This window comes from Luteimonas composti (assembly GCF_042678665.1).
GTDB classification, from domain to species: Bacteria; Pseudomonadota; Gammaproteobacteria; order Xanthomonadales; family Xanthomonadaceae; genus Luteimonas; species Luteimonas composti.
In genome coordinates this window covers 1-110,072 of the sequence record NZ_JBHTKU010000003.1, presented here as the reverse complement: position 1 = coordinate 110,072, position 110,072 = coordinate 1, and the positions used below count along the sequence as shown (strand labels likewise).

100 protein-coding genes and 1 pseudogene (1 of these 101 running past the window's edge) are annotated in these 110,072 nt (G+C 71.8%); 56 read left to right on the top strand and 45 right to left on the bottom strand.

All coding sequences use genetic code 11. The annotated features are described in order from the left end of the window. The 3 genes in view from ACFQ2D_RS09310 to ACFQ2D_RS09300 are tightly spaced (each overlapping or abutting the next) and all read right to left on the bottom strand, a layout consistent with a single transcriptional unit that may run on beyond the window. Positions 1-1,331 carry the 5' portion of a PH domain-containing protein gene (locus tag ACFQ2D_RS09310; protein ID WP_280942237.1) on the bottom strand. 193 nt of this gene lie to the left of the window's left edge, so the window shows 1,331 of its 1,524 coding nt (coding positions 1-1,331); the start codon lies at positions 1,329-1,331; the stop codon falls past the left edge of the window. After that, the gene (locus tag ACFQ2D_RS09305) at positions 1,315-1,836 is read right to left on the bottom strand and encodes a PH domain-containing protein (RefSeq protein WP_342457126.1); all 522 of its coding nucleotides are present in this window, start codon (positions 1,834-1,836) and stop codon (positions 1,315-1,317) included. The genes ACFQ2D_RS09310 and ACFQ2D_RS09305 overlap by 17 nt, the downstream gene beginning before the upstream one ends. Beyond that, complete coding sequence (locus ACFQ2D_RS09300; RefSeq protein ID WP_280942236.1) at positions 1,833-2,753, bottom strand: lauroyl acyltransferase; 921 nt, start codon at positions 2,751-2,753, stop codon at positions 1,833-1,835. Before ACFQ2D_RS09300 ends, ACFQ2D_RS09305 begins: the two co-directional genes overlap by 4 nt. 119 nt (positions 2,754-2,872) lie before the next feature. Between ACFQ2D_RS09300 and dtd the strand changes: the two genes are divergently transcribed. The 3 genes from dtd to ACFQ2D_RS09285 all read left to right on the top strand — a co-directional run bounded on the left by dtd (position 2,873) and on the right by ACFQ2D_RS09285 (position 5,914). Continuing rightward, the gene (gene dtd, locus ACFQ2D_RS09295) at positions 2,873-3,313 is read left to right on the top strand and encodes a D-aminoacyl-tRNA deacylase (RefSeq protein ID WP_280942235.1); all 441 of its coding nucleotides are present in this window, start codon (positions 2,873-2,875) and stop codon (positions 3,311-3,313) included. Between the two features lie 169 nt (positions 3,314-3,482). Beyond that, positions 3,483-5,342 carry an RNA polymerase sigma factor RpoD gene (rpoD, locus tag ACFQ2D_RS09290; protein WP_280942234.1) on the top strand — a complete coding sequence of 620 codons (1,860 nt, stop codon included), beginning with the start codon at positions 3,483-3,485 and terminating at the stop codon, positions 5,340-5,342. Between the two features lie 194 nt (positions 5,343-5,536). After that, positions 5,537-5,914 (top strand): hypothetical protein, encoded by a 378-nt coding sequence (locus ACFQ2D_RS09285; protein ID WP_280942233.1) that lies wholly within the window; start codon positions 5,537-5,539, stop codon positions 5,912-5,914. Positions 5,915-6,399: 485 nt separating this feature from the next. On the opposite strand, the gene ACFQ2D_RS09280 is transcribed toward ACFQ2D_RS09285, so the two are convergent. Further along, positions 6,400-7,329, bottom strand: coding sequence for a LysR family transcriptional regulator (locus ACFQ2D_RS09280; protein ID WP_386795631.1), 930 nt, complete (start codon positions 7,327-7,329; stop codon positions 6,400-6,402). 104 nt (positions 7,330-7,433) lie between these two features. Between ACFQ2D_RS09280 and ACFQ2D_RS09275 the strand changes: the two genes are divergently transcribed. Both ACFQ2D_RS09275 and ACFQ2D_RS09270 read left to right on the top strand, forming a co-directional pair. After that, entirely contained in the window at positions 7,434-8,474 is a 1,041-nt protein-coding gene (locus ACFQ2D_RS09275) for an SDR family oxidoreductase (RefSeq protein WP_280942231.1), read from the top strand. A gap of 10 nt (positions 8,475-8,484) precedes the next feature. Beyond that, a complete protein-coding gene (locus tag ACFQ2D_RS09270; protein ID WP_280942230.1) occupies positions 8,485-9,819 on the top strand; it encodes an NTP/NDP exchange transporter in 1,335 nt (444 codons plus the stop codon). A gap of 9 nt (positions 9,820-9,828) precedes the next feature. On the opposite strand, the gene ACFQ2D_RS09265 is transcribed toward ACFQ2D_RS09270, so the two are convergent. The 3 genes from ACFQ2D_RS09265 to ACFQ2D_RS09255 form a co-directional block, all read right to left on the bottom strand. Then, positions 9,829-10,560, bottom strand: coding sequence for a DNA-formamidopyrimidine glycosylase family protein (locus tag ACFQ2D_RS09265; protein WP_280942229.1), 732 nt, complete (start codon positions 10,558-10,560; stop codon positions 9,829-9,831). Then, positions 10,553-11,311: a DUF72 domain-containing protein gene (locus tag ACFQ2D_RS09260; protein ID WP_280942228.1), complete on the bottom strand. Its 759-nt coding sequence runs from the start codon at positions 11,309-11,311 to the stop codon at positions 10,553-10,555. Before ACFQ2D_RS09260 ends, ACFQ2D_RS09265 begins: the two co-directional genes overlap by 8 nt. A gap of 158 nt (positions 11,312-11,469) precedes the next feature. Next, positions 11,470-12,171: a helix-turn-helix domain-containing protein gene (locus ACFQ2D_RS09255; RefSeq protein WP_280942227.1), complete on the bottom strand. Its 702-nt coding sequence runs from the start codon at positions 12,169-12,171 to the stop codon at positions 11,470-11,472. A gap of 210 nt (positions 12,172-12,381) precedes the next feature. Here ACFQ2D_RS09255 and ACFQ2D_RS09250 point away from each other — a divergent pair, with 210 nt between their 5' ends. The 11 genes from ACFQ2D_RS09250 (at position 12,382) to mdoH (ending at position 30,366) form a co-directional block, all read left to right on the top strand. Beyond that, positions 12,382-14,418: a serine hydrolase domain-containing protein gene (locus tag ACFQ2D_RS09250; protein WP_280942226.1), complete on the top strand. Its 2,037-nt coding sequence runs from the start codon at positions 12,382-12,384 to the stop codon at positions 14,416-14,418. Positions 14,419-14,491: 73 nt separating this feature from the next. Then, entirely contained in the window at positions 14,492-15,493 is a 1,002-nt protein-coding gene (locus ACFQ2D_RS09245; RefSeq protein WP_280942225.1) for a dipeptide epimerase, read from the top strand. Then, entirely contained in the window at positions 15,490-16,767 is a 1,278-nt protein-coding gene (locus tag ACFQ2D_RS09240) for a peptide MFS transporter (RefSeq protein ID WP_280942224.1), read from the top strand. The genes ACFQ2D_RS09245 and ACFQ2D_RS09240 overlap by 4 nt, the downstream gene beginning before the upstream one ends. 10 nt (positions 16,768-16,777) lie before the next feature. Further along, a complete protein-coding gene (locus tag ACFQ2D_RS09235; RefSeq protein ID WP_280942223.1) occupies positions 16,778-18,481 on the top strand; it encodes an N-acyl-D-amino-acid deacylase family protein in 1,704 nt (567 codons plus the stop codon). A 98-nt stretch (positions 18,482-18,579) separates the two neighbouring features. Next, entirely contained in the window at positions 18,580-20,916 is a 2,337-nt protein-coding gene (locus ACFQ2D_RS09230) for a TonB-dependent receptor (protein WP_280942222.1), read from the top strand. Positions 20,917-20,974: 58 nt separating this feature from the next. Beyond that, the gene (locus tag ACFQ2D_RS09225) at positions 20,975-22,015 is read left to right on the top strand and encodes a DUF1611 domain-containing protein (RefSeq protein ID WP_280942221.1); all 1,041 of its coding nucleotides are present in this window, start codon (positions 20,975-20,977) and stop codon (positions 22,013-22,015) included. Beyond that, on the top strand, positions 22,012-23,136 hold the full coding sequence (locus ACFQ2D_RS09220) for a YkvI family membrane protein (protein WP_280942220.1): 1,125 nt from the start codon (positions 22,012-22,014) through the stop codon (positions 23,134-23,136). The genes ACFQ2D_RS09225 and ACFQ2D_RS09220 overlap by 4 nt, the downstream gene beginning before the upstream one ends. Before the next feature lie 17 nt (positions 23,137-23,153). Beyond that, on the top strand, positions 23,154-24,767 hold the full coding sequence (locus ACFQ2D_RS09215; protein WP_280942219.1) for a serine hydrolase: 1,614 nt from the start codon (positions 23,154-23,156) through the stop codon (positions 24,765-24,767). A 79-nt stretch (positions 24,768-24,846) separates the two neighbouring features. Beyond that, on the top strand, positions 24,847-26,877 hold the full coding sequence (locus ACFQ2D_RS09210; RefSeq protein ID WP_280942218.1) for a M3 family metallopeptidase: 2,031 nt from the start codon (positions 24,847-24,849) through the stop codon (positions 26,875-26,877). 85 nt (positions 26,878-26,962) lie between these two features. Further along, positions 26,963-28,495 carry a glucan biosynthesis protein gene (locus ACFQ2D_RS09205; RefSeq protein ID WP_280942217.1) on the top strand — a complete coding sequence of 511 codons (1,533 nt, stop codon included), beginning with the start codon at positions 26,963-26,965 and terminating at the stop codon, positions 28,493-28,495. Next, entirely contained in the window at positions 28,492-30,366 is a 1,875-nt protein-coding gene (gene mdoH / locus ACFQ2D_RS09200; RefSeq protein WP_280942216.1) for a glucans biosynthesis glucosyltransferase MdoH, read from the top strand. Before ACFQ2D_RS09205 ends, mdoH begins: the two co-directional genes overlap by 4 nt. A 13-nt stretch (positions 30,367-30,379) precedes the next feature. Here mdoH and sctT read toward each other — a convergent pair whose 3' ends face one another. The 6 genes from sctT to ACFQ2D_RS09170 all read right to left on the bottom strand — a co-directional run bounded on the left by sctT (position 30,380) and on the right by ACFQ2D_RS09170 (position 35,292). Further along, positions 30,380-31,168, bottom strand: coding sequence for a type III secretion system export apparatus subunit SctT (gene sctT, locus ACFQ2D_RS09195; RefSeq protein WP_280942214.1), 789 nt, complete (start codon positions 31,166-31,168; stop codon positions 30,380-30,382). Then, a complete protein-coding gene (gene sctS / locus ACFQ2D_RS09190) occupies positions 31,168-31,434 on the bottom strand; it encodes a type III secretion system export apparatus subunit SctS (RefSeq protein ID WP_280942213.1) in 267 nt (88 codons plus the stop codon). Before sctS ends, sctT begins: the two co-directional genes overlap by 1 nt. A 22-nt stretch (positions 31,435-31,456) precedes the next feature. After that, complete coding sequence (locus ACFQ2D_RS09185; protein ID WP_342457125.1) at positions 31,457-32,461, bottom strand: EscR/YscR/HrcR family type III secretion system export apparatus protein; 1,005 nt, start codon at positions 32,459-32,461, stop codon at positions 31,457-31,459. Positions 32,462-32,507: 46 nt separating this feature from the next. Then, complete coding sequence (gene sctQ, locus ACFQ2D_RS09180; protein WP_280942212.1) at positions 32,508-33,533, bottom strand: type III secretion system cytoplasmic ring protein SctQ; 1,026 nt, start codon at positions 33,531-33,533, stop codon at positions 32,508-32,510. Positions 33,534-33,612: 79 nt separating this feature from the next. Further along, complete coding sequence (locus ACFQ2D_RS09175; RefSeq protein ID WP_280942211.1) at positions 33,613-34,209, bottom strand: response regulator transcription factor; 597 nt, start codon at positions 34,207-34,209, stop codon at positions 33,613-33,615. Positions 34,210-34,212: 3 nt separating this feature from the next. Continuing rightward, positions 34,213-35,292 carry an ATP-binding protein gene (locus tag ACFQ2D_RS09170; protein ID WP_280942210.1) on the bottom strand — a complete coding sequence of 360 codons (1,080 nt, stop codon included), beginning with the start codon at positions 35,290-35,292 and terminating at the stop codon, positions 34,213-34,215. A gap of 111 nt (positions 35,293-35,403) precedes the next feature. Here ACFQ2D_RS09170 and ACFQ2D_RS09165 point away from each other — a divergent pair, with 111 nt between their 5' ends. The 15 genes from ACFQ2D_RS09165 to ACFQ2D_RS09095 all read left to right on the top strand — a co-directional run bounded on the left by ACFQ2D_RS09165 (position 35,404) and on the right by ACFQ2D_RS09095 (position 47,027). After that, complete coding sequence (locus ACFQ2D_RS09165) at positions 35,404-35,838, top strand: flagellar biosynthetic protein FliO (RefSeq protein WP_280942209.1); 435 nt, start codon at positions 35,404-35,406, stop codon at positions 35,836-35,838. 224 nt (positions 35,839-36,062) lie between these two features. Beyond that, positions 36,063-38,117, top strand: a complete 2,055-nt coding sequence (sctV, locus tag ACFQ2D_RS09160) for a type III secretion system export apparatus subunit SctV (RefSeq protein WP_280942208.1) — start codon at positions 36,063-36,065, stop codon at positions 38,115-38,117. A gap of 68 nt (positions 38,118-38,185) precedes the next feature. Beyond that, complete coding sequence (locus ACFQ2D_RS09155) at positions 38,186-39,430, top strand: FHA domain-containing protein (RefSeq protein WP_280942207.1); 1,245 nt, start codon at positions 38,186-38,188, stop codon at positions 39,428-39,430. Positions 39,431-39,574: 144 nt separating this feature from the next. Further along, complete coding sequence (locus tag ACFQ2D_RS09150; RefSeq protein WP_280942206.1) at positions 39,575-39,901, top strand: hypothetical protein; 327 nt, start codon at positions 39,575-39,577, stop codon at positions 39,899-39,901. Positions 39,902-39,998: 97 nt separating this feature from the next. Then, the gene (locus ACFQ2D_RS09145; RefSeq protein WP_280942205.1) at positions 39,999-40,421 is read left to right on the top strand and encodes a hypothetical protein; all 423 of its coding nucleotides are present in this window, start codon (positions 39,999-40,001) and stop codon (positions 40,419-40,421) included. A 17-nt stretch (positions 40,422-40,438) separates the two neighbouring features. After that, complete coding sequence (sctJ, locus tag ACFQ2D_RS09140) at positions 40,439-41,230, top strand: type III secretion system inner membrane ring lipoprotein SctJ (RefSeq protein WP_280942204.1); 792 nt, start codon at positions 40,439-40,441, stop codon at positions 41,228-41,230. A gap of 7 nt (positions 41,231-41,237) precedes the next feature. Then, positions 41,238-41,864 (top strand): hypothetical protein, encoded by a 627-nt coding sequence (locus tag ACFQ2D_RS09135; protein WP_280942203.1) that lies wholly within the window; start codon positions 41,238-41,240, stop codon positions 41,862-41,864. Further along, positions 41,854-42,546, top strand: coding sequence for a FliH/SctL family protein (locus ACFQ2D_RS09130; RefSeq protein ID WP_280942202.1), 693 nt, complete (start codon positions 41,854-41,856; stop codon positions 42,544-42,546). Before ACFQ2D_RS09135 ends, ACFQ2D_RS09130 begins: the two co-directional genes overlap by 11 nt. Beyond that, the gene (locus ACFQ2D_RS09125) at positions 42,543-43,898 is read left to right on the top strand and encodes a FliI/YscN family ATPase (protein WP_280942201.1); all 1,356 of its coding nucleotides are present in this window, start codon (positions 42,543-42,545) and stop codon (positions 43,896-43,898) included. The genes ACFQ2D_RS09130 and ACFQ2D_RS09125 overlap by 4 nt, the downstream gene beginning before the upstream one ends. After that, the gene (locus ACFQ2D_RS09120; RefSeq protein ID WP_280942200.1) at positions 43,895-44,395 is read left to right on the top strand and encodes a hypothetical protein; all 501 of its coding nucleotides are present in this window, start codon (positions 43,895-43,897) and stop codon (positions 44,393-44,395) included. Before ACFQ2D_RS09125 ends, ACFQ2D_RS09120 begins: the two co-directional genes overlap by 4 nt. A 10-nt stretch (positions 44,396-44,405) precedes the next feature. Next, a complete protein-coding gene (locus ACFQ2D_RS09115; RefSeq protein WP_280942199.1) occupies positions 44,406-45,128 on the top strand; it encodes a type III secretion HpaP family protein in 723 nt (240 codons plus the stop codon). A gap of 131 nt (positions 45,129-45,259) precedes the next feature. Beyond that, complete coding sequence (locus ACFQ2D_RS09110; RefSeq protein WP_280942198.1) at positions 45,260-45,469, top strand: hypothetical protein; 210 nt, start codon at positions 45,260-45,262, stop codon at positions 45,467-45,469. 129 nt (positions 45,470-45,598) lie between these two features. Continuing rightward, positions 45,599-45,970: a hypothetical protein gene (locus tag ACFQ2D_RS09105; protein ID WP_280942197.1), complete on the top strand. Its 372-nt coding sequence runs from the start codon at positions 45,599-45,601 to the stop codon at positions 45,968-45,970. Between the two features lie 77 nt (positions 45,971-46,047). Continuing rightward, entirely contained in the window at positions 46,048-46,626 is a 579-nt protein-coding gene (locus tag ACFQ2D_RS09100; RefSeq protein ID WP_280942196.1) for a hypothetical protein, read from the top strand. An 80-nt stretch (positions 46,627-46,706) separates the two neighbouring features. Beyond that, a complete protein-coding gene (locus tag ACFQ2D_RS09095) occupies positions 46,707-47,027 on the top strand; it encodes a hypothetical protein (protein ID WP_280942195.1) in 321 nt (106 codons plus the stop codon). Positions 47,028-47,341: 314 nt separating this feature from the next. On the opposite strand, the gene ACFQ2D_RS09090 is transcribed toward ACFQ2D_RS09095, so the two are convergent. Continuing rightward, the gene (locus ACFQ2D_RS09090; RefSeq protein ID WP_280942193.1) at positions 47,342-47,728 is read right to left on the bottom strand and encodes a hypothetical protein; all 387 of its coding nucleotides are present in this window, start codon (positions 47,726-47,728) and stop codon (positions 47,342-47,344) included. A 262-nt stretch (positions 47,729-47,990) separates the two neighbouring features. On the opposite strand from ACFQ2D_RS09090, the gene ACFQ2D_RS09085 reads away from it, so the two are divergent. Continuing rightward, positions 47,991-48,425, top strand: coding sequence for a hypothetical protein (locus ACFQ2D_RS09085; RefSeq protein WP_280942192.1), 435 nt, complete (start codon positions 47,991-47,993; stop codon positions 48,423-48,425). 794 nt (positions 48,426-49,219) lie between these two features. Here the strand turns inward: ACFQ2D_RS09085 and ACFQ2D_RS09080 are convergent. The 3 genes from ACFQ2D_RS09080 to ACFQ2D_RS09070 form a co-directional block, all read right to left on the bottom strand. Further along, a complete protein-coding gene (locus tag ACFQ2D_RS09080; protein WP_280942191.1) occupies positions 49,220-51,001 on the bottom strand; it encodes a hypothetical protein in 1,782 nt (593 codons plus the stop codon). A gap of 502 nt (positions 51,002-51,503) precedes the next feature. Then, positions 51,504-52,391 carry a 5'-nucleotidase, lipoprotein e(P4) family gene (locus ACFQ2D_RS09075; RefSeq protein ID WP_280942190.1) on the bottom strand — a complete coding sequence of 296 codons (888 nt, stop codon included), beginning with the start codon at positions 52,389-52,391 and terminating at the stop codon, positions 51,504-51,506. 65 nt (positions 52,392-52,456) lie between these two features. Further along, entirely contained in the window at positions 52,457-54,427 is a 1,971-nt protein-coding gene (locus ACFQ2D_RS09070; RefSeq protein WP_280942189.1) for a UvrD-helicase domain-containing protein, read from the bottom strand. A 125-nt stretch (positions 54,428-54,552) separates the two neighbouring features. On the opposite strand from ACFQ2D_RS09070, the gene ACFQ2D_RS09065 reads away from it, so the two are divergent. Beyond that, complete coding sequence (locus ACFQ2D_RS09065; RefSeq protein WP_280942188.1) at positions 54,553-55,254, top strand: hypothetical protein; 702 nt, start codon at positions 54,553-54,555, stop codon at positions 55,252-55,254. 71 nt (positions 55,255-55,325) lie between these two features. Then, complete coding sequence (locus ACFQ2D_RS09060) at positions 55,326-55,949, top strand: thymidine kinase (protein ID WP_280942187.1); 624 nt, start codon at positions 55,326-55,328, stop codon at positions 55,947-55,949. Here the strand turns inward: ACFQ2D_RS09060 and ACFQ2D_RS09055 are convergent, their stop codons facing one another. The 4 genes from ACFQ2D_RS09055 to ACFQ2D_RS09040 form a co-directional block, all read right to left on the bottom strand. Continuing rightward, on the bottom strand, positions 55,950-58,778 hold the full coding sequence (locus tag ACFQ2D_RS09055; protein ID WP_280942186.1) for a serine/threonine-protein kinase: 2,829 nt from the start codon (positions 58,776-58,778) through the stop codon (positions 55,950-55,952). A 93-nt stretch (positions 58,779-58,871) separates the two neighbouring features. After that, on the bottom strand, positions 58,872-59,432 hold the full coding sequence (locus ACFQ2D_RS09050) for an ECF-type sigma factor (RefSeq protein ID WP_280942185.1): 561 nt from the start codon (positions 59,430-59,432) through the stop codon (positions 58,872-58,874). Between the two features lie 70 nt (positions 59,433-59,502). After that, on the bottom strand, positions 59,503-60,327 hold the full coding sequence (gene mutM / locus ACFQ2D_RS09045) for a bifunctional DNA-formamidopyrimidine glycosylase/DNA-(apurinic or apyrimidinic site) lyase (protein ID WP_280942184.1): 825 nt from the start codon (positions 60,325-60,327) through the stop codon (positions 59,503-59,505). Beyond that, positions 60,320-61,141 carry an ABC transporter ATP-binding protein gene (locus ACFQ2D_RS09040; RefSeq protein WP_280942183.1) on the bottom strand — a complete coding sequence of 274 codons (822 nt, stop codon included), beginning with the start codon at positions 61,139-61,141 and terminating at the stop codon, positions 60,320-60,322. The genes mutM and ACFQ2D_RS09040 overlap by 8 nt, the downstream gene beginning before the upstream one ends. Before the next feature lie 108 nt (positions 61,142-61,249). Between ACFQ2D_RS09040 and ACFQ2D_RS09035 the strand changes: the two genes are divergently transcribed. After that, entirely contained in the window at positions 61,250-62,458 is a 1,209-nt protein-coding gene (locus ACFQ2D_RS09035; RefSeq protein ID WP_280942182.1) for a DesA family fatty acid desaturase, read from the top strand. After that, positions 62,458-62,814, top strand: coding sequence for a hypothetical protein (locus ACFQ2D_RS09030; protein WP_280942181.1), 357 nt, complete (start codon positions 62,458-62,460; stop codon positions 62,812-62,814). The genes ACFQ2D_RS09035 and ACFQ2D_RS09030 overlap by 1 nt, the downstream gene beginning before the upstream one ends. A 22-nt stretch (positions 62,815-62,836) precedes the next feature. Here the strand turns inward: ACFQ2D_RS09030 and ACFQ2D_RS09025 are convergent, their stop codons facing one another. Together ACFQ2D_RS09025 and ACFQ2D_RS09020 are read right to left on the bottom strand one after the other, a co-directional pair. Continuing rightward, positions 62,837-63,331 carry a nuclear transport factor 2 family protein gene (locus tag ACFQ2D_RS09025; RefSeq protein WP_280942180.1) on the bottom strand — a complete coding sequence of 165 codons (495 nt, stop codon included), beginning with the start codon at positions 63,329-63,331 and terminating at the stop codon, positions 62,837-62,839. Positions 63,332-63,484: 153 nt separating this feature from the next. Then, positions 63,485-64,483: a mitochondrial fission ELM1 family protein gene (locus ACFQ2D_RS09020; RefSeq protein WP_280942179.1), complete on the bottom strand. Its 999-nt coding sequence runs from the start codon at positions 64,481-64,483 to the stop codon at positions 63,485-63,487. A gap of 65 nt (positions 64,484-64,548) precedes the next feature. Here ACFQ2D_RS09020 and ACFQ2D_RS09015 point away from each other — a divergent pair, with 65 nt between their 5' ends. The 5 genes from ACFQ2D_RS09015 to ACFQ2D_RS08995 all read left to right on the top strand — a co-directional run bounded on the left by ACFQ2D_RS09015 (position 64,549) and on the right by ACFQ2D_RS08995 (position 68,722). Then, complete coding sequence (locus ACFQ2D_RS09015) at positions 64,549-65,136, top strand: malonic semialdehyde reductase (protein ID WP_280942178.1); 588 nt, start codon at positions 64,549-64,551, stop codon at positions 65,134-65,136. Positions 65,137-65,239: 103 nt separating this feature from the next. Then, the gene (locus tag ACFQ2D_RS09010; RefSeq protein ID WP_280942177.1) at positions 65,240-65,938 is read left to right on the top strand and encodes a YceI family protein; all 699 of its coding nucleotides are present in this window, start codon (positions 65,240-65,242) and stop codon (positions 65,936-65,938) included. A 116-nt stretch (positions 65,939-66,054) separates the two neighbouring features. Next, positions 66,055-66,255 carry a zinc-finger domain-containing protein gene (locus tag ACFQ2D_RS09005; protein WP_280942176.1) on the top strand — a complete coding sequence of 67 codons (201 nt, stop codon included), beginning with the start codon at positions 66,055-66,057 and terminating at the stop codon, positions 66,253-66,255. 18 nt (positions 66,256-66,273) lie between these two features. Continuing rightward, on the top strand, positions 66,274-67,413 hold the full coding sequence (locus ACFQ2D_RS09000) for a glycosyltransferase (RefSeq protein WP_280942175.1): 1,140 nt from the start codon (positions 66,274-66,276) through the stop codon (positions 67,411-67,413). Beyond that, positions 67,370-68,722 (top strand): O-antigen ligase family protein, encoded by a 1,353-nt coding sequence (locus tag ACFQ2D_RS08995; protein ID WP_280942174.1) that lies wholly within the window; start codon positions 67,370-67,372, stop codon positions 68,720-68,722. The genes ACFQ2D_RS09000 and ACFQ2D_RS08995 overlap by 44 nt, the downstream gene beginning before the upstream one ends. Positions 68,723-68,772: 50 nt before the next feature. Here the strand turns inward: ACFQ2D_RS08995 and lpxL are convergent, their stop codons facing one another. Then, entirely contained in the window at positions 68,773-69,687 is a 915-nt protein-coding gene (gene lpxL / locus ACFQ2D_RS08990) for an LpxL/LpxP family Kdo(2)-lipid IV(A) lauroyl/palmitoleoyl acyltransferase (protein ID WP_280942173.1), read from the bottom strand. Positions 69,688-69,764: 77 nt separating this feature from the next. Here lpxL and waaA point away from each other — a divergent pair, with 77 nt between their 5' ends. Next, positions 69,765-71,069, top strand: a complete 1,305-nt coding sequence (waaA, locus tag ACFQ2D_RS08985) for a lipid IV(A) 3-deoxy-D-manno-octulosonic acid transferase (RefSeq protein WP_280942172.1) — start codon at positions 69,765-69,767, stop codon at positions 71,067-71,069. Positions 71,070-71,150: 81 nt separating this feature from the next. Here waaA and ACFQ2D_RS08980 read toward each other — a convergent pair whose 3' ends face one another. The 3 genes from ACFQ2D_RS08980 to ACFQ2D_RS08970 all read right to left on the bottom strand — a co-directional run bounded on the left by ACFQ2D_RS08980 (position 71,151) and on the right by ACFQ2D_RS08970 (position 73,959). Further along, positions 71,151-72,485 carry a TolC family outer membrane protein gene (locus ACFQ2D_RS08980; protein ID WP_280942171.1) on the bottom strand — a complete coding sequence of 445 codons (1,335 nt, stop codon included), beginning with the start codon at positions 72,483-72,485 and terminating at the stop codon, positions 71,151-71,153. 32 nt (positions 72,486-72,517) lie between these two features. Further along, positions 72,518-73,171: a protein-L-isoaspartate O-methyltransferase family protein gene (locus ACFQ2D_RS08975; RefSeq protein WP_280942170.1), complete on the bottom strand. Its 654-nt coding sequence runs from the start codon at positions 73,169-73,171 to the stop codon at positions 72,518-72,520. A gap of 134 nt (positions 73,172-73,305) precedes the next feature. Further along, entirely contained in the window at positions 73,306-73,959 is a 654-nt protein-coding gene (locus ACFQ2D_RS08970) for a TetR/AcrR family transcriptional regulator (RefSeq protein WP_280942169.1), read from the bottom strand. 70 nt (positions 73,960-74,029) lie between these two features. Here ACFQ2D_RS08970 and ACFQ2D_RS08965 point away from each other — a divergent pair, with 70 nt between their 5' ends. Together ACFQ2D_RS08965 and ACFQ2D_RS08960 are read left to right on the top strand one after the other, a co-directional pair. Next, entirely contained in the window at positions 74,030-75,169 is a 1,140-nt protein-coding gene (locus ACFQ2D_RS08965; protein WP_280942168.1) for an efflux RND transporter periplasmic adaptor subunit, read from the top strand. Positions 75,170-75,199: 30 nt separating this feature from the next. Beyond that, positions 75,200-78,448, top strand: coding sequence for an efflux RND transporter permease subunit (locus ACFQ2D_RS08960; protein WP_280942167.1), 3,249 nt, complete (start codon positions 75,200-75,202; stop codon positions 78,446-78,448). 145 nt (positions 78,449-78,593) lie between these two features. On the opposite strand, the gene ACFQ2D_RS08955 is transcribed toward ACFQ2D_RS08960, so the two are convergent. Further along, the gene (locus tag ACFQ2D_RS08955) at positions 78,594-79,484 is read right to left on the bottom strand and encodes a LysR family transcriptional regulator (RefSeq protein ID WP_280942166.1); all 891 of its coding nucleotides are present in this window, start codon (positions 79,482-79,484) and stop codon (positions 78,594-78,596) included. A 128-nt stretch (positions 79,485-79,612) separates the two neighbouring features. On the opposite strand from ACFQ2D_RS08955, the gene leuC reads away from it, so the two are divergent. Continuing rightward, positions 79,613-81,040 (top strand): 3-isopropylmalate dehydratase large subunit, encoded by a 1,428-nt coding sequence (gene leuC, locus ACFQ2D_RS08950; RefSeq protein WP_280942165.1) that lies wholly within the window; start codon positions 79,613-79,615, stop codon positions 81,038-81,040. Positions 81,041-81,051: 11 nt separating this feature from the next. Beyond that, positions 81,052-81,699, top strand: a complete 648-nt coding sequence (gene leuD / locus ACFQ2D_RS08945) for a 3-isopropylmalate dehydratase small subunit (protein ID WP_280942164.1) — start codon at positions 81,052-81,054, stop codon at positions 81,697-81,699. Positions 81,700-81,747: 48 nt separating this feature from the next. On the opposite strand, the gene gdhA is transcribed toward leuD, so the two are convergent. From gdhA to ilvC, 8 genes are all read right to left on the bottom strand, one after another. Beyond that, entirely contained in the window at positions 81,748-83,091 is a 1,344-nt protein-coding gene (gene gdhA, locus ACFQ2D_RS08940) for an NADP-specific glutamate dehydrogenase (protein ID WP_280942163.1), read from the bottom strand. A 38-nt stretch (positions 83,092-83,129) separates the two neighbouring features. Next, the gene (gene leuB, locus ACFQ2D_RS08935; protein WP_280942162.1) at positions 83,130-84,188 is read right to left on the bottom strand and encodes a 3-isopropylmalate dehydrogenase; all 1,059 of its coding nucleotides are present in this window, start codon (positions 84,186-84,188) and stop codon (positions 83,130-83,132) included. A 92-nt stretch (positions 84,189-84,280) separates the two neighbouring features. After that, a complete protein-coding gene (locus ACFQ2D_RS08930) occupies positions 84,281-85,831 on the bottom strand; it encodes a 2-isopropylmalate synthase (RefSeq protein WP_280942161.1) in 1,551 nt (516 codons plus the stop codon). Next, entirely contained in the window at positions 85,828-86,943 is a 1,116-nt protein-coding gene (locus ACFQ2D_RS08925; protein ID WP_342457124.1) for a threonine dehydratase, read from the bottom strand. Before ACFQ2D_RS08925 ends, ACFQ2D_RS08930 begins: the two co-directional genes overlap by 4 nt. Beyond that, on the bottom strand, positions 86,943-87,872 hold the full coding sequence (locus ACFQ2D_RS08920) for an aminotransferase class IV (protein WP_280942160.1): 930 nt from the start codon (positions 87,870-87,872) through the stop codon (positions 86,943-86,945). The genes ACFQ2D_RS08925 and ACFQ2D_RS08920 overlap by 1 nt, the downstream gene beginning before the upstream one ends. Positions 87,873-87,902: 30 nt before the next feature. After that, positions 87,903-88,139, bottom strand: a complete 237-nt coding sequence (locus tag ACFQ2D_RS08915; protein ID WP_280942159.1) for an ACT domain-containing protein — start codon at positions 88,137-88,139, stop codon at positions 87,903-87,905. Next, on the bottom strand, positions 88,123-89,886 hold the full coding sequence (gene ilvG / locus ACFQ2D_RS08910; RefSeq protein WP_280942158.1) for an acetolactate synthase 2 catalytic subunit: 1,764 nt from the start codon (positions 89,884-89,886) through the stop codon (positions 88,123-88,125). Before ilvG ends, ACFQ2D_RS08915 begins: the two co-directional genes overlap by 17 nt. Then, positions 89,886-90,878, bottom strand: coding sequence for a ketol-acid reductoisomerase (ilvC, locus tag ACFQ2D_RS08905; RefSeq protein WP_280942157.1), 993 nt, complete (start codon positions 90,876-90,878; stop codon positions 89,886-89,888). The genes ilvG and ilvC overlap by 1 nt, the downstream gene beginning before the upstream one ends. A gap of 364 nt (positions 90,879-91,242) precedes the next feature. On the opposite strand from ilvC, the gene ilvD reads away from it, so the two are divergent. Together ilvD and ACFQ2D_RS08895 are read left to right on the top strand one after the other, a co-directional pair. Next, positions 91,243-93,081, top strand: a complete 1,839-nt coding sequence (gene ilvD, locus ACFQ2D_RS08900) for a dihydroxy-acid dehydratase (RefSeq protein ID WP_280942156.1) — start codon at positions 91,243-91,245, stop codon at positions 93,079-93,081. Positions 93,082-93,140: 59 nt separating this feature from the next. Further along, a complete protein-coding gene (locus ACFQ2D_RS08895; protein ID WP_280942155.1) occupies positions 93,141-94,013 on the top strand; it encodes a phosphate/phosphite/phosphonate ABC transporter substrate-binding protein in 873 nt (290 codons plus the stop codon). Here ACFQ2D_RS08895 and ACFQ2D_RS08890 read toward each other — a convergent pair. Then, positions 93,967-95,223 carry a 6-phosphofructokinase gene (locus tag ACFQ2D_RS08890; RefSeq protein ID WP_280942154.1) on the bottom strand — a complete coding sequence of 419 codons (1,257 nt, stop codon included), beginning with the start codon at positions 95,221-95,223 and terminating at the stop codon, positions 93,967-93,969. The genes ACFQ2D_RS08895 and ACFQ2D_RS08890 overlap by 47 nt on opposite strands. 127 nt (positions 95,224-95,350) lie before the next feature. On the opposite strand from ACFQ2D_RS08890, the gene ACFQ2D_RS08885 reads away from it, so the two are divergent. After that, a complete protein-coding gene (locus ACFQ2D_RS08885; protein ID WP_280942153.1) occupies positions 95,351-95,929 on the top strand; it encodes an adenylate kinase in 579 nt (192 codons plus the stop codon). 34 nt (positions 95,930-95,963) lie between these two features. Here the strand turns inward: ACFQ2D_RS08885 and ACFQ2D_RS08880 are convergent, their stop codons facing one another. Next, the gene (locus ACFQ2D_RS08880) at positions 95,964-96,464 is read right to left on the bottom strand and encodes a DUF411 domain-containing protein (RefSeq protein ID WP_280942152.1); all 501 of its coding nucleotides are present in this window, start codon (positions 96,462-96,464) and stop codon (positions 95,964-95,966) included. 103 nt (positions 96,465-96,567) lie between these two features. Between ACFQ2D_RS08880 and mpl the strand changes: the two genes are divergently transcribed. Together mpl and ACFQ2D_RS08870 are read left to right on the top strand one after the other, a co-directional pair. After that, positions 96,568-97,962, top strand: a complete 1,395-nt coding sequence (gene mpl / locus ACFQ2D_RS08875) for a UDP-N-acetylmuramate:L-alanyl-gamma-D-glutamyl-meso-diaminopimelate ligase (protein WP_386795660.1) — start codon at positions 96,568-96,570, stop codon at positions 97,960-97,962. An 82-nt stretch (positions 97,963-98,044) separates the two neighbouring features. Beyond that, complete coding sequence (locus ACFQ2D_RS08870) at positions 98,045-98,614, top strand: LON peptidase substrate-binding domain-containing protein (RefSeq protein ID WP_280942150.1); 570 nt, start codon at positions 98,045-98,047, stop codon at positions 98,612-98,614. 18 nt (positions 98,615-98,632) lie between these two features. On the opposite strand, the gene ACFQ2D_RS08865 is transcribed toward ACFQ2D_RS08870, so the two are convergent. Further along, complete coding sequence (locus ACFQ2D_RS08865) at positions 98,633-100,654, bottom strand: bifunctional DedA family/phosphatase PAP2 family protein (RefSeq protein WP_280942149.1); 2,022 nt, start codon at positions 100,652-100,654, stop codon at positions 98,633-98,635. Between the two features lie 47 nt (positions 100,655-100,701). Between ACFQ2D_RS08865 and ACFQ2D_RS08860 the strand changes: the two genes are divergently transcribed. Next, positions 100,702-101,364, top strand: a complete 663-nt coding sequence (locus ACFQ2D_RS08860) for a serine/threonine protein kinase (RefSeq protein WP_280942148.1) — start codon at positions 100,702-100,704, stop codon at positions 101,362-101,364. Between the two features lie 37 nt (positions 101,365-101,401). Next, on the top strand, positions 101,402-102,220 hold the full coding sequence (locus tag ACFQ2D_RS08855) for an SDR family oxidoreductase (protein ID WP_280942147.1): 819 nt from the start codon (positions 101,402-101,404) through the stop codon (positions 102,218-102,220). Positions 102,221-102,232: 12 nt separating this feature from the next. Here the strand turns inward: ACFQ2D_RS08855 and ACFQ2D_RS08850 are convergent, their stop codons facing one another. Beyond that, positions 102,233-103,366, bottom strand: coding sequence for a trans-sulfuration enzyme family protein (locus ACFQ2D_RS08850; RefSeq protein ID WP_280942146.1), 1,134 nt, complete (start codon positions 103,364-103,366; stop codon positions 102,233-102,235). Positions 103,367-103,431: 65 nt separating this feature from the next. Here ACFQ2D_RS08850 and ACFQ2D_RS08845 point away from each other — a divergent pair, with 65 nt between their 5' ends. Then, positions 103,432-103,869 carry a VOC family protein gene (locus ACFQ2D_RS08845; RefSeq protein WP_280942145.1) on the top strand — a complete coding sequence of 146 codons (438 nt, stop codon included), beginning with the start codon at positions 103,432-103,434 and terminating at the stop codon, positions 103,867-103,869. 69 nt (positions 103,870-103,938) lie between these two features. Beyond that, positions 103,939-105,156, top strand: a complete 1,218-nt coding sequence (locus ACFQ2D_RS08840; RefSeq protein WP_280942144.1) for an acetylornithine/succinylornithine family transaminase — start codon at positions 103,939-103,941, stop codon at positions 105,154-105,156. Between the two features lie 10 nt (positions 105,157-105,166). Here ACFQ2D_RS08840 and ACFQ2D_RS08835 read toward each other — a convergent pair whose 3' ends face one another. Genes ACFQ2D_RS08835 through thiE form a run of 3 tightly spaced genes read right to left on the bottom strand, consistent with a single transcriptional unit; the run spans position 105,167 to position 108,048 of the window. Further along, the gene (locus ACFQ2D_RS08835) at positions 105,167-106,060 is read right to left on the bottom strand and encodes an ion transporter (RefSeq protein ID WP_280942143.1); all 894 of its coding nucleotides are present in this window, start codon (positions 106,058-106,060) and stop codon (positions 105,167-105,169) included. After that, the gene (gene hemL, locus ACFQ2D_RS08830; RefSeq protein ID WP_280942142.1) at positions 106,044-107,348 is read right to left on the bottom strand and encodes a glutamate-1-semialdehyde 2,1-aminomutase; all 1,305 of its coding nucleotides are present in this window, start codon (positions 107,346-107,348) and stop codon (positions 106,044-106,046) included. Before hemL ends, ACFQ2D_RS08835 begins: the two co-directional genes overlap by 17 nt. Positions 107,349-107,388: 40 nt before the next feature. Continuing rightward, positions 107,389-108,048, bottom strand: coding sequence for a thiamine phosphate synthase (thiE, locus tag ACFQ2D_RS08825; protein ID WP_280942141.1), 660 nt, complete (start codon positions 108,046-108,048; stop codon positions 107,389-107,391). On the opposite strand from thiE, the pseudogene ACFQ2D_RS08820 reads away from it, so the two are divergent. After that, positions 108,029-108,260, top strand: a pseudogene (locus ACFQ2D_RS08820) (rubredoxin). The gene thiE and the pseudogene ACFQ2D_RS08820 sit on opposite strands and share 20 nt — an antisense overlap. Before the next feature lie 16 nt (positions 108,261-108,276). Here ACFQ2D_RS08820 and ACFQ2D_RS08815 read toward each other — a convergent pair. Continuing rightward, positions 108,277-109,122 (bottom strand): SirB1 family protein, encoded by an 846-nt coding sequence (locus ACFQ2D_RS08815; protein ID WP_280942139.1) that lies wholly within the window; start codon positions 109,120-109,122, stop codon positions 108,277-108,279. Between the two features lie 54 nt (positions 109,123-109,176). After that, the gene (locus tag ACFQ2D_RS08810) at positions 109,177-109,626 is read right to left on the bottom strand and encodes a DUF192 domain-containing protein (RefSeq protein WP_280942138.1); all 450 of its coding nucleotides are present in this window, start codon (positions 109,624-109,626) and stop codon (positions 109,177-109,179) included. Positions 109,627-110,072 lie beyond the last annotated feature (446 nt).

Below are 110,072 nucleotides of genomic sequence, written 5' to 3'. Positions count from 1 at the left end.
TCGATTTCGGCGAAGCGCCAGTGGCGCGACCACCAGCCTTCGCGCACCGCCACCAGGCGGTCGTCGACGTGGTAACCGGCGAAGTGCGCGTGGCGCCGCGCCAGCAGCCAGCCCCAGGGCAGCCACAGCAGGCCGAACAGTCCCCAGGCGCCGAAGCGCCAGCACAGCGCGCCGGTCAGCGCGGCGGCGAACACCACGTCGCCAAGCACCAGGCGCAGCGCGGCACGCGGATGCAATGCCCGCCAGCCCCGCGGCGGCCAGTGCGCGCCGTCGAGCAGGTGCTGCAGCAGCGCTTCGCAGGCGGCGGGCGTGGCGATCGGCGCAAGCTCCGGTACCTCGCGCGGCTGGCCGTCGCCGTTGCCGGCGTGGGCGCCGGCGATGTCGATCGACAGCGAGCGGCGCGCGAACAGGCGGTGCAGGACGGTTTCGCGCAGGGTCCAGGCCTGGATGCGCCTGCGCCTGACGCTGCTGCGCACGCGCGACAACAGGCCGCGCTCCACCGTCAGCCGGCGGCCGTGTTCGCGCAGTGCGAAGCCGTGGTAGCGCACGATCGCCAGCAGCACCGAGAACAGCCGCAGCACCGCGAGGGCGAGCAGCAGCAGGCCGGACACGGCGAGCGCGGCGGCGATCCAGCGCCCTTCCAGGTGTCCGGCGACGCCGGTCAGCTGCAGCCGCGCCAGTTCGAAGACGCGCTTGAAGGCGTTGTCCTCCAGCACCGGCCAGGCCAGGGCGAATGCCGCGCCCACCACCACCATGCCGCGGTTGGAAATCAGGCCCAGCCGCACCAGCTCCGGCAACGGCAGCGACAGCAGGACGGCGCCATCCTCTTCCTGTGGCGACGTTCCGGAAGCCGCCGTCGGGTCGGGGGCGCGGTGCCGGATCAGCCGCTCCAGCGCCAGCGCATCGTCCAGCTGCAGCACCCGCATCTGCGCCTCGGGCCGGGTGCCGCCGGCCGACTCGAGCTTGACCTCGGCGACGTCGAACAGGCGGTGCAGCAGCGTCTGGCGCAGTTCGACGTTGTGGATGCGCGAGAACGGCACCTGGCGCAGGCTGCGCTCGAGCAGGCCGCTGCGGATCACCAGGCTGTCGCCTTCGATCCGGAAACGGTAGGTGAAATAGCGCCACACCGAGACCGCGGCCAACACCAGCACCGCGACCCCTGCCGCGGCCAGCTGGTAGCCGTCCTCGCGACGGCCGCCGAACACCACCAGCACGCCGAGCGGCACCACGAACTGGCGCAACGAACCGAGCAGCACGAACAGCCACGACCAGGGATGCAGGCGCCGGTCGACGGGCTCGACCTGCGGCGCGGGATCAGGCGTCGTCGTCATCGGTTCCGGCCCAGCGCGCCAGGTGGTCGCGCAGCCGCTCGGCGTCGTCGCCATCCAGCCCCGCGGTGGCGACCGCGTTGTGGCGCGTACCGGCGGTGTGGATCACCAGGGTCGCCAGGCCGAAGCGCCGCTCGACCGGGCCGCGGCGGATGTCCAGGTGCTGCACGCGCGAGCGCGGAACGAAGGTGTCGTGGCGCCAGAAGCGCCCGCGCCGCAGCGCGTAGCCGTCATCGTCCAGGCGCCAGCGCGTCCAGGCGTGCCGGCGGAACCCTGACCAGGCGCCGAGCGCGGGCAGCGCCACCAGCACCGCCAGCGCCAGCGGCAGGCGCCAGCCGGGGCCGGCCAGCAGCCCGATCGGTACCAGCAGGCCGAGCGCCAGCACGCCGTTGCCGAACATGTTGCCCAGCACGAACAGGCGCCGCGCGCGCAGCGGCAGCGGCTGCCAGCCGGCCTCGTCCGGCACGGGGACCGGCGCGTCGGGGGCCGGCGACCCGGCTGCGCTCATCCGCCCTCCAGGTCGGCATAGGGGTTGGACACCGCGGTGCCCGCCGGCTGCGCCTTGAAGCGCTTGTAGGTCCACTGGTACTGGGTCGGATCGCGCCTGGCGATGCGTTCCACGTCCGCGTTGAGCGCGGCGGTCGCGATCGCCGCGTCGGCCGAGTCGATGCCGGGCGAGGCCGGCATGATCCGCAGCGCGTGCCCGGGGCCGGGACCGATGCGTTCGCACCAGGCGAACAGCACGGCGGCGCCGCTGCGCGAGGCGAGACGGCCGAGCAGGGTCATGGTCGAGGCCTGCACGCCGAAGAACGGCGCGAACGCGCCGTCGCCGCCCTTGGGCTGCTGGTCGGGCAGGATGCCGACCACGCCGCCTGCCTGCAGCCGCTTGTACAGCTGCCGCACCCCGGCGCCCTCGGCCCGCACCTGGGTGACGCGGTCGGCGTCGGCATTGGCGCGCACCAGGCGCAGGAACGCCTCGCCCACCGCCGACTCCGGCGGCTTGTAGAGGATGGCCAGCGGCGTCTTGGCGGCGAGCCACTGGTTGAGCAGCTCCCAGTTGCCGAAGTGCGGCGCGGCCACGATCAGGCCGCGGCCGGCGGCCAAGGCCTGGTCGAACAGCGCCTCGCCGTGGATTTCCTCGATCAGGCGCAGGTTCTCACTGTGCGGCCGGGTCCACAGCTGCAGGGTCTGCAGGGTCTGCAGGCCGGTGGAGCGCAGGATGCGCAGGCGCAGCTCCTCGCGCTGTCCCGCCAGCAGTTCCGGGTAGGCCAGTTCGAGGTTGCGCAGCGCCACCCGGCTCTCGCGTGCGCCGGTGCGCAGCCACAGGCTGCCCAGGGCGTCGCCCAGCCGGCGCAGGGCGGGCCAGGGCAGGCGCCCGACCAGCGCGGCCAGGCCATGGAGGAAACGGGCGAGCACTGCGTTCACGGGGCAAGTGTAGCGAGCCGGCGGCAGGGGGCGCGGCCGGAGGCTGGGTCGGGCGCCGCGGCGATGGCACACTCGCCCGGTTCCCGCTGGGAACGCCCCTCACCCGCAGCGACCCGTCCATGCTCTGCCTGATCCAGCGCGTCACCGAAGCCAGCGTCAGCGTCGACGGCGAGACCATTGGCCGCATCGGCCCCGGACTGCTGGCGCTGGCCGGGATCGAGCCAGGCGACGGCCATGAACAGATCGCGCGCATGGCGGGGCGCCTGCTGGGCTACCGGGTCTTCGCCGACGACGAGGGCCGGATGAACCGGTCGCTGGCGGACACTGGCGGCGGCCTGCTGCTGGTCAGCCAGTTCACCCTCGCGGCCGACACCCGCTCGGGGATGCGCCCGGGGTTCAGTACCGCGGCCGCCCCCGGACAGGCGCAGCCGCTGTTCGACCGTCTGCTGGCTGAATGCCGGTCGCGCCATGCCGGTCCGGTGGAAACCGGCCGGTTCGGCGCCCACATGGCCGTGCAGCTGGTCAACGACGGGCCGGTCACCTTCCTGCTGCGGGCCTGAGCGCCGCCGGACACGGGCGCAGGTCGGCCGGCGCTGGAAACCGGACGATGCGCCCCCATCTGATGGGCATCCCGGTCTGTGGAGACCGGGTTCCGCGCCTCTCCCGCCGGACCCGGGCGGGCGGCGATGGTATAATTACGGGTTCACTTTTCTCCCCGGTGCGCGCCTCATGGCGAACGAACGTCCAGCCGAACAGTCCGACATCAAGCTCCTGATCTCCAAGGGGCTGGAGCAGGGCTACCTGACCTACGCCGAAGTCAACGACCACCTGCCCGACGACCTCGTCGATCCGGAGCAGATCGAGGACATCATCGGCATGATCAACGGCATGGGCATCGAGGTGCACGAGATCGCGCCCGATGTCGAATCGCTGCTGCTCACCGGCGACTCCACCGGCAACCGCGAGGTCGACGATACCGCCGCCGAGGAAGCCGCCGCCACGCTGACGGCGCTGGACGGCGAGGGTGGCCGCACCACCGACCCGGTGCGCATGTACATGCGCGAGATGGGCACGGTCGAGCTGCTGACCCGCGAGGGCGAGATCGCCATCGCCAAGCGCATCGAGGAAGGCCTGAACCAGATGCTGTCCTCGCTGGCCAGCTTCCCCTGGTCGGTGCAGCTGCTGCTGGAGGACTACGAGCTGCACAAGGCCGGCAAGAAGCGCCTGGCCGAGCTGGTGGTCGGCTTCAACGACCTCGAGGAGCCCGAACCCGCGGCCGCGCCGGTCGCCGACGGCGAGGTGGCCGACGACGACGCCGAGGCCGACGAGGACGAAGACGAGGACGGCGGCGACGCCGAGGACGCCGGCCCGTCGGGTCCGGATCCGGCCGAGGTCGCGCGCCGCATGGAGGCGCTGGCCGCGCTGTACGCCAAGTTCCAGAAGGCCTACGCCAAGTCCGGCGCCGAAGCCAAGCCGGTGCTGAAGCTGCGCGAGGAAATGGCCGAGATCTTCACCACCTTCAAGCTGCCGCTGCCGCTGACCGACACCCTGGTCAAGAAGCTGCGCGACGTGGTGGGCGAGATCAAGGACCACGAGCGCCGCATCCTCGACCTGTCCACGCGCGTTGCGAAGATGCCGCGCAAGGACTTCATCCGCGCCTGGGAAGGCAACCAGACCAACCTGGGCTGGGTGGACGAGGTGCTCAAGCGCAAGCAGAAGTGGTCGAGCGGCATGCGCGAGGTCAAGGACCAGATCGTCGCCGAGCAGGAAGCCACCATCGCGGTCGAGAAGGCGATGATGGTGACGCTGGCCGACCTCAAGGAGATCAACCGCGCGATGGCCTACGGCGAGGCCAAGGCGCGCAAGGCCAAGAAGGAGATGGTCGAGGCCAACCTGCGCCTGGTGATCTCCATCGCCAAGAAGTACACCAACCGCGGCCTGCAGTTCCTCGACCTCATCCAGGAGGGCAACATCGGCCTGATGAAGGCGGTCGACAAGTTCGAGTACCGCCGCGGCTACAAGTTCTCGACCTACGCCACCTGGTGGATCCGCCAGGCCATCACCCGCTCGATCGCCGACCAGGCGCGCACCATCCGCATCCCGGTGCACATGATCGAGACGATCAACAAGCTCAACCGCATTTCCCGCCAGATGCTCCAGCAGTACGGCCGCGAGGCCACGCCGGAGGAGCTGGCCAAGGAAATGGACATGCCCGAGGACAAGATCCGCAAGGTCATGAAGATCGCCAAGGAGCCGATCTCCATGGAGACCCCGATCGGCGACGACGAGGACTCGCACCTGGGCGATTTCATCGAGGACACCAACGTCGAGTCCCCGATCGAGGCCACCACCAACATCAACCTGTCCGAGACCGTGCGAGACGTGCTCGCCGGGCTGACGCCGCGGGAGGCCAAGGTGCTGCGCATGCGCTTCGGCATCGACATGAACACCGACCACACCCTCGAGGAAGTGGGCAAGCAGTTCGACGTCACCCGCGAGCGCATCCGCCAGATCGAGGCCAAGGCGCTGCGCAAGCTGCGCCACCCGAGTCGCTCCGAGCAGCTGCGCTCGTTCCTCGACATCGACTGATCGTGGCGGGCGCCAGCCCGCGACGATCCGCCGTTTCGCCGCCCCGGCCCGCATGCGTGCCGGGGCGGCGTCGTTTGGGGTAACGAAACTGAACGGAGGCGCCGATGGGCCGGCGGCGTTCGCACGGCGCCGACATGGGCCCCGGCAAAGTCGCCTCCCGACGGCGCAGCGGCGCCGGACACAGGAGACCACGAATGAATGCCACCAAGACCCTGCTTGCCCTGGCCCTGGCCGCTGGCCTGAGCGCCTGCTCCAACGCCGACCAGGCCCAGAACTCCGCCCAGGAGGCCGCCAATTCGGCCGCCGAGGCCCAGCAGGCGGCGCAGAACGCTGCCCAGACCGGCGACATGGCGGCCGCCCAGTCGGCCCAGGCCGCGGCCGATGCGGCCGATGCGGCTGCCGATGCCACCTCGTCGATTGCCGGCCAGGTCGGCGGCGCCGACGACATGACCCGCCGCGAGGATCTGGCCGACGCCGCCGAGAAGGCCGCCGACGCCGCCGAGCAGGCGCAGGATGCCGCCGAGGAGGCGAACGCCGCCGCCGACGGCCGCAACAACACCGACGGCCAGTAAGCCGTCAGCGCATGACCGGGCGGTCACCCGTCCGGCTCTGTCGCGCAGCCGTGGCCTGCTCTCGTCGATGGCCGCGGCTGCGCGATTCTTTTTGCGCCTTTCCGTCCCCCTGTCTTTGCTACGATGCCCGCACGGGCCTATAGCTCAACGGTTAGAGCAGGGGACTCATCGAAAGGTGCCGCCGCGCAGGAATGCGCGGACGGGAACGGGATGAATTCAGGGGAACCGCAGCGGCGGCAGCGATGCCGGACGGCGGCAATCCTGAGCCAAGCCGGCGGTACACCGCCGGAAGGTGCAGAGACTACCTGGGGGCTGCAGCGCCCTTGATCACAGGCTAGAGCGTCCCGCACCCCATCCGCTCCGGCGCTCGCCGCGGCGAAGGGTGAAGAGATAGTCCGCTCCGGGGGGAAACTCCCGGCCACAGCGAATCCCTTGGTTCCAGGTTCGAATCCTGGTGGGCCCAGTTTGCACTCTTCCCGCGTTCGTCAGGCGTCCGCCTGCTCGCGCAGGAACTCCACGAACGCGCGCAGCGGCGCCGGCACGTGGCGACGGTCGGTGTAGTACAGGTACGGCCCCTCGAACGATTGCCACCAGGGTTCCAGCACCGGCTGCAGCCGGCCGTCGTCGAGCGCGGCGCGCAGGTACTCCTCGAACGTGTAGATGATACCGGTGCCTGCGATCGCGGCGCCGACTTCCAGGTCCTGCGACGAGGTCAGCAGCGGGCCCTGCGGGGCCACGCGCAGGGCGGTGCCTTCGCATTCCAGCTCCCAGACCGCGAGCTTGCCGCTCTCGAAGCGATGGCCGATGAGGCGATGGTCGGCGAGGTCGCGCGGGTGCTGCGGCGTGCCGTGGCGGTCGAGGTAGGCCCGCGCCGCCGCGGCGACGAAGCGCTGGCGGCGCGGACCGATCGGCACCGCGATCATGTCGCGCGCCAGGCTTTCCTCGTAGCGCACGCCGGCGTCGTAGCCGGCGGCCAGGACATCGATGTGGGTGTTGTCCATCGCCACCTCCACGCGCACGCCCGGATAGCGCGCGAGGAAGGGCGGGACCAGGCCGGGCAGGACGAAGCGCGCGGTCGGCACCGGCACGTTGAGGCGCAGGGTGCCGACCGGGCGGCGGGTGTCGTCGCCGAGATCGTCGAAGGCGGACTCGATCTCGGCGAGCGCGGGGCGCAGTCGCTCGAGCAGGCGCATGCCGGCTTCGGTCGGAGTCACGCTGCGGGTGGTGCGGTGGAGCAGGCGCAGGTCGAGGTCGCGCTCGAGCCGGCGGATGCGGTCGCTCAGCGAAGAGGGGGCGACGCCGCGGCGGTCGGCCGCGGCGCGGAAGCCGCCGGCTTCCACCACTGCGGCGAACAGGGCCACGTCGCTCAGGTCGGGTCGGCGCACGACGGTCTCCAGGCGGATTGTCCGGTGCATCGTACAGGGCATTCGCCTTTATCCGGTTTATCCGCGCTGTGCTGGCGCGGAGGATGGCGTCGAAGGTGATCCGCCGTGGATGACCCCGACCCAGGAGCCACACCATGTCCAAGACCCCATCCCCCAGCGGTTCCCAGGCTCACGCGCCGCGCCGCGGGCTCGCCGCCTTCGCCATCGGCCTGGGCGGGCTGCTGCAGCTCGGCGGTGCCCTTGCCGAAACGACCCCCAGGCCCGACTGGAGCCACGCCGACATTCCTGCCCAGGACGGCCGCATCTTCCTGGTCACCGGAGGGACCAGCGGCATGGGTTACGAGGACGCCAAGGCCCTGGCCGGCGCCGGCGCCCAGGTGGTGATCGCCGCGCGCAATCCCGAGCGCGGACGGGACGCCATCGCCCGCATCCGCCAGGCGCATCCGAACGCCGAAGTGCGCTTCGAGGCGGTGGACCTGGCCGACCTGGATTCGGTGCGCGCGCTGGGCGAACGGCTGTCCGCGTCGCTGCCGCGGCTGGACGGCCTGATCAACAACGCCGCGATCATGGCGCCGCCGGAGCGCACCGTGTCGGCCGATGGACTCGAGGCGCAGCTGGCCACCAACTACATCGGCCACTTCGCGCTGACCGCGCAATTGCTGCCGCTGCTGCGCCGGAGCGACGCGCCGCGGGTGGTCACGCTTTCGAGCATCGCCGCCGCGCGCGGGCGCATCGATTTCGACGACCTGCAGGCCGAGCGCGCCTACGACCCCTATGCGCAATACGCGCAGTCCAAGCTGGCCTGCCTGATGTTCGCGTTCGAGCTGCAGCGGCGCAGCGATGCGGCCGGCTGGGGCATCGCCAGCTTCGCCGCCCATCCGGGCGTGGCGGTCACCGAACTGGTGCGCCGTGGCCCGGGCCTGGACAGCGCCTTCGGCCGCGACTGGGCGCGCGATCGCGAGGACTACCACTCGGCCGCCGACGGTGCCATCCCGACGCTGTACGCGGCGACCGCCGCCGAGGCGCAGCCGGGCCGCTACTACGGTCCGACCGGCGACGACGAACATCGCGGTCCGCTCGGCCTGGCCCGGGTGCCGGAGGCCGCACGCGACCAGGACGCGGCCGCCCGCCTGTGGGAAGCCAGCGAGCGCCTGGCCGGCGTGGCGTTCCGCTGAGGAGCGCGCCATGACCATCGCCCGCGCCATCGCCGCCGCGATCCACGCCAAGCCGGGGGAAACGCGCGCCGCACTCGCCGGCTTCGCGCTGTTCTTCAGCATCTTCGCCGGCTACTTCATGCTGCGGCCGGTGCGCGAGGCGATGGGCATCGCCGCGGGCATCGACCAGCTGCAGTGGCTGTTCACCGCGACCTTCGTCGCCACCGTGGTGGTGGTGCCGCTGTTCGCCTGGCTCAGCTCGCGCGTGCCGCGTCGCGCGTTCGCCGGCTGGGTGTATGCGGTGTTCGCCGCCAACCTCGCCGGCTTCGCCCTGGCGTTCCACGCCATGCCCGGCAACCTGTGGATCGCGCGCGGGTTCTACGTGTGGATCTCGGTCTACAACCTGTTCGTGGTGTCGGTGAGCTGGAGCGTGATGGCGGACGTGTTCGACGCGCGGCAGGCGCGGCGGCTGTTCGCCTTCATCGCCGCGGGTGCCAGCGTCGGCGGGTTGGTGGGCCCGGCCGCCGGCGCGCTGCTGGTCGGCGTGATCGGGCATCCGGGCCTGCTGCTGCTCGCCGCCGCGTTGCTCGGCGTGGCGCTCGCGCTCAAGCCCGGGCTGATGCGCTGGCGCGAGCGCGGCGGCGCCGGGCGTCCCGGGGCGCCTCCCGCGGAGACCGCCCGACGCCCGCTGGCCGGCAATCCCTTCAGCGGCATGGCGCGCGTGCTGCGATCGCCCTACCTGCTGGCGATCTCGGGCTTCGTCGTGCTGCTGGCGGCCACCACCACCTTCCTGTATTTCGAACAGGCGCGGCTGGTGGCCACGCTGTTCCCCGACCGCGACACCCAGGTGCGCGTGTTCAGCCTGATCGACATCGCGGTGCAGGCCGGCGCGCTGCTGGCCCAGGCCTTCGTCACCGGCCGAGTGGCGCAGCGCCTGGGCGTTCGCGTGCTGCTGGCGGGGGTGCCGCTGCTGGTGTGCGTGGGTTTCGTGGCGCTGGCGCTGGCGCCTGGTTTCGCGATGCTGGCGGCGCTGATGATCGTGCGCCGCATCGGCGAGCACGCTTTCGTGCGGCCTGGACGCGAGATGCTGTTCGCGCCGCTGGAGGCGCAGGACAAGTACAAGGCCAAGGCCTTCATCGACACCGTGGTCTATCGCGCCGGCGATGCGGTGAGCGCCTGGATGCGCAGCGCGCTCGACCTGCTCGGGCAGGGGCTGGCCTGGCCGGCCCTGGTCGGCGCGGGCTGCGCGCTGGCCTGGGGTTCGCTGGGCTGGTATCTCGGCGGACGTGCCGACTCGCGCGGTCGACAGGACGGGCGGGGCATGGAGCGCACGGCCCTGCCACGCGGCCCCGTCGCAGCCCGTTGAACGCCGCGATCAGTAGCGCACCTGGCAGTGGTCGCACCAGAAGGTGCGCCGCTGCCGGGTGCCCAGGTGGGCGAGTTCGAGGCGGCTGCCGCATTCCGGGCATTCGCGCTTGCGGTGCACCAGCCAGTGCTTGCGCAGCACGTACTGCTTCTTCCATTCGAGGAAATCGAAGCTGTACTCGCGCGCCTGCGCGATCAGCTGGCCGAGCTTGCGCGGCGGCAGGTCGCCGACCCTGGTCTCGGGATGGACGCGGATGCGGAACAGCACCTCGTTCTTGATGATGTTGCCCACGCCCGCGAACACCTCCTGGTCGAGCAGGGCATCGCAGGCCAGGGTGTCGGGCTGGCGCTTGAGCTTGCGCCGGGCGAGGGCGGGATCCCAGTCGGGCGACATCACGTCCGCGCGCCAGTCGTAGGTCTCGTCCAGCGGGCCCTCGACGTACTTGAGCGAGGAAGAATAGAAGTAGAGGGTGCCGTTGTCGAAGTGCAGCGCGAGCCGCGGCGGCTTGTCCGGCTTGGGCTCGTCGATGCGGTAGGTGCCGAACATCAGCATGTGCACGCGCAGGCTGAAGCTGCTGAACTCGAGCAGGAAATGCTTGCCCCAGCTGCGCACGGAGACCACGCGCCGGCCCTGCATGCGCTGGATGTCGAGTTTGCTGTTGCCCTCGACGCGGCGCACTGTCCTGCGGCGGAAGCGGGCGGCTTCGTCGCGCAGGATGACGAGGGATGGACCTTCAGGCACGCGGCCTCCGTTGCGTGGGCATGCCGTCGCGAACGAGGGACTGCAGGCGCAGCGCATCGGTGACGGCATGGCCGTGCGCGGTGTTGTCGAAGATCACCCAGGCGTTGCGGCCGGGCGCCGCCGCGATCGCGCCGGCCAGGGAGGCCAGGGCCGCATCCTCGTAGCGGCTGTAGTAGATGCGAGGGGAACCATGCCAGCGCCAGTAGCGCAGGCCCGTGTCGCCGCCCGGCCGGGTCGCCTCGGCCACGCGCGCCGGATCGGCCGCCACGCGTGCGATCGCGTGCCGCTGCAGCAGCGCGTCCGCGCGCGCGTCGAACCAGCTCGCGTGGCGCGGCTCGCAGGCCACGGCGATGTCGGTGCGCCTGCGCAGCATCCGGAAGAAGGCCGAGGCGCTGCGCGCATCGAAGGCCAGCGTCGGCGGCAGCTGCAGCAGGAGCGCGCCGAGCTTGCGGCCCAGGCCCCCGGCCTCGGCCAGGAACTGGTCCAGCGCGGGCCCCGCGCCACGCAGGCCGAGCTCATGCGAGATCGTGCGCGGCAGCTTGGCCGAGAACCGGAACCCGGCGGGCACGCTGGCGGCCCAGCGCCGCCAGGTCTCGCGCCGGTGCGGGCGGTAGAACGAGGAATTGATCTCGGCCACGTCGAAGCGCGTGGCATAGCGCGCCAGCATGCTGGCGCCGTCGTCGAACAGGTCGCGCTGCGGCGTGCCGATCGACCAGCCGGCGCAGCCGACGCGGATGCGGCGCGCGGCCATCGTCAGCCGCCCTGCACCGCGCCCGGCGCATGACCGGGACGGAAGTGGTGCGCAACGCCTGCCTGGTTCACGTGCCGCGTCCGATGGGAACGAGGCCGGAGGCTGACGCAGGCGCGATCAATACCCCGTGATGCGGATGGCCCGCATCATGCGCAGGCCTAGCGGCGGCGTGGAGCCGCCCGGCTCGCGGCGGGCGGCGGCGCCTTCAGCCGCCGGGTGGACGCCGGCCGCGGTGCCGAGTCGTCGCCGTGCAGGGTCATCAGCGACTCCATCAGCTGCTCGTCCGGGCTGGAACACACGCCCAGCAGCAGCGCCTCCTCGCAGCCTTCGGCGGCGATGTAGGCATGGCCCATGTTGGAGTCGATGTAGACCGATTCGCCCGCGCCGAGCACGATCGGGTCGTAGAACTCGGTGTGCAGCTCCATGCGCCCTTCGAGCACGTGGATGTATTCCTCGCCGGAGTGGCGGACCAGGTCGCCGAACTCCTCGATCGAGCGCGCCCGCACCCGCGTCAGTACCGGAATCATGCGCTTGCGGCGCAGCTCGGGGCACAGGTAGTAGTAGTCGTAGTTGGGCGTGGTGACGCGGATCGCGTCCTCGATGCGCCCGATGCTGCGGCGCGCGGTGACCGGCGGCTCCGGTGTCTCGTCCCGCTCGGCGAACAGCTCGGACATGCGCAGGTTGAGCCGCTGGCTCAGCTGCAGCAGCTTGTCGTAGGTAAGGGTGAGCCGGTCGTGCTCGACCTTGGACAGGGTGGACAGCGGAATGCCCGAATGCTCGCTCATCTGCTTGAGCGTCCAGCCCTTGCGCGCGCGCAGCGAGCGCAGGAGCCCGCCGATCGTGGGGTGCTGCTGGGTCATCCTTGCGATGTCTCCGTCTGCTGCGGTGTTGTCCTGGTCGGGATCATCATCGCCTCCGCGGCCTGTCGCGGGAAGGGGAGCGGGCCGCACGGACAGGTCGCGGCGCTGGGTCGTTGGTCATGTTGACAATTTTCCGATTGGGATCATTATCGCCAAATCAGGATAGCGCCCATGGGGCGGCGCGACCTGAACAGCCTGCGGAGACTGCCGATGCGATCGCTACCCAAGTTCCTGTGCGGCTGCCTGCTCGCCGCGTCCCTGTCGCCGCTCTTCGCGCAGGACGGTTCGCCCGTCGCGATCGCACCCGCGGCGGTCCCGGCACTCCCCGCGCAGCCGGTCGAGGGGAGGGCGGACGCCCCGCCGGCGCCCGCGGGCGCGCCCGTGCTCCAGCGGGCCGACGTCGAAGCCTGGCTGGACGGCTTCTTCCCGCACGCGCTCGCCACCGGCGACATCGCCGGCGCGGTCGTCGTGGTGGTGAAGGATGGCGAGGTCCTGGTCCAGAAGGGCTACGGCTACGCCGATCTCGAACAGCGCATCCCGGTCGACCCGGAGAAGACGCTGTTCCGCCCGGGATCGATCTCCAAGCTGTTCACCTGGACCGCGGTGATGCAGTTGGTGGAGCAGGGCAAGCTCGACCTCGACGCCGACGTCAACCAGTACCTGGACTTCAGCATCCCCGCGCGCGACGGCAAGCCGGCCACGCTGCGCCAGATCATGACCCACACCGCCGGTTTCGAGGAGCAGATCCGCGGCCTGATCACCGCGAAGGCCGACGAGATCACCCCGCTCGGCGAGGCGCTCAAGCACTGGGTGCCCGAGCGCATCCACGAACCGGGCACGACGCCGGCCTATTCGAACTACGCCACCGCGCTGGCCGGCTACATCGTCGAGCGCGTGTCGGGCCAGAGCTTCGACGACTACGTGGACGCGAACATCTTCGCGCCCCTGGGCATGAGCCGCGCCAGCTTCCGCCAGCCGCTGCCGGCCGAGCTGCTGGCCGGCATGTCCAAGGGCTACGCGCGCGTCTCGGAAGGCGAGGCCAAGGACTACGAATTCATCAGCCTGGCGCCGGCCGGCAGCCTCGCCGCGACCGGCGCGGACATGGCGCGCTTCATGATCGCCCACCTGCAGGGCGGCGCCTTCGGCGACGCGCGCATCCTCGGCGAGGAGACCGCCAGGCAGATGCAGCGCACCGCGCAGGATTCGGTCGGCCCGCTGCTGCGGATGCTGCTGGGCTTCTACGAGACCTCGCAGAACGGCCACTACGCGATCTCGCACGGCGGCGACACGCAGTGGTTCCACAGCGACCTGCACCTGTTCCCCGACGATGGCGTCGGGATCTACGTCTCGATGAACAGCGCCGGCCGCGACGGCGCCACCGGCCAGATCCGCACGGCGTTCGCGCAGCGCTTCGCCGAACGCTACCTGCCGGGCCCGGGCCCGGGCCCGGGTCCCGGGGCCAAGGGCGGGGTGAGCGCCGAGGACGCCAGGCTGCATGCGCAGCAGATCGCCGGCACCTACCAGAGCAGCCGTCGCGCGCAGAGCAATCCGCTGTCGCTGACCAACCTGCTGGGCCCGGTCAAGGTGATCGTGAACGAGGACGGCACGATCAGCGTGCCGGCCGCCATGGGCGCCAACGGCGCGCCGAAGAAATGGCGCGAGGTGGAGCCCTACGTGTGGCAGGACACCAGCGGCAACGACCGGCTCGCCGCCGACGTGGTCGACGGCCGGGTGGTGCGCTTCGGCTTCGATCCCTATGCCTCGATCATGGTGTTCGAGCGCGTCTCCGGCCTGCGCGCCGCGGCCATGCCGCTGCTGGCGGCCAGCCTGGCGATCCTGCTGCTCACCGTGCTCGCCTGGCCGGTGTCGGCCCTGGTCCGGCGCTATTACGGCGTGCCCTACCGCCTGGCCGGCGCCGATGCGCGCGCGCACCGGCTGGTCCGGATCGCCTCGCTGCTGGTGGTGCTGGCGCTGGGCTTCGCGCTGGGCCTGGTGGTCATGATGATGGCGAAGCTCGAGCTCACCAGCCCCGCCTCCGACGGCCTGGTCATCGCCATGCGCCTGTTCGCCACGGTGGCGCTGCCGCTGGGCGCGCTGGTCGCGCTGTGGAACGCCTGGCAGGTGCTGCGCAGTGCGCGCCGCCGCTTCCTGGCCAAGCTCTGGGCGCTGCTGCTGGCGCTGGCCTGCCTGTTCGCCCTGTGGGTCGGCTTCGCCTACCACCTGATCGGTTTCGGCGCGCAGTACTGAGGCACCGGGCCGGCAGCCGTCGCGCTGCCGGCCCGGTCCGTCGAAGACGATCCACTACGCGGAGCGGGCCGCCGTGCCGATCCAACTCGAACTCCACAACGAGCCGCTGCGGCTCGCGGCCCCGTTCCGCATCTCCGGCCACGTCTTCGAGGCGATGCCGGCCACGGTGGTGACCCTGCGCGACGGCGACTTCGTCGGCCGCGGCGAGGGTGCCGGCGTGTACTACAACAACGACCATCCGGAGACGATGATCGCAACGCTCGAGGCGCTGCGCGAACGCATCGAAGCCGGGCTCGACCGCGAAACCCTGCGCGGGCTGCTGCCGCCGGGCGGCGCGCGCAACGCGCTCGACGCCGCCCTGTGGGAACTCGAATCGCAGCGCGCCGGCGTGCCGGTCTGGCAGCTCGCCGGCCTGGAAGGCGTGCGCCCGCTGCTGACCACGATGACGGTCGGCGCCGACGAACCCGGGGTGATGGCGCGCAACGCCGCGGCCTACACCCGGGCGCGGGCGCTCAAGCTCAAGCTCACCGGCGAAGCCGGGCTCGACGCCGCCCGCGTGCGCGCGGTGCGCACGCGCTGCCCGGAGCCGTGGATCGGCGTCGACGCCAACCAGGGCTACCGCGTCGCCGACCTCCCGGACCTGCTGCCGGTACTGCTCGAGGCGCGGGTCTCGCTGCTGGAGCAGCCGGGCGCGCGCGGGCTGGAACACGAACTCGCCGGCGTCGAGCGGCCGCTGCCGTTCGCCGCGGACGAAAGCATCCTCGACCTCGCCGAACTCGAGGCGCGCCACCACCACTTCGACGTCGTCAACATCAAGCTCGACAAGTGCGGCGGTCTCACCGAAGGATTGATGATGGCCAGGCGCGCCCGCGAGCTGGGCAAGCGGGTGATGGTGGGCAACATGTGCGGCACCAGCCTGGCGGCGGCGCCGGCCTTCGTGCTCGGCCAGTTCTGCGACGTCGTCGACCTCGACGGCCCGATCTTCCTGCAGGCCGACCGCAGTCCCTCGGTGCACTACGAGGACGGCCACATCCATTGCGGCGACGAGGTCTGGGGACCGCGGGCGGGCCGGTGAGCGGCTCGGCGGAACGCACCTGGTTCGGCCAGCCGCGCGGGCTGGCCATCCTGTTCCTGACCCAGATGTGGGAGATGTTCTCCTACTACGGGATGCGCACCCTGCTGGTCTATTACATGACCAGGCAGCTGCTGTTCGCGCAGGAGAAGGCCTCCTTCATCTACGGCCTCTACACCGCGCTGGCCTATTTCACCCCGATCCTCGGCGGCGCCATCGCCGACCGCTGGCTGGGCAAGCGCAACGCGGTGCTGCTGGGCGGCAGCATCATGGCGGTCGGCCACTTCGTGATGGCCTTCGAGCCGGTGTTCTACCTTGCGCTGGCGGTGATCGCGCTCGGCAACGGCCTGTTCCTGCCCAGCCTGCCGAGCCAGATCAACGACCTCTACCGCGAGGACGACCCGCGCCGCGGCCGCGCCTACAACGTCTACTACGTGGGCCTGAACATCGGCGGCTTCATGGCGCCGCTGGTCTGCGGAACCCTCGGCGAGCTCTACGGCTGGCACTACGGCTTCGGCGCCGCCGGCGTGGGCATGTTCGCCGGGCTGATGATCTATGTCTCCGGGCGCCGCTACCTGCCCGCGCCGCCGCCGCGGGCGGCCGTGGCGGCGCCCGCGGATCCACGCCGGGCGCGTGCCGATGCGCGCCGCGTCTGGTGGCTGCTGCTGGGCGTGGGCGTCGCTGCGACGATATTCCGCGGCGCCTACGAGCAGGTCGGCAACACCCTGCCGCTGTGGATCGACGACAGCGTCGCGCGCGGCTTCGCCGGCTTCACCATCCCGATGACCTGGTTCCAGTCGATCAACCCGCTGCTGGTGATCGCCATGACCCCGCTGCTGCTGATGGCCTGGCGGCGCCGCGCGGAGGCCGGGCGCGACCTCTCGCCCGCGCGCCGCATGGCGGCCGGTGCCCTGGTGGTGGCGGCCGCCTACCTGATGCTTTCGCTGCTGTCGATGGCCACGGCCGGTGCGCCGGTCAGCTGGCTGTGGCTGGTGGCGTTCTTCGTGGTGCTGACGCTGGGCGAGCTCTACATCCTGCCCACCGGACTGGGCCTGTTCGCCAGGCTGGCGCCGCCGCGCCTGGGGGCGACCACGGTCGCCTCGTGGTTCTTCGCCACCTTCGCCGGCAGCCTGCTTGCCGGCCTGGTCGGCATGCTGTTCACGCGCGCCGGCAACGCCGGGTTCTTCCTGCTGCTGTCCGGACTCGCCGCGTGCGCGGCGCTGCTGCTGTGGCGGCTGGATCGTCCGATCGAGTCCCTGCCCAAGTCATCGACCTAGGAGCCGCGCCATGAGGCGTCGTGTGCCTGCCGTACTCATGCTTGCCCTGGCCGCCTGCAGCGGCATGCCGGCGGCCGCGCCCGCGCCGCGCTACGACCTGCTGATCCGCAACGGCACCGTGTACGACGGCAGCGGTGCCCCGGGCCGGCGCCTCGACGTGGCGGTGCAGGGCGACCGCATCGCCGCGCTGCTGCCCGCCGGCGGCGACGCGCAGGCCGACCGCGTCGTCGACGCCGGCGGCCAGGCGGTGGCTCCGGGCTTCATCAACGTGCTGAGCTGGGCGACCGAGTCGCTGGTCGTCGACGGCCGCGGCATGAGCGATACGAAGCAGGGCGTGACGCTCGAGATCTTCGGCGAGGGCTGGTCGATGGGTCCGCTCAACGACGCGATGAAGGCGGACGCGCTGCGGCGCCAAGGCGACATCCGCTATCCGATCGAATGGACCAGCCTGGGCGAATACCTCGAGCATCTCGAGCGCAAGGGCGTCACCCCCAACGTCGCCTCCTTCGTCGGCGCGACCACGGTGCGCATCCACGAACTGGGCGAGGACGACGTCACGCCCAGCGCCGAGCAGCTCGCGCGCATGCAGGACCTGGTGCGCGCGGCGATGGACGAGGGCGCGCTGGGCGTCGGCGGTTCGCTGATCTATCCGCCGGCCGCGTTCGCGGACACCGGCGAACTGGTCGCGCTGGCGCAGGCGGCGGCCGAGTCCGGCGGCGGCTACGTCGCCCACATGCGCAGCGAGGCCGACCGCTTCCTCGAAGCCCTGGACGAAACCATTGCCATCGCGCGCGCCACCGGCCAGCGCGCCGAGGTCTACCACCTCAAGGCCGCCGGCCGGGACAACTGGCCGAAGATGGCGCAGGCGATCGCGCGCATCGAGCAGGCCCGCGGCGAGGGCCTGGCGGTAAGCGCCAACATGTACGCCTATGTCGCCGGCGCCACCGGCCTCGACGCTGCCCTCCCGCCGTGGGTCCAGGCAGGCGGCCACGACGCGATGGTGGCGCGTCTGCGCGACCCGTCGATCCGCGCGCGCGTGATCGCCGACATGCGCGATCCGGACGCCGGCTGGGAGAACCTGCGCCTGCAGGCCGGCGACGACAGCCGCGTGCTGCTGATCGGGTTCAGGAACCCCGCGCTCAAGCCGCTCACCGGCCGCAGCCTCGCCGACGTGGCGCGCGAGCGCGGGGTCACGGGGGAAGACGCGGTGATCGACCTGGTGATCGAGGACGACAGCCGCGTCGACACGGCCTACTTCCTGATGAGCGAGGAGAACGTCGAACTCGGGCTGCGCCAGCCATGGGTGAGCCTGGGTTCGGACGCGGAGTCCTCGGCGCCGGAGGGCGTGTTCCTGCTGTCGAGCACGCATCCGCGCGCCTACGGCAACGTCGCCCGCTTCCTCGGCCACTACGTGCGCGACCGGGGGCTGGTGCCGCTGGAGGAGGGCATCCATCGCCTCACCGGCCTGCCGGCGGCCAACTGGAAGCTGGAGGGCCGCGGCTGCCTGCAGCCGGGCTGCCATGCCGACATCGTGGTGTTCGATCCGGCCACCATCGCCGACCACGCCACGTTCGCGGAGCCGCAGCGTTACGCCACCGGCGTGTCCCAGGTGTTCGTCAACGGCGTGCAGGTGCTGCGTGACGGGGAGCATACCGGCGCCACGCCGGGCCGGTTCGTGCGCGGGCCGGGCTGGAAGGGCCGCAGGTCGCCGTAGCAACGCATTTCCATTTGTATTGACAATTTTCCGATTGGGATCATGATCCCTGATCAGGACCGGGTTAGCCCGGTGCGCAGTCGACCGGAGAGCACGCCATGACCGCATCCATCCCGTCCGTCCCGGCCCGCCGCTCGCGGCTTGCCCTCGCCGTGGTCGCCGCCATGGCGGTCGCCGGCGGCAACGCCGCGCTCGCCCAGGAAGCGCCGGCCGAGACCGGCCCGGTCGAACTCGACAGCATCGTCGTCACCGCCAACAAGCGCCAGGAGAACATCCGCGAGGTCGCCACCGCGATCACGCGCCTGGGCGAGATGCAGCTGGAGAACCTCAACGCCACCCAGATGGCGGACTACGCCAGCTACGTGCCGGGCCTGCAGCTGCAGTCCAACGGCACGCCCGGGCAGGTGCAGGTCTCGATGCGCGGCGTGGCCGCGCTCTCGCCCGGCTCGACCGTGGGCACCTATGTCGACGACGCGCCGGTCGGCTCCAACAGCCTGTACCAGCAGGCCACCCTGTACCAGCTCGACCTGCTGCCCTACGACATCGAGAGCATCGAGGTGCTGCGCGGGCCGCAGGGCACGCTCTACGGCGCCGGGGCGATGGGCGGCCTGATCAAGTACAGCATGCGCAAGCCCGACACCGCGCAGCGCGAGTTCCGGGTCGGCGCCGGCGTGTCCTCGCCGGCCAGCGGCGAGACCGGCCTGAACTACCGCGTCGGCATGAACCTGCCGATCGTCGAGGACGCGTTCGCGCTGCGCGTCAGCGCCGCCCGGCAGGAACTGCCGGGCTACGTCGACAACCTCGTCGACGGCCGCCGCGACATCGACCAGGGCCGCCAGACCAGCGCGCGCGCCGCGCTGCGCTGGGAAGGCGAGGCCGCCAGCGTGCAGTTCGCGGTGATGCGCCAGGAGGTCGAGAGCGACAACAACTCGAGGATCGCCGTCGATGCGGCGACCCAGAGGCCGCTGGCCGGCCTGTCGAACCGCGTCTACGTCGACGAGCCGTTCTCCAAGGAGATCGAACACTACTCGCTGGCCATCGAATACGACCTGGGCTTCGCCGACCTGGTCTCGTCCACCAGCTACGCCGACACCCGCACCGCGATCCGCAGCGACGTGTCGCTGAGCTACGGCGAGTATCCGCTGGCCTTCCTCGACGCCGACCCGACGCTCGAAGCCGGCTCGTCGTACCTCGACAACCGGCTCTCGCTCACCCAGTTCACCCAGGAGGTGCGCCTGCAGTCGAAGTCCGGTGGCCCCTTCGAATGGCTGGTCGGTGGCTTCCATTCCGACGAGGACGGCGACAACTACCAGTACGTGGCGCTCAACCGGCTCGACGGTTCGCCGCTGCAGGCGCCGTGGAACGACATCCTCGGCGTGCTGGGCGAGCTGGTGATCCCCAGCACCTACGAGGAAACGGCGGTCTTCGCCAACGCCAGCTACCGCTTCACCGAGCGCTTCAAGCTCGGTGCGGGCCTGCGCTTCTCGCGCAACGACCAGTCGTTCCAGCAGAACGTGACCGGCGGCGTGCTGATCCCGATCGGCGTGCAGGACAACCGCTCCAGCGAGGACGTGTTCACCTGGAGCATCACCCCGCAGTTCCAGATCTCGCCCGACTCGATGGTCTATGCCAAGGCGTCCACCGGCTACCAGCCCGGCGGCCCGAACGTGGTGGCCGTGGGCCTGCCCTCGGCGGTGGATTCGTCCACCCTCACCAGCTACGAGCTGGGCTGGAAGGCCGGCTTCGGCCGCCGCCTGGCATTCGACCTGGTCGCCTACCAGATCGACTGGGAAGACATCCAGGTCGCCTCGCAGGTCAACGGCGTCAGCGGCCTGGTCAATGGCGGCGAAGCCACCAGCCGCGGCGTCGAGGCCTCGCTGCAGTGGCGTCCGCTGAGCGGGCTGACCCTCGGCTTCAACGGCGCCTGGAACGATTCCGAGCTCGACCAGGACTTCCCGGCGATCGTGGTGCCGCTGGATCCGGACCTGCCCGGCGGCGTGCTCGAGCTCAATACCGGCCTGGCCGGCGACCGCATGCCCTACGTGCCCGACCTGACCCTGTCGGCCACCGTCGACTACACCGTGGCGCTGTCCAACGGCTGGAGCGCGGGTTTCGGCGGCGGCTACTGCTGGGTCGACGACCGCACCAACGCCACCACCGAGCGCCAGGTCATCGCCGTCGCCGATCCGCGCACGGTGCTCGACACCACCCTCACCGCGCCCCTGACGATCGAGAGCTACGGCGCGTTCGACCTCTACGCCTCGCTGTCCAACGGCAGCTGGACGCTGCGTGGCTACGTCAGGAATGCCGGCGACAAGCGCGCGTACTCGTCGATCACCGACGTCACCGGCGCGCTGACCGGCATCACCCACCACCTGGCCGCCGTGCCGATCCAGCCGCGCACCCTCGGCCTGGAAGTCGACTACCGCTTCTGACGCTCCCGTCCGCCCGCGCGCCGGGCGGTTCCACGCGCAGGGAATCGAGCGCCACCGCATGCAGACCGCAGTCCCCATCGCGCGCGAGGCCGAGGCCCTGCCGCAGCCCTACCTGCTGTTCCTGGGCGACATCACCGAGCCCGGCTACGCCAAGACCGCGTATGGCCTGCGCGACTGGGCGCCCGAGCGCTGCGTGGGCGAATACGGCTGCGCGGGCGGCACGGTCAGTGCCGGCCTGCCGGCGATGACGCCGGCGCGCGCGCGCATGCTCGGCGCGCGCGCGATGGTGATCGGCGTGGCCAACCCCGGCGGGCGCATCCCCGAGGCCTGGCTGCCGGCCCTGCTCGAAGCGTTGCAGGCGGGGCTGGACCTGATCGGTGGCATGCATGCGCGGCTCGGGGACATCGAACCGCTGCGCAACGTCGCGCTGGTCCACGGCCGCCGCCTGATCGACGTGCGCGAACCGCCGCCCGGCCTCCCGGTCGCCAGCGGCCGCCGGCGCAGCGGCCGCCGCCTGCTGACGGTCGGCACCGACTGCGCGCTGGGCAAGAAGTACACCGCGCTGGCGATCGCGCGGGCGTTCCGCGACCGCGGCCTCGACGCCGATTTCCGCGCCAGCGGCCAGACCGGGATCCTGATCGCCGGCCGGGGGCTGCCGATGGATGCGGTGGTCGCCGACTTCGCCGCCGGCGCCGCCGAGCTGCTCTCGCCGGACGCCGACGCCGCGCACTGGGACGTGATCGAGGGGCAGGGCTCGCTCTCGCACCCGGCCTATGCGGCGGTATCGCTGGCGCTGCTGCACGGCAGCCAGCCCGACGTGGTCGTGGTTTGCCACGAGCATGGCCGCGAGACGGTGCTCGGGCATCCGCATTTCGCGCTGCCCTCGGTCGAGGAGACCATCGACCTGGCCCTGCGGCTGGGCGCGCGCACCAGTCCCGGCATCCGCTGCGCGGGCGTGAGCCTCAACACCGGGCGCCTGCCGGCCGGCGCGGCGGAGGACGCGATCGGGGCGCTGGCCGCGCGACTCGGCCTGCCGGTCGCCGACCCGATGCGCGGCGGCGCCGCGTTCGAGCGGCTGGTGGACGCCTGCCTGGCATGACGCCCGCCGCGACCTGGTTCCAGCGCTTCCTGCTGCCGGGCTTCGTGTTCCAGGCCGCGGTGATCGCCGGCGGCTACGCCACCGGGCGCGAACTGGTCGAGTTCTTCCTGCCGGCCGGACCCTGGGGCGGGCTGCTCGGCATGCTGGTGAGCATGCTGGTGTGGAGCGCGGTGCTGATGACCAGCTTCGAGCTGGCGCGGCGCGCGCGCGCCTTCGACTACCGGGCCTTCTTCCGGGTGCTGCTCGGTCGCGGCTGGTGGCTGTTCGAACTCGGCTACCTCGCGCTGATGCTGGTGATCCTGGCGGTGATGGGCGCGGCCGCGGGCGAGATCGCGCACAGCCTGTTCGGCCTGCCGCGGCTGGCCGGGTCGCTGGCGATGATCGCCGCCACCGGCGCCTTGACCGTGGTCGGCGCCGCGGGCATCGAGCGCTTCCTGGTGGCCTCGGTGGGCTATCTGTACCTGGTGTACGCGGTGTTCGTGGTGTGGTGCGTGCTGGCCTTCGGCGACCGCATCGGCGACCACTTCGCCAGCGCGCCGGTCGAGGGCGGCTGGTTCCGGGCCGGCGTGACCTATGCCGGCTACAACGTCGCCACGATCCCGGCGGTGCTGTTCTGCGTACGCCACTTCGGTCGCACGCGCGACGCGGTGGTCGCCGGCGCGCTGGCCGGGCCGCTGGGCATGCTGCCGGGCGTGGTGTTCTACGTGGCGATGATGGGCTGGTCGCAGGAAATCGCCGGCGAGGCGCTGCCGTCCGCCTTCCTGCTGGCGAAGCTGCAGGCGCCGTGGTTCGAATGGGCCTTCCAGGTCGCGGTGATGCTGACCCTGGTCGATACCGGCGTGGCCCTGCTGCACGCGATCAACGAACGCGTGGCCGGCGCGTACGGGGAGCGCCGCCGCGCGATGCCGCGCGCGCTGCGCCCGGCCATCGCGGTGGCGACGATGCTGCTGGCGGTGTACGCGGCCACCGCCGTGGGCCTGGTCGACCTGATCGCCCGCGGCTACGGCACGCTGACCTGGTACTTCCTGGCCATCTACGTGCTGCCGCTGATGACCTGGGGCCTGTGGCTGCTGTGGCGCCGCGCGCCCGAACGCGCACGCGCGGACGGGGCCGCACCCTGACATACCGAGGAGACACCATGCACGCGATCCGCAACCGCCTGCGCGCGATGGCCATCGCCCTCGCCGGCGCTGGCCTGTTCGCCACATCGGCATTCGCCGCGCCGCCCGAAGGCTTCGATGCCCGCGTCGAGCAGGCGATGCGCTCGCGCGACGTGCCGGGCATGGCCATCGCCATCGTCGAGGACGGGCAGGTCACGCTGGCGAAGGGCTATGGCGTGCGCGCGATCGGCGGCGACGCGCCGGTCGACGCCGACACCCTCTTCCCCACCGGTTCGACGGGCAAGGCGGTGACCGCGGCGGCGCTGGCCCTGCTGGTCGATGAAGGCAGGCTGGGATGGGACGACCGGGTGATCGACCACCTGCCGGACTTCCGCATGTACGACGCATGGGTGACGCGCGAGATGACGGTGCGCGACCTGCTCGTCCATCGCAGCGGCCTGGGCCTCGGCGCCGGCGACCTGCTGTTCATCCCGCGCAGCTCGCGCAGCCGCGCCGACATCGTGCGCGCGCTGCGCCACATCCGCCCGGCCACCAGCTTCCGCAGCGGCTACGCCTACGACAACATCCTGTACATCGTCGCCGGCGAACTGGTCGCGGCGGTGAGCGGGCAGGACTGGGAGTCGTTCGTGCGCGAGCGCATCTTCGCCCCGCTCGGCATGCGCACGGCCGTCAGCCACGAGAACGACCGCTTCGCCAACCCCAACCGGGCGCAACCGCACGCGCGCCTGGATGCCCGCCTGCGCGGCCTCGGCCCGCAGCAGCGGCTGGCCGAGCGCGAAGGCCTCGGCCAGGTCGGCGCGCCGGCGGGCGGGCTGTCGTGGAGCGCGAACGATTTCGCGCGCTGGCTGCGGGTCCAGCTGGGTCGCGGCGCGCTGCCGGGCGGGAACGGCCGCCTGTACAGCGAGGCGGCGGCGCAGGAGATGTGGACGCCGCAGGTGCAGGTCCCGATCCGGCCCTATCCCGAGCCGATCGCGATGCTCACTCCGCAGTTCTCCGGCTACGCGCTGGGCTGGAACGTGCAGGACTACCGCGGAGTGAAGGTGGTGCAGCACGGCGGCGCCGTGTTCGGCGTGCTGGCCTTCGTGGCGCTGGTGCCCGAGCGCGGGGCCGGGATCGCGCTGCAGATCAACTCCGAGGACGTGGAGGTGATCCGCGGCCTCGCCCACGAACTGCTCGACCATTACCTGGCACTGGAGCCGCGCGACTGGGTCGCCGATTTCACCGAGTGGAACCGGGCGCGCCTGGCCGGCGGCCTGGCCGCACTGGAGTCGATGGGCACGACGCGACGCAAGGCCTCGCGGCCTTCGCTGCCGCTGGCCGCCTATGCAGGGCGCTACGCAGACGCCTGGTACGGCCCCATCGCGATCGAGCACGCCGGCGGCCGGCTGCGGATCGACTTCTCGCAGACCCCCGGCATGACCGGCACGCTCAGCCACTGGCAGTACGACACCTTCCGCGCCGACTGGGACGATGCCGCGATCGAGCCGGCCTACGTCAGCTTCGCGCTGGACGCGGAGGGCGCGGTGTCGCGCATCACCATGAAGGCGGCCTCGCCGACGGCGGATTTCAGCTACGACTACCACGACCTGCTGTTCGAGCCGCTGCCGGAACAGTCCGCCGGCAGGCGCTAGCGCCCACGGTCACCGCGCGTTCCGCCGGCACGGCGGGGGGCATGGCATCCTGCGTGCTCCCCCGCCGCACCGTGCCGCCATGACCGCCAACCCGCTGCTCGACTTCTCCGGCCTCCCGCGTTTCGACGCGATCCGTCCGGAGCACGTGGCGCCGGCCATCGACGCGTTGCTGGCCGAGGCCGAAGCCGCCGTCCGCGCAGCCGAGGCCGTCTCGCCCGTGACCTGGGACAGCTTCGTGGCGCCGCTGGACGATGCCACCGAACGCCTGGCCCGGGCCTGGGGCCAGGTCGGCCACCTCGAGGCGGTGGCCAACACCCCCGAGCTGCGCGCGGCCTACAACGAGGCGCTGCCGCGGGTCTCCCGCTTCTGGAGCGCGCTGGGGCAGAACCTGGCGCTGTTCGCGCAGTACCGCCGGCTTGCCGACGGCCCCGACTTCGCCGGCTTCGACCCTGCGCGCCGCAAGGTGGTGGAGAATGCGCTGCGCGATTTCCGCCTCGGCGGCGCCGAACTCCCGGACGACGACAAGGCGCGTTTCGCCGCGATCCGCGAGGAGCTGTCCGCGCTGTCGGCGAAGTATTCGCAGAACGTGCTCGACGCCACCGATGCCTGGTCGCTGTACGTGGACGACGAGGCGCGCCTGTCCGGCCTGCCTGCCGACGTGCGCGCCGCCTGCCGGGCGGCGGCGGAGAAGGACGGCCGCGCCGGCTGGAAGCTGGGCCTGCAGATGCCGGTCTACCTGCCGGTGCAGGCCTATGCCGACGACCGCGCGCTGCGCGCGACGCTGTACCGCGCCAACGCCGTGCGCGCCTCCGAGCTGGGCGAGGACCCGGCGCTCGACAACAGCCCCCTGATCGCGCGCATCCTCGCGCTGCGCGCCGAGCTGGCCGCGCTGCTGGGCTTCGACGGCTACGCGGCCTATTCGCTCGCCACCAAGATGGCCGACACGCCGGACGAGGTGTTGGCGTTCCTGCGCGATCTCGCGGCGCGGGCCCGCCCGCATGCCCAGCGCGACCGCGCCGAACTCGAGGCGTTCGCCCGCGAGCAGCTGGGGCTGGAAACACTCGAGGCCTGGGACCTGGCCTACGTCTCGGAGAAGCTCAAGCAGGCGCGCTACAGCTTCTCGGCGCAGGAGGTGAAGCAGTACTTCACCGAGCCGAAGGTGCTCGCGGGCCTGTTCGGCCTGATCCACGACCTCTACGGCCTGCGCGTCGAACCGGACACCGCGCCGGTCTGGCACGAGGACGTGCGCTTCTACCGCCTGGTCGACGGCGATGGCGCGCTGGTCGGCCAGTTCTACCTCGACGCCTATGCGCGCGAGGGCAAGCGCGGTGGCGCGTGGATGGACGACTGCCGCAACCGCCGCGTGCGCGCCGGGGACGCGCAGACGCCGGTCGTGTACCTGGTCTGCAACTTCGGACGCGGCGTGGACGGCAGGCCGGCGACGCTGACGCATTCGGACGTGACCACGCTGTTCCACGAGATGGGCCACGGCCTGCACCAGCTCCTGACCCGCATCGGCGAACTCGGCGTCGCCGGGATCAACGGCGTGGAGTGGGACGCAGTGGAGCTGCCGAGCCAGTTCATGGAGAACTTCTGCTGGGAATGGCCGCGGCTGGAGGCGATGACCGCCCACGTCGACAGCGGCCAGCCACTGCCGCGTGCGCTGTTCGAACGCATGCTGGCGGCGAAGCACTACCAGAGCGGCATGTTCACCGTGCGCCAGCTGGAGTTCGCGCTGTTCGACATGCTGCTGCATGCGGGCCCCGCGCCCACGATCGCGCAGGTGCAGGCATTGCTCGACCGGGTGCGCGCCGAGGTGGCGGTCAACCTGCCGCCGGCGTGGAATCGATTCCAGCACCAGTTCAGCCATATCTTCGCCGGCGGCTACGCGGCCGGCTACTACAGCTACAAATGGGCCGAGGTGCTGAGCGCCGACGCCTATGCGGCGTTCGAGGAGGCGCCGGGGCAGGAGGGCGAGATCGGCCGCCGGTTCCGCCACGAGGTGCTGGCCCGCGGCGGCAGCCGCAGCGCGGCCGACAACTTCCGCGCCTTCCGGGGACGCGCGCCCCGCATCGACGCGCTGCTGCGGCACTCGGGCATGGCCGGCTGAGGCGATGTGCGTGCCGCGTTGACGCGGCGTTAAGGAGCCGCCCGTCTAATGGTGCGCGGTTCCCCACCTCCCCCAGAGGCCGCCCTTGCGTCGCCGCCAACTGATCGCGGCCGGTATCTCGATGCCGCTGCTGCTGGCATGGCCCGTGCGCGCCCCATGGGCCGCGCCCGCCGCCGCCGCCGCGCCGTTCGATGCCGACACCGTCCCCGCGCTGGCCCGCGCCCTGGCCGGCCAGCCGTACGAACCGCCGTCGCGTACGCTGCCGGCGGCGCTGGACGCGATCAGCTACGACCAGTTCCGCGACTACCGGTTCCGCCCCGATCAGGCGCTGTGGCGCGAGGACGGCGTCCCGTTCCAGGCCCAGCTGTTCCACCGCGGCTTCATCTTCAAGGAGCGCGTCGACCTGCACCTGGTCGACGGCGACCGGGCCACGCCGCTGGCGTATCGCCGCGAGCGCTTCGACTTCGGCCCGCAGACCCCGCCGCCCGACGATCCCGCACTGGGCCACGCCGGCTTCCGCCTGCATGCGCCGCTCAACCATGCCGACTACTACGACGAGCTGTGCGTGTTCCTCGGCGCCAGCTATTTCCGGGCGGTCGCGCGCGGGCTGGCCTACGGCCTGTCGGCGCGCGGTCTGGCGCTGGGCAGCGGCGACCCGGGCCCGGAGGAATTCCCGCTGTTCCGCGCGTTCTGGCTGGAGCGCCCGGCGCCCGGCGCCACGTCGATGGTGGTGCATGCGCTGCTCGACAGCCCCAGCGTGGCCGGCGCCTATCGCTTCGTCGTCGCGCCCGCGGGCGAGGAAACGACGATGGATGTCGAAGCACGGCTGTTCCCGCGGGTGGAACTGCGCAACGCCGGCATCGCGCCGCTGACGAGCATGTTCGAGTTCGATGCGGGCGACCGCGCCGGCGTCGACGACTTCCGTCCCGCGGTGCACGACTCCGACGGGCTGGCCATCCTCAACGGCGCCGGCGAACAGGTCTGGAGGCCGCTGCGCAATCCGCCGCAGGTGGCGCACAGCGGCTTCGTCGACGACAACCCGCGCGGCTTCGGGCTGATGCAGCGCAAGCGCGATTTCGCGGACTTCCAGGACGCCGAGGCGCGCTACGAGCAGCGGCCCAGCGCCTGGGTCGAGCCGCTGGGCGACTGGGGCGCCGGCGAGGTGCACCTGGTCGAACTGCCCACCGGTAACGAATTCGCCGACAACATCGTCGCGTTCTGGCGACCGCGCGCGCCGCTGGCCGCCGGCCGCGAGCATCGCTTCGCCTACCGCCTGCACTGGTGCGCCGACCATGCCTGGCTGCCGCGGCTGGCGCGCGCGGTCGCCACGCGCAGCGGCCAGGCCGACGCCGACGGCCCGGCGCCGCGCCAGTACGTGGTCGATTTCGCCGGCGGCGGCCTGGATGCGCTCGCGCCCGATGCCGCGCCGCGCGTCGAGGCGCAGGCCTCGGCGGGCGAGCTGCGCAATCCGGTGGCCTACCGCCTGGCCAACGGCCGCTGGCGGCTGTCGTTCGAACTGCTGCCCGGCCAGGCCGAGGTGGTGGAACTGCGTGCGCGCCTGCTCGCCGCCGATGGCGCGGCGCTGTCCGAAACCTGGCTGTCGCGATGGCCGGCATGAGCGTGTCGGCCGCGCCGGCGATGGAGGAGCGGTTGGACCACACCCCCTGGCTGCCGCCGGAAGCGCCGCTGGAGATGCCGGTGCAGGACCTGCGCCACGGGCGCCTGGCCAATCCCGTGCTGCCCAGCACCCCGCCGCGCATGGGCCTGCGCCGGGCGGCCGTCTTCGGAGGGACCGCGCTGCTGGGGCTCACCGCGGCCTGGCAACTGTGGTGGCTGCTGCGCACGGACGGCATCGTGCTGCTGGAGGGGGTGCTGCTGGCGCTGTTCGTGCCGCTGTTCGCCTGGGTGGCGCTGTCGTTCGCCAGCGCCGTGCCCGGCTTCTTCCGCGTGCTGCGGCACCGGCCGCTGCGGCTGGGGCTGGCGACCGATGGCCCGCTGCCGGAACTGTCGACGCGCACCGCCCTGCTGGTGCCGGTGTACAACGAGGATCCGCGCCGCACCTTCGCCGGCGTGCAGGCGGTCCTGGAGTCGGTGGTGGCGACCGGGCAGGGCGCCTGCTTCGACGTATTCATCCTCAGCGACACGCGGCGCGTGGAGATCGCCGAGGCCGAGGAGCATGCCTTCCTCGCGTTGCGCCGGGCGATGGGCGATTCGATCGGCGTGTACTACCGGCGCCGCCGCGACAACGCCGAGCGCAAGGCCGGCAACATCGCCGGCTGGGTGCGCAGCTTCGGCGGCGCCTTCGCGCAGATGCTGATCCTCGACGCGGACAGCCTGATGGAGGGCGCGACGATCGTCCGCCTGGCCGGTGCGATGGAGCGCAACCCGGACGTGGCCCTGATCCAGACCCTGCCGCTGGTGGTCAACGGCAATACCGTGTTCGCGCGCATGCAGCAGTTCTCCGGGCGCGTCTACGGTCCGGTGATCGCGCACGGCGTGGCCTGGTGGCACGGCGCGGAGAGCAACTACTGGGGCCACAACGCGATGATCCGTACCCGCGCCTTCGCCGCCTGCGCGGGCCTGCCGACGCTGGACGGGCGCGCGCCGTTCGGGGGCAACGTGCTCAGCCACGACTTCGTCGAGGCCGCGCTGATGCGACGCGGCGGCTGGGCCCTGCACATGGAGCCGGGCCTGGGCGGCAGCTACGAGGAAGGGCCGCCGTCGCTGACCGACATGCTGGTGCGCGACCGGCGCTGGTGCCAGGGCAACCTGCAGCACTCGCTGGTCGTGCCCGCGCGCGGCCTGCATCCGGTCAGCCGGCTGCACATGCTGGTCGGCATCGGCCACTACTTCACCGCCCCGATGTGGGCGATGCTGATGCTGGTCGGACTGGCGGTCCCGCTGCAGGCCGCCGGCGAGGAGGGGTACGCGCCGTTGGCGTACTGGCGCGAGGTCGATCCGTCGCGTTTCCTGTGGCTGTTCGGCCTGACCATGGCGCTGCTGTTCGGGCCCAAGCTGATGGGCCTGCTGGCCGCGCTGGTCGACGGCGACGCCCGTCGCCGGTTCGGCGGCGCGCTGCGGCTGCTCGCCGGCGCCCTGCTCGAGACGGTGCTGGCGGCGCTGATGGCGCCGATCACCATGTACCTGCAGTCGCGTGGCGTGGCCGAGGTGCTGGCCGGCAAGGATTCGGGCTGGGACGCGCAGCGTCGCGACGACGGCAGCCTGCCGCTGTCGGCGCTCGTCGCGCGCTACGGCGGCCTGAGCCTGTTCGGCGCTGGGACGGCGGTGGTGGCCTGGCTGGTCTCGCCCGGCCTCGCGGCATGGATGTCGCCGGTGATCGCCGGCATGGTGCTGTCGATCCCGGTGGTGGCGCTGACCTCGGCGCGCGCGCCCGGCGAGGCGCTGCGCCGCGCCGGCGTCTTCGCCATTCCCGAGGAACGCGCGCCGCCGCCGATCCTGCAGCGCGCCGAGGCGCTGCGCCGCGGCTGACCGGGGGCCCCGCTCAGCCGCCGAAAGTCGTGCGCAGCAGTTCCAGCAGGCCCTCGCTGTCGTGCAGGCGCCGCACCAGCACCTCCACGTACACCCCCAGCAGCAGCAGGATGATCCCGGTCGCGGCCCAGGCCTTGAGCGGCAGGGTCAGCGCGAACACGTTGAGTTGCGGCGCGTAGCGGTTCACCAGGCCGAACGCCAGGTCGACGATCAGCAGGATCACCATCACCGGCGCGGCCAGCACCAGCAGCGTGGTCATGAAGAAGCCGAAGTGGCCCACGAACAGGTTCATGCCCGCGGCCGGCAGGTCGGGGTAGAACGAGGTCGGCGGCCAGATCGCGTAGCTGCCCAGCAGCAGGTCCAGGAAGATCAGGAACGCGCCGCTGGCCATGAACACCCAGGCCGCGAACATCGACAGGAACTCGGCGTGCAGCGAGGTCTGGTGGCCCTGGATCGGATCGAACACGGTCGCCATGCTCATGCCGACCTGGGTGTCGATGACGTTGCCGGCGGCCGAGATCGCCCAGAACACGATGCCGAAGCAGAAGCCGATGGCGATGCCGATGAAGAGCTCCTTGACCACGAGCGCCGGCCACGACAGCGTGCTCATGGTGCCCGGCGGCGCGGTCAGCACCACGATCGGCAGCGCCACGATCGCCAGGCTGACCAGGAAACTGTTGCGCACCATCGCCGGCATGTTCTGGGGGCTGATCAGCGGCAGCATGATGAAGGCGCCGATGATGCGCGGCAGGGTCAGGCCCAGCGCCAGCATGGCGGATTCGGCGGAGGAGAAGAACTCCATCAGCGGCGCGTGAGGCTGGGGAACTCGATGAAGATCCGGTTCGAATAGGTGTACAGCGTGCCGCCGATCATCGCGCCGGTGACGAACAGCGCCAGCACGATCGCCACGAACTTGAGCGCGTAGGCGAAGGTCTGCTCCTGGATCTGGGTGGCCGCCTGCAGGAACGCCACCACCAGGCCGACGATGGCCGCGGCCGCGATCGGCGGGCCGGACAGCATCAGCACCAGCCACAGGGCCTGCCGGGTCAGCTCGAGCGTTTCGCCCATCCTCGCCTCCGTCGCGCGTCCGTCAGGGGGTGTAGGTCAGCACCAGGCCGTGCACCAGCTTGGCCCAGCCGTCGATCAGCACGAACAGCAGCAGCTTGAACGGCAGCGACACGGTGGTGGGCGACATCATCATCATGCCCAGCGCGAGCAGGATGTTGGCCACCACCAGGTCGATGATCAGGAACGGCAGGAAGATCAGGAAGCCGATCTGGAAGGCCACGGTGAGCTCGCTCACCGTGAATGCGGGCACCACCACGATGAAGTCGTTGGCGCCCACCGAGCCGCGCCGCTCCTCGGGCAGCAGCGCCTGCGCGCTGCGCAGGAAGAATCCGCGCTCGGCCGGGCTCGAGTGCGCGATCAGGAACGCGCGCAGCGGCTCCTTGCCGGCCTCGAACATCGCCAGCAGGCGCGCGCCGTCGCTGCCGGGCGGCGCGAGCGGCGCAGGCGTCGGCTCCTGCGCCGGCGCCTGCGCGCGCGCCGGGCCGGGAGCCACGGCCGGCGTGGACCCGGTCACCACGTTGCGGAACAGGGGGCCGGGACCTTCGCCGTCGGCGGGGGCGGCGGCAGCTTCTGCTTCCGCGCGCAGCGCATCGGCCGCCGCCGGGCTGGCGGGCGCGGGATCGTCCGCCGCAGGTTCCAGCAGCGGACCCGGGGATTGCGGCGCCTGTGCAGCGGCGCGTTCGGCGGCACGCCGCGCGATGGCGGCCGCGCGCGCGTCCTGCTCGCGCTGGCGATCGTCGATCTTGCGCTGCACCGAGGCCGGCACGGGCCGGCCCTGCTGGTGCGCGCTCACCGCGTCGTAGGTTTCCAGGATCACCGGATACATCACGTAGATCGACAGCACGATCGCCAGGCCGTTGATGACCACGTTCGGCGGCACCTGCTGCAGCCCCAGCGCATTGCGCAGCAGGCTCAGCACCACCACGATCTTGGTGAAGGAAGTGACCATCACCGCGACGAACGGCGCCAGCGCCAGCGAGACGATGACGACCAGGACGAGGGCGGGGGAGTAGCTGCTCAGATCCATGAGGTCTCCTGCGATGCCGGGCGGGTCGGGCGACGCGGTGCGCGCGTCAGCTCCAGCCCAGCAGGCGCACGCCGAGCGTGTCGCCCACCGCCACCAGTTCGCCCTGGCCGACCGCCTGGCCGTTGGCGCGGATCGTCACGTTAGCGCCTTCCAGCGCGCCGGCCAGCGGGAACACGTAGCCCGGCTGCAGGGAGGACAGCTCGCCCACGCGCAGTTCGGTGCGCGCGAGTTCGAAGCTCACCTCGACCGGCAGGCGGCGCGCCAGCGCGTCCGCATCGGGTGACTCGCCGGCGTCGCCGGCCATGGAGAGATCGTTCATGGGGGAGGTGTCCTGCGTCGTCTGTTGATGTCGGGGTGGGCCGCTGATGCGCCAGCCGCCGGGGACAGGGTCCAGCGGCCAGGCCAGTCCACGGGCGCGGGCTTCGGCCTGCGGCGGCTGGCTGCGGCGGCCGGCCACCAGCACGTCGCCGGGCGCGAGCGCGCGCCAGTCGTTCCAGGGCAGGGGCGCGATCGGCCACTGCAGCCGCAGCGGAACGCCCAGGTCGCGCCAGCCCTGCAGCGGCGCACCGACCGCATCCGGCGGGTCGGCGCGCTCGAGCAGGCGCTCGACCCAGGCGCAGGGCACCCGCAGCGCGCCCTGCAGCGCCGGCATGCGCGAGAGCGATCCCTCCGGCGCATCCTCGTCGACGATGAAGTCGAGCCACAACAGCGAGGCATCGTCCGGCGGCGGCGCCGCCTCGTCGGCGAGCGGCGTGAGCACCACGCCGAAGGCCTCGCTCAGCCGCATCAGCTGCGCCTCGTAGGCCAGGCTCCAGGCCAGCACGCGCGAGCGCCCGGTGTAATCGCTCCAGTGCGGGCCGTCGCCGTGCGCCGGCGCCATGAGTGCCAGGCCGATCCGCGTGCCTTCGGCATCGAGTTCGACGGTCTGCTCCGGCGGAGCGGGGCGCCCCGGCACGAACTGCAGCAGCCCGCCGTTGCCCAGGCTCCAGGCCTGCGGTGCGACGAAGAAGCTGCGCAGCGACGCGGCCTGCGCCGGCGACAGCGCGGGCACCAGGCCGCGCAGCGGGCGCACGTCGCGGGGGCCTGTGTTGCCCGTGCCGGCAGGCGCGCGGCGCCGGCGCCGACCCTTGCCCGTATCGTCCGTCGCGCGCTCAACCATGGCCCAGTGCCACCTTCATCAATTCGGGGAGGGAGCGCACGCCGAGCTTGGACATCATGTTCGCCCGGTGCAGTTCGACGGTCTTGATGCTGATGCCGAGGATGTCGGCGATGATCTTGTTGGGTTTGCTCGCCACCACCAGGTCGAGCACCTGGCGCTCGCGCGGACTCAGCCTGCCGAGGGCGGGGTTGTGCGCGGGTCCCTGCTCGCGGCGGCCGGCGAAGGCGGCCTGGATGGCGTGCAACAGCGCCTGTTCGGTAAAGGGCTTCTCGAGGAAGTTGGCCGCGCCCTTGCGCATCGCTTCCACCGCGAGCGGCACGTCGCCATGGGCGGTGACGAACACCAGCGGCAGCCGGATGCCGCGGCGGATCAGCTCGTCCTGCAGCTGCAGCCCGCTCATCTGCGGCATGCGGATGTCGGAGACCAGGCATTCCTCGTGGGTGCCGTGGCGCTCGCCCTCGTACGCGGACAGGAAAGCCGCCGCCGAGGGATACGGCTGCGGCTCGAAGCCCGCCGTTTCCAGCAGCCAGGCGGTGGAATCGCGGAAGCCGTCGTTGTCGTCGACCAGGTACACCCGCGCGGACGCCATTCCCTAGATCCTCCCTTCCGCCCGGGGCAGCGTGAACGCGAACACGCTGCCGCCTCCTGGGCGTGCCTCGAAGAACAGACGGCCCTCATGGTATTCGATGATCGAGCGGCAGATCGCCAGTCCGATGCCGAGTCCGTCCGACTTGGTGGTGAAGAAGGGCGAGAACAGCTGTTCGCTTTCGGCCGGGCTGAGGCCGCCGCCGCGGTCGAGCACGCGCACCTCGACCTCGTCGTCGAGGTTCACGCGGCCCTCGATGCGCAGCTCGCGCTGTCCGCCAGGCACCCCGCGCATGGCCTCGATCGCGTTCTTCACCAGGTTCAGCAGCACCTGCTCGACCATCACCCGGTCGGCGAACACCGCGGGCAGTCCCGGCGCGAGCGCCAGCTCGATGCACAGCTGCTGGCGCTCGGCCTCGAGCCGCAGCAGTTCCAGCACGGTGCCGGCGATCGTGCCGATCTCGTGCGCGTCGCGCTTCGGTTCGCGCGCGCGCACGAACTCGCGCACGCGCGCGATCACCGCACTGGCGTGCTCGGCCTGGGTACGGGCCGCCAGCAGCGCGCGCTCGACCTGCGCGGGACCGCCGGCCTGGCCGACCAGGCGAAGGCTTCCGTTCAGGTAATTCACGATCGCGGCGAGTGGCTGGTTGAGTTCGTGCGCCAGCGTGGCCGCCATCTCGCCGACCGACATCAGCCGCGAGGTGAACAGCAGCTTTTCCTGCTGGTGCTTGTGGGTGTCCAGCGCCTTCAGGCGTTCGCTGATGTCGACCGCGGTCATCAGCTCGACTTCGCCCTTCTCCAGCGACAGCGGCCGCCAGTGCAGCGCGTACCAGTGTCCGCTGTGCGGGGCGCGCACTTCGGCCCCATCCGCGGGCGGTCCGGCACCCAGTGCAGCCAGCAGGGGGTCGCGCTCGCGATGGCCGGGCAGCGCCGAAAACGCGTCGAAGAAGCAGCGATTGCCGGCCACCAGCGCGCCGCTGCCGCGCGAAAAGGCCGCACAGGCAAACGGTACCGCATCGAGGATGGTACCCAGCGTGATCGATGCGGCGTCCGCGGCGGGGCGGCGACGCACGGCTGGGCGACTCACGCAGCCGCGCTCCGCAGCACGGCCCGCACGCACGGCCGCAGCGCGCGCCTGCTAGGGTAGTCGCCCGACGCGGGCGCGAGGCGCGCCCGCCCAGCCGCCGGAACAACACCGATGACGACCCGTCGCCATGTCCTGACAGTGTCGGCCAGCCTGTCGCTCGCGCTGTCCGCCAGCGCAGTCGCCGCGGGCACGACGCCCGTTCCCGAACAGGCACCGTATTTCTGGGAACTGATGGCGATCCTGCTGCCGCTGGCCTTCATCATCGTCTGTCTGCTCGTCCTGCTGCGGTTCCTGCGCCGGCGCTTCGGCCTGTCCGGCCCCGATGCGCCCCTCTCCGTGGTCCAGGTGCTGCCGGTGGGGCCACGCGAGCGCATCGTCGTACTGCGCTCGCGCGCCGGCCGCGCGTTCGCCGTCGGCGTTGCCGCCGGGAGCGTTCGCCTGCTCTCCGACCTCGACAGTGAAGACCTCGGGCCCGTCGACGGGACGAAGCCGCAGCAGGCCGACACGTTGCCGTTATTACAGCGGTTCATGGTTAAACGTCCGTGATGCAAGAAGTGTTACCGGTCACACTCCGCGAAACGGATGCGCCTGCAACATCCTGTTGACTCGCGTATAACATCGCGAGGATATATGTAGCATCGGCGACGCGGCACGCAGTACCGGTGACGCGGCGCGGACATCGCGAACACGCTCCGCGCGCATCCCCCCAATGCGCCGGAGTACGCGGCATCCACGCCCTGTCGCCACGCCCCTTCCCCCGAGGGCCATGGATGACCACAAGCGTTCGCAGTTGGCTGAATGCCCTGTTCGCCGCCCCAGACGGCGCTGCGCCCCGCAAGGGCGTGGGCTACAGCGACGTGATCCTCGCCTTTGGCGCGGTGCTGATCATCAGCGTGATGATCCTGCCGCTGCCGCTGGTGGTCATTGATGCGCTGGTGGCGGTCAACATCTCGATCGGTTTCGGCCTGCTGCTGCTGGGCATCTACATCCCCAACCCGGTGGCGTTCTCCAGCTTTCCCAGCGTGCTGCTGCTGACCACGCTGTTCCGCCTGGCGATCTCGATCGCAATCACCAAGTCGATCCTGCTGCACGCCGACGGCGGCCACATCGTCGAGACCTTCGGCACCCTGGTGGCGGGCAACAACCTGGTCGTCGGCCTGGTGGTGTTCCTGATCATCACCGTGGTCCAGTTCATCGTCATCGCCAAGGGTTCCGAGCGCGTGGCCGAGGTCGCCGCGCGCTTCACCCTCGACGCCATGCCCGGCAAGCAGCTGTCGATCGACTCGGACCTGCGCGCGGGGCTGATCGACAAGGACGAGGCGCGGCGCAAGCGGCGCCTGCTCGAGACCGAGAGCCAGTTGCACGGCTCGCTCGACGGCGCGATGAAGTTCGTCAAGGGCGATGCGATCTGCGGCATCGTCATCATCCTGGTCAACCTGCTCGGCGGCCTGGCGATCGGCGTGCTGCAGAAGGACATGAGCCTGGCGCAGGCCACCCACACCTACAGCATCCTGACCATCGGCGACGGGCTGGTCTCGCAGATTCCCGCCATCCTCGCGACCATGGCCGCGGGCCTGGTGGTGACCCGCACCACCGGCGAGATCGACGACCGTCACTTGGGCGACGCGATCGGCCGCCAGGTCGGCGCGCAGCCGCGCGTGGCGCTGATCACCGGCCTGCTGGCCCTGCTGATGACCCTGGTGCCGGGCTTCCCGTGGCCGGTGTTCCTGCTGCTGGGCGCGGCCCTGCTGGGCTACAGCGCGTGGCGCTACCGCTACGAGTTCGAAAGCCTGCGGCGGATGTTCCGGATCAGCGACGACGAGATCAGCGCCGCGCTCAAACCGGCCGAGACCGACGAGTTCGCGCCGCCGCCGCCCCTGCTGCTCGAGATCTCTCCGACGCTGGCCGCCGCGTTCGGGCAGGAGCCGGCGCATGCGCGCGCCACCGAGGCCGCGCGGCGCGTGCGCGAGGAGTTCGGCGTGCCGGTGCCGGTGCCGGTGGTGCGGGTGTCGCCGGCGCTGGCCGAAGGCGAGTACCGGCTCAGCGCGCACGGCGCGCGCGTGGCCTCGGGCCGCCTGCCGCGCGCCGGCGGCTTCGTGGCCCAGGCCGCGGGCGAGGATGCGCTGGCCGGGTTCTTCCCGGTGCTCGCCGGGCGCTGGAGCGAGGCCGCCGCCGAGGGCGCGCTGGCGCCGCTCGACGTGATGTCGCTGCACCTGGACGCCGCGCTGCGTCGCCGCCTGGGCAGCTTCCTGGGCATCCAGGAAACCTCCAACCTGTTCGGGAAGATGCAGCGTGACTATCCGGACCTGGTCAAGGAGATGCTGCGCGTGGTCGCGCCGCAGCGCGTGGCCGACGTGCTGCGGCGCCTGGCCGAAGAAGGCGTGCCGATCCGCAACCTGCGCGACGCCTTCGAGGCGATCACCGATGTCGGCAGCCGCGAGAAGGATGTGGTACTGCTGACCGAGTACGTGCGCGTGGCCCTGAAGCGCGAGATCGCCGAGCGCTGGTCGGACGCCGAGCGCAACCTGCACGTCCTGCTGATCCATCCCGAGCTCGAGGACAAGCTGCGCCAGTCGGTGCGCGTGGCCGGCGGCGCCAGCCAGCTGGCCATCTCGCCGGAGCTGGCCGCGCGGCTGGGCAACGAGGTGCGCGCGCATCTCGCCAGACAGGCGCCGGGCGTCCGCCCGGTGCTGCTGTGCTCGCTCGACGTGCGCCGCCACCTGCGCAAGCTGCTGGAGGTGGACTTCTTCGAACTGCCGGTGCTGTCCTACCAGGAACTCGCGCCGGACCTTCGCATCGTCCAGGCGGGGCAGGTCAATGCCTGAGCCGCGCGGGACGCCGTCCTGTTCCCTGAACTTCCCGCGGATCCCCCCGTCCGCAGGAGCCCGATCCCATGCCATCCCCCAAGACCGCCCACCCAGATCCCAACGCTCATGACGGCGCCGTGCTGCGCATCGTCGCAGGCCTGCATGCCGGCGCCACGCGGCCGCTGTCGCGGCGCGAGATGGTGCTCGTCGGCAGCGGCGACGACTGCGACGTGGTGCTCGCCGACCCCGGCGTCGCACCCCACCATGCGTTGCTGAACATCGTCGACGGCCGTTTCCACCTGCGCGCGCTGGACGCGCCGATGGAACTGCCCGGCGGCACGCTGCATCCGGGCGACCCGGTGGAGGTCGCGCAGGTCCAGCGCGTCGGACTGGGCCAGGCGGCGATCGCTTTCGGTCCTGCCGATGCCGTCGAATGGCTGACGCTCGCCCCGGGCCCCGGCGCGGATGCGCCCCTGGTCCGCCCACGCCCGGCATTCGCCAGCCGCATGCCGCTGATCGCCGGTGTCGCGGTGCTGGCGCTGTCGGCGCTGGCGATCGTCGCGGCGATGATGCCGACCCCCCCACCGGCGGTCGACGTCGAGCATCGCCTGCGCGAACTGGCGCGCGAGTTCGAGGTCACCGAGGTCGACATCCGCCGCGACGTCGACGGCCGCGCGGTGCTGGCCGGCACCGTCGACGACAGCGCCACGCGCGAGCGGCTGGAGTCGCGCATCGCCAGCGAAGGACTCGCGGCAGGCGTGGCCCTTCGCAGCGGCCAGGACCTCGCGGTCGACGTGGCCGAAGTGATGCGCACCGGCGGCTACTCCGTGCGCGCCGAGTACCTGGGCGACAACAACGTGCGCGTCACCGGCGACCTCGGCGACGATCCGGAGGCGCTGCGCGGCTTCATCACTTCGCGTGCGATGGTGGAGACCGGCGTCAACCGGGTCGTGCCGGTCAACCTGCGCGCGCCCGCACCGGACGCCATGGCCGATGCCGGCTCCCCGCGCGAGGGCGACAAGGCGCACATCGTCTCGATCGTGCGCGGCGAGACGCCGCACCTTGTCGACGCGGAGGGCAATGTCTACCACGACGGCGCGCACGTGCCGGGCTGGGGCGAGCTGGTGTCGATCGGGCAGTTCGCCCACGTCATCCAGGCCGACGGCACGCTGGTGAAGCTGACGCCTTCGCCAGCGCCGCCGCCAGCGCCCGAACCGGAGACCGAGCCCGCGGACAACCCTGCGGCAGCTGGTCCTGCCGCCGGCATGGCCGCGGCCATGCCGCTGGCGAGACGCGAGCAGGCGCGTGGCGCCGCCGCGCGCACGATGTGAAGGCGCCCTGCGGTAAACCCTAGGTCACGATTCCACTCCATGTTTATCCGCTACAGTCCCGACGCGACCGCCCGCAGTTGCAAGCGGCCGCCTCCCCCGACTTCCCACCGAGGCCAGGCCTCGCATGCACAAGGAGTCATTGCGATGACGATCCCCACCGACAACAACCTGATCAACCAGTACGTGGGCGTGGCGACCTTCGCCAACGGGCCTTCGGGCGGCACCCGCAGCGGATCCAGCGGCGGCAGCAGCTGGTACGAGGCGATGTCGCGTGCATGGGGGCAGACCCTCGATGCGCAGGCCACCCGCATCACCTCGCTGTCCGACCAGATCGGCACCGGGTCGGACCAGCCATCGCAGATGGTCGCCCTCACCGCGGCCAGCCTGAAGATGCAGTTCATGTCCAACAACGCGGCCACCTCGCAGAACAGCGTGGCCGAGTCGCTGAACGCGGTCGCCAGGAAGCAGTAGGCGCGCGGTCGACGGTGCCCGCGGCGCATCGCGCCGCGGCGTGGCACATGGTGTTTTCCAGCGGCGCCCCGCGGGCGCGATGCCAGGAGCAAACCAGATGATCGATGCAATCCAGGTCGCGGCGATGGACGCGGCAGCCAATCCGGCGGCGGCACCGGCGCTGCAGCCGCAGGCGGCAGCAGTGGACGTGCGCGAGTTCGCGCAGGCGCTCGAGCGCGCCGGCGGTGCGCCCTCCGTACGCAACGAGCCGGGCGCGCAGGCGGCGGCCGAGGCGACCCCGGTGGGCGAATCGGCCACCGCGAAGATGATGGTCGACGCCTTCGACAACCTCAACGGCGCGGCGACCAGGATCGAGAAGCTCTCGCGCGCCATGTCGGCCAGCGCCACCGAGATGACGCCAGGGCAGATGCTGGAGATGACCATGCAGTGCCACCAGTTCCTGTTCCAGTCGCAGCTCACCTCGAACGTCGCCAACCGCACGTCCGATGGCGTGCAGCAGCTGTTCCGGCAGCAGTCCTGACCTGTCGGAGCCGGTCGATGGATGATTCCCGTTTCCGCTGCGCGACCGCCCGGCTGCGACCGGCCCTGGCCGTTGCCGCCTGCCTGCTGCTGGCCGCCTGCACCAAGGTCACGATGTACGGCGACTTGGAGGAGCGCCAGGCCAACGAGGTCTTCGCGGCGCTCCTGTCGGCCAATGTCGATGCCGAGAAGCGGACCTCGCTGAGCAAGACCGGCTGGGAGATCCGCGTCGACCGCGCCGAATTCGCGCATGCGATGCAGGTGCTGCAGGCGCGCGGGCTGCCGCGCCAGCAGTACGTCTCGATGTGCGACGTGTTCAAGAAGGAAGGCATCGCCTCGTCGTCGGTCGAGGAGAACGCACGCTACCTGTGCAGCCGCCAGCAGGAGCTGGCGCGCACCCTGGCCGCCTATCCCGGCGTGGTCGACGCGCGGGTGCACATCGCCATGGCCCAGCGCGATCCGCTGGGCGGCGAGGACAGCGATTCCTCGGCCTCGGTGGTGATCTTCCAGCAGCCGGGCGCGAACCTCGAGAACCTGCAGACCCGCATCAAGACCGTGGTCAAGGACGGCATCGAGGGCCTGAAGGACATCAACAAGGTCTCGGTCGAGTTCGTGCCGATGCCGGGCGCGCCGGCGGTGCAGCCGCGGCAGGCCACGCCGGCGGCGATGTCGGCGGCCAACGCGACCTCGATCGGCGTGGGCTTGGGCGTGCTGGCCGTGCTTGGCCTGGTCTGGGCGGCCTGGGGCAGGTTCCGGCAGCGGCGCCTGCGCCACTCTGCGGCCGAGACCGGCAGGCTCTGGAACGGCTGAGGCGCGCATGGCGCTGCAGGCACTCCTTGGCGAACTGCATCCCGGCTGGTTGACCGGCCCGGACCTCGATGCCGACATGGTCGCGCGCGCCGCGACATCGCGCCTGGGCCGGCGGCTGCTGCTGCGGGCGCTTCCGGCTGGCGCGCTCGACGGGCTGTTCGCCCCGGCACCGGGTGCCGGCACCGCGGTGGCCATCCGCCAGCGCTGGCCGCGTGCGCGCCTGCAGCCGCTGGTGCGCGACCTCGGCGTCCTGGCCTACGCGCCGGTGATCCGTGGCGAGGTCCGGCGCGAGCCGGTGCGCTGGCTGCGCCGCAACCTCGGCAACAGCTACCTGCTGGCGCTCGACCGCAGCGTCTGGGACGGCCGCGTGGACAGCGCGATCCATGCGCGGCTGTCCGCGCACTGGGAGTCGCTGCTGGCCGATCCGGAGTTCCTGTCCGATCCCGGCGTGCTGGACGCGGCCCTCGATCGCCAGGGCCGCGGCGAACTGCTGGCCTGGGCGCTGCGCCGCAACCGGCCGCTGGCCTGCTGGCTGCAGCTGCAGCATGCGCCCGAAGACGTCGCCCCTGCGCACCTGCCGGAGAAGGCGCTGCTGGTGGTGGTCTCGCATCACGAGGGCCGCGATGGAGACTAGCGCGCCCGCCCGCGACATCGCCGGCCAGGATGCGCCGGTCGTGGAGGCCGCCGGCGGCAGCGTCGCGGTGTTCGAACGCAAGGCGTTCGAGCGCGCCTTGTCCGCGCGCGTGCTCAAACCCCAGCACTGGGCCCGGCTCGAGGAGCTCGACGCACTGCTGGCGCGCGTCAACGCGCTGTACGACGAGGTCGAGGCCGGCATCGCCCAGGCGCGGGAGGCCGGGCATGCCGAAGGCTTCGCCGAAGGCCTGCGTCGCGCACAGCAGCAGATGACCCAGCAGCTGACCTCGCTCAACGAGCGTCGCGCGCGGGTACTGGCCGAGGCGGCGGGACGCATTTCCGAGCTGGCCTGCGCGATCGTCGCCAGGATCGCGCCGGGCTTCGACGCCGGCAGCGTGGTGCCGCCGCTGGTGATGCAGGCCGTCGAGGCCGCCCAGGCCGAGCAGTTCCTGCTGATCCGGGTGCACCCGGACGTGCGTGCCTCGGTGCAGTCCGGGCTGGGCGCGGTGCGGCAGGCGCACCCGGCCGTGGGCATGATCGAACTGGTGGACGACGAGAGCCTGGATCCGCTCAGTTGCGTGGTGGTCTCGGAGGCCGGTGAAGTACGCGCCGGCGTGGCGCAGCAGATCGAGGCGATCCGCACCGCGCTGGCGGGCGTCGGCGCCGGGGCCGCGACGCGATGAACCTGCCGGGCCCGCTGGCGCAGGCGCAGGACGAGGCCTCCCTCGATCCGCTGCTGAGCGCGCTGGCCGGGGTCAAGCCGATCCAGCGCGTCGGCCGCGTGGTCGAGGCGTACGGCACGCTGATCCGGGCCACCGGCCTGAAGGCCGCCATCGGCGAGCTGTGCCACCTGCGCAATCCGCCGGGCGACGGCGATCCCGCCTTCAACCTCGCGGCCGAGGTGGTCGGCGTCTCGCGCCAGCACACCCTGCTCACCCCGCTCGGCGCGCTCGACGGCATCTCCGCCACGACCGAGATCGTCGCCAGCGGACGCCAGGCCTCGGTGCGTGCGGGTCCGGGCCTGCTGGGCCGCATCCTCGACGCGCACGGCGAGCCGATCGACGGCGCGGGGCCGGTGGGGCCGGGCGTGGACATGCCGATCTACGCGGCATCTCCCAACCCGCTGAGCCGCAACCTGATCGAGCGGCCGTTCTCCACCGGCGTGCGCGCCATCGACGCGGTGATGACCGCGGGCGAAGGCCAGCGCGTAGGCATCTTCGCCGTCGCCGGCGGCGGCAAGAGCACCCTGCTGGGCATGCTGGCCCGCGGCGGCGACGCGGACGTCAACGTGATCGTGCTGGTGGGCGAGCGCGGCCGCGAGGTCAACGAGTTCATCCACGACAACCTCGGCGAAGCGGGCCTGGCGAAATCGGTGGTCGTGGTCGCCACCTCCGACCGGCCCGCGCTCGAGCGCAGCCGCGCGGCCTGGGTGGGGACCGCGATCGCCGAGCATTTCCGCGACCAGGGCAAGCGCGTGCTGCTGCTGCTGGACTCGGTGACGCGCTTCGCGCGCGCGCTGCGCGACGTCGGCCTGGCGATCGGCGAGCCGCCGGCGCGGCGCGGTTTCCCGCCGTCGGTGTTCAGCGCGTTGCCGCGGCTGTTCGAACGGGCCGGCAACAACGACGCGGGCAGCATCACCGCGTTCTACACCGTGCTGGCCGAGGACGAGGACGGCGGGGATCCGATCGTCGAGGAGGTGCGCTCCATCCTCGACGGCCACATCGTGCTGTCGCGCAAGCTGGCGGCCGCCTACCACTATCCGGCCATCGACGTGCTCACCAGCCTCAGCCGCACCATGCCGCGCGTGGTCGACCAGGCGCACCTGCGCGCCGCGGGGCAGCTGCGCAAGGCGCTGGCCAAGCACCAGGACATCGAGCTGCTGCTGCAGCTGGGCGAGTACAAGCGCGGCAGCGACCCCGAGGCCGACTTCGCCATCGAACGCATTGGGCCGATCCGCCAGCTGTTGCAGCAGTCTTCCGGCGAGCTGGTGCCGTTCGCGCAGTCTTCGGAACTGCTCAGGAAGCTGTTCGCATGAGCGGGCTGCGCCGTCGCTATCCACTGCAGAAGCTGCTGGAGCTGCGTGCGCACCGCACCGGCAAGGCCCGCCTGGTGGTGGTCGAGCGCCAGCGCGCGGTGCGCGACTGCCGCGACGCCTGCGAGCGCATCGACCGGGAGATCGCCGGGCTGCGCGCCGAGCGCGCGGGCCAGCGGCTCAGGATGATGGAGCCGCCGCCGCCCGGCATCCCGTTCCCGCTGGCGCTGGAGCAGCGCGAGGCGCACATCGACTGGCTCGGCGAGCAGGAGCAGGCGGCGCAGCTGCGCCTGCAGCAGGCGCGGCAGCAACTGCAGCAGGCCGAACAGGCGCTGGCCGAAGCCATGCGCGAGTTCTTCCGCGCCAAGGCGCGCGAGGACGCGCTGGAGAAACGCAAGGGCGCCTGGCGCGGCGAGATGCTGGCGCTGGATGCGCGTCGCGAGGAAGACGCCGCGGCCGACCTGGTGCAGGCCGCCCACTTCAGCCGCAGCCGCCATTGAGGAGCGCCGCATGAGCATCGACCGGTCCGGCATCTCGTCGCTGTCCAATCGACCCGCGGGCGATGCCTCGCCGGCGGATGCGGACCGTCCCGGCGAGCGCGTGCGCGAGGCGCCGCCGAAGGAGCAGGTGGACCGCTTCCGACAGCTGATGCAGTACGGGCGCCAGGAAGGACGTGCCGGCCCCGAGCGCCTGCCGCAGGAGCAGCGTGCGAAATCTCCCCTGGATGGTCGCCATGCCGCTGCGGCGGCGGCGCAGCGCGCCGACGGGCAGGCGGCCCCGGGTCCGCTCGAAGGGCGCTCCGGTCGCGACGGCGGCACCGACCAGCAAGGCCTGGGGACCCACGCGACCGAGGGTGCCGACCTGCTGGCGATGATGCAGGCGCAGGCCGCACTGCGCGACGGCACCGGCCCCGCGCCGCCGGTCGCGACGCCGCCGCCGATGGCCAGTGGCCGGGCGCTGGCCGACATGCTCGAACGCCACGTGCGCCAGTTCGCCGTCGACGGCGCCGCCGGCGGCGACCGCGAGGGTCAGGTGCTGCTGCGCATGGCCGACGCGACCTTGCCGGGCACCGATCTGCTGCTCAGCCGTACCGCCGGGGGCTGGCGCCTGCGTGCCGACGTGCGCTCGCGCGACAGCTATGACGCGATCCTGGAAGCGGCGCCGGCGCTGGCGCGCCGTTTCGCCGAGCACAACCTCGGCGCGCTCGAGATCGAACCGCATTTCGACGGCTGAGACCAGGGTTCTCCCCAGGTGGGGAACGCCCCAGCTTGGACGAGCGGGAGGAGGTTTCCACACTGCATGCGCGCGGACACGCATGCAAGCCAGAACCCCTTCAGAAGAATCCAGACATTGGAGCAAGCATCATGAGCTTCCTCAGTGGAATCGGCGATTTCCTTTCTTCCGTCGTCAACATCGCGGTCACCGCCTGGACCGGCAACCCCATGCTCGGCCAGCTGGCCGGCGGGCTGGTCGAATCCCTGCTCAGCGACTCCGGCGGCAGCGGCAACTCGGGCTTCGACAATATCTTCAACGAAGCCTTCGGTGACGCCTTCAAGGGCGTATTCGGCGGCTGAGGCCACCCGGCGCGGCGGCGACGCGATCGCCGCCGCGCATGCCTTCTCCAGTTGGGCGAACCCATCATGTCCAGACGTCCGCCACCGCGCAGCGGCAGCGCAAGGCCCGCCGACCAGGCGGCCATCCCGATGCCTGCTGCTTCCGGTCCGTTCGATCCGGCTCCGGACGGAGAATCCGCTCCGGTGTCGCTGCACCAGCGGGCCGCCAGTCGCGAGGAGTTCGGTCGCCTGCTGGAGGACATCCGCAGCCAGGGACAGATCAGCATCTCGGACGAGGCGGCGATCCTGCGCGAGTACGACGAGATGCTCGTCGAGCTGCGCGGTGCCAAGCAGCGGCTCGAGGTCGAGTATCGCGAACGCATCGGTCGCGACGGCCAGGCGGATGCCGACGCGTGGCTGAGAGGCGAAGCCGAGGCGCTGGGGCGCCGGCAGGGCGAACAGCTCAAGCGCCTGGTCGGCACGATCCCGGCGCTCGCCCCGCAACCGGCGGCAGGTGGCTAGGGTGCGCCCTAGTTGTCGCTCCACTCCCGCACCGTAGACTCGATCCGAAGTCACCCGCAGACCAGCCGGCCCTTCCGATGGCACGTCCCCCACTCCGACCAGCGCGCAAGGCCACCGGCACCGGCCCGGACATCGCCGCGCGCTCGCACGCGGCGGCGGCCGAAAGCCCGGGGCAGGGCCAGGCCGGGTCGCCGATCGAACCGGACGCGATCCTGGCCGAGTTCGAGTCGGTACTGCGCGACGAACCCGGCGTCGGCCAGGAGGGCCTGGATTTCCTGATGCCGTTCCTGCGCGACGCGGTGCAGCAGGCGTCGCTGCAGCCGGCGCGGGCGGAGCTGCATCCCGCGGCGTGGATGGCCGCGCTCGATTCGCTGATTGGCGAGGACGTCGACGAAGCGGAACGCAACGCGCTGGCCCGGCAGCTGAATGCCGCGATCGAACCGATGACCGATCCCAAGACCGGTCTCGCGCTGGAGTTCGCCAACCGGATCCAGACCGAAGGGCACCAGGCCGCCCTGGACTGGTTGCAGCGGCAACGCGCGGCCGGCGAAGGCGAGGATCCGGCACCCGCGCCTGCGCCCGTCGGCGGGGCGCCCGCAAACGCACAATCGATTATCCGTTCCCGTTCCCGCCGGCTGCGCGGGCCTCCTGTTTAAGCGATACGTCGAATCGCGTCGTCCGCGCGTCCCGACATGTATCGCAACGTATCCAGCCACATATCGAACAGGAGAACGACATGAGTGAGATCAACTGGAATTCCGTCATTTCCGATATCCAGCTGCGCGAGGCCCGCGAGAACAACGCGCTGGAGTCCTCCCGCTCCGGACGCGGCGGCGGCTGGCTGGAAGCTTTCGCCATCGCCATGGGCAAGCTGATCGAGCGCCAGGGCAATGCGCTGATGCGCACCGCCGAAAGCATCGGTGACGAACCGACCGCGGCCGACTCCACCCGCCTGACCGTACAGAGCCAGATGTACTCGATGTTCATCCAGGCGGTCAGCACCGCGCTCAAGTCCATGGGCGAAGGCCAGACGGCAATGGCGCGCAAGAGCGGCTGACGCCACGGCCCGTCGCGGAAAGGAACTCCGCGAACGCACAACGGCCCCTTCGGGGGCCGTTGTCTTGTCAGAGCGGCCCTCGCCGATCCGGCCGCATCGGGAGGGTGGATCCGGAAGAGTGTGGGGCAACACGGGGCGTCCATCCCTCGCGTCGCCGCGCTATGTCGCCTTATCGCGGTGTATTACCGGCCGAAGCACCGGATCATCGCCTGCAACGATGTCTGCAAAAGCAGCCCGGTAGGCGCCCTGCGAGACGAATGACGCGCTCGTCGCACGGTCCGGGCGTCAGCAGATGCACGCCTGTGCCGTGTCGTTCAGTCCTGGATGTGGGTATAGCGACGCTTCAGTTCAGCGACATTTCGCCGCAGCCAGGCATCCGCGGCTGGCGTGCCGTCGCGGGCGACCCGCTGGTTGTACTCGCTGCGAAGATCGGCAACGATCGAATCGAAAGCGGCCCGCGAGATGGTGCCCCCGCCCGCCTGTCCTGCCGACTGCCGGGACGATTCGCGCCCGCGCGCCTGCTGCGCGTCGGCGGCCTTCCCGCGGCGCGTCATGACGTTGGCATGGTTGTATGCGCCCACCGCATCGATGGGCGGTGTGATGTCCTGGGACCATGCGGGCGCGCACATGCCAAGGGACATGGCCGCGCCGGCGATCCCCGATGCCGCGATGGCGTACAGCGTCGACCGTGATGAGGTCATGGCTGGGGCTCCGATCGGGTCGCGCCCATCTTCGCGCAGCGCGCGTGAACCGCGGGTGGCCGCGGCGGAGCGTAGCGACTGCGATGGCGGAAACTGGCGGCATGGGCGGCATGGGCGGCATGGGCGGCATGGGCGGCGTGCGACATGGTGGAGGGCCCGGGTGAACTGCGGCCAGGCGTGGTGGTTTGTCCATGCCTTGACCCACGGACTGCTACGGTCTGTACGGGACCATCCGCACCGGAGGCAGAGGATGCGTGGCTTGATGAACATGCGGGAGAGGCGGGCAGCCGTATCCGCTTTCGTGCTGCTGGGTATTTCGCTGGGTGCGACCGGTCCCGCTTCGGCGCAGCTGGTGGATGCAGGCGGGCAGGCCAACCTCATGCAGCAGCACACGCTGATGCGCAACCAGAGCACGGGCGATGGTCCGGACTGGGTCGATCGCGAAGCGCTGCGCCAGAAGAACGGCGGCAAGGTGTTGCCGGGTTCGTCCGCGCGACGCGATGCGCCCGTCGACCAGGCCGCGCTCGAGCGCGACATGCGCCACATGATCGAACGCAGGCGCGCGCAACTGCTGCCCGAGTACGAACGCCGCGTGCGAAGGGACGGCCGACCCAGTGCGGATCGCTGGCTGCGCGAGGTCGCCGCCGAGATGGGGCGTCGCGACGGCGAGCAGATCAAGGCGCGCTACGGTCAGTAGCGCTCGAACCTTGCGCTCTTGTCGACGAGCCGGGTCACGGGATGATGTTGCGCAGGCGAGTCGTGGCCTGCATCCCCATACCCGCCTGCATTGTGTTTGGCATGGTCCTGCAGGGCTGCGATCGCGCATCGCCCCGCGGTGACCGAACATCCCGCGGGCGCCGCGACGGAGACCAGCAACGCACCTGGCTCGTAGCGGTTCGACGAGGCCTTCGCAGCCGCTTGTCTGAGTGGCTTGCGGGGTACCCCAGCGAACACGCGCAGGTTGTAGCAGTCCACCGACGTGCGCGAGCGCACGGCCTCGGACGTCCTGCGGAACGAGCAGCCGCTGGAGACCGCGACGGCCGGCGAGCTGCAGGCCATGGTCCGCGGCGGCGATGCTTTCCGCGATGCGGCAAGTGCGATGGTCGAACGACAGCTCGATGGCGATGATCTCGTCGACGTGCTGGCCATGCACCACGCGGTGCACTGGGCGGTGGTCAATCGGGCCGCCTGCCACGCGAGCAGCTCCCGGCGATCCGGACGCGATCGCGTCCTCGTCGCTGCTCGCCGAGCTGCAGTCGTCCGACGACGTTGCGCGTCAGGGTGTTCGCCGACCGCGCGGCCCTGCTCACGGCGATCCGGAGCCGGGAGTACGTGACCCTGCTGCAGGCCACCGCGCTGCAGCGCTACGCCAACCGGGTCGCCGCCGATTTCGAACGACGTGACGGCCTCGACCTGCGCGAGGTCGACGCCGACCGCGTCCCGACCCGGGCGGGCAGCGCCACGCGCAACCGCCGAATCCGCCCGTGGCGGTCAGCGCATCCGCCTGGCCAGCAGCCAGGCCCACAGCCCAGTGAGCAGGCCGATGCCGGTCAGCGCATTGCGCCAGGCGCCGAGCGACTCGGGCGCGATCGGGAGGCGGGTCAGCTCCGGCGCGACGGCCGCCAGCGCCACGCCCAGGCAGCCGTAGGTGACCGCGATCAGCGACCAGTAAAGCCACTGGCGCCGGCGCGAGCGCAGGGCTTCCGGATCCGGCGTCGACGCCTCGTCGGCCTCCCCGGCTACGCCCTTTGCCGGGGCGCCCGCGGCAGCATGCGCGACGGTGTGCCCCAGGGGACCTGCCGCACCCGCGGCGATGCCGGCGGGGGGGCGCTCGTCGCCATCCATCGCGGCCTGACGTTGGCCATCGACGCTGGAGAGATGATCGCCCCCGGCACGGGCCGCGCCGAGCGCATGGCCAGCGGCGACAGACGAGGGGCCGTTGGCCGTCGGGGTGTCGATCTCTCCGGCAGCGGGAAGGGCGGTGCCCGCCGCTGCCTGCCCGGACCGCGTTCCTTGCCTACGGCCGCCGGAGCCGCCGCCATCCGCGTCTTCGCCGTTCGCGCCCGCCTCGCCATCGGGGCGGCGACCGCGTTCGCGCGCCTCCTGCGCGCCGCCGCGCGCGCGGATCGCCGCCTCGGGCGCGTGCGCATGGGTGGTGCCGGCGGGATTCGCGACCGCGGCCAGGGTCACGCCGGCCGCGGCGCCGCCCAGGCCCGACAGACCCGGCGGTTGGCCGCCGCGCTCGACGGTGGAGCCGGCGACCTCGGCGCGTGCAGGCAGCATCTGCGGCGCGTCCTGGACGAGCTGCGTGGTGGCAGGCTGCGCCTGTGTCGTCCCAGCCGGCGCCTGGTGCGCCGGCACGGGCTGGCTGCCCGTGACGGGCGTGCCAGACGGAGGATGGAGGGACGTGGACTCCGGACGGGCGAGGGGGGGCGCCAGCGTCTGCGGCGCCTCGGCGGGAGCGCGCTGGTGGGCGGCCTGTGCGGGATCGTTGCCGGACGGCGAGCCGGCCCGCGCTTCCGCTGCGTGTGCCGCGCGTGCGTCGCGCCCTTCGGCCTGCGCCAGCGCAGCCGCGCGCGCATCGATGGCCCCGTGGTGGCGGCCTTCGGCGGCCGCGCGCATTTCCGCCGGCAGGGCGTGGGCCGCGTGGCGCGCGTCGGGGGCCGCCTGGCCGGCCTCGCCGCGGGCAGGCAGGGGCGGTTCGGTTCCCTGCGCGAGCCTGCGCGCCTCGGCGGCCATCGCCTGCGGTGCGCGCGGGTCGTGCCCGGTCCGCGAGAGCACGCTCGCCAGCGCCTCGGGCTGGGCGGGAAGCGAGCGCAGCGCGTCGGGGTTGCGGTGCAGCACCTCGCCGAGCTGGCGCAGCATGCTGGCGGGCAACTGCTGCAGCTCGCGTGCGATGGCGTCCAGCGAGGGATGCAGCGACCCCTGCTGCGTCGGCGGAGCGAGCGGTTGCGGAGCGGGGCCGCGCACGGGATCGGCCGCCGCCTGGCGTGCCTGGACCGGGACGGCGGTGTCCATGTGGGGCGGGGCGAACGATGCGCTGCGCGCCATCCCGTACATGCCCTGCGGCGATGGCCCCTGCGGAACCGGTGGCGCGAGCGGCTGCGCGCCGGGGCCGCGCAGGGCGTCGGCCAGGGCCGGATGCCCCTGCGGTGGGAGCACGCTGCCGCCGTGGTGGATCGTTCCGTGGCCGAATCCCGGCAGGCCGGGCGATCCCTGCGGCACGGGCGGCGCCAGCGGTGGCGCCGGCGGGCCGCGGGTGCCATCGCCCATCGGTGGACGCGCATGGGGCGGAGGGCCGTCTCCATGCAGATGCCGGGAGGGTCCGTTGCCGCCATCGCCGAAGCCGGGCGGACGGCCCGGACCGTCGCCATCGTGCGCGCCGTGCGGGCCGCCCGGACGTGGCGCGTCCGCGTGCCCGCCGTCGATGTCCATCCCGTCCCCCGGGCCTGCGAGTCCGGGACGCGCAAAGTCGGGGGCGCCGCGACCGGGCAGCAGCGAGGACAGGGCATCGTGCAGCGACAGGGAGGACATGACGGCACCCCGCGGTATGGCCCGGTCCGTCGGGCGGCAGTCGTTCCACGCTACGACGGCACTCGAGCGTCCGATACCCGGGGTCGACCCTAGGGGTATCCGCCTGGGGGACAAAAAAAACGGGAAACCGTGGTTCCCCGTTCAATCCGGCGAAGCCGGAGGACTGTGTTGTGGCCGGGACAGCCTAGCCCGCTCGGCCACCTGATGCAATACCTTAATTTCTATAAGGCAAGCTGTTGATCTAATTGGCGAGATTGAGGGAGTCGCGCTTGTGCCGCCGACGCTCGTCCCGCGGCTGGCGCCAGGCGTTGTCGAACAGGGCCGGTTCCCAAGAGCCATAGGTGGGGTTGGCCAGCATCCACCAACGCTCGCCGAACCAGGCCTGGTGGGCGTCCAGCAGGCCGGCCCGCGCCTGCGGCGTGTTCGTGGCCACCTCGACGAAATCGCCCAGCTGGTCGCCGAACTGCATCAGCACCCGGTACTGGCGTCCGGCAAGGCGGCGCCGGCACAGCTTTTCCGAGCCACGCTGCTCGCAGTCTTCCACCTGCATGCCGAGGCCGAGGAACACGCTGTCGTCCTTCACCGGCAGGCCGACGGCGCGCAGGTTGTCCAGGGTGGCCTGCTGCAGGTGCTGGGCGCGGTTGGACAGGTAGAGGATGGTCACGCCGGCGGCATGCGCGGCGCGCGCGAACTCGAGCACGCCGGGCACCGGCTCGGCCTTGCGCTCTTCCACCCAGGCGGCCCAGCTGTCGTCGTCGTACTCGCCGCCGCCGGCGACCAGGCGCGCCTGGTAGGGCGAGTTGTCGAGCACGGTTTCGTCGATGTCCACGATCACCGCGGGCGGCAGGCCCGCCAGCGGTGCGGCCTGCGCGCGCTCGGAGGGCGCCAGCGCGTCCCAGTCGGGATTCGCCAGCGCGGTATCGAGCCGTGCGGCGGCGGCCCGGTACAGGGAGATGGTGTTGGCGCGGTACTCGGCCGAGCGCTGCACCCACAGCACCGCGTTGAGGTTGTCGTCGGCACCGGCGGACGCGACCGTCGCCGTGGGCGCGGCGGGCTGCGGCTGCATCGAGGCGCAGCCGGCCACGGACAGCACGGCGGTCAGGGTGGCGGCGAGGACGTGCGCGCGCATGCGGTCAACCTTGCATCTGGAACGGGAGGACGAGTGTAGCGAAGCGATGCGGCCGGCCGGCGCGCTCAGTCGCCGAGCAGCGCGCGGATCGATGCGAAGCCGACATTGGCGCGTTCGGCCTTGCGCGCCGCGTCGGCGACCGGATCGGCGCCGTCGCGCTGCAGCTCGGCCGCGGGCAGTTCGTCGAAGAACCGGCTCGGCGCGAGCCGGAGCTTGGCGCCCCAGCGCTGGGATTCGCGCGGATAGGACAGCCACAGCTGTTCCTTGGCGCGGGTGATGCCCACGTAGAGCAGGCGCCGCTCTTCGTCCAGCCGGCCCTCGTCGATGCTGGCCTCGTGCGGCAGGGTGTTGTCGTCCATGCCGACGATGAACACGTAGCGGAACTCCAGCCCCTTGGCCGCGTGCAGGCTCATCAGCCGCACCTGGTTGCCGGGTTCGCCCTTGTCGGCGTGCGAGAGCAGCGCCAGCTGCGCGGCCAGTTCGCCGGGGCCGGTGCCGCGCGCGCCGTCGAACCAGTCGGCCAGCTCGTCGAGGTTGCCGCGGCGGATGCGGAACAGCTCGTCGCTCTTGCACTGCTCGCGCAGCATCGCCACCAGGCCGGAGCGTTCGTTGAGCGCGCGCACCAGGTCGGCCGGCGCCAGGTGCGCGGCATCGCGGCGCAGCCCGCGCACGATGTCGGTGAACCCGCCGAGCGCATTGGCCACGCGCGGCTGCAGCTGCTTGAGCAGGCCCATCGATTCGGCCGCGCGCGACAGCGGCAGCTGCGCGTGCCGGGCCATCTCCGCCAGCTTGGCCAGCGAGGCCGCGCCGATGCCGCGGCCGGGCGATTGCACGGCGCGCAGGAAGGCCGAATCGTCCTCGGGATTGGCCAGCATGCGCAGCCAGGCCAGCGCGTCCTTGACCTCGCCCCGGTCGAGGAAGGCGGTGCCGCCGGAGAGATGGTAGGGAATGCGCAACAGCTGCAGCGCCTTCTCCAGCGCGCGCGACTGGTGGTTGCCGCGGAACAGGATGCAGAACTCGCCCCATTCGACCTTGCGCGCGGTGGCGATGAAGTGGATCTCGCCGGCCACGCGCTCGGCCTCGTGCGCGGCGTCGCGGCACTCCCAGATGCGGATCCGCTCGCCGTCGGCCTGCGCGCTCCACAGGGTCTTGGGATGCTCGTGGGGGTTGTTGGCGATCAGCGCGTTGGCCGCGCGCAGCACGCGGTTGGAGCAGCGGTAGTTCTGTTCGAGCTTGACCACCACCAGGTTGGGGTAGTCCCTGCCGAGCTGGGTCAGGTTCTCGGGGTTGGCGCCGCGCCAGGCGTAGATGCTCTGGTCGTCGTCGCCCACGCAGGTGAAGTTGGCCTTGGGCCCGGCCAGCGCCTTGAGCAGGCGGTACTGGGCGTCGTTGGTGTCCTGGCACTCGTCCACCAGCAGGTAGCCGATGCGCTCGCGCCAGCCGGCGATGGCGTCCTCGTCGGTCTCCAGCAGCTGCACCGGCAGGCGGATCAGGTCGTCGAAATCGACCGCGTTGAAGGCCGCCAGGCGCTCCTGGTAGCGCGCGTACAGCGAGGCCGCCTCGTGCTCGCGCGCACTGCGCGCCGCCTCGGCCGCCTGTTCCGGGGACAGGCCCGCGTTCTTGATGTTCGACACCAGCGACTGCATCGCCTGCACCGCGTCGGGCTTGGCGCCGGGCATCAGGTCCTTCAACTGCGCCAGCGTGTCGTCGCTGTCGAAGATCGAGAAGCCCCGGCGCAGGCCCAGCTTGGCATGGTCGATCTGCAGGATCTTCAGCCCCAGCGCATGGAAGGTGCAGATGGTCAGGCCGTCGGCCGCGTCGCCACGGATGCGCTTGCCCACGCGCTCGCGCATCTCCTTGGCCGCCTTGTTGGTGAAGGTGATGGCGGCGATGCGCTTGGCCGGATAGCGGCCGGACGCGATCAGGTGCGCGATCTTCTCGACGATGACGCGGGTCTTGCCGCTGCCGGCGCCGGCGAGCACGAGGAGGGGGCCGTCGCAGTGCAGGACTGCGGCGCTTTGCTGGGGATTGAGCATGGATCTGGCGGAAAACGGATCGCCGCCAGTGTATCGCCCTGCCGGCGCAGGTCCGGCTGCGACGAGGCGCTTGCGGCGCGGGCCGCGCTGCGGTATGCAGCGCATCCATTCCCCGGGAACCGGCCATGCGTGCGCTGTCCTCCGCCTTCGTCCTCGCCGTCCTGTTGGCCGCGCCCGTGCATGCCGGCGACGGCCGCGCCGCCGTCGAACCGACCTACGACTACTGGAACGCCCATCGCGACCAGAAGTACCGGCGCCTGGGCATCGAGGCCCTGCAGGCCGGTCGCGGCGAAGAGGCGCGACACCTGCTCGGGCAGGCCGCGCGCTACGCCGACAAGCCGGCGCAGGCGCTGCTGGCGCAGCTGTACTGGGAGGGCCAGGGCGGCCCGCGCGATCCCGCGACTGCCTACGCCTGGATGGACCTCGCCGCCGAGCGCGGCCATCCGCAACTGCTGCTGCAGCGCGAGTACTACTGGTCGGCCCTGGACGAACCCGCACGCGCACGTGCGCTGGAGGTGGGCCGGGCGCTGTATGCCGAGTATGGCGACGCGCAGGCGCAGCCGCGCCTGGAACGCGAGCGCAGGCGCTGGACCAGGCTTGCGGTCGGCAGCCGCCTGGGCGGGCCGAGCGCCGCCCGGGCCTGCACGGGCAGCAAGGCCGCCGGGCGCGGTGCCGGCGGGCTGGATGTCTGCGGCAGCGGCGTCGATGCGTCCGTCCACTACGCCGAGGCCCGTCTGAGCCCGGCCGAGTACTGGCGCGCCCGCGACCAGGACGTGGCCGCGCTGTTCGGCACCGCCGCGATCGGGACGCTGGAACCGCAGCGCTGAACGCCGCCGCGGCGCCCGCGCCTGGCAGGAATCGCCTCGTGCGGGCGCGGCGCGCTCGCTAAACTGCGCGCATGGCCAAGCTCTACTTCTACTACTCGGCGATGAACGCCGGGAAGACCACCACCCTGCTGCAGTCGGCGCACAACTATCGCGAGCGCGGGATGCGCACGCTGATCCTGACGCCGCGCCTGGACGATCGCGCCGGCAGCGGCACGGTGGCCTCGCGGATCGGGCTGCGGGCCGACGGCGTGCCGTTCGGGCGCGAGGACGACCTGCAGGCGCTGGTGGAGCGAGACATCGCTTCGAACGGCCGGCTGCACTGCCTGCTGGTGGACGAGGCGCAGTTCCTCGGCCGCGCCCAGGTCTGGCAGCTGGGCGAGGTGGTCGACGCGCTGCGCGTGCCGGTGCTGTGCTACGGGCTGCGCACCGATTTCCGCGGCGAGCTGTTCGAGGGCAGCCAGTACCTGCTGGCCTGGGCCGACGAGATCAGCGAGATCAAGACCATCTGCCACAGCGGCAGCAAGGCCACGATGACCGTGCGCGTCGACGGACAGGGTTTGGCGGTCAGCACAGGCCCGCAGGTGGAGATCGGCGGCAACGAGCGCTACGTGTCGGTCAGCCGCGCCGAGTTCAAGCGGATCTCACGCGGCGAGGGCAGGATCGAACCGTTGCAGCAGCCGCTGCCGCTGGGCTGATCAGCGACCCGGCGCCCCGCCGCGGCTGCCCAGGCAGGCGGCGTGCAGGCGGTCGACCTCGCGCGACAGCGCGCCGCCTTCGGGCCGTGCCTGCGCGATCTGGGTCTGCAGCGCCTGCAGGCTGGCCAGCGCCAGCGGCCGCTGCGCGGCCGCACCGCAGCGCACGTCGGCGGCATAGGCGCGCGCCAGCCAGCCGGCCTTGCGCAGTTCGGGCTCGTGCTGCGGCAGTTCCGCCAGCGCGTCGAGCCGGCTCAGCGCGACCGCGTCGCCGCCGCGCGCCTCGAGCCGCGCCAGCGAGATTTCCGCGCGCCGCGTGTGCGAATGCTGCGCACCGTAGCCGGCACGCGTGAGCGCCTGCGCCTGCTGCAGGCTCGACAGCGCCTCTCCGTCGCGCCCGAGGCCGGCCTGGACCTCGCCCAGCAGGCGCAGCGTGTCGCCGACCAGGCCGTGTTCGTCGCCGTAGGCCTTGCGCCGCAGCGCGAGGGATTCGAGCAGCAGGGGCAGCGCGTCCGCGTCGCGCCCCGCGCTATGCAGGACCAGTGCCGTATTGAACAGGCCGCTGGCCAGCGGGAGTTCGTTGCCGTGGCGGCGCCAGGCCTGCACCGAGCGCGCCAGTTCGCCCAGCGCGGCGTCGATGTTGCCCCGCTCCCAGGCGACGATGGCCAGCGAGGCGCGCGCGCGCGCGACGTCGACGTGTTCCTGTCCGAGCCGCGAGACCAGCCAGGCGAGGGTGTCGCTGAACTCGGCTTCGGCCTCGGCCAGGCGGCCCTGGTCGACGTACAGCGCGGCCAGCTGGCGGCGGGCGTCGATGGTGGCGTGGTGGCGCGCGCCGCGCAGGTCCAGGGCCAGCTGCACCGCCTGGCGGCAGTCGCGTTCGGCGGCGACGGTGTTGCTCGCGTCGCGCTCGTAGGAGCAGGACGCGCGCAGCAGCTCGATCGCCAGCGGATGGCGTTCGCCCAGGGTCGTGCGCAGCAGGCCGAGCGCGGCCCGCGACGAGGCCAGCGCCTGGCGGGTGTCGCCTGCGGCGGCGTGCAGGTTGGCCAGGTCGCCGAGGTTTTCCGCCACCCCCGCGGCGTCGTCCAGCACGTTGCGGCGCAGCGACAGCGAGCGCAGGTACAGCGCGCGCGCATCCTCGAGGTTGCGCGCGCTGGCCTGGCAGCGGCCGAACTGGGTGTAGAAGGCCGAGGCCGGCAGCGGCAACCGGTGCTCGCTGCGCCGTGCCAGGGCGAGCAGCGGCTGCATCCGCGCCAGGCAGGCGTCGGTGTCGCCGGTCAGCCGCAGCACCCGCCCCAGGTCGGTGGCCGACTGCAGGCGCAGGCTGGGAGGCGCATCCGGCAGAGCGTCGACCAGGCGCGCCTGGCGCCGCAGCAGCTCGTGCGCCGCGGGGTAGTCGCCCAGGCCCGAGCGCAGCCGCGCCACCACGCCGAGCAGCTCGGCACGGGCCACCGGCTGGCTGGAGAGTTCGCGCTCGATGCGCCGTTCGCCGTCGTCGAGCAGCCGGTGGATATCGACCGGCGCGCCCGCGGGCACGCCGCCGGCGGTCTCGAACAGGCCGACCACGAAGTTCTGCATCGCCTGCGCGCGCGCCGACTCGCTCACCGCCTGCCGCGCCTGCCAGGCGACGATGCCCAGCGCCGCCACCAGCACCAGCGAGACCACCGCCGCGGTCGACAGCGCCCAGCGGTGGCGGCTGACGTACTTGCCGATGCGGTAGGACATGCTCTGCGGCCGCGCGTGCACGGGCTTGCCGTCCAGCCAGCGCTGCAGGTCCAGCGCCATCGCCTCGACCGAGGGATAGCGCTGCTCGGGCTTCTTGGACAGCGCCTTGAGCACGATGTTGTCGAGGTCGCCGGCCACCTCGCGCGCGCGCCTGCGCACCGGCTGGCTGGCGGTGTTGCCGTCGGCGTCGCGCTGCAGCGCCAGCGACGGGCGCTGCGGGTCGGCGTTGAGGATCGCGTCCTCCCACTGCGCGTCGCTGTGCCGCTTGAGCTGGTAGGGCTTGCGGCCGGCGAGCATCTCGTACAGCACCACGCCCAGCGAGTACACGTCGGTCATGGTGGTGACCGGTTCGCCGCGGATCTGTTCGGGCGCGGCGTAGTGCAGGGTGAAGGCGCGCAGGCCGGTGCGGGTCTGCTCGGGCGCGTGGTCGGGCGTGTCGAGCAGCTTGGCGATGCCGAAGTCGAGCAGGCGCACGTCGTCCAGCGGCGTGACCAGGATGTTGGAGGGCTTGAGGTCGCGGTGGACGATCAGGTTGGTGTGCGCGTGGCTGACCGCCTCGCACACCTGCATGAACAGCTGCACGCGCGTGACCACGCCCGGGTCGCGTGCGCGGCACCAGTCGGTGATCGGTTCGCCCTCGACGTACTCCAGGGCCAGGTAGGGCTGGTTGTCGCTGCTGATGCCGGCGTCGAGCAGGCGCGCGATGTGCGGGTGCTCGAGCCGCGCCAGGATCTGGCGTTCGCGGGTGAAGCGCAGGCGCAGGCCCGGATCGGCCAGGCCGGGGCGCAGCAGCTTGAGCGCGACGCGGCGCTCGTACAGGCCGTCGGCGCGGCGCGCCAGCCAGACCTGGCCCATGCCGCCTTCGCCGAGCATGCGCTCGAGCGCGTAGGGTCCCACCGAAGCGCCGGCGTGCACGCCCGGGTGCGGGGTGATCAGCGGCTCGTTGAGGAAGTCGCTGCCGGCCTCGAGCGCGAGCAGTTCCTCCAGATCGTCGGCCAGCTGCGGATCGTCGTCGCGCAGCGAGGCCAGGCTGGCGGCGCGCGCGGCCTCGTCGAGTTCGAGCAGGGCGTCGAGCAGCGGCGACAGGCGCTGCCAGCGGTCGGCGTCCATCAGCGGCGGATCCAGGCGGCCGGTGCGCGAAGCGGGCCCGGGCCGGGCTGGTCGTGTGGCATGTCTCCCCCCGGCGCCCCGATCGCGGCCGCCTCAGCCGCCCAGCGAGGCCAGCAGGTACATCCGCGCCTTCTGCCAGTCGCGGCGGATGCTGCGGTCGGAGCGGTCGAGCAGGGTGGCGATCTCCGCCTCCGACAGGCCACCGAAATAGCGCAGTTCCACCACCTGGGCGAGCTTGGCGTCGACCCCGGCCAGTCGGGTCAGGGCCACGTCCAGCGCCAGCATGTCCTCGTCCATGCGCAACCCGCCTTCGAGGTCGTGCGGCAGGTCGGTGACGCGGTGGAGGTCGCCGCCGCGCTTCTGCGCCAGGCGCTGGCGCGCGTAGTCGACCACCACGCTGCGCATGGCCGACGCGGCATAGGCGAAGAAATGGGCGCGGTCGTCGAACTGGATCTCGCGGCGGCCGATGAGCTTGAGGTAGGCCTCGTGCACCAGCGCGGTGGCATCGAGCGTCTGGCCCATCTGGCCGGACAGCTGCCGGCGGGCCATGGTGTGCAGTTCCTGGTAGAGCGTGGCCAGGACCTGGTCGAGCGCACTCCGGTCGCCGCCGCGCGCCGCGTCCAGCCAGAGAGTGATGTCTGCGGTGTCGGACATGTGGCGCTGTGCTCCCTTCAGCGCCCGGGACTATACCGCGAAGCCGCGCCGGACGCGGGCCGCGGCGCCCTCAGCGCTGGCAATGGCCGCACCAGACCGTCGCGCGCTGGCCGATGCTGGCCTGCCGCAGGGGCCGCCCGCAGCGGGGACAGGGCTCGCCGCCGCGACCGTAGGCCGAGAGCTCCTGTTCGAAGTAGCCCGGGGCCCCGTCCGGCGCCAGGAAGTCGCGCAGGGTGGTGCCGCCGCGGGCGATCGCATGGGCCAGGATGCGCTTCACCGCGTCGGCCAGCAGCCGGTAGCGCTCGCGCGAGACCCGTCCGGCCGCGCGCAGCGGTGAGATCCCGGCCGCGTGCAGGGCCTCGGCGGCGTAGATGTTGCCGACGCCCACGACGATGCGCTGGTCCATCAGGAAGGTCTTCACCGGCGCGCTGCGGCCGCGGCTGCGGACGAACAGGTAGTCGCCGTCGAAGTCGTCCGACAGCGGCTCGGGTCCCAGGCCGCGCAGCAGCGGATGCACCTGCCCGGGTGCCTGCCAGAGCAGGCAGCCGAAGCGGCGCGGGTCGTTGAAGCGCAGCACGCGGGCCGCGCCGCGCGGACCGTCGAGCACGAGGTCGACGTGATCGTGCGTGCGCAGCGGGGTGTCGGCCGGCAGCACGCGCAGGCTGCCCGACATGCCCAGGTGCAGCAGGGCGCTGCCCGCCGCGGTGTCGAGCAGCAGGTACTTGGCGCGACGGCGCACGGCGTCGATGCGCTGGCCGGGCAGCTCGGCGACCAGCTCCGGCGGGATCGGCCAGCGCAGGTCGGGGCGGCGCAGGACCAGCTCCCGGACCCGGCGACCCTCGACATGGGGCGCCAGTCCGGCGCGGGTGGTCTCGACCTCGGGCAGCTCAGGCATCGGCCGCCTCCGCCAGCGCCAGCGTCGGGAACTCGCCCTCGGCATAGCGCAGGGGCGCGCCGTAGGCCTGCGAGAGCAGGGCATCGGTGAGCACCTGGGGGCGCGGTCCGTCGGCCACCACGCGGCCGTCGCGCAGCAGCACCACGTGGCCGATCTCCGGCACCAGTTCCTCGGCGTGGTGGGTCACCAGCAGCAGGGTCACGCCCTCGGCGGCCAGGCGGCGCAGGGTCCGCAGCAGGCGCCCGCGCGCGACCACGTCCAGCCCGGCGCCGGGCTCGTCCAGCAGCAGGGCCATCGGCGCGTGCACCAGCGCCCGCGCCAGCAGGACGCGCCGCGCCTCGCCGGTGGACAGGCCCGCGTACTCGCGCCCGGCCAGGTGCGCGGCGCCGGCCCGCGCCAGCGCGACTTGGGCGGCGTCCAGGCGCGCCGGGTCGACCTCGTCCTCCTGGGGCGCCAGGCGCGCGTCGAAGGCGCCGAGCACGACGTCGCGCACGCCCAGCCCCGGCAGCGTCAGCAGGTCTTCGTGCAGGGCGCCGGTGACGATGCCCAGGCGCGAACGGATCGCACGCACGTCCCACAGGTGCCCGCCGAGGATGCGCACCGGCGGGCGCCCGTCGGCGTGCGCGGCCGGATACAGCTGCCGGGTCAGCAGCTGGATGAAGGTCGACTTGCCGCAGCCGTTGGGGCCGAGGATCGCCGTGTGCCGCCCCTGCGGCAGGCGCAGGCTGACCCGGTCCAGGGCGGGGCGGCCGTCGCGCAGCACGGTGGCCGCGTCGAGTTCGATCAGGGGAGGCGAAAGCGGGGTGCCGGTCATGAATGCGATATGGGGATGAACAGGGTCGTCCCCGGGGGCCGCCCGGGGCTGGCCTTGGGGCGGTCCGGGCCCCATGATGCCGGGGTTCCTTCCGCTTCGACACCTGTCATGCCCGCGTCCTTCCTCGATTTCCTCGCCGGTGGCCTGCTCCAGTTCGGCTTCTGGCAGCTCGCGCTCTACCTGCTGGTCGCGACCCAGCTCACCATCTTCTCGGTCACCCTGTACCTCCATCGCAGCCAGGCGCACCGGGGCGTGGACTTCCACCCGGTCATCGCCCACTTCTTCCGCTTCTGGACGTGGCTGACCACCTCGATGATCACCCGCGAGTGGGTGGCCATCCACCGCAAGCACCACGCCAAGTGCGAGACCGAGGAGGATCCGCACAGCCCGCAGTTCAAGGGCATCAAGACCGTGTTCTGGCGCGGCGTGGAGCTGTACCGCGAGGCGCGCGCCATGCGCCAGGACATCGAGCAGTACGGCCGCGGCGCGCCGGAGGACTGGATCGAGCGGCACCTGTACACGCCGCACGCCAACCTGGGCCCGACCCTGCTGCTGTTCGTCTCGTTCGCCCTGTTCGGCTTCGCCGGCGTGGCGATCTGGGCGATCCAGATGATGTGGATCCCGTTCTGGGCCGCGGGCGTCGTCAATGGCCTCGGCCACTGGTGGGGCTACCGCAACTTCGCCACCACCGACACCGCCACCAATCTCACCCCCTGGGCGGTGTGGATCGGCGGCGAGGAACTGCACAACAACCATCACGCCTTCCCCAGTTCGGCCAAGTTCGCCCTGCGCCGCTGGGAGTTCGACATCGGCTGGGTGGTGATCAAGGGCCTGGAGAAGGTGCGCCTGGCGAAGGTGCTGCGCGTGGCGCCGTCGCTCGACGTGCGCCCCAACATCCAGGTGCCCGATACCGACACCATGAAGGCGCTGCTGGCGCACCGCTTCCAGGCCATGACCGACTACCAGCGCAACGTGCTGATGCCGGCGCTGCGCGAGGAAGCCCAGGCCGCGGGCGCGAAGCTGCGCGCGCTGCTGCCGCGCAAGCTGCGCAAGGGCCTGGTCGACGACGGCCGCTGGCTCAACCCGGAAGCGCGCGAACAGATGCAACAGTGGATCTCGCAGCGCCCGCGCATCCAGACCCTGGTCGAGTACCGCCGCCGCCTGGCCGCCGTGCTCGAGGCCCGCACCAGCAACGCCGGCGAGGCGCTGCACAACCTGCAGGCCTGGTGCCGCGAGGCCGAGGCCACCGGCATCCGCGCGCTGCAGGACTACTCGGCGCGCCTGAAGGGCTATTCGCTGCAATCGGTGCGGGCCTGATGCCCCCGCGGCGCCCGGTCCCCGCCGCGGGAAGGGGCGCCGCCGCCTGCCTCGCGCTGCTGCCGGCGCTGGCGCTGGCGCAGGTCACCGAGACCCGCGAATACCTCTCGCGCATGGATACCGACGGCGACGGCCGGGTATCGCTGGCCGAATACCAGGACTGGATGAGCTACGCCTTCGATGGCATGGACCGCGACGGCGACGGCGTGCTGTCCGCCACCGAGCAGCCAGGCGGCAAGGCACGGCCGCTGACGCGGGACCAGCACCTGGCCCGCCTGGCCGAACGGTTCAGCCGCCAGGACGCAGACCGCAACGGTTTCCTCGACGCCCGCGAGCTGTCTGCGCCGCCGCGCTGATCCTGACGGCGCTTCGCTCCGCTCAACGCCGCGGACCGGCGCTCCCGGGGTCCGGACCCGGCGGCACGTTGTTGGCGTGGCGGAACGCCAGGCGCCACTCGCCTCCATGCAGCCGCCAGGCGTTGGTGTAGCGCCTGCGCAGCACCACCCCGGCATTGGGCGCACCTTCGGCCGGGACCACCGTCTCGTCGCCCATCACCACGACCATGTCGGGATAGAACAGCAGCTGTTCGGGACGGCGTTCGAAGCGGGTATACCGGATCACGCCCTCGTCGATCAGCGCCAGCAGCGCCGCCTTCTCCTGCACGATGCGGTTGGTCGGATGGTTGACGGTGTGGTCGTCGGGCAGGAGGCGCTCCAGTGCGGCGCGGTCGCCCTTGAAGATCGCCTGCGCGTGGGCCAGGTCGAGCGCGCGGATGCGGTCGCCGAGGCGGGAATCGGGCGGCAGCTGCTGGGCATGGCCCAGGCCGGCGAGACCTGCCAGCAGGCCGGTGAGGACGATGTGCCGTGGTGTCATGACGTGCTCCCGGTTGCGGCGGCCGGGGAGTCCGGGCCGTCCGGCGGCAACCGATCGCGGGCAGCGCAGTCGCGGTGCCGCCAGGGCTTGCCAACGCCGTCCGCCGCGCGGGCCGGCCAGCGGCGGCGACGCGTGCCGGCCGGCCCTGGCGGATCAGGCCCCGGGCCAGCCCAGCCGCTGCCGGATGTCCGCAGCGACCCTGGGAGTCTCGCGCAGCGGCGTCATCGGCGCGCCCGGCGGCTGGTCCAGGGGACCGGTGCGGCCGCGCGCGGCGACCGCGTCCAGGAACTCGCGCTGCCGCCCGCGGCCCAGCTGTCGGCCGAAGACATGGACCGGCACCCGCGTTGCGCAGGCTTCGGACACCATGTTCACCGAATCGGGCGAACACACGATGCGGTCGGCCCAGGCGAGCAGGCCGGGATACGGGTTGGCGCCGTCGGCGGGACCCGCCCAGCACAGCCCGCGCACGCCATCCAGCCCTGCGCGCAGCCGGCGCACGAGCTCGGGCGGGGTGCGCCGGGAGGCGGTCGCCAGCAGGCTGCCGCCCTCGGTCTCGCGCAGCTGCCGCAGTCGCGCGAGCACCGCGTCCAGGCTGTCGGCATCGAAGCGCGCGTTGGCGGTCGGCCCGCCCAGCAGGAGGGCGGTGCGCGGTCCGGGCAGCGAGCCGGGCTGCGGAAACGCCGCCCTGGCCTCGGCCAGCCACTCGTCGTCGACGGGGTGCAGGCTGCCGATGAGATGGACCACGTTCGCGCCCCTGGTCCGGTCGTGCTCCGGCGCCACCACGATGTCCCAGTGCCGGGGATCGATCCGTGGATCCAGGATCTGGACCGTCGCGCCCGCACGCCCGCGCAGCAGCCGCGTGGCCAGCGCCGCCTGGCGGCCGCAGCCGATGGCGAGCGCCGGATCCTGGTCCCGCACGGCGGCGAAGTCCGGGCCGAAAGCGGCATGCGCACCGGGCAGGATGCGCGGCGCGACCCAGCGCCACGGCGCGCGCGGCGTCAGCTGCAGGCTGCGCACCTGTCCGCCCAGCGCCGCGGCCAGCGCGTCGGCCTGGCGGGCGTTGCCGGCCCGGCCGTCGCTGAACGTCCAGATTTGTGCAGAATCGGCGCGCTTGGAGGCGTGTTGTTCTATTTTCACTACCTTCAATTGCATTGGAGGGTGCGAAGCAACGCACATGGAACACTACACTGTGCCATTCCGCCACTGCCCCGATGCCCATGACCCAGTTGCCCGACCCGTCGCTCGACCAGCTGTTCCGCCAGGCGCGCACCCACAACGCGTTCTCGGGCGAGATCGACGATGCCACCCTGCGCCGCCTCTACGACCTGCTCAAGCTCGGCCCGACCGAGGCCAACGCCTGCCCGGCGCGGTTCGTGTTCGTGCGCTCGGCCGAGGCCAAGGCCAGGCTGGCGCCGGCCCTGAGCGAGGGCAACCGGGCCAAGACGCTGGCCGCGCCGGTCACCGTGATCGTCGGCCACGACCTGCGCTTCTACGACAAGCTGCCGGTGCTGTTCCCGCACACGGACGCGAAATCCTGGTTCGAGGGTTCGCCCGAGGAGCGACTGCAGCGGGTCGCCCTGCGCGGCTCGAGCATGCAGACGGCCTACCTGATCCTGGCCGCGCGCGCCCTGGGGCTGGATACCGGCCCGATGACCGGCTTCGACAACGCCCAGGTGGACGAGGCCTTCTTCAAGGGCACCACGATCCGCTCCAACGTCCTGGTCAACCTCGGCCACGGCGAACCGGCCGCGGTGCATCCGCGCCTGCCGCGCCTGCCGTTCGACGAGGCCGCACGCATCGAGTGACCTTCCGATCCACCCGCGGAACCCGGTTCCGCGGCGCAGTCCCGCCGCAGTCCGGGCGCGCGCGAGCGCGGCCCTTCCATTCCATCTCCCCGAGGACACCATCATGCGCACCGCCTCCCGCCTCCTGCTTCCCCTGGCACTGACCGCAGCGCTGGCCGCCTGCGGCCAGGCCGACACCCCCGCGCCCGCCGCGCCCGCCGAGGCCCCGGCCGCCGAAGCGCCTGCTGCGCCGGAAGCCGCGCCCGCGGCCGCCGTCGAAGGCGTGTCCGGCACCTACATCATCGATCCGGGCCACACCACGGTGATCGCGCAGTGGAGCCACTTCGGCTTCTCCAACCCGGTGGCCAACTTCGGCGACGCCGAGGGCCGCATCGTGTTCGACGCGGAGAACGTCGCCGCCTCGTCGGTCGAGGTGACCCTGCCGCTGTCGGGACTGAACTCGTTCGTGGCCGACTTCGACGCGCACCTGCGCAGCGCCGACTTCTTCGAGGCCGACAAATACCCGGCCGCCACGTTCCGCAGCACCGCCGTCGAGGCCGCGGGCCCCAACCGGCTCAAGGTCACCGGCGACCTGACCATCAAGGACAACACCCGTCCGGTGGTGCTCGACGTGACCATGAACCGCTTCGCGGAGCATCCGATGCTCAAGCGCCCGGCGGCCGGCTTCGACGCCACCACCACGATCAAGCGCAGCGACTTCGGCGTGGGCGCGTACGCGCCGAACGTCAGCGACGAAGTGCAGATCCGCATCACCACCGAGGCGGTGGCGGCCGCGCCGGAAGGCGAGGCCGCGGCGGGCTGATCCGGCAAGGCCGCGCTCCGGCGCGGCCGATCCGGCGCCGGCCGGCACGCCCGGCCGGCCCAGCCGATGGCCGCTCCGCGCTAGAATGGCGCGGATCATCCGGATTTCCGCACGCCATGACCGCCACCCAGCCCCAGACCACGCAGGCCAACGCGCAGACCCGCTACGAAGTCCGTCGCGGCGACCTGCCCCTGAGCTGCCCGCTGCCGTCGATGGGGCTGTGGAACTCGCATCCGCGGGTTTACCTGCCGATCGAAGCCGACGGTGGCGAAGCGGATTGCCCCTACTGCGGCGCGCATTTCGTCCTGGTCGACTGACGCGGCGGCGGCACGCGCATGCCGCGCCCGCTGACCGTGGTGCAGCTGCTGCCGGCACTGGAGTCCGGCGGCGTCGAACGCTCCACCCTCGAGATCTCCGCCGCGCTGGTACGCGCCGGCCACCGCGCGATCGTGGTCTCGGCCGGCGGGCGGCTGGTACGGCCGCTGCGCGCGCTGGGCGCGAGCCACGTCGAACTCGACATCGGCAGCAAGTCGCTGCTGGTGCTGCGCCACGTGCCGGCGCTGCGCCGGCTGTTCGCCGACGCGCGTGCCGACATCGTGCACGCGCGCTCGCGGCTGCCGGCCTGGCTGGGCTGGCGCGCGCTGGCCGGCATGCCGGAGGCGGCGCGGCCACGCTTTCTGACCACCGTGCACGGGCTCAATTCGCCTTCGCGCTACAGCGCCATCATGGCGCGCGGCGAACGCGTGCTCTGCGTCTCGCGCACGGTGCGCGACTACGTCCTGCAGCACTACCCGGGCACCGACCCGCTGCGCCTGCGGCTGGTGCCGCGCGGCATCGACCCGACGCAGTTCCCGCGCGCGCCGCACCCCGATCGTGGCGCGCGCGCGACCGTCGCCGCGCGGCATCCGGCGCTGGGCGGTGACGGTCCGCTGCTGCTGCTGCCGGGCCGCGGCACCCGGCTCAAGGGGCATGCCGACGCGCTGGCCCTGCTCGAAACCCTGCGCGGCGGCGGGCTGGACGCGCGGCTGTGGATGCCGGGCACGCGTGAGCCGGGTCGCGAGCGCTACGTCGCCGAACTCGAACAGGATGCGGCCCGGCGCGGCCTGCAGGGCGCGCTCGCCATCACCCCACCCACCGCCGCCATCGCCGAGGCCTACGCGGCCAGCGACCTGGTGCTGCAGCTCTCGCGCAAGCCCGAGGCCTTCGGGCGAACGGTGATCGAAGCGCTGGCCTGCGGGCGCCCCGTCGCCGGCTGGGCGCATGGCGGCAGCGGCGAACTGCTGCGCGAGCTGCTGCCCGGTGGCGCCGTGCCGCCGTTCGATGCGCCGGCGCTGACGCTGGCGGCGCGGAGCCTGCTCGAACGCCCGCCGCCGCTTCCCGATACCATTCCCTACACCCTGAAGGCGATGCAGGACGCCACGCTGTCGGTCTATGACGAACTCCGCGACGCTCCCCACGCCCCCCTTGAACGCTGACGCGCCGGCCGCCGGCTGGCGCTGGGCGCCGCACTGGGTGCTGGCCTTCGTGGCCCTGTGGCCGGCACCCGGCTACGCGGAGGCGGTGATGGTGCTGGGTTCGCTGGCGGCGATCGTGCACCTGCTGGTCGGCCGCTTCCGCGGCGGCATGCGCCTGCTCAGCCACCAGGCCTGGGCGTTGACCAGCGTGCTGTTCTGCGCCTACTGGCTGCCGCAGATGGTGTCCTCGTTCGACGCGCTCGACCACGGCCGCGCCTTCCGCGAGTCGCTGGTGGACCTGCGCTACCTGCCGTTCCTGTGGCTGGCCGCATCGGCGGTGGCCTCGGCGCGCGGCCGGCGCATCACCTTCGGCGGGCTGGCGGCGATCGTGCTGGTGTGGACCCTCGACGCGCTGGTCCAGGTGCTGGCAGGCACCAGCCCGCTGTTCTGGGGCATCGACGCGATCAAGCAGGCGATCAGCGGGCGCCCGATGTGCAGCGTCGAACAGCTCGCGCTGAGCGACCGCCTGGGCGGCGTGCTGGGTCCGTGCAACCTCAAGCTCGGCGTGGTGCTGGCCAGCCTGTCGCCGTTCGCCCTGTACTTCGCCGGGCGCCGCTTCGGCAGCGGCGGCTGGATCCTGGCCGCGCTGCTGATCGGCATCGTGGTGCTGTTCGCCGGCTCGCGCGCCTCGTGGATCACCTTCGCCCTGGTGCTGGCGTTGAGCGGCTGGAGCCTGCTGGGCTGGAAGAAGCTCCTGGGCGTGTTCGCCGCCGGCGCGGTGGCCCTGGCGGTGCTGAGCTGGTTTTCGCCGCAGGTGCAGCAGCGCGTCGCGCGGACCGCGCAGGCCTGGAGCGTCGAGGGCGGCGAGGGCGTGGACACCGCCCTGTCCGGCCGCACCCGCATCTGGGGCGCCGCGGTCTGCATGGCCCGGGAGCATCCGGTCAATGGCGTCGGCGCGCGCGGGTTCCGCCGCGCCTTCCCGGCCTGCGATCCGCGGCCCGGCGAGCCGGCGGCCTGGGGCGAAGGGCCTGCCTTCCACGCGCACCAGATCGTGCTCGAGGTGCTCAGCGAGACCGGGCTGTTCGGCCTGCTGCTGTGGCTGGCCGGCGCGGCGATGGCCTGGCGGGCCTGGCGCTTCGCCAGCCGCGACAGTCGCGAGCGTGCCCGTCCGGCGATGCTGGCGCTGGCGGTGACGGTGTTCCCGTTCAACACCCACCTGGCGTTCTACTCGACCTTCTGGGGCGGGCTGACCCTGCTGCTGGCCGCGCTCTACGCCGGCAGCCTGCTCGCCGGCCGCGACGCGACGGACGCGGCGCGTCCTCGCGCCTGACCGGTTTCCACCCGCCCGCGCCGGCGCGATGGCGCGAGCTTGCAACGGGATCAGTACACCGAGCCGCCGTCGGGCTGCCGCTTGAAGCGCCGGTGGATCCACAGGTACTGCGAGGGCGCGGCGCGCGCCATCTCCTCGATGCCGGCGATCACGCGCGCGGTGTCGGCGGTGGGGTCGGCCGACGGGAACTCTTCCAGCGCCGGCCACAGGCACAGCGCGTAGCTGCCGTCCGCGCGCCGCCGGTGCTGGAACAGCACCACGGCCGCGCCCGACAGCCGCGCCAGCGAATGGGTCGAGGTCAGGCTGTGCGCTGGCTGCCCGAAGAAGGGGACGAACACCGCATCGCCGCGGCTGGGATCCTGGTCGGGCGCGTACCACAGCAGGCCGCCCTTCTTCAGGTGCCGCACCGCGCCGCGCACGTCCTGCTTGGGGAACATCGCCGCGGCGTAACGCGCGCGTCCGCGGCGCACCGCCCATTCCATGGCCGGCGAGGCGTGCGGCCGGTACATGCCCGCCAGCGGCACGTGGTCGCACATCAGCCGCCCGCAGATCTCCAGCGTGCTGAAGTGCCCCGACACCACGATCACGCCGCGGCCATCGGCGCGTGCGGCCTCGATATGCTCCAGTCCCTCGACGGTCAGCCCGCGCCGCATCGGATCGACCGATCCCCACCACGCGCGCGCGAACTCGAACAGGCCGATGCCCAGCGAGGTGAAGTGCTCGCGCAGCAGCGTCTCGCGCGCGGCGGCGTCGAGTCCGGGGAAACACAGCGCGAGGTTGCGCGCGGCGACTTCGCGGCGGTCGCGCAGCAGCACCCGCAGCAGCGTGCCCAGGCCTTGCCCGATCGCGCGCTGCCACATCCAGGGCAGGCGCGCGGCCAGCGCCATCAGGCCGATGCCCAGCCAGGCCGGCCAGTGGCGCGGCGACAGGGGCGGGGCGGGCGGGGCGCTGGAGTGGGAAGCCATGCGCGGATTGTAGTCGGAGGGTCGTGGCGGGCAGGGCGGCACGGGGGGCGATCGCGCAATCCCGCTATCCTGTGCGCATGCCCGCCGTCGACAACACCGAACGCCTGCTGCGCGGCCTGTACTCGGCCGCGCTCTACCTGCTGGTGCCGGTGACGGTCTATCACCTGATCTGGCGCGGATTCCGCCAGGAAGCCTATTTCGAGCGCTGGAGCGAGCGTTACGCGCGCTACGCCGTGCCCGCGGCGCGGACCCCGGTCTGGGTGCACGCAGTGTCGGTGGGCGAGGTCAACGCCGTCGCGCCGCTGGTCAACGCCCTGCTTGAAGCGCTGCCCGGTCAGCGCCTGCTGGTGACCACCATCACCCCGACCGGCTCGGCGCGCGTGCGTGCGCTCTGGGGCGAGCGCGTGGACCATGTCTACCTGCCCTACGACCTGGGCGGCGCGGTGCGGCGGTTCCTGAAGCATTTCCGGCCGCAGGTCGCGCTGGTGGTCGAGACTGAGCTGTGGCCCAACCTGCTGCTGTGCTGCCGCGACGCGGGCGTCCCCGCCTACCTGGTCAACGGGCGCCTGTCCGAGCGCTCGCTGCGCGGCTACCGCGTGCTGCGGCCGCTGCTGGCACGGGTGCTGGCGACGCTGCGTCGCGTGGTGGCGCAGTCGGCCGAGGACGCCAGCCGCTTTGGACGGCTCGGCGCGCCGGAGGCTTCGCTGGTGGTGGCGGGCAACCTCAAGTACGACATCGACATCGACGTCGCGTCGCTGGCCCGCGCCGCCAGCGAGTTCCGCGAGCGCATCGGCGGCCGGCCGGTCTGGATCGCCGCCAGCACCCATCCAGAGGAAGAGGCCGCGGTCCTGGCGATCCACCGGCGCCTGCGCGAACGCTGGCCGGACCTGCTGATGCTGTGGGCGCCGCGCCACCCCGAACGCTTCCGCGGCGCGGCGCAGCAGGCCGTCGATGCCGGCTGGCGCGTCGCCACGCGCCGGCTCACGCACTGGCCCGACGCGGACGACGCGGTGTTCGTGCTCGATACGCTGGGCGAACTGCAGCTGTTCTACGCCTGCGCCGACGCGGCGTTCGTCGGCGGCAGCCTGCAGGACATCGGCGGGCACAACCTGCTCGAACCGGCAGCGGTCGGCACCCCGGTGGTCAGCGGACCGCGCCTGCACAACTTCGCCGACATCGCGCGGCAGATGGAAGCGGGCGGCGCGCTGCGCATCGGCCAGGACGCCGATGCGGTGGGCGCAATCCTCGCGCAGCTGCTCGCCGATGCGGACGCGCGCACGTCGATGCGCGAAGCGGGGCTGGAGATGGTGCGCAAGGGCCGGGGCGCGCTGCGACGCACGCTCGAGGTCATCGGACCTGACCTGCCGGCGGCGCAGGCCTGAGCCGCGCAGTCCGCGAAGCGGGTCCATCAACGAAGAAGCCGGCGCAGGGCGCCGGCTCCGGGGGCGTACCTTCGTCGCCGCTTACTGCTGCTGAGGCGCCGGCGCCGTGGTGTCGATGGTGAGCAGGCGGTTGATGTCCTGCACCGTCGTCGCGTCCAGCGTGCCCGCGGCCTGCTCGAGCAGCAGGCGGTTGCGCAGGTAGTTGTAGCGGGCCGAGGCATAGGCCTGGCGCGCGCTGAACAGGTTCTGCTGGTTGATCAGCACGTCGATGACGGTACGGGTACCCACCTCCAGGCCGACCTGCGAGGCGTCGTACGCGCTCTGCGCCGAAACCAGCGCCAGGCGTCGCGCCTCGACCTCGCTGATGCCCGCGACCAGCGCCTGGTAGGCGTAGCGGGTGTTGCGCTCGATCGCGCGGCGGTTCTGCTCGAGCTGGTCCTGGGCGATGTCGCGACTGTTGATCGCCTGGCGCACGCGCGCCTGGGTCGCGCCGCCGGAGAAGATCGGCACGGTCAGGGTCAGGCCGATCGAATGGCCTTCGTCGGTCACCGCCACCGATCCTGGCGACGGCGAATACCATCCGGTGTTGTTGTTGTAGGTCACGCCCAGGCCCAGCGACGGCAGGTGGCCGGCGCGGGCGGTGGTCACGCCGTGCTCGGCGCCCTGCACCGCGTACTGCGACGCCTGCAGGCTGGGATTGCTGTCGAGGGCGCGCTGCACCCAGGCTTCCGCGTCGCCGCCGGCCGGGAGTTCCGGACGGAAGTCCTCGGGCAGGGCGCGCAGGGCGTTGATCGGCGTGCCGGTGATCTCGGCCAGCGCCTGGTAGGCATCCTGCAGCGCGTTGCGCGCGAGGATGGTGTTGGCGCGGGCGCCGTCGTACTGGGCGCGGGCCTCGTGCACGTCGGTGATCGGCGCCAGGCCGACCTCGAGGCGCCGGTCGGCGTAGTCGAACTGCTTCTGGAACGCGGCTTCCGCGGCCTCGGCCGCGGTCAGCGTCTCCAGCGCCACCAGCACGTCGAAATAGGCGTTGGCGGTCCGCGAGATCAGCTCGTCGCCCGCGGCCTCCAGGTCGTAGTCGGCGGCGGCGGCGAAGTCGCGCTGCGCCCGCAGGTTGGAGATGGTGCCCAGGTCGAACACGCTCTGGCTGAGCGTGGCACTGTAGTTGCGGCTGCGCGAGGTGCCGGTGGTGCCGGCGTCGTGCGAGCGGCCCAGGCGGGCGGTGCCGTCGATCTGCGGCAGCAGGCCGGCGCGCGCCACCACCACGTCCTCCTGCGAGTTCAGGCGCCTGGATTCGGCGATCGACAGCTGCGGATCGTTGACCCGCGCCAGCTCGTAGGTCTGCATCAGGTCTTCGGCGAAGACCGGCGCGGACGCCAGGGCCAGGGCGAGGGAGAGAACGAGGGGGCGGCGGAGCATCGGGAATCCTTGGCGATGAATGCGGGAACGTGTCAGAACTTGAATTCGGCCGGGGGTTCGGCGCCGGCGAGGTAGGCCAGCCCGGTTTCGAACAACGATTCGGTGCGGGGGCCGTTGACCTCGCCGTGCACCAGCACCGCTTCCATGGCCGGGGCGCGGCCCTGCACCACGAACATCCGCCCACCCGGACGCAGCCACTCCAGGAAACGTGACGGCAGGGTGTCGACCGCGCCCGACACGCAGATCGCGTCGAACTGCCGGCCCGGCGTCCAGGCGAAGGCGTCGGCGGCGATCACGGAGACGTTGCCCAGGCCCTGCGCCTGCAGGCGGGCGGCGGCGGCTTCGGCCAGGTCGGCGTGGCGTTCGATGCTGGTGACCTCGCGCGCCAGCGAGCCCAGGCAGGCGGCCATGAAGCCGCTGCCGGCGCCGATCTCCAGCACCGCCTCGCCACCCTGCAGTTCCAGCGCCTGCAGGGCGCGGCCTTCGAGCACGGGCTTGAACATGGTCTCGCCATGGCCGATCGGCAGCTCCAGGTCGGCATAGGCCAGGGCCCGGTGGCGCTCGCCCACGAACGCCTCGCGCGGCAGGCGCGCCAGCACGTCCAGCACGCGCCCGTCAAGCACGTCCCAGGGGCGGACCTGCTGCTCGACCATGTACTCGCGGGCCTTGGCGAAATCGAACGTCATCTTGCTGTCCGGAAAAGGGAAGGGGGTTTGCGATTCTACCGGCCCGGCCGTGCAAATTCCCCGGCGGCCATCATCGCCAGCGGGTCTGGACGGACTGAGTGCCGGAAGTCACCGGGACCGACGGCCTGCGGCGCTCAGGCCCGCTGCCGGTCGTAGGCCCGCAGGAACATGTCGACGGTGGCCGCGATGTGCTCGTCCACCGCGGCTGCGCTCGGTCGCTCGCACAGGCCGCAGGCCAGCCGCGTGTGCAGGTCGCCCTTGAGCAGGGCGAAGAACTGGCGCGCGGCACGCGGCAGGTCGGGGATGTCGAGCTCGCCGGCGCGAGCCTCCAGGAAGGCGGTGAAGGCCTGCTGCACCCGTTCCGGGCCGGCTTCCCAGAAGAGCTGGCGCAGCCGTTCGTCGCCCCCCGGGCTCATCATCATCCGGTGCGTGGCCAGGGCCTCGTCGCTGACGATCATGGCGAAGAAGGCGCGCGCGATGCCCTCCAGCTGGGAGCGCAGCGGCGCGGAAGGGTCGGCGACGAACAGGTCCCCGGGCATCAGCGAGTCGCAGACCAGCCGGACGGCCTCGCCGAACAGGGTCTCCTTGTCGCCGAAATGGCTGTAGACGGTGAGCTTGGAGACGCCGGCCTCCGAGGCGATCTGGTCCATGCTCGCGCCCTCGAAGCCGAGCCGCGTGAACATGCGCCCGGCGGCCTCCAGGATCGCCGCACGCTTGGCGAGGTCCTTGGGGCGGCCGGGGCCTGCGCTCGGTCTGGTCGCGGCAGCGGGCGGGAGCTTGGGCACCATTCGCGGAATACTAGACTAATCGGTTTGCTATTTATACTCTGCGCGTCCCTCCATTCACCCGGCGCTGCGGATGCGCAACCAGGACCGTCGTCTTCCCGTCTGGATCGGCCTGGCGCTGGCCGGACTGCTCTCGGCCTGCAGCGGCGGCGATGCCGCCGACCCGGCGCCCCGCCCGGTCCTGGTGGAACGGCCGCAGGGTGGGCCCGATGCCGCCATCGCCACCTTCGCCGGCGAGATCCGCGCCCGCCGGGAAAGCCCGCTCTCGTTCCGCATCGGCGGCAACCTGGTGCGCCGGCTGGTGGACGCGGGCGAACGCGTGCGCGAGGGCCAGGTGCTGGCCGAACTCGATCCCGGCGACCAGCGCCTGCAGGCCGAGGCCGCGCGGGCGCAGCTGGCGGCGGCCGAAGCCGAACTGGCGCGGGTGCGGGCCGATCGCGCCCGCTACCAGACCCTGGCCCGCGACCAGCTGGTCAGCCGCTCGGCGATGGACGCCCAGGACGCCGCCTGGCGCGCGGCCGAGGAACGGGCGCGCACCGCCCGGGCCCAGCTGGACGTGGCCAGCAACCAGGCCGCCTACGCGACGCTGCGGGCGCCGCGCGATGGCGTCATCGCCAGCCGCGCGGCCGAGGCGGGCCAGGTCGTGGCCGCCGGCCAGGCGATCTATACCCTGGCCGGCGACGACGGCCGCGAGGTGGCCATCGCGCTGCCGGAATCGCGCATCGGCGAGTTCCGCCTGGGGCAGGAGGTGGAGGTCGAACTCTGGGACGCGCCGGGCGAGCGCATGCGCGGCAGCATCCGCGAGATCGCCGCCGCCGCGGATCCGCAGGCGCGCACCTTCGCCGCCCGGGTCGCGCTCGCGCCCGAGGCCGCCGCGCGGGCGGCGCTGGGCCAGAGCGCGCGGGTGTTCGTGGCCCGCAACGGCGAGCGCGCCGCGCTGAGCGTGCCGCTGTCGGCGCTGCAGCCCGGGCCCGGCGGCGGGCATGCGGTGTGGGTGGTCGCGCCCGGCACGGGCGCGCTGCGGCTGGTGCCGGTCCAGGCGGGCACGCCCGGGCAGGCGCGGGTCCCGGTGCTGTCCGGGCTGTCGCCGGAGGACTGGGTGGTGTCCGCGGGCGGGCACCTGCTGCGCGAGGGCCTGGTCGTGGCTCCGGTGGATCGCGACAACCGGCCGGTGGTCGTTGCGAGCGCCGCCGGCGCGGACGCGCCCAGGTGATCGCGGCCTGTCGCAGGCGGGGACGCTGACATGCGCTTCAACCTGTCCGAATGGGCGCTGCGCAACCGCAGCCTGGTGCTGTACGCGATGATCGTGGTCGCGATCGGCGGCGCGCTGTCCTACCTGCAGCTGGGGCGTTCGGAGGATCCGCCCTTCACCTTCAAGGCGATGGTGATGCGCACGCTGTGGCCGGGTGCCACCGCCGAGGAAGTCTCGCGCCAGGTCACCGAGCGCATCGAGAAGAAACTCATGGAAACCGGCGAGTACGAGTTCATCCGTTCGTACTCCAGGCCCGGCGAGTCGCAGGTCATCTTCATGGCGCGCGACTCGATGCATTCGCGCGAGGTCCCCGCGCTCTGGTACCAGGTGCGCAAGAAGATCGGCGACATCCGCGCGACCCTGCCCGACGGCGTCGTGGGTCCGTTCTTCAACGACGAGTTCGGCGATACCTTCGGCAACATCTACGCGCTTACCGGCGAGGGCTTCGACTACGCCGTGCTCAAGGACTACGCCGACCGCGTACAGCTGCAGCTGCAGCGCATCGACAACGTCGGCAAGGTCGAGCTGATCGGCCTGCAGGACGAGCGCATCTGGATCGAGGTCAGCAATACCCGCCTGGCCACGCTGGGCATCCCGATGGAAGCAGTGCGCCAGGCGCTGGCGCAGCAGAACGCGGTGGCGCCCGCCGGCTTCTTCGAGACGCCCAGCGACCGTGTGCAGCTGCGCGTGGATGGCGCTTTCGCTTCGGTCGAGGAGATCCGCGACTTCCCGATCCGCGCCGGCGACCGCAGCATCCGCCTGGGCGACATCGCCAGCGTCCGTCGTGGCTTCTCCGACCCGGCTGCGCCGCGCATGCGCTTCATGGGCCAGGACGCGATCGGGCTTGGCGTGTCGATGCGCGAAGGCGGCGACATCCTGCGTCTTGGCGAGACGCTGGACTCGGCCTTCGACCGGATCCGGCTGACCCTGCCCGCCGGCATGGAACTGCGCAAGGTCACCGACCAGCCGGCCGCGGTACGCGATTCGGTGGGCGAGTTCGTCAAGGTGCTCGCCGAAGCCGTCGCGATCGTGCTGCTGGTCAGCTTCTTCTCGCTGGGCTTCCGCACCGGGCTGGTGGTGGCGGTGTCGATCCCGCTGGTGCTGGCGATGACCTTCGTGGTCATGGACTGGTTCGACGTCGGCCTGCACAAGATCTCGCTGGGCGCGCTGGTGCTGGCGCTGGGCCTGCTGGTCGACGACGCAATCATCGCGGTCGAGATGATGGCCATCAAGATGGAACAGGGTTTCGACCGCTTCCACGCGGCCGGCTTCGCCTGGACCAACACCGCGTTCCCGATGCTCACCGGCACCCTGGTCACCGCCGCCGGCTTCCTGCCGATCGCCACCGCGGCCTCGGGCGTGGGCGAGTACACGCGCTCGCTGTTCGAGGTGGTGACGATCGCGCTGGTGGTGTCGTGGATCGCCGCGGTGCTGTTCATTCCCTGGCTGGGCGAGAAGATGTTGCCGGACATGCAGGCGCATGCGGCAAAGCCGACGCTGCTGCAGCGCGCGTCGGGATTTCTCTCACGCTCGCGGCTTTTCTCCCTCCCCCGCCTGCGGGTGAGGGTCGGGGTGGGGGCGCGCCGCGAAGCGGCGCCTGCCGACGTGGCAACCGGATCGCCCCAACCCCAACCCTCCCCCGTGCACGGGGGAGGGAGCAGTGGTGCGCACGATCCCTACCAGACCGGTTTCTACCAGCGCTTCCGCGGGCTGCTGGACTGGTCGCTGCGCTGGCGCTGGCTGGTGATCGGCGCGACGGTCGCGGCCTTCCTGCTGTCGCTGGCGCTGTTCCGCTTCGTGCCGCAGCAGTTCTTCCCGGATTCGACCCGGCTCGAACTGATGGTCGACATGGAACTGGCCGAGGGCAGTTCGCTGCGCGCGACCGAGGCGCAGGTGCGCAGGCTCGAGGCCATGCTCGACGGACGCGACGGTATCGAGGACTACGTGGCCTACGTCGGCACCGGTTCGCCGCGCTTCTACCTGCCGCTGGACCAGCAGCTGCCGCAGACCAACTTCGCACAGTTCGTGGTGCGCGCCAGCGACCTCGAGGCGCGGGAGTCGGTGCGCGACTGGCTGCTGGACGAGGTGGTGGCGCGTTTCCCCGAACTGCAGTTGCGCGTGACGCGCCTGGAGAACGGCCCGCCGGTGGGCTATCCCGTGCAGTTCCGCGTGTCGGGCGAGCACATCGAACGGGTGCGCGAACTGGCCGGCCAGGTCGCCGATCGGGTGCGCGCCAATCCGCACCTGGCCAACGTGCACCTGGACTGGAGCGAGCCGAGCCGCGTGGTCCGATTGCGCATCGACCAGGATCGCGCCCGTGCGCTGGGCATCAGTTCGCAGCGCGTGGCGCAGTTCCTGTCCGGCTCGCTCAGCGGCCTGCAGGTGAGCACCTATCGCGAGGGCAACGAGCTGATCGGCGTGCTGCTGCGGGGCACGGCCGAGGAGCGGACGCACCTTGAACTGCTCGGCAGCCTCGCGATCCCCGGCGAGGGCGGGCCGGTGCCGCTGTCGCAGGTGGCCACGCTGGAGTACGGCTACGAGGACGGGATCATCTGGCATCGCGACCGCCTGCCCACCATCACCGTGCGCGCAGACATCCACGGCGCGCTCACCCCGGCCACCGTGGTGGCGCAGATCCTGCCGACGCTGGAGGACGTCCGTGCGGCGCTGCCCCCCGGCTACCTGCTCGAGACCGGCGGCACGGTGGAGGACTCCGCGCGCGGGCAGGACTCGATCAAGGCCGGCCTGCCGCTGTTCCTGGTGGTGGTGGTGACCCTGTTGATGCTGCAGTTGCGCAGCCTGTCGCGTTCGCTGCTGGTGCTGCTCACCGCGCCGCTCGGGTTGATCGGCGTCACCCTGTTCCTGCTGGCCTTCCGGGTGCCGTTCGGCTTCGTCGCGATGCTGGGCACGATCGCGCTGGCCGGCATGATCATGCGCAATTCGGTGATCCTGGTCGACCAGATCGAACAGGACATCGCCGCCGGCCACGCGCGCTGGGAGGCGGTGATCGACGCGACGGTGCGCCGTTTCCGCCCGATCGTGCTGACCGCGCTGGCGGCGATCCTGGCCATGATCCCGCTCTCGCGCAGCGCCTTCTTCGGGCCGATGGCGGTGGCGATCATGGGTGGCCTGACGATCGCCACCGTGCTGACCCTGGTGTTCCTGCCGGCGCTGTACGCCGCCTGGTTCCGCGTGCGCCGCGACGAACCGCTGCCGGACGTGGTGCGGAGCGCGCCGTAGCGAGCGCTCTGGTCCATCGTGCGCTCGCCGGCCTTGCCTCCTGCCCCGCGCGCGCGGCAGGTTGCGCTGGGGCAGTCCGAGGCGACGTCCGGTCCGCGCGCCCATCCCGGCTTTTCGCCGCGGTAGGGGAGGGAAAGGCGCGAGCTCAGGTCGCTCCGGTCCTCCTGCCGCCCGCCGCCCCGTCCAGCAGCGCCATGAACGCGCGCGCCGCATTCGACAGCGTGCGCCCGGTGTGGCTGACATGGCCCAGCTGCCGGCGCAGGCGAATGCCGGGCACGCGCAGCACGCGCGTCTGCGCGTCGAGCATGGTGTGCGGCAGCACGCTCCAGGCCAGGCCCACCGAGACCAGCATCTTCAGCGTCTCCATGTAGTTCGTGGTCATGCGCAGCTGCGGCGCGAGCCCGGCCGAGGCGAAGCAGTCGGCGACGATGCGGTGGGTGAAGGTGTTGGCGTCGGGCAGTACCGCAGGATGCGCCGCGATCCCGTCCAGGCGCACCGTCCGGCGCGCCGCCAGCGGATGGTCGGGCGCGACCACGAACTCCAGCGGGTCGTCCCACACCGGCACCGCTTGCAGCGGCGGCGCGGCGGGCCCGAGCGTGGTCAGCGCCAGCTCGGCGCGCCCCCCCAGCACCTGCGCCCACGCGCGCTCGGAGTCGAGGAACTGGATGTCCAGCGCCACGGCCGGGTGCGACTGGCTGAAGGCGCGCAGCAGCGGCGGCAGCCGGTGCAGGCCGACGTGGTGGCTGGTGGCCAGGCTCAGGCGCCCGCCGACCTCGGCATCGAGGTTCCCCAGCGCGCGGCGGCTGTCGTCGAGTTCGGCGAGGATGCGGCGCGCGCGCGGCAGCAGGGCGAGGCCGGCCTCGGTCAGCGCCACCTCGCGGCCCACGCGGTCGAACAGCCGCCGTCCGAGCTGCGCCTCGAGCGCGGCGATGCGCTTGCTGACCGCGGGCTGGGTCAGGAACAGCCGCTCGCCCGCGGCGGAGAAGCTGCCGGTGTCGGCAATGGCGACGAAGGCATCGAGCGCGCCCAGGTCCATGATTCGTGTCCGGAATGGAATGGATGAAAAATATGAATTGGAGTTATCGGTCGCAAGTGCCTAGCATGGCCGTGCGCGTGGCCTGGGCCGCGTGCCACCCGGACCACGGACCAGACGGAAACAGACCGATGGCAGGCAAGACGCTCTACGACAAGCTGTGGGAGATGCACGAGGTCAAGCGCCGCGACGACGGTTCCTCGCTGATCTACATCGATCGCCACATCCTCCACGAGGTCACCTCGCCGCAGGCCTTCGAAGGGCTGCGCCTCGCCGGCCGCAAGCCCTGGCGCGTGGACGCCAACATCGCCACGCCGGACCACAACGTGCCGACCACGAAGGCCGAGCGCCAGGGCGGGCTGGACGCCATCGTCGACGAAGTCTCGCGCCTGCAGGTGCAGACCCTCGACGAGAACTGCGACGACTTCGGCATCCTCGAGTTCAAGATGAACGATGCGCGCCAGGGCATCGTCCACGTGGTCGGTCCGGAGCAGGGCGCGACCCTGCCGGGCATGACCGTGGTCTGCGGCGATTCGCATACCTCCACGCATGGCGCCTTCGGTGCGCTGGCGCACGGCATCGGCACCTCGGAGGTCGAGCACGTGCTGGCCACGCAGTGCCTGGTGGCCAAGAAGATGAAGAACATGCAGGTGCGCGTCGAGGGCGAACTCGGCCCCGGCGTCACCGCCAAGGACATCGTGCTGGCGGTGATCGGCCGCATCGGCACCGCGGGCGGCAACGGCCATGCGCTGGAATTCGCCGGGAGCGCGATCCGCGACCTGTCGATCGAAGGCCGCATGACGATCTGCAACATGGCGATCGAGGCCGGCGCGCGCGTGGGCATGGTCGCTGTCGACGACAAGACCATCGACTACGTGAAGGGCCGCCCGTTCGCGCCGAAGGGCGCCGACTGGGACGCGGCCGTCGCGCTGTGGAAGACCCTGGTGTCGGACGACGACGCGCACTTCGACACCGTGGTCGAGCTGCGCGCCGGGGACATCAAACCGCAGGTCAGCTGGGGCACGTCGCCGGAGATGGTGCTGGCGGTCGACCAGAACGTCCCGGATCCGGCGCGCGAAGCCGATCCGGTCAAGAAGGATTCGATCGAGCGCGCGCTGAAGTACATGGGGCTGCAGCCGAACCAGCCGATCCGCTCGATCCGGCTCGACCGCGTGTTCATCGGCTCCTGCACCAACTCGCGCATCGAGGACCTGCGTGCCGCCGCCCAGGTCGCGCGCGGACGCAGGGTCGCCGCCAACGTGAAGCAGGCGCTGGTGGTGCCGGGCTCGGGCCTGGTCAAGGCGCAGGCCGAGGCCGAGGGCCTGGACAAGGTCTTCATCGAGGCCGGCTTCGAGTGGCGCGAGCCGGGCTGCTCGATGTGCCTGGCAATGAATCCCGACAAGCTGGGCGCCGGCGAACACTGCGCCTCCACCTCCAACCGCAACTTCGAAGGCCGCCAGGGTGCCGGTGGGCGTACCCACCTGGTCAGTCCGGCGATGGCCGCCGCGGCCGCCGTGGCCGGCCACTTCGTCGACGTGCGCGAACTGACGCCAGCCTGAGGCCCGCCGAGATGAAAGCGTTCACCACCCATACCGGCCTGGTCGCCCCGCTGGACCGCGCCAACGTCGACACCGACCAGATCATCCCCAAGCAGTTCCTGAAGTCGATCAAGCGCACCGGCTTCGGCCCCAACCTGTTCGACGAATGGCGCTACCTCGACGTCGGCCAGCCCGGGCAGGACAACAGCCACCGCCCGGTCAACCAGGGCTTCGTGCTGAACTTCCCGCGCTATGCAGGGGCCAGCGTGCTGCTGGCCCGCGAGAACTTCGGTTGCGGCTCGTCGCGCGAGCACGCGCCGTGGGCGCTGGAGGAGTACGGCTTCCGCGCCATCATCGCGCCGAGCTTCGCCGACATCTTCTACAACAACAGCTTCAAGAACGGCCTGCTGCCGATCGTGCTGGCGGACGGCGAGGTCGATGCCCTGTTCGCGCAGTGCGAGGCGACCGAAGGCTACCGGCTCACGGTCGACCTGGACGCGCAGACGGTCATGCGTCCGGATGGCGTGCAGTACCGCTTCGAGGTCGATGCCTTCCGCAAGCACTGCCTGCTCAACGGCCTCGACGACATCGGCCTGACCCTGCAGGAGCGCGAGGCGATCGCGGCGTTCGAGGCACGCCACCGCGCCGCCCAGCCCTGGCTGTTCGGCGCCGCAGGCTGACGTCCTGACGATGGATGCGCCGTCTCCGGCCGGTGCATCCTTCGCGGCTCAGTACACGCCCTGCGACAGGATCGCGTCGGCGACTTTCACGAAGGCGGCGATGTTGGCGCCGTCCACGTAGTTGACGCTGCCGTCCTCGCGCTTGCCGTGGCGCACGCAGTGGCCGTGGATCTCCTTCATGATCGCGTGCAGCCGCTCGTCCACCTCGGCATGGTGCCAGGACAGGCGCAGCGAGTTCTGGCTCATCTCCAGGCCCGAGGTCGCCACGCCGCCGGCGTTGCTGGCCTTGCCCGGCGCGTACAGCGTGCCCGATTCGAGGAACACGTCGACCGCCTCGAGCGTGGACGGCATGTTCGCGCCTTCGGCGACGCAGACCACGCCGTTGCCCACCAGGGTGCGCGCGTCGTCGCCGTCGAGTTCGTTCTGGGTGGCGCAGGGCAGGGCGATCTCGGCCGGGATATGCCAGGGCCGCTTGCCGGGCAGGTAGTCGAAGCGCGCGTCGCCGGCGAGTTCGGACAGCCGGCCGCGGCGCAGGTTCTTGAGCTCCGCGACCTCGCGGATGGCCTCGGCGTCGAAGCCGTCGCGCGCGTAGAGCGTGCCGTCCGAATCGCTGAAGGTCAGTACCTTGCCGCCCAGTTCGTCGGCCTTGAGCGCGGCGAACTGCGCGACGTTGCCCGAACCGGACACCAGCACGCGCGCGCCCTGTGTCTCGCGGCGCGCGTGGTGCAGCATCTGCTCGACGAAGTAGACCGTGCCGTAGCCGGTCGCTTCCGGCCGCATCAGGCTGCCGCCGTAGGACAGACCCTTGCCGGTGAACACGGCGCCGGCATGGTTGGACAGCTTCTTCATCATGCCGGCCATGTAGCCGACCTCGCGCGCACCGACGCCGATGTCGCCGGCGGGCACGTCGGTGTCCGGGCCGAGGTGGCGGTGCAGTTCCAGCATCAGTGCCTGGCAGAAGCGCATCACTTCGCCGTCGCTCTTGCCCTTGGGATCGAAATCCGCGCCGCCCTTGCCACCGCCCATGGGCAGGGTGGTGAGCGCGTTCTTGAAGGTCTGTTCGAACGCCAGGAACTTCAGGATCGACAGGTTCACCGTCGGGTGGAAGCGCATGCCGCCCTTGAACGGCCCGATCGCCGAACTGTGCTGCACGCGCCAGGCGCGGTTGACCTGGACCTGGCCGCGGTCGTCCACCCAGCTGACCCGGAACTGGATGACGCGCTCCGGTTCGACCAGGCGCTCCATCAGGCCGTCGCGGCCGTACTCGGGGAAGCGATCCAGGAACGGCCACAGGCTGGCCGTGACCTCCTTCACCGCCTGCAGGAACTCGGGCTGGCCGGGATCGCGCCGCTCGATGCGCGCGAGGAAGTCGTTCCGGGAAAGCATCGCCATCTGGGTCCTCTGTCTGTGCGCGCCGACCGCCGCCAGGGTCAGCCGAGGCGCTCGATCACGGCGCGCGCCGCGCCGGCGGTATCCACGCCCTGGCCGGGCGCGGCGAGATCGGTGGTGAACACCTTCGCGTCCAGCGCCGCGGACACGGCGGCCTCGACTGCCTCGGCCTCCTCGACCAGTCCCAGCGAGTGGCGCAGCAGCAGCGCCGCACTCAGGATCGTCGCGTAGGGGTTGGCGATACCCTTGCCGGCGATGTCGGGGGCCGAGCCGTGGATCGGCTCGTAGATGCCCACCTTGCCCGCGCCCAGCGAGGCCGAGGCCAGCAGGCCCAGCGAGCCGGCCAGCATCGAGGCCTCGTCGGTGAGGATGTCGCCGAACATGTTCTCGGTGACGATCACGTCGTAGGCGCGCGGCCTGGACAGCAGGTGCATGGCCATCGAGTCGACCAGCTGGTGTTCGACCGTCACGTCCGGGAACTCCTCGCGCATCACGCGCGTGGCGACGTCGCGCCACAGGCGCGAGGTCTCCAGCACGTTGGCCTTGTCCACCGAGGTCAGGTGGCCGCGACGCTGGCGCGCGAGCGCCCCGGCGCTGCGCACCACGCGCTCGACCTCGGCCACGCTGTAGCGGCACAGGTCGGTGGCCTCGGTGTCGCTGCGGTTCTTGTCGCCGAAATAGATGCCGCCGGTGAGCTCGCGCACCACCACGATGTCCACGCCCTCGAGCAGATGGGACTTGATCGGCGAGGCGCCCAGCGCCGAGGCATGCGGTCTGACCGGACGCAGGTTGGCGAACAGGCCCAGCGCCTTGCGGATCGCCAGCAGGCCCTGCTCGGGTCGCACCTTCGCGTTGGGGTCGGACCACTTGGGGCCGCCCACGGCGCCGAGCAGGATCGCATCGGCCTTGCGCGCAGCCTCGAGCGTCGCCGCCGGCAGCGGCTCGCCGTGGCGGTCGATCGCGATGCCGCCGATGTCGTGCTCGGCGAAGGAGAAGCTGTGGCCGTAGCGCTTCGCGACGGCGGCGAGGACGGGCAGTGTGGCGGAGACGATCTCGGGGCCGATGCCGTCCCCGGGTAGTACGACGATGTCAGCGTGCATGGACTTCTGTGGCAGCGTGGAAAAGGCGCGCGGGCGGGCCCGCGCGTGCGTGTCGGGCCGGCCCCGCAGGCCGGCGGCGGCGGAGCGGTGGATCAGGCCGTGGCGCGGGCGTCGACGCCGGGCGTGGCCGACGGCGCGCGGCGCAGGATGCGGTTGGCCACGTCCAGCCAGGCCAGCGCGCTGGCCTCGATGATGTCGCGGCTGGTGCCGCTGCCCTGGTACTCGACGCCCTCGTGGTGCACGCTCAGCGAGGCTTCCCCCTGCGCGTCGGTGCCCAGGCCGACGCTGTGCACGCTGTAGCTTTCCAGCGACAGCTTGACGCCGGTGGCGTTGGACAGCGCCGCGAACAGCGCGTCCACCGGGCCATCGCCCAGCGCGCTCTCGCTCAGCTTGCGGCCATCCGGATCCGACAGTTCGACCTGCGCGCTGGCGCGCTGGCCGCGGTCGCTGATCGTCATCGACGACAGCCGGTAGCCCTGACCGACGGTGCCGCCGTCGATCAGCCGCTCCAGGTCGTCGTCCTCGACCACGCGCTGCTGCTCGCACAGCTCCTTGAAGCGCGCGAAGACCTGGTCGAGCTGCTCGTCCTCCATGGTGTAGCCCAGCGCGCGCAGGCGATGGCCGACCGCGGCGCGGCCGCTGTGGCGGCCCAGCACCATCTTGGTGTCGGGCCAGCCCACGTCGGAGGGATTCATGATCTCGTAGGTGCTGCGGTTGCGCAGCATGCCGTGCTGGTGGATGCCCGACTCGTGCGCGAACGCGTTCTGGCCGACGATCGCCTTGTTGCGCTGGACCGGCATGCCGATCAGGCGCTGCAGCAGCTGCGAAGTGGGCACCAGCCGGCGGGTGTCGATGCGCGTGTCGATGCCGTAGAAGGCGTTGCGCACCTTCAGCGCCATCACCAGCTCCTCCAGTGCCGCGTTGCCGGCGCGCTCGCCGATGCCGTTGATCGTGCATTCGATCTGGCGCGCGCCGCCTTCCATCGCCGCCAGCGAATTGGCCACCGCCAGCCCGAGGTCGTTGTGGCAGTGCGCGCTGAAGATCACGTCCTTCGCGCCGGGGATGTTGGCGATCATGCGCTCGAACAGCCCGCGGATCTCCTCGGGCGTGGTGTAACCCAGCGTGTCGGGCACGTTGATGGTGGTGGCGCCGGCGGCGATCGCCACGCCTACCGCCTCGTGCAGGAAGTCCTCCTCGGTGCGGGTGCCGTCCTCGGGCGAGAACTCGATGTCCTCGACGTACCGGCGCGCCAGCGCCACGTGGGTGCCGATCGAGTCGATCACCTGCTGCCTGCTCATGCGCAGCTTGTGTTCGCGGTGCAGCGGGCTGGTGGACAGGAAGACGTGGATGCGCGGCTTCGCCGCCCCTTCCAGGGCGCGTGCCGAGGCCTCGATGTCGCCCGGCAGGCAGCGCGAGAGCACCGCCAGCGTGGTGCCGCGCAACTCGCGCACGATCTGGGCGGTGGCGTCGCGGTCGGACTGCGAACTGGCCGGAAAGCCGGTCTCGATGATGTCGACGCCGAGTTCGGCGAGCGCACGCGCCATCACCACCTTCTGCTGCGGGGTCATGCTGCAGCCGGGCGACTGCTCGCCATCGCGCAGGGTGGTGTCGAAGATGCGTACGTGTTCGGTGGTGGTGCTCATGCGAGGAGTTCCTCGGGAATGCTCTTGCGGATGGTACTGGCTGCGGCGCCTGGGCGCGGCGGTGCTTCGGTGGCGGGCGGGAGAAGGCCGGCGGGGAGCGGGGGTTGCTTGCCCGCCGGCAATGGAAGTCGCTCGCGCACGCGCCGGCGCGGCTTGCGCGGCGGACGCGGGCGAACCTCCGAGAGCAGGGTGGCGAGCACGCCGGCGTCGAGGTTGCCGCCGGAGACCACCGCGCACTTGCGCTTGCCGGCCACGCGCTTGCCGGCGGCCAGCGCCAGCGCGCCGGCGCCCTCGGCGATCACGTGCTCCTCCAGCGCCAGCCGCACCAAGGTCTCGCGCAGTTCGGCCTCGCGGACGATGACGATGTCGTCGAGCAGCTCGCGCAGGATCTGCTCGGTCAGGTAGCCGGGCTCCTTCACCCGGACCCCGTCGGCCAGGCTGGCGCGGGGATCGACCAGGCTGCGGTCGCCGCGCAGCGCGCGGGTCATCGAATCCACGCCCTCGACCTGGGCGCCAACGATGCGCACGCCCTGCGACTTCAGCGCCAGCGCCACGCCGGAGGCCAGGCCGCCGCCGCCGATCGGCACCAGCACCACGTCCGGCTCCATCGCCGCGGCGATCTCCAGGCCCACCGTGCCTTGGCCGGCGATCACGTCCGGGTCGTCGAAGGCCGAAAGCAGGCGGAAGCCGTTCTGCTCGGCCAGCTCCTTCGCGAAGGCCTTGGCCTCGTCGTAGGTCTCGCCGTGCAGGCGCACGGTGGCGCCCCAGTGGGCGACGCCGGCCACCTTGGTCTCCGGTGCGCTGCGCGGCATCACCGTGATCGCGGGAATGCCCAGCCGGTAGGCGGCCCAGGCCATGCCCTGGGCGTGGTTGCCGGCCGAGGCGGTGATCACGTAGCGGTCGTCGCCGCGCTCGCGCGCGGCCAGCAGCGCGTTGAGCGCGCCGCGCACCTTGTACGAACCGGTGCGCTGCAGGTTCTCGAGCTTGAGCCAGGTGCCGAAGCGTTCGGCGTAGTGCGTCGGGGTGACGTCCAGGTACCTGCGCAGCCGCGCCTGCGCCGCCAGCACGTCGCTGGCGGTCACGTCGATGGCGCTGGCTACGGCAGGGTCCATCAGACCGCCGTCAGCCAGTGGCGCCAGGCGGGCTCCTGGCCGCGCACCACGCGCGCGTACAGCGCCTGCAGTTCGCGCGTCACCGGATTGTCGCCGTAGACGCGCTCCTCGATCTGCGCCACCGGCGCCACCTCGGCGGCGGTGCCGCAGGCGAACACCTCGTCGGCGTCCAGCAGCTCCGACAGCGGCACCCTGCGCGATTCGGCGCCGGTGAGCTGCAGCAGGGTGTCGCGGGTGATCCCGGGCAGGGCGTCGCGGTGCTCGACCGCGGTCAGGCGCCCGTCCCGGACCATGAACACGTTCGCGCCGGTGCACTCGACCACGTTGTTCTCGCGGTCGGTGAACAGGGCCTCGTCGAAGCCGCGGGCCTTGGCCTCGCGCTTGGCCAGGATCGAGTTGACGTAGCCGCCGCACAGCTTGAGCGGCGGCAGCGAATCGGCCGGGTTGCGCCGCCAGCTGCCCACGCCCAGGCGCGCGCGGCTGCCGTTGAGATGCACGTGGGTGGCGGTGGTGGCGACCATCATGTGCGGCACGTGGCCTTCCACGTCGAGGCCGAAGCTGCCTTCGCCGAACCAGGCCAGCGGCCGGATGTAGGCATCGCGGTGGCCGTTGGCGCGCAGCGTCTCCAGCGTCGCCAGGGCGCACTGCGCGGCGTCGAACGGCAGGCCGAACATCTCGGCGCCCTTGCGCATGCGCTCCAGGTGCTCGGGCAGCCGGAACACCGCCGCGCCGTCGTCCGTGGCGTAGGCGCGGATGCCTTCGAACACGCCGCTGCCGTAGTGCATCGCGTGCGTGGTCAGGCCCGCGGTCAGCTCTTCGGCAGGCACCAGGGCGCCATCGAACCAGGACAGGGTCTGTGCGGGGGCGGGTTGCGCCGAAGCCGCGTGGCGGGCCTGTGCTTCGGCGATGGGGGTGACGGTGGCGCTCATGGCGGGTCCGGAGGAGGGGGGAGGACGGGATCAGGGACAGGGCTGGACCTGGACGGACAGGCAGTCGTAGAGCTTGGACAGCTGCGCCTGCAGGGTGGTGTCGGCGCGTTCGCCCTCGACGGTCACGCGCAGACGCCACTGCTCGCCGTCCGCGCCGGCTTCGCCATCGACCGAGAGCGGCCGGAAACCGCGGCGCTCGGTCGCGCCGAGCACGCGCGGCAGCACGCCCTCGGCGCGGCGCAGGACGAAGTCAAGCTGGTAGCGCATTGCTCGGGGCTCCGGAGGCGGGCGTGGGCGCGGAGGCGGAGGCCGGTTCGCCGGTATCCAGCGTGCCGGCGTCGTCGGGATCCATCATCTGCGCGTTGTTGTGATTGGGCGGGACCAGCGGCCAGACGTTGGCGGCGGTGTCGATGGCCACGTGCAGCAGCGCCGGGCCTTCGGCCGCGAGCAGGGCACGCAGCGCGTCGTCGACGTTCGCCGCCCTGTCCACGTGCAGGGCCTCGATGCCGAAGGCGCGCGCGACCTCGGCGAAGTCCGGGTTGTCGGACAGGTCGATCTCCGAATAGCGCTTCTCGAAGAACAGCTCCTGCCACTGGCGGACCATCCCCAGCGCGGAGTTGTCCAGCAGGATGATCTTCACCGGCAGCCGGTAGCGGCGGATGGTGGCGAGCTCCTGGATGTTCATCATGAACGAACCGTCGCCGCTGACGCAGATCACCTGCGCGGCCGGGCTTTCGGCCTGGGCGCCCATCGCCGCGGGCAGGCCGAAGCCCATCGCGCCGAGGGCGCCGCTGGTCAGGTGCTGGCGCGGATGCTGGAAACGCCAGTGCTGCGCCACCCACATCTGGTGCTGGCCGACGTCGCAGGCGACGATCGCGTGCGGCGCCAGCTCGCTCATGCGCTTGAGCAGGGCGGGCGCGTAGACCTTGTCGCCCGGTGCGTCGTAGCGCGCCGCATGGCGGCTGCGGCGCTCGGCGCAGGTCTCGCGCCAGGCCTTGCGCGCGGCGGCGTGGCGTCCTTCCATCTGCGCCGCCAGCGGCGCGGCGAGGCGGCCCAGGCTTTGCGCCAGGTCGCCGGGCACCGACACGTCGACGCTGCGCAGCTTGCCGATCTCGCAACAGTCGCCGTCCAGGTGCACCACGCGCGCATTGGGCGCGAATTCGGCCAGCTTGCCGGTGGCGCGGTCGTCGAAGCGCGCGCCGACCACGAACAGCAGGTCGCATTCCTGCACCGCCATGTTGGCCGCGCGGCTGCCGTGCATGCCCAGCATGCCCAGGTTGGACGGGTGCTGCGCCGGCAACGCGCCCAGCGCCTTGAGCGTGAGCACGGTGGGCAGGCCGGTGAGGTCGACGAACTCGCGGAAGGCGTCGATCGCATCGCCCAGCACCACGCCGCCGCCGGCATAGACCACCGGCCGCGTGCACTGCGAGATCAGCGCGGCGGCCTCGTGCAGCGACGCGTCCGGCGGGCCCGGCACCGGCTCGACCGGCAGCGGCGAGTGCACCGGCAGGTGCGCGGCATCCGCCATCTGCACGTCCTTGGGCAGGTCGATCAGCACCGGCCCGGGACGCCCGCTGCGGGCGATGCGGAACGCCTCGGCGAACATCCGCGGCAGCTCGTCGACGCTGCGCGGCAGGAAGCTGTGCTTGACGATCGGCATGGTCATGCCGAACACGTCCAGCTCCTGGAACGCGTCGGTGCCCATCAGGAAGGTCGGCACCTGGCCGGTGAGGACCACCATCGGGACCGAGTCGAACATGGCGTCGGCGATGCCGGTCACCAGGTTCGACGCGCCGGGCCCGGACGTCGCGACGCAGACGCCGACGCGGCCGCTGGCGCGCGCGTAGCCGTTCGCGGCGAACGCCGCTCCCTGCTCGTGGCGCACCAGCACGTGCTTCAGCGACGCGCCGTGCAGCGCGTCGTAGAACGGCATGATCGTGCCGCCGGGGTAGCCGAAGAGCGTGTCAACGCCCTCGGCCTCGAGTGCCTGCACCAGCCAGTGCGCACCGTTCATCACGCGGCCTCTTTCTGTTCCTTCGGGGAGTTGTCCAGCCACACCATCTTTTCGCGGAGCTTCTTGCCGACCTGCTCGATCGGATGCTCCAGGTCGGCCTGCTTGTACCTGTTGTAGTTCGGCAGGCCGGCCTCGTACTCGGCCACCCAGTTCTTGGTGAAGGTGCCGTCCTGGATGTCCTTGAGCACCTCGCGCATGCGCTCCTTGGTGCCGGCGTCGATCACGCGCGGCCCGCTGACGTAATCGCCGTACTGCGCGGTCTCGGACACGAACTCGAGCATGCGGGTGATGCCGCCTTCGTAGAACAGGTCGACGATCAGCTTCAGCTCGTGCAGCACTTCGTAGTAGGCGATCTCCGGCTGGTAGCCGGCTTCCACCAGCACCTCGAAGCCGGCCTGGACCAGCGACGAGGCGCCGCCGCACAGCACGGCCTGCTCGCCGAACAGGTCGGTCTCGGTCTCTTCCTTGAAGGTGGTCTCGATCAGGTTGGCGCGCGCGCCGCCGAGGCCGCCGGCATAGGCCAGCGCGTAGTCCTTGGCCCTGCCGCTGCGGTCCTGGTGGATGGCGTAGATGCAGGGCACGCCGCGGCCGATCTCGTACTCGCGGCGCACTAGCGCGCCCGGACCCTTGGGCGCGACCAGCACCACGTCCAGGTCGTCGCGCGGGGCGATCATGCCGAAGTGCACGTTGAGCCCGTGCGCGAACAGCAGCACCGCGCCCTGGCGGAGGTTCGGCGCCAGCACCTCCTCGTAGAGCTTCTTCTGCACCATGTCCGGCGTCAGCACGGCCACCAGGTCGGCGTCCTTCACCGCCTCGGCCGGCGCCTTGACGTTGAAGCCGTCGGCCTTGGCCTTGGCTTCCGTCGGGCCGCCGGGGCGCAGGCCGACCGTGACGTCGAAGCCCGAGTCGCGCAGGTTGAGCGCGTGGGCACGACCCTGGCTGCCATAACCGACGATGGCGATGCGGGGCTTGGGGATCGAAGGCTGGGTCATGTCTGGGCTCTCTGCGGAACGGTGTGTTGGATGGGGTGGATGCAAGGCAACAAAAAACCCCGCCCTTGCGGTGCGGGGTTCAGCGATTTGGCGCTTCCTGCTTACGCGCCCGACCGACCCGCACCTGTTGGCGAGGTAATAAGGCCGAGTACGAGAATGGACGCCGGGCTGGCGTCGGGGGCATGCGTCGCAGGGGTGTGGCGGTGCAGCATTCCTGCAAACTACCCCCGCGTTTCCGGCCTTGTCAAGCGCAAGCCTTGACAAAATCGATCTGATTTCGTTGCCAGTGAAATCATTGCAGCCGAAACGTCGCAAAGCCCGCAGAATCCCGGCTTTGACGCATTGCGTCATCCCCACGAAGTCCATGCCCGAATACCGTTCGAAAACCTCCACCCATGGCCGCAACATGGCCGGTGCCCGGGCGCTGTGGCGCGCCACGGGCATGCGCGACGAGGATTTCCAGAAGCCCATCGTCGCCATCGCCAACTCCTTCACCCAGTTCGTGCCCGGGCACGTGCACCTGAAGGACCTGGGCCAGCTGGTCGCGCGCGAGATCGAGCGCGTCGGCGGGGTGGCCAGGGAGTTCCACACCATCGCGGTCGACGACGGCATCGCGATGGGCCACGACGGCATGCTCTATTCGCTGCCCAGCCGCGAGGTGATCGCCGACTCGGTCGAGTACATGGCCAATGCGCACTGCGCCGACGCGCTGGTGTGCATCTCCAACTGCGACAAGATCACGCCGGGCATGCTGATGGCGGCGCTGCGGCTCAACATCCCGACGGTGTTCGTCTCCGGCGGGCCGATGGAGGCGGGCAAGACGCGTCTTGCCGACCACAAGCTCGACCTCGTCGATGCGATGGTCATGGCCGCCGATCCTTCCGCGACCGACGAACAGGTCGCCGCGGTCGAGCGCAGCGCCTGTCCGACCTGCGGTTCGTGCTCGGGCATGTTCACCGCCAACTCGATGAACTGCCTGACCGAGGCGCTGGGCCTGTCGCTGCCGGGCAACGGCACCCTGCTCGCCACGCACGCCGACCGCGAACAGCTGTTCCTGCGCGCCGGCCGCACCGCGGTGGAGCTGGTGCATCGGTGGTACGGCGACGGCGACGGGCGCGCGCTGCCCCGCGGCATCGCCACCTTCGAGGCGTTCGAGAACGCGATGACGCTCGACATCGCGATGGGCGGTTCGACCAACACCATCCTGCACCTGCTGGCCGCGGCCCGCGAAGCGGAAGTGCCGTTCACCCTGCACGACATCGACCGGCTGTCGCGGCGCGTGCCGCAGCTGTGCAAGGTCGCGCCCAACACGCCCGACTACCACGTCGAGGACGTGCACCGCGCCGGCGGCATCATGGCCATCCTCGGCGAACTGGCGCGCGGCGGGCTGCTGCACGCCGATGCGGCGACCGTGCATGCGCCGACGCTGGCCGAGGCGATCGCGCGCTGGGACATCGCGCGCAACGATGACGAGGCGGTGGCGACGTTCTATCGCGCCGGCCCGGCCGGCATTCCGACCCAGGTCGCCTTCAGCCAGGCCACGCGCTGGCCCACGCTGGACGCCGACCGCGCCGGCGGCTGCATCCGCAGCGTCGAACACGCGTATTCGCGCGACGGCGGGCTGGCGGTCCTGCGCGGCAACATCGCCCCCGACGGCAGCGTGGTGAAGACCGCCGGCGTGGACGAATCGATCCACGTGTTCGAGGGCAGCGCCCGCGTGTTCGAAAGCCAGGACGCGGCGGTCCAGGGCATCCTCGGCGACGAGGTGCAGCCGGGCGAGGTGGTGGTGATCCGCTACGAAGGTCCCAAGGGCGGCCCGGGCATGCAGGAGATGCTGTACCCGACCAGCTACCTGAAGTCCAAGGGGCTGGGCAAGCGCTGCGCGCTGCTCACCGACGGGCGCTTCTCGGGCGGCACCTCGGGCCTGTCGATCGGGCACGTGTCGCCCGAAGCCGCGGCGGGCGGGACGATCGGCCTGGTGCGCGACGGCGACCGGATCCGCATCGACATCCCCGCCCGCGCGATCGAACTGCTGGTGCCGGAGGACGAACTGGCCGCGCGCCGCGCCGCGCAGGACGCCGCCGGCTGGAAGCCGGCGCAGCCGCGCCCGCGCCGGGTCAGTGCCGCGCTGAAAGCCTACGCCCTGCTCGCGACCAGCGCGGACAAGGGCGCGGTGCGCAACCTGGAGATGCTGGAGGCCTGAAGCGCGCGGCCGGCACGCCGGGCAAAGCCGCAGCCGCGGTGCGCGTGCTAGCGTGCCGCATGCTCCGGATTCTCCTGCCCCTGCTCCTGCTGTCGATCCCCGCCGCCGCGCGCGCGGACGATGCGCCGCTGGTGGTCGGGACCTACGCCTATCCCGCGCGCGACCGGGCCACCGCCATCGCGCCGCTGGCCGATTACGTGTCCACCGTCGCCGGGCGGCCCACGCAGCTGCGCCTGTGGCCTTCGCCCTCGGCCCTGGTGGCGGGATTCCGCGCCGGCGAGGCCGACGTCATCGTGCCCAACCTGCATGCCTACCTGCAGGCGAGGGACGGCGCGGTCACGCTGCCGGTGCCGGACGTGCCGGCGGAGCAGGCCGCCCGCTATCGCGCGGTGATCGTGGCACGCGCCGTCGACGCGCTCGAGGCGCTCGACGTGGAGCGGGCGGCATCGTTGCGGCTGGCGCTGGTGGGCGAGGATTCGGCTTCCGGCGGCTTCGTGCCGCTGGCACGGCTGCGCGGGGCCGGATTGACCGCGGAAGATTTCGCGCAGGTGGTCTACGCCGGCTCGCACGAGGCGGCGCGGCTCGCGCTGCAGGAAGGGCGGGTCGAGGTCGCAGCCCTCGCCGCCGACGTCTACGACGCCATGCCGGTGGCCGGTGCCACGGTCCTGTGGCGCTCGGCGGCGATTCCGCCGGGACCGCTGCTGTGCCGCAGGGATGCCCGGGTGCCCTGCGCCGACATCGCGGAGGCCCTGCTCGAGGCACACCGTGCCGCGCCCGCGGTACTGCAGGCGCTGCGCGCGGGGTGGCCCGAGTTCGGCGATGCCCCGCGTTTCGTGGAGGCCGGCGCGATCGCGGATACGATCGACGCCGGCCGCCGGGGCCCGCTCAGCCTTCCCAGGCCGGCAGCTTCTTCTTCACCGCCACGTTCTTGAGCGTCACGTAGGCCGGGATGCCGTCCTTGCCGTAAGGGGGCGGCAGCTCGCCGCGGATCAGCGGCTGGAGGTAGGTGCGGGCCTTGTCGGTGATGCCGTAGCCGTCGCGGCGGATGAAGTTCTTCGGGAACTTCTTCTCGTGGTTGGCCACCTTGTCCAGCGGCGCGCTGCCGATCCTCCAGCGATAGGGCTGGTCGGAGGTGCGCACGATCACCGGCATGGTGGCGTTCTGGCCCTTGAGCGCGAACTGCACCGCCGCCTTGCCCACCGCGACCGCCTGGTCCACGTCGGTCTTCGAGGCCAGGTGGCGCGCCGAGCGCTGCAGGTAGTCGGGCAGGGTCCAGTGCACCTTGTAGCCGAGCTGGTCCTTGACCTTGCCGGCCAGGTAGGAGGCCACGCCGCCGAGCTGGGTGTGGCCGAAGGAATCCTTGCCGCCGCCGGAATCCGCGACGAAACGCCCGTCGGCGGTCTGGATGCCCTCGCTGGCGACGACCACGCAGTAACCCACGCGCTCGACCACCTTCTTCACGTTCTTGAGGAAGTCGGCCTCGTCGTAGGGGCGCTCCGGGAACAGGATCAGGTGCGGCGCCTGGTCCGGGCCGTTGCCGGCCAGGCCCGCGGCGGCGGCCAGCCAGCCGGCATGGCGGCCCATGGCTTCGTAGACGAAGACCTTGGTCGAAGTCTCGGCCATCGCCGCCACGTCCAGCGCGGCCTCGCGCACCGACACCGCGGTGTACTTGGCGGCCGAACCGAAACCGGGGCAGCAATCGGTCACTGCCAGGTCGTTGTCGATGGTCTTGGGCACGCCGATGCAGGTCAGCGGATAGCCGAACTCGGCCGCCAGCCTGGAGACCTTGTTGGCGGTGTCGGCCGAATCGTTGCCGCCGTTGTAGAGGAACCAGCGCACGTCGTGGGCCTTGAACACCTCCAGCAGGCGCTCGTACTTCGCGCGGTCGGCCTCGACCGACTTGAGCTTGTAGCGGCAGGAGCCGAATGCGCCGCCGGGCGTATGGGCGAGGCCGCGGATGGCGGCCGCGGTCTCCTTCGAGGTGTCCACCAGCTCCTCGCGCAGGGCGCCGAGGATGCCGTTGCGCGCCGCCAGCACCTTGATCCCGCGGGCGCGGGCCTCGGAAATCACGCCCGAGGCGGTGGCGTTGATGACGGCGGTGACACCGCCGGACTGGGAATACAGGAGGGTTCCGGAAGCCATATGCGCCTATTGGAGAAGGTCGGAGGACGGGTTCGATGGGTTAAAGTGGCGCCTGAATCGGCGGTGGCGGCCCGAGTGTAGCAACGGTCTGCGGCCGCTTCCGGTCTGGTTTCTGTGGGAGTCCTCGATGCGATTGGTACTGTTGGGAGCGCCCGGCTCGGGCAAGGGCACGCAGGCGGCACGGCTCAAGGAGCACCTGCAGGTCCCGCACATTTCCACCGGCGACCTGCTGCGCGCCGAAGTGGCGGCGGGCTCCCCGCTCGGGCTGCAGGCCAAGGAAGTGATGGCCCGCGGCGAGCTGGTCAGCGACGACATCCTGCTGGGGATGCTCAAGGACCGCTTCTCGCGCGACGACACCCGCGCCGGCTTCATCCTCGACGGTTACCCGCGCAACCTTGCCCAGGCCGCGGCCCTGGACGAGCTGCTGGCCGCCCTGGGGCAGAAGTTCGACGCCGCCGTGCAGCTGACCGTCGACAACGAGCTGATCATCGATCGCCTGGCCGGCCGGGCCAAGGCCGAGGGCCGCGCCGACGACAACCCCGAATCCGTGCGCAAGCGCCTGGAGGTCTACGACCAGCAGACCGCGCCGGTGATCGAGTTCTACCGCCAGCACGGCCAGCTGACCATCGTCGACGGCGTCGGCGGCCTGGACGAGGTGTTCAACCGCATCATCGAGGCGATCGCCCCGGAGAAGGCGGTCGGCTGACCGGCCGCTGCGGGCGCCACGCCCGCTTGCGCCTTCAGTCGCGCGGGTAGCGGCTGTACTCGCGGCTGCTGCCGTCCTCGAGCACCAGCATCACCGCGTAGGGCTGGACGATGCCCTCGGGGTGCTCCATGCCCGGCGAGCCCAGCGGCATGCCGGGCACCGCCAGTCCCTTCGCCGCCGGGCGCTCGCGCAGCAGGCGCGCGATGTCCGCCGCCGGCACGTGGCCCTCGACGAAATAACCCCCGACCTCGGCGGTGTGGCAGGACGCCATCGCCTGCGGCACGCCGGCGGCGTCCTTGACCGTGGCCATGTCCTCCACGTCCTGCGCCTGCACCGGGAAGCCGGCATCGCGCAGGTGCTCGATCCAGACGCTGCAGCAGCCGCAGCTCGGGTGCTTGCGCACCGTGACCAGGGGTAGGTCGGCGGACCGGGCGGCCGCGGTCGCGGCGGTCGCCGTGGTCGCGTCGCCGCCGGAGCCGACGGCGTTGCAGCCCAGCAGCAGCGCCAGCGCGGCGGCGGAGGAGAGGCGGATCATGCGGAAGTCCTCGGAAATCGACCGGCGCAGTCTAGCGCCCGGTCCCGCCCCTGGCCTTGACCGGCATCAGCCGGCGTCGCGCGGCTTTGGTTAAAGTGCGCGCCTGTCACGCCACCCAGGATCCGCCTTGAAACTCCACATCCTCGGCATCGCCGGCACGTTCATGGGCGGGGTCGCCGCGCTCGCGCGCGAACTGGGGCACCAGGTCGAGGGCAGCGACCAGGCCGTCTACCCGCCGATGTCGACCCAGCTCGAGCGGCTGGGCATCGTCCTGCGCCAGGGGTACGAGCCCGCTCATATCTCGGCCGACGCCGACACCGTGGTGATCGGCAACGCGCTCTCGCGCGGCAATGCCGCGGTCGAGGCGGTGCTCGACGCCGGCCGTGCCTACACCTCGGGCGCCGAATGGCTGCGCGACCAGGTGCTGCCGGGCCGCGACGTGCTGGCCGTGGCCGGCACCCACGGCAAGACCACCACCACCAGCCTGCTCGCCTTCCTGCTGCAGGCGGCCGGGCGCGAGCCGGGCTTCCTGATCGGCGGCGTGGCCGAGGATTTCGGCGTGTCGGCGCGCATGGGCGGGGGGCGCGAGTTCGTGGTCGAGGCCGACGAGTACGACACCGCCTTCTTCGACAAGCGCAGCAAGTTCGTCCACTACCGGCCGCTGGTGGCGATCCTCAACAACCTCGAATACGACCACGCCGACATCTTTCCGGACGTGGCCGCGATCCAGCGCCAGTTCCACCACCTGGTGCGCACCGTGCCCGGGCGCGGGCGGCTGCTGGTCAACGGCCACGACGCGCGCCTGCGCGAAGTCCTGGAGATGGGCTGCTGGACGCCGGTCGAGCGCTTCGGTTTCGATCACTCGTTCGAATGGAGCGCGCGTCGGCTGCGCGAGGACGGCAGCGCGTTCGAGGTGCTGCACCGGGGACGCGTGCTGGGCACGGTCGAATGGCCGCTGCTGGGCGACCACAACCTGCTCAACGGGCTGGCCGCGCTGGCGGCCTGCGCGGCGGTCGGGGTGGACGTGGCGGCGGTGCTGCCGGCGCTGGCGGGTTTCCGCGGCGTGAAGCGGCGCATGGAGCTGCTGGGCCAGGCGCGCGGGATCACCGTCTACGACGACTTCGCCCACCACCCGACCGCGATCGCCACCACCCTGGCCGGCCTGCGCGCGAAAGTCGGGGACGCGCGGATCGTCGTGGCGATGGAGCCGCGCAGCAATTCGATGCGGCTGGGCGCCCATGCCGACGCGCTGGCGCCATCGCTGGAACAGGCCGACGCGGTGGTGTTCCTGGCCCGGCCCGAACTGCCCTGGGATGCCGCCAGGGTGGTGTCGGCGGTGCGCGGCCAGGCCCGCGCCGTGGCCGATGCGGACACCCTGCTGGCGGCGCTCGGAGCGACCGTGCGCGAGGGCGACCACGTGGTGTTCATGTCCAACGGCGGCTTCGACGGCGCGCCACGCCGGTTCCTGAGGGCGCTGGACCAGGCGGGGACCGGGTGAAGCTCGCGGCGCCGGCACCGCCGATCGCGTGCCGGCTCTTCGTGATCCGGGCGCTGCCGCCCGCGGCGTAGACTGCCGCCGCATGCACGAGGTCCTGCCCCTGTTCCCGCTGCACACCGTGCTGGTCCCCGGCGCCGCGCTGGGAATGCGCGTGTTCGAACCGCGCTATCTCGACCTGGTGCGCGAGTGCGGGCGCACCGGCGGCGGCTTCGGCGTGTGCCTGATCGCCGAGGGCGAGGAGGCCGGCGCGCCGGCCGTCCCCGAAGCCTGCGGCACCGAGGCGCGGATCGAGGATTTCGACACCGGTCCCGATGGCCTGCTGCAGTTGCGGTTGCGCGGCCACCGGAGGTTCCGGGTGCACCGTACCCGGGTGCGCGACAACGGCCTGGTCGAGGCCGAGGTGGACTGGTGCGCGCCAGACCCCGTGGCCGAACTGCAGCCCCAGCACGCGCTGCTGGGCGAGGTGCTGCGGCGGATCCTGGAGCAGTTCGAGGCCGACCTGGCGATTCCCGAGCGGCGCTTCGACGAGGCGGCCTGGGTGGGTTGGCGGCTGGCCGAGCTGCTGCCGCTCACCCTGGAACAGCGCCAGCGGCTGCTCGAGCAGGACGATCCGGACCAGCGCCTGGACGCGATGCTCGACCTGATCCTCTGATCGACCGGGCGCGGCGGATCAGCGGGACGCCCCGCCGTCCCGGCCCAGGGCCCCGGCATCCGTGCGCAGGCGCAGCACCGGCGCCAGCGTGTGCGGATGCGGTGCCTGGCGCATCGGGAAACCGGTCAGGGCGCGCTGCACCGCGGCGTGCGCGGCATCGTCGTCCAGCACCGGAAGCCAGATGCCGAACAGCCCGCCCAGCGGCCGCTCGAACGACAGCGTCTGGGTAGTGCCGATCCACAGCGGCGTGCCGTCGGCCAGCCGCGCCGGTGCGCGCCACAGGCGCAGCGCCTGCAGGCGGCCGTCCCCGACCGGGCGGCGCATCAGCAGGGTCTCGGCCTCCGAGCCCAGGGTGGCCGGCAGGACCGCCTGTTCCCCGGCCGGCATGTCGTCGTCGAGCAGGCCCAGCGTGGCGACCCAGTCCGCCTGCGGCTGCACGTCCCAGCCCAGCGACTGCAGGTGGCCCCGCAGCGGCTCCAGCGGCCCCGCCACCTGGATCTCCAGCGCCCAGCGGCGGCTGGCGTCGCGCTCGCGGCGCTGGCCCGGCAGGCGCGCCCAGTCGCGCTCCCACCACTCGTCCCGCTCCAGCACCAGTGCCGGCGCCGGGGCGTGGAAGCGTTCGAGCAGCGGGTCCACCGCGCGTGGCGCGTGCCACAGCGCCGCGGCCGCGAAGCTGACATAGAAGATCGCCGCCAGCGGCCGCATCCAGAACGAGCGCGCGACGTGCCGGCGGTAGGCCAGCCCCAGCACCAGCAGCCAGACGATGCCCAGCAGCATCCCGCCGACCACGTCGCTGAGCCAGTGCGCGCCCAGGTACAGGCGCGAGAAGCCGAGCAGCACCCCGACCACGCCCGCCACCAGATAGGGCCAGACCCGGCTGCGTCCAGGCAGCTCGCGCGCGATCAGCACTGCGAAGAAGCCGAACGTCACCGTGGTCATCGTCACCGAGACCGAGGGGAATCCGAAACCGCTGTGCGCGGTCGGCGGGCGCGGCATGTCGATCAGCTGCGCCAGCCCGGAGGTCAGCACCAGGCCGAAGGCCAGCGCCGCCAGCCAGTGCGCCGCGGCGATCCAGCGCCGCCGCCACAGCAGCCACAGCAGGGCCAGGGCGGAGGCCGGGACCAGCACCTCCCAGTCGCCGATCGAGGCCAAGCCCGCCATCAGCCGGTCGGCCAGCGGGTTGCGCAGGGTGTACATGGCCTGGAACACGGTCAGGTCCAGCGCCAGCGGCTCGCCGCGCATCCACACCGTGCCCAGCAGGGCGAACCAGGCCCAGCCGATCGCCAGCAGGCAGGCGGCCAGGATCGCCAGAGACGCCGATTCGGGACGGCGCGGATCCACCAGCGACGCGGCGTAGCGGCCCAGCCGCGGATGCGCGCGGGTCCACTGCAGCAGGCGTGCGAGCAGGGCGTTGGCGTGGCGGTCGAACCAGCGGTAGGTGTAGAGCACCCCGGCCCAGGCCAGCGCCAGCACCACCAGCAGGCCGCCCAGCACCAGCACCAGCCGGTCGGCCACCGCCGCCACCGCGTCGTAGGAGGCGCCGAAGATCCAGCCCGGCGCCAGGAACAGGGCGGCCCACAGCACGCAGGCCAGCAGGCTCATCGGCACGTAGCGCCGCAGCGGCATGCCCAGCATGCCGGCGATGGCCGGCACGAAGGCGCGGATGGCGCCGACGAAGCGTGCGATCAGGATGCCGGTCAGGCCATGCCGGCGGAACACCTGCTCGCCGCGGTCGAGCAGCTGCGGATAGCGACTGAACGGCCAGTGTTCGCGCAGCTGCGTGCCCCAGCGCCGGCCCACCCAGTAGCCGATGCCGTCGCCGGCGAAGGCGCCCAGCGCGGCGCAGGCGATCGCATAGGTGCCGTCGATATGCCCCAGGCCGATCAGCGCGCCGATCGCGAACAGCAGCGGCAGCGCCGGCACCACGATGCCGAGCACGATGATCGAATCGCAGAACGCGATGAGGAAGATCAGGCCGCCGGCCGCGACGGGATGGGCGCTGATCCAGGCGAGCGTGGCGTCGAACCAGCCGGAGTCCATCGGGCAATTATGACAGCGGCCGCTGACTGCTCGCCTACACTGTGTCCATGCAACGCGACACCGCCATCGAGACCCGCGCGCTCAAGGCCGACAGCTTCGGCCGCATCTCGCTGATGCAGGGCGCCGGCGGCCCGTTCGTGCGCCGCGACCTGGGCCACGTGCCGCTGTGGCTGCGCCTGCCGGCCAGATGGCTGGCCCGGCGCGAGGCATTGGGGCTGCGCGCGGTGGCGGGCCTGGCCGACGTGCCGCAACTGCTCGCCTGGGACGGGCGCCGGCTGGACCGCAGCTACATGGAAGGCGCGGCCATGTACCAGCGCCCGCCGCGCGGCGACGTGGCCTACTTCCGTGCCGCCCGCCGCCTGCTGCTGCAGCTGCATCGTCGCGGGGTCGCCCACAACGACCTGGCCAAGGAAGCCAACTGGCTGGTGCTCGAGGACGGGCGCCCGGCCATCATCGACTTCCAGCTCGCCAGCCGTGGCGACCCGCGCGCACGCTGGATGCGGCTGCTGTTCCGCGAGGACCTGCGCCACCTGCTCAAGCACAAGCGCATGTACTGCCGCGAGTCGCTCACTCCGGTCGAGCGGCGGGTGCTGCGCCGCAATTCCTGGGTGCGCGACGCCTGGTTCCGCACCGGCAAGCCGGTGTACCGCTTCGTGACCCGGCGGCTGCTGAAGTGGGAAGACAACGAAGGCCAGGGGCCGAAGCCGTGAGCGCCGCGCCCCGCGACAACCGGCAACGGGAGCGACCATGAGCACCCTGACAGGCAAGACCCTGTTCATCACCGGCGCCTCGCGCGGCATCGGGCTGGCGATCGCGCTGCGCGCCGCGCGCGATGGCGCCAACGTCGCGATCGCGGCCAAGTCCGACGTGCCCAACCCGAAGCTGCCCGGAACCATCCACACCGCCGCGCGCGCCGTGGAGGACGCGGGCGGGCGCGCGCTGGCGATCCGCTGCGACATCCGCGAGGAAGACCAGGTGCGCGACGCCGTCGCCCGCACGATGGACGCCTTCGGCGGACTCGACATCCTGGTCAACAACGCCAGCGCGATCTGGCTGCGCGGTGCGCTCGACACGCCGATGAAGCGCTTCGACCTGATGCAGCAGGTCAATGCCCGCGGCAGCTTCCTCTGCGCCCAGGCCTGCCTGCCGCACCTGCTGCAGGCGCCCGATCCGCACATCCTGACCCTGTGCCCGCCGCCGTCGCTGGATCCGAAGTGGTGGGCGCCGCATACCGGGTACACCCTGGCCAAGATGGGCATGAGTTTCGTCACCCTGGGCCTGGCGGCGGAGTTCGCCGACCGCCGGATTGCGATCAACGCGCTGTGGCCGCGCACGCTGATCGCCACCGACGCGCTGAACATGATTCCCGGCGTCTCCACCGGCAACGGGCGTTCTGCGGAGATCATGGCCGATGCCGCGCACGCCATCCTCACCCGTCCGGCGGCCGGCTTCAGCGGGCGCTTCCTGATCGACGACGAGGTGCTGGCCGAGGCCGGCGTCACCGACCTGTCGCACTACGCCGTCGATCCCTCGCAGCCGCTGCTGCCCGACCTGTTCCTGGACTGAAGCCCGCTCCGGTCAGGCGAGCGCCTGGGCGAGGTCGTCGACCAGGTCGCGCGCATCCTCCAGCCCCACCGACAGCCGCAGCAGGCCCTGCGGCGAGGCCGACTGCGCGCCCTCGATCGAGGCGCGATGCTCGACCAGCGATTCGGTCGATCCCAGCGAGGTGGCGTTGGTGAACAGCGCCAGCCGCCCGGCCACCGCCAGCGCCGCCTCGCGGCCGCCGGCCACCTCGAACGACAGCATGCCGCCGAAGCCGCCCTGCATCTGCCGCGCCGCGACCGCATGGCCGGGGTGGCCCGGCAGGCCGGGGTAGTGCACGGCTTCCACCTTCGGATGCGCCTGCAGGAACTCCGCCACCGCCTGCGCGTTGCGGCAGTGCCGCTCCACCCGCACCGGCAGGGTGCGCAGCCCGCGCAGCACCAGCCAGGCGGCGAACGGCGAGGCGGTATTGCCGGTCTGGCGGCGCAGCTCGTGGCATTCCGCGGCGAACCCGTCGTCGTCGGCGAAGGCCAGCACGCCGCCCATCACGTCGCCGTGCCCGCCCAGGTACTTGGTGGCCGAATGCAGGACGATGTCCGCGCCCAGCGCCAGCGGCTGCTGCAGCGCCGGCGTGGCGAAGGTGCCGTCGACCAGCAGGCGCGCGCCGGCTGCGTGCGCGATGTCGGCCAGCGCGGCGATGTCGCAGACCTTGAGCAGCGGGTTGGACGGCGTCTCCGCCCACAGCAGGCGGGTGTCGGGCGAGATCGCGGCGCGCACGGCGTCGAGATCGGTCATGTCCACCACGCGGTGGCGCACGCTCCAGCGCTCCAGCCACTTCGCGCCGACGGCGCGGTAGCCGAAATACGTGTCGTCCGCGATCAGCAGTTCGGCGCCGGGCGGCAGCGCCTGCATCGCGGTCGTGCCGGCGGTCATGCCGGTGGCGAAGAACATCGAGCGCGCGGCGCCGTCCAGCGTCGCCAGGACCTGCTCCAGCTGCGCCTGGTTGGGGCTGCCGTAACGCTGGTAGAGGTAGTCCTGCGGGAGCCCCGCGTCGGGCGCGTGCTCGAAGGTGGTGGCCAGCTGCAGCGGTGGCGCCAGTGCGCCGCTGGCGGGGTCGGGCGCGACGCCGGCGTGCGCGGCGAGGGTGTCGAAACGGTGCGTGCGGGTCATGGCGGCGTCGGCGGGGGACAGTCAGGCGATAATGCCATCGGCCCACCCGCCGCACCGGACAGCCCATGAAATACCTGCACGCGATGATCCGCGTCCACGACCTGGACGCCACCAGCCGTTTCTTCACCGAGGGCCTGGGCCTGCACCAGACCCGGCGCATGGACAACGAAGCCGGCCGCTTCACCCTGGTCTACTTCGGTGCGCCGGAGAACCCGGAGGCGGAGGTCGAACTGACGTACAACTGGCCGCCCGAGGACGGCTCGCCGCCGGAGGACTACGGCAGCGCCCGCAACTTCGGCCACCTGGCCTTCGAGGTCGACGACATCTACGCGATCTGCGCGCATCTGCAGTCGCTGGGCGTGACCATCAACCGCCCGCCGCGCGACGGCCGCATGGCCTTCGTGCGCACTCCGGACCTGATCTCGATCGAACTGCTGCAGAAGGGCGCCGCCCTGCCAGCGGCCGAACCCTGGGCCTCGATGCCCAACACCGGCGACTGGTAGGCGCACGCGCCCAGCGCCGCGCCCGGAGGCGCGGCACAATATTCCCTTCATCCTCGCGCCCCGCCGCCCATGAGCCAGCCCGATTCCACCGCCGACCTGGTCGCCCTCGGCCAACAGCGCCTGTTGCCCGTCTACCGCCAGCGGCCGCTGATCCTCGACCGCGGCCAGGGCGCGCGCCTGTGGGACATCGAGGGACGCGACTACGTCGACTTCTCTGCGGGCATCGCCGTGTGCAGCCTCGGCCACAACGATCCGGACCTGGTCGCCGCGCTCGCCGGGCAGGCCGGGCGCCTGTGGCATACCAGCAACGTGTTCTACAGCGAGCCGCCGCTGCGGCTGGCCGAGGAACTGGTGGCCGCCTCGCGCTTCGCCGAGCGCGTGTTCCTGTGCAACTCCGGTGCGGAAGCCAACGAGGCCGCGATCAAGCTGGTGCGCAAATGGGCCGCCGCGCAGGGTCGCGAACCCTCGCGGCGCGTGATCGTCACCTTCCGCGGCAGTTTCCACGGCCGCACCCTGGCCACGGTGACCGCGACCGCGCAGCCCAAGTACCAGGCCGGCTACGAGCCGCTGCCGGGCGGCTTCCGCTACGTGGACTTCAACGACGCGACCGGGCTGGAGGTCGCGATGGCCGGCGGCGACGTGGCCGCGGTGCTGGTCGAGCCGGTGCAGGGCGAGGGTGGCGTTACGCCCACGGCGCCCGGCTTCCTGCGTACCGTGCGCGAACTGTGCGACCACCACGGCGCGCTGCTCGTGCTCGACGAGATCCAGAGCGGCATGGGCCGCACCGGCACCCTGTTCGCGCACTGGCACGACCAGGTCGAGCCCGACGTCGTGACCCTGGCCAAGGCGCTCGGCGGCGGCTTCCCGGTCGGCGCGATGCTGGCCGGGCCGAAGGTCGCCCAGGCCATGCAGTTCGGCGACCACGGCACCACCTTCGGCGGCAACCCGCTGGCCGCGGCGGTGGCGCGCGTCGCGCTGCGCAAGCTGGCCTCGCCAGCGCTGCTGGCCAACGTCAGCCGCCAGGGCGCGGCGCTGCGCGCGGGGCTGCAGGCGATGGGCCGCGGCCTGTTCTCGCAGGTGCGCGGACGCGGCCTCATGCTGGGCGCGGTGCTGGCGCCGGCGCATGCCGGCCGCGCCGGGGAACTGCTCGACGCCGCCGCCGCGCAGGGCCTGCTGCTGCTGCAGGCGGGCCCGGACGTGCTGCGGTTCGTGCCGCCGCTCAGCATCACCGACGCGGAACTGGCCGACGGCCTGGCGCGCCTGGAGCGCGCGCTGGCCGCGTTGTAGGCGGCGCGACTCAGTCCTCCAGCGGCAGGGCGCGGCCGCATTTGCGGCAGTGCCAGGCGTCGGCCTCGTGGTCGGGCAGACCGCACTCGCCGCAGCGTACCTGCCGCCGCCGCGGCTGCAGCGAGCGGGCCAGTTCGGCGGTGTAGATGCCCGTGGGCACCGCGATGATGCTGTAGCCGATCACGATCAGGACCGAGGTGACGAAACGTCCGAACGGCGTGCCCGGTGCGATGTCGCCGAAGCCCACCGTGCCGACCGTCACCACCGCCCAGTACATGCCCGTCGGGATGCTGGTGAAGCCATGCTCCGGGCCTTCCACCACGTACATCAGCGCCCCGAAGATGATGACGATGGTGATCAGCGTGGCGATGAACACCGAGATCTTGCGCCGGCTGCGTAGCAGCGCCTGGATCAGCACGCCCGCCTCGCTGGAATACTCCACCAGCTTCAGCACGCGGAACACGCGCAGCAGGCGCAGTGCGCGGATCACCGTGAACGAGGCGCTGGCCGGGAACAGCAGCGACAGGAAGGTCGGCAGGATCGCCAGCAGGTCGATGACGCCGAAGAAGCTGCGCGCGTAGCGCAGCGGCCGCTTCACCACCCACAGCCGCACCCCGTACTCGACGGTGAAGGCGAGGGTGAACATCCATTCGGCGGCATACAGCCATGCGTGCCAGCGCGCCTTGACCGACGGGACGCTGTCGAGCAGCACCACCACCACGCTGGCCAGGATGGTGGCGATCAGGACCAGGTCGAAGTTGCGCTCGTCGGGCGCGTCGTGGTGGAAGATGCGCCGGAACCAGCGGTAGCGCGCGCCGTCGCTGGAAGCCGGCAGATATTCCGTCTCGAACAGGCTGGCGCCCCCGGCTGCCCTCTCGTCCGCCGGATCAGCCGGCGCGGGCATCGGCCACCTCCAGGAATGCCGCGCGCGCGGCTTCGAGGGTCGCGCCAATCGCCGCTTCATCGTGCGCGCTGGACACGAAGCCGGCCTCGAACGCCGACGGCGCCAGGAACACGCCGCGCTCGAGCATGGCGTGGAAGAAACGGTTGAACGCGGCGGTATCGCAGGCCACGGCCTGCGCGTAGGTGTCGACGGTCGGCGCGTCGGTGAAGAACAGGCCGAACATCGCGCCGACGCGGGTCGTGGTGAACGGCACGCCGGCCGCGCGCGCGGCGGCTTCCAGCCCGTCGCACAGCGCGTGCGTGGTGGCCTCCAGCCGGTCGTGGAAGCCGGGTTCGGAGACCAGGTCGAGCATCGCCAGGCCCGCCGCCATCGCCACCGGATTGCCGCTGAGCGTGCCGGCCTGGTAGATCGGGCCGGCCGGCGCGATCTGCGACATCAGCTCGCGCCGGCCGCCATACGCGCCCACCGGCATGCCGCCGCCGATGATCTTGCCGAAGGTGCTCAGGTCCGGGGCGACGCCGTAGCGCGCCTGGGCGCCGCCGAGAGCGACGCGGAACCCGGTCATCACCTCGTCGAAGATCAGCAGCGCGCCGTGGCGCGTGCACAGCTCGCGCAGGTGCTGCAGGTAGCCCTCGCGCGGCGGCAGGCAGTTGGCGTTGCCGACCACCGGCTCGATGATCAGCCCCGCGATCTCGCCGCCCTCCTGCTCGAACAGTGCGGTCGCCGCGTCGAAATCGTTGTAGGGCAGGGTGAGGGTGAGGTCGGCCAGCGACTTGGGCACGCCCGGCGAGGTCGGCACGCCGAAGGTCAGCGCGCCGCTGCCCGCCTTGACCAGGAACGAGTCGCCGTGGCCGTGGTAGCAGCCTTCGAACTTGACGATCTTCATGCGCCCGGTGGCACCGCGCGCCAGCCGGATCGCCGACAGCGTGGCCTCGGTACCCGAGTTCACCATGCGCACCATCTCGCACGAGGGCACGAGCCGGGTGATGCGTTCGGCCATCGTCACTTCCGCCGCGCAGGGCGCGCCGTAGGACAGGCCGTTGCCGATCGCGCGCTCCACTGCCGCGCGTACCTCCGGATGGTTGTGGCCGACGATCATCGGCCCCCAGGAACCGACGTAGTCGATGTAACGGTTGCCGTCGACGTCGTACAGGCAGGGGCCGTCGGCGCGCTCGACGAAGAACGGCTCGCCGCCCACCGACTTGAAGGCGCGGACCGGCGAGTTGACGCCGCCGGGCAGCAGCGCCTGCGCGCGCGAGAACAGGTCGTGGGAGCGGTCGTGGTTCATGGAATGGCATCTCTGTGCATGGAATGCGGGGAGGCGGCGGTCAGTCGCCGGGCGTGAAAGCGCGCAGGTAGGCCTGCGCCGCGGCGGCCGGGTCGGCGCTGCCGAACACGCCGCTGACCACGGCGACCAGGTCGGCGCCGGCGGCGACCAGCTGCGGGGCATTGTCGGGGGTGATGCCGCCGATGGCCACGCGCGGCACGCCCAGGGCCGCCGCGCCACCCAGCATGGCGGGGTCGGGGCGCCGTGTCGTGGCCTTGGTCGTGGTGTCGAAGAAAGCGCCGAACGCCACGTAACTGGCGCCCGACTCGACCGCCTGCCGGGCCAGCGCCAGCGAGTCGTAGCAGGAGGCGCCCAGGATCGCGTCAGGGCCCAGCGCGGCGCGGGCCGCGCGCAGATCGCCATCGTCCTCGCCCAGATGCGCGCCGTCGGCGCCGCAGTCCGCGGCCAGGCGCCAGTCGTCGTTCACGATCAGCGGGACGCCGTGCGCGCGGCAGGCGGGCAGCAGCGCGTCGAGCTGGGCGCGGCGCAGCGCCGGCGCGGCGGTCTTGTTGCGGTACTGCAGCCAGCATATCCAGGGCAGCGCGGCTTCCACCCGGGCGAGCAGCAAGCCGCCGTCGGCGATGTCCGGCGTGATCGCATAGAGTCCGCGCGCGCGGACTGCGCCGGTTTCGCCCCGGCGCGTGGGATGGGACAATGGCATGACTCCTCCGACGCTTGCGCGCCCATTATCCGATGAACGACATGCCCTACCGCAGCTGGATGTGCGTGGTCTGCGGTTTCGTCTACGACGAAGCGGCCGGCCTGCCCGATGACGGCATCGCCCCCGGCACGCGCTGGGAGGACGTGCCGGACACCTGGACCTGCCCCGACTGCGGCGTGACCAAGGACGATTTCGAGATGGTCGCGCTCTGAGCGCCCCGCCGCGGCGTCAGTGCAGGCGCCCCCGCTGCAGTCCCGCCTCGATCAGCCGCAGCCGCACCTTGGCCGCGTCCGGCGCGCCCGGAGCGCGATGCAGGTAGCGCTGCAGGTTCTCGCGCGCGCCTGCGCTGTGGCCCAGTTCCAGATAGCCCAGGCCGCGATCGCGCAGCGCCTCGGCATCGTCGGGCAGCAGGCGCAGCAGCCGGTCGGCGCTGCGCACCGCGCGTTCCCAGTCGCCGTGCTTCTGGTAGACGCCGTGCAGGTTGCGCAGCATGCGCACCAGGATGGCCCGGTTCGACGCCGGATGCAGGATCTGCGACAGCGCGTCGTCGTCCGGCATGCCGCCGCCGAGGTGGGCGCTGGCGCGCTCGCGGAGTTCATCCACGTCCAGCGGCCGCCCGCGGTTGAACGGATCCATCACCAGCACGCCGTTGTCCACCGGCAGGCGCACCAGGAAATGACCGGGGAACGACACCCCGTCCAGAGGCAGGCCGACCTCGCGCGAGACCGCCATCTGCACCAGCGCCAGCGAAATCGGATTGCCGAGCCGGCGTTCGAACACCTCGTTGATGTAGCTGTTGCGCGGGTCGTAGTACTCGTCGTGGTTGCCGGCGTAGCCGACTTCCTCGAACAGGTAGTGGTTGATGGCGCGCATCTTCAGCGCCAGCTGCGGCTCACGCTCGACAGCGCGCCGCAGGTGCGAGGCGTGGCCCTGCACGCGCAGCGCGTAGCGGCGCGGGTCGAGGTCGGGATACTCGTCGCGCGCGATCAGCAGCGCGACGTCCAGCAACGGAAGCGCGCGGTCCTCCAGCGCGGCGAGCGCCTGCCATTCCGGCAACGGGCGGGTGTGGCTCATGCCCGGAAGCCTGTGCCGCGCACGCGGCATCCGCAAGACCGCGGCATCGTCGCCTCAGGGCCTTTCGCGCAGGGACGGGGAGAGCTGCAGCAGCGACCCGTCGGATGCGCCGATGCGGGCGGCCTCGCCCGCATTCAGCTCCAGCACGTAACGCGCGGGCGCGTCGCTGGGATAGGCCGGGCAGGCATCGCCTCCGGAGCAGGGCGGCACGTCGCGCTGCTGCGACACCAGGCGCAGCGATTCGTCGAAGTACAGGATGTCGAGCGGGATGCGCGTGTTCTTCATCCAGTACGCCAGCGGCGCGGTGCGCTCGTGGATGAAGAACATGCCGTGACCCTCGGCCAATACGTCGCGGAACATCAGTCCGCGCGCGCGCTCGGCGTCGTCGTCCGCCACCTCGACCGCGTAGCGGTGCCCGGCCAGCTCCACCCAGTCCCCGTCGGCGCTGGCGCAGCCGGACAGCGACAGGGCCAGCAGGGCGGCGAGGCTTCGGAAGGGCGGCATGGAGCGGTTCCTTGGGCGGCAGGCGGACGAACATCCGGCAGCGGGCGGGGAGAGTCAAGACGACCTTGCACGCGAGGGCTATGCAAGCCGGTGGCGAAAGTGCAGAATGCGCGCCCCGCGCAGCAGCCGGACCTTGCGGCACCATGCCAACAGGCCCTTCCGACCGCCGGACACCTCGCTTCACGAGGTGTTGACGGAACCGGAAAACGGGCTAGAATGTGCGGCTCCCTTCGACGAAACGCCCTCGCGGGCCGGACGCTGAAGGGAGGTCGAAGCCCCTCACGGGGTGTTGACGAAGCGGAAAGGCCGTGACAGAATGTGCGGCTCCCTGGGGCGAAATGCTTCGGGACGAAACCCAGGCGCTGAGGCCGGTGTTTCGAAGATCTTTGACAGTGTGCGCAGGTGACTTGTGCGGGCGTCTGGCGGGTGGATGACTGTCCATCTTG

What these genes read in the sequence shown, in the direction of transcription:
- ACFQ2D_RS09145 (WP_280942205.1), top strand. Translation starts at nt 39,999, where the DNA reads ATGATCGATGCAATCCAGGTCGCGGCGATGGACGCGGCAGCCAATCCG.
- ACFQ2D_RS08970 (WP_280942169.1), bottom strand. Translation starts at nt 73,959, where the DNA reads ATGGTGCCCAAGCTCCCGCCCGCTGCCGCGACCAGACCGAGCGCAGGC.
- ACFQ2D_RS08855 (WP_280942147.1), top strand. Translation starts at nt 101,402, where the DNA reads ATGAGCACCCTGACAGGCAAGACCCTGTTCATCACCGGCGCCTCGCGC.
- ACFQ2D_RS09025 (WP_280942180.1), bottom strand. Translation starts at nt 63,331, where the DNA reads ATGACACCACGGCACATCGTCCTCACCGGCCTGCTGGCAGGTCTCGCC.
- leuC (WP_280942165.1), top strand. Translation starts at nt 79,613, where the DNA reads ATGGCAGGCAAGACGCTCTACGACAAGCTGTGGGAGATGCACGAGGTC.
- ACFQ2D_RS09220 (WP_280942220.1), top strand. Translation starts at nt 22,012, where the DNA reads ATGACGCCCGCCGCGACCTGGTTCCAGCGCTTCCTGCTGCCGGGCTTC.
- ACFQ2D_RS08865 (WP_280942149.1), bottom strand. Translation starts at nt 100,654, where the DNA reads ATGGACTCCGGCTGGTTCGACGCCACGCTCGCCTGGATCAGCGCCCAT.
- ACFQ2D_RS09165 (WP_280942209.1), top strand. Translation starts at nt 35,404, where the DNA reads ATGACGACCCGTCGCCATGTCCTGACAGTGTCGGCCAGCCTGTCGCTC.
- ACFQ2D_RS09000 (WP_280942175.1), top strand. Translation starts at nt 66,274, where the DNA reads ATGCCGCGCCCGCTGACCGTGGTGCAGCTGCTGCCGGCACTGGAGTCC.
- ACFQ2D_RS09020 (WP_280942179.1), bottom strand. Translation starts at nt 64,483, where the DNA reads ATGCAATTGAAGGTAGTGAAAATAGAACAACACGCCTCCAAGCGCGCC.
- leuB (WP_280942162.1), bottom strand. Translation starts at nt 84,188, where the DNA reads ATGCACGCTGACATCGTCGTACTACCCGGGGACGGCATCGGCCCCGAG.
- dtd (WP_280942235.1), top strand. Translation starts at nt 2,873, where the DNA reads ATGCTCTGCCTGATCCAGCGCGTCACCGAAGCCAGCGTCAGCGTCGAC.
- ACFQ2D_RS08870 (WP_280942150.1), top strand. Translation starts at nt 98,045, where the DNA reads ATGCACGAGGTCCTGCCCCTGTTCCCGCTGCACACCGTGCTGGTCCCC.
- ACFQ2D_RS08880 (WP_280942152.1), bottom strand. Translation starts at nt 96,464, where the DNA reads ATGATCCGCCTCTCCTCCGCCGCCGCGCTGGCGCTGCTGCTGGGCTGC.
- gdhA (WP_280942163.1), bottom strand. Translation starts at nt 83,091, where the DNA reads ATGGCGATGCTTTCCCGGAACGACTTCCTCGCGCGCATCGAGCGGCGC.
- ACFQ2D_RS08860 (WP_280942148.1), top strand. Translation starts at nt 100,702, where the DNA reads ATGCAACGCGACACCGCCATCGAGACCCGCGCGCTCAAGGCCGACAGC.
- sctT (WP_280942214.1), bottom strand. Translation starts at nt 31,168, where the DNA reads ATGGAGTTCTTCTCCTCCGCCGAATCCGCCATGCTGGCGCTGGGCCTG.
- ACFQ2D_RS09065 (WP_280942188.1), top strand. Translation starts at nt 54,553, where the DNA reads ATGCGTGCGCTGTCCTCCGCCTTCGTCCTCGCCGTCCTGTTGGCCGCG.
- ACFQ2D_RS09035 (WP_280942182.1), top strand. Translation starts at nt 61,250, where the DNA reads ATGCCCGCGTCCTTCCTCGATTTCCTCGCCGGTGGCCTGCTCCAGTTC.
- ACFQ2D_RS09090 (WP_280942193.1), bottom strand. Translation starts at nt 47,728, where the DNA reads ATGACCTCATCACGGTCGACGCTGTACGCCATCGCGGCATCGGGGATC.
- mdoH (WP_280942216.1), top strand. Translation starts at nt 28,492, where the DNA reads ATGAGCGTGTCGGCCGCGCCGGCGATGGAGGAGCGGTTGGACCACACC.
- ACFQ2D_RS09215 (WP_280942219.1), top strand. Translation starts at nt 23,154, where the DNA reads ATGCACGCGATCCGCAACCGCCTGCGCGCGATGGCCATCGCCCTCGCC.
- waaA (WP_280942172.1), top strand. Translation starts at nt 69,765, where the DNA reads ATGCCCGCCGTCGACAACACCGAACGCCTGCTGCGCGGCCTGTACTCG.
- ACFQ2D_RS08890 (WP_280942154.1), bottom strand. Translation starts at nt 95,223, where the DNA reads ATGGCTTCCGGAACCCTCCTGTATTCCCAGTCCGGCGGTGTCACCGCC.
- ACFQ2D_RS09075 (WP_280942190.1), bottom strand. Translation starts at nt 52,391, where the DNA reads ATGCGCGCGCACGTCCTCGCCGCCACCCTGACCGCCGTGCTGTCCGTG.
- sctJ (WP_280942204.1), top strand. Translation starts at nt 40,439, where the DNA reads ATGGATGATTCCCGTTTCCGCTGCGCGACCGCCCGGCTGCGACCGGCC.
- ACFQ2D_RS08930 (WP_280942161.1), bottom strand. Translation starts at nt 85,831, where the DNA reads ATGAGCACCACCACCGAACACGTACGCATCTTCGACACCACCCTGCGC.
- mutM (WP_280942184.1), bottom strand. Translation starts at nt 60,327, where the DNA reads ATGCCTGAGCTGCCCGAGGTCGAGACCACCCGCGCCGGACTGGCGCCC.
- ACFQ2D_RS09120 (WP_280942200.1), top strand. Translation starts at nt 43,895, where the DNA reads ATGAGCGGGCTGCGCCGTCGCTATCCACTGCAGAAGCTGCTGGAGCTG.
- ACFQ2D_RS08920 (WP_280942160.1), bottom strand. Translation starts at nt 87,872, where the DNA reads ATGAGCGCCACCGTCACCCCCATCGCCGAAGCACAGGCCCGCCACGCG.
- ACFQ2D_RS09130 (WP_280942202.1), top strand. Translation starts at nt 41,854, where the DNA reads ATGGAGACTAGCGCGCCCGCCCGCGACATCGCCGGCCAGGATGCGCCG.
- ACFQ2D_RS09175 (WP_280942211.1), bottom strand. Translation starts at nt 34,209, where the DNA reads ATGGCGTCCGCGCGGGTGTACCTGGTCGACGACAACGACGGCTTCCGC.
- ACFQ2D_RS09105 (WP_280942197.1), top strand. Translation starts at nt 45,599, where the DNA reads ATGCCTGCTGCTTCCGGTCCGTTCGATCCGGCTCCGGACGGAGAATCC.
- ACFQ2D_RS08895 (WP_280942155.1), top strand. Translation starts at nt 93,141, where the DNA reads ATGCTCCGGATTCTCCTGCCCCTGCTCCTGCTGTCGATCCCCGCCGCC.
- ACFQ2D_RS09255 (WP_280942227.1), bottom strand. Translation starts at nt 12,171, where the DNA reads ATGACCCAGCAGCACCCCACGATCGGCGGGCTCCTGCGCTCGCTGCGC.
- ACFQ2D_RS09135 (WP_280942203.1), top strand. Translation starts at nt 41,238, where the DNA reads ATGGCGCTGCAGGCACTCCTTGGCGAACTGCATCCCGGCTGGTTGACC.
- ACFQ2D_RS08845 (WP_280942145.1), top strand. Translation starts at nt 103,432, where the DNA reads ATGAAATACCTGCACGCGATGATCCGCGTCCACGACCTGGACGCCACC.
- ACFQ2D_RS09150 (WP_280942206.1), top strand. Translation starts at nt 39,575, where the DNA reads ATGACGATCCCCACCGACAACAACCTGATCAACCAGTACGTGGGCGTG.
- ACFQ2D_RS09055 (WP_280942186.1), bottom strand. Translation starts at nt 58,778, where the DNA reads ATGGACGCCGACCGCTGGCAGCGCCTGTCGCCGCTGCTCGACGCCCTG.
- ACFQ2D_RS09250 (WP_280942226.1), top strand. Translation starts at nt 12,382, where the DNA reads ATGCGATCGCTACCCAAGTTCCTGTGCGGCTGCCTGCTCGCCGCGTCC.
- ACFQ2D_RS08810 (WP_280942138.1), bottom strand. Translation starts at nt 109,626, where the DNA reads ATGCCGCCCTTCCGAAGCCTCGCCGCCCTGCTGGCCCTGTCGCTGTCC.
- thiE (WP_280942141.1), bottom strand. Translation starts at nt 108,048, where the DNA reads ATGCCATTGTCCCATCCCACGCGCCGGGGCGAAACCGGCGCAGTCCGC.
- ACFQ2D_RS08915 (WP_280942159.1), bottom strand. Translation starts at nt 88,139, where the DNA reads ATGCGCTACCAGCTTGACTTCGTCCTGCGCCGCGCCGAGGGCGTGCTG.
- ACFQ2D_RS09270 (WP_280942230.1), top strand. Translation starts at nt 8,485, where the DNA reads ATGACCATCGCCCGCGCCATCGCCGCCGCGATCCACGCCAAGCCGGGG.
- ACFQ2D_RS09005 (WP_280942176.1), top strand. Translation starts at nt 66,055, where the DNA reads ATGACCGCCACCCAGCCCCAGACCACGCAGGCCAACGCGCAGACCCGC.
- lpxL (WP_280942173.1), bottom strand. Translation starts at nt 69,687, where the DNA reads ATGGCTTCCCACTCCAGCGCCCCGCCCGCCCCGCCCCTGTCGCCGCGC.
- ACFQ2D_RS09050 (WP_280942185.1), bottom strand. Translation starts at nt 59,432, where the DNA reads ATGTCCGACACCGCAGACATCACTCTCTGGCTGGACGCGGCGCGCGGC.
- rpoD (WP_280942234.1), top strand. Translation starts at nt 3,483, where the DNA reads ATGGCGAACGAACGTCCAGCCGAACAGTCCGACATCAAGCTCCTGATC.
- ACFQ2D_RS09285 (WP_280942233.1), top strand. Translation starts at nt 5,537, where the DNA reads ATGAATGCCACCAAGACCCTGCTTGCCCTGGCCCTGGCCGCTGGCCTG.
- ACFQ2D_RS09280 (WP_386795631.1), bottom strand. Translation starts at nt 7,329, where the DNA reads ATGCACCGGACAATCCGCCTGGAGACCGTCGTGCGCCGACCCGACCTG.
- ACFQ2D_RS08980 (WP_280942171.1), bottom strand. Translation starts at nt 72,485, where the DNA reads ATGCTCCGCCGCCCCCTCGTTCTCTCCCTCGCCCTGGCCCTGGCGTCC.
- ACFQ2D_RS09305 (WP_342457126.1), bottom strand. Translation starts at nt 1,836, where the DNA reads ATGAGCGCAGCCGGGTCGCCGGCCCCCGACGCGCCGGTCCCCGTGCCG.
- ilvD (WP_280942156.1), top strand. Translation starts at nt 91,243, where the DNA reads ATGCCCGAATACCGTTCGAAAACCTCCACCCATGGCCGCAACATGGCC.
- ACFQ2D_RS09115 (WP_280942199.1), top strand. Translation starts at nt 44,406, where the DNA reads ATGAGCATCGACCGGTCCGGCATCTCGTCGCTGTCCAATCGACCCGCG.
- ACFQ2D_RS08850 (WP_280942146.1), bottom strand. Translation starts at nt 103,366, where the DNA reads ATGACCCGCACGCACCGTTTCGACACCCTCGCCGCGCACGCCGGCGTC.
- hemL (WP_280942142.1), bottom strand. Translation starts at nt 107,348, where the DNA reads ATGAACCACGACCGCTCCCACGACCTGTTCTCGCGCGCGCAGGCGCTG.
- ACFQ2D_RS09185 (WP_342457125.1), bottom strand. Translation starts at nt 32,461, where the DNA reads ATGGATCTGAGCAGCTACTCCCCCGCCCTCGTCCTGGTCGTCATCGTC.
- ilvG (WP_280942158.1), bottom strand. Translation starts at nt 89,886, where the DNA reads ATGAACGGTGCGCACTGGCTGGTGCAGGCACTCGAGGCCGAGGGCGTT.
- ACFQ2D_RS09235 (WP_280942223.1), top strand. Translation starts at nt 16,778, where the DNA reads ATGAGGCGTCGTGTGCCTGCCGTACTCATGCTTGCCCTGGCCGCCTGC.
- ACFQ2D_RS09125 (WP_280942201.1), top strand. Translation starts at nt 42,543, where the DNA reads ATGAACCTGCCGGGCCCGCTGGCGCAGGCGCAGGACGAGGCCTCCCTC.
- ACFQ2D_RS09275 (WP_280942231.1), top strand. Translation starts at nt 7,434, where the DNA reads ATGTCCAAGACCCCATCCCCCAGCGGTTCCCAGGCTCACGCGCCGCGC.
- ACFQ2D_RS08835 (WP_280942143.1), bottom strand. Translation starts at nt 106,060, where the DNA reads ATGCCCGCGCCGGCTGATCCGGCGGACGAGAGGGCAGCCGGGGGCGCC.
- ACFQ2D_RS09010 (WP_280942177.1), top strand. Translation starts at nt 65,240, where the DNA reads ATGCGCACCGCCTCCCGCCTCCTGCTTCCCCTGGCACTGACCGCAGCG.
- ACFQ2D_RS08975 (WP_280942170.1), bottom strand. Translation starts at nt 73,171, where the DNA reads ATGACGTTCGATTTCGCCAAGGCCCGCGAGTACATGGTCGAGCAGCAG.
- ACFQ2D_RS09225 (WP_280942221.1), top strand. Translation starts at nt 20,975, where the DNA reads ATGCAGACCGCAGTCCCCATCGCGCGCGAGGCCGAGGCCCTGCCGCAG.
- ACFQ2D_RS09260 (WP_280942228.1), bottom strand. Translation starts at nt 11,311, where the DNA reads ATGGCCGCGCGCCGCATCCGCGTCGGCTGCGCCGGCTGGTCGATCGGC.
- ACFQ2D_RS09210 (WP_280942218.1), top strand. Translation starts at nt 24,847, where the DNA reads ATGACCGCCAACCCGCTGCTCGACTTCTCCGGCCTCCCGCGTTTCGAC.
- ACFQ2D_RS08840 (WP_280942144.1), top strand. Translation starts at nt 103,939, where the DNA reads ATGAGCCAGCCCGATTCCACCGCCGACCTGGTCGCCCTCGGCCAACAG.
- ACFQ2D_RS08955 (WP_280942166.1), bottom strand. Translation starts at nt 79,484, where the DNA reads ATGGACCTGGGCGCGCTCGATGCCTTCGTCGCCATTGCCGACACCGGC.
- ACFQ2D_RS09085 (WP_280942192.1), top strand. Translation starts at nt 47,991, where the DNA reads ATGAACATGCGGGAGAGGCGGGCAGCCGTATCCGCTTTCGTGCTGCTG.
- ACFQ2D_RS08995 (WP_280942174.1), top strand. Translation starts at nt 67,370, where the DNA reads ATGACGAACTCCGCGACGCTCCCCACGCCCCCCTTGAACGCTGACGCG.
- ACFQ2D_RS09070 (WP_280942189.1), bottom strand. Translation starts at nt 54,427, where the DNA reads ATGCTCAATCCCCAGCAAAGCGCCGCAGTCCTGCACTGCGACGGCCCC.
- sctV (WP_280942208.1), top strand. Translation starts at nt 36,063, where the DNA reads ATGACCACAAGCGTTCGCAGTTGGCTGAATGCCCTGTTCGCCGCCCCA.
- ACFQ2D_RS08965 (WP_280942168.1), top strand. Translation starts at nt 74,030, where the DNA reads ATGCGCAACCAGGACCGTCGTCTTCCCGTCTGGATCGGCCTGGCGCTG.
- ACFQ2D_RS08960 (WP_280942167.1), top strand. Translation starts at nt 75,200, where the DNA reads ATGCGCTTCAACCTGTCCGAATGGGCGCTGCGCAACCGCAGCCTGGTG.
- leuD (WP_280942164.1), top strand. Translation starts at nt 81,052, where the DNA reads ATGAAAGCGTTCACCACCCATACCGGCCTGGTCGCCCCGCTGGACCGC.
- ilvC (WP_280942157.1), bottom strand. Translation starts at nt 90,878, where the DNA reads ATGACCCAGCCTTCGATCCCCAAGCCCCGCATCGCCATCGTCGGTTAT.
- ACFQ2D_RS09040 (WP_280942183.1), bottom strand. Translation starts at nt 61,141, where the DNA reads ATGACCGGCACCCCGCTTTCGCCTCCCCTGATCGAACTCGACGCGGCC.
- ACFQ2D_RS09110 (WP_280942198.1), top strand. Translation starts at nt 45,260, where the DNA reads ATGAGCTTCCTCAGTGGAATCGGCGATTTCCTTTCTTCCGTCGTCAAC.
- ACFQ2D_RS08815 (WP_280942139.1), bottom strand. Translation starts at nt 109,122, where the DNA reads ATGAGCCACACCCGCCCGTTGCCGGAATGGCAGGCGCTCGCCGCGCTG.
- ACFQ2D_RS09155 (WP_280942207.1), top strand. Translation starts at nt 38,186, where the DNA reads ATGCCATCCCCCAAGACCGCCCACCCAGATCCCAACGCTCATGACGGC.
- ACFQ2D_RS09100 (WP_280942196.1), top strand. Translation starts at nt 46,048, where the DNA reads ATGGCACGTCCCCCACTCCGACCAGCGCGCAAGGCCACCGGCACCGGC.
- sctS (WP_280942213.1), bottom strand. Translation starts at nt 31,434, where the DNA reads ATGGGCGAAACGCTCGAGCTGACCCGGCAGGCCCTGTGGCTGGTGCTG.
- ACFQ2D_RS09080 (WP_280942191.1), bottom strand. Translation starts at nt 51,001, where the DNA reads ATGGGCGATGGCACCCGCGGCCCGCCGGCGCCACCGCTGGCGCCGCCC.
- ACFQ2D_RS09030 (WP_280942181.1), top strand. Translation starts at nt 62,458, where the DNA reads ATGCCCCCGCGGCGCCCGGTCCCCGCCGCGGGAAGGGGCGCCGCCGCC.
- ACFQ2D_RS09060 (WP_280942187.1), top strand. Translation starts at nt 55,326, where the DNA reads ATGGCCAAGCTCTACTTCTACTACTCGGCGATGAACGCCGGGAAGACC.
- ACFQ2D_RS09230 (WP_280942222.1), top strand. Translation starts at nt 18,580, where the DNA reads ATGACCGCATCCATCCCGTCCGTCCCGGCCCGCCGCTCGCGGCTTGCC.
- ACFQ2D_RS09095 (WP_280942195.1), top strand. Translation starts at nt 46,707, where the DNA reads ATGAGTGAGATCAACTGGAATTCCGTCATTTCCGATATCCAGCTGCGC.
- ACFQ2D_RS09015 (WP_280942178.1), top strand. Translation starts at nt 64,549, where the DNA reads ATGACCCAGTTGCCCGACCCGTCGCTCGACCAGCTGTTCCGCCAGGCG.
- ACFQ2D_RS08885 (WP_280942153.1), top strand. Translation starts at nt 95,351, where the DNA reads ATGCGATTGGTACTGTTGGGAGCGCCCGGCTCGGGCAAGGGCACGCAG.
- ACFQ2D_RS08925 (WP_342457124.1), bottom strand. Translation starts at nt 86,943, where the DNA reads ATGGACCCTGCCGTAGCCAGCGCCATCGACGTGACCGCCAGCGACGTG.